Below are 111806 nucleotides of genomic sequence, written 5' to 3'. Positions count from 1 at the left end.
TTCGCCGCCGGAGCCCTCGACGCGCCCGCGATGGTCAGCCACGCGTTCCCGCTCGACGGCTACGGCCTCGCCCTGTTCCGTCGCGGAGCGGGACGCAAGCTGCAGATCCGCCCCGGCTCCGCGACCGCCGTGGAGCTGGGCGGCTCGTGACCGTCGGCGTGACCCGGCGCCGCTCGGGCTCGCGCCACCGGGCCATCGCCCGCTGGCTCGCCGTCGAGGGCCGGTGGGCCTCCTCGTGGTCGCCGCCAGTCCGGAGCCAGCGATACTGCAACCCTTCACCGAGCGCGGCCTGCCGGTCACCGTCACGCCGCCTCGCGACCCCGGAGCACAGGAGATGACGTGACGTACGTAGCCGGTGTGGATTCCTCCACCCAGTCGGTCAAGGTGGTGGTCTGCGACGCCGAGACAGGTGCCGTGGTCCGCTCGGGGCGCGCAGCCCACCCCGACGGCACCGAGGTGACGGCGGCGGCCTGGTGGGACGCCTACCGGAGCGCGACCGCCGACCCCGCCCTCCTGGACGGCGTCGAGGCGCTCGCGGTCGGCGGCCAGCAGCACGGGATGGTGACACTGGACGAGTCGGGCGAGCTGGTCCGCGACGCCCTGCTCTGGAACGACAACCGGTCGGCGCGCGACGCGCGGGACCTGATCGACGAGCTCGGCGGCGCGGCCGCCTGGGCCGACGCCGTGGGCACCGTGCCGGTCGCCTCCATGACGGTGACCAAGCTGCGCTGGCTGGCCCGCGCGGAGCCCGAGCACGCCGCCCGGACGCACGCCGTCGTGCTGCCGCACGACTGGCTCACCTGGCAGCTCGGCGGCCGCAGCTTCGACCCGGTCACCGACCGCGGTGATGCGTCCGGCACCTGCTACTTCGACGCCACCGCCGACCGGTACCGCGACGACCTCGTCCGCCGGGCCATCGGCCACGACCTCGCGCTCCCCCGGGTGGCCCGTCCCGACGAGGTGGTCGGCCACACGCCCGAGGGCATCGCGATCGCCGCGGGGACCGGCGACAACATGGCGGCGGGGTTGGGACTGGGGCTGCGGGAGCAGGAGGCCGTCGTCTCCCTCGGCACCAGCGGTACCGCGTTCACCCGCAGCACCGCGCAGACCCACGAGCCGACGGGCACGGTGGCCGGCTTCGCCGACGCCACCGGCGCGTTCCTGCCGCTGGTCTGCACCCTGAACGGGGCGCGCAACCTGGTGGCGGCCGCCGAGCTGCTCGGCGTGAGCCTGGACGAGCTGAGCCGGCTCGCGCTGTCGGCCGAGCCGGGCAGCGGGGGCCTGACCTTCCTGCCCTACCTGGAGGGCGAGCGCACGCCGCCGCTCCCGGACGCCCGCGGGGAGCTCCTCGGTCTGACGTTGAGGAACATGACGCCGGCGAACGTCGCCCGCGCGACCATCGAAGGTGTCCTGTGGAGCCTCGCCTACGGCGTGCAGGTGCTCCAGGAGCAGACGGGGCCGGTCACCGCCATCACCCTGACGGGCGGCGCGTCCCAGTCCGACGCCGTCCGGCGCATCGCGCCCGCGGTGTTCGGGCTGCCCATCCGGGTCACCGACACCTTCGAGAGCGTGGCCGTCGGAGCCGCGCGCCAGGCCGCCTGGGCGCTCACCGGTGCGCTGCCCGACTGGCCGGTCCCCGTGCTGAGCGAGCACGAGCCGACGACCGCCGACCAGGTGGCCGCGACCGAGCTCAGCGAGCGCTACCGCGCCGTGCTGCTGGAGCGCCACCCGTCGACGGGCGCCGTCGCCCTCTCCACGGAGACCGCCGGCTGAGCCCTGGTCCGCCGAACGCAGCGAGGGGGGCACGCCAGCCGGCGTGCCCCCCCCTCTGCACTGTCCTGACGTGCCCAGACGTGGAAATACTTCAAGCCCGACCCCGAAAGGGTCAGGCTTGAAGTGTGTTGTCCGGCGACGTCCTAGTCTCCCACACGGTCCCCCGTGCAGTACCATCGGCGCTGAAAGGCTTAACTTCCGGGTTCGGAATGGGACCGGGTGTTTCCCTAACGCTGTGATCACCGAAACTCTATGAAGATACCTGCGCAAACCCCCCGCACCCAACCCCCACCAAACCCGAAGAGGGAGATGAGAGTGGTGCTCGGGGGTTCCCGACCGTATCTCGAGAACCTCACAGTGGACGCGTAGCATCTTTGTAGAAAACAAGCCCTCGGCCTATTAGTATCGGTCAGCTCCACACATTACTGTGCTTCCACATCCGACCTATCACCCAGTGATCTGCTGGGGGCCTTACCAGGTTACCCTGTGGGAGCCATCATCTTGGAGCGTGCTTCCCGCTTAGATGCTTTCAGCGGTTATCACTTCCGAACGTAGCCAACCAGCCGTGCCCTTGGCAGGACAACTGGCACACCAGAGGTTCGTCCGTCCCGGTCCTCTCGTACTAAGGACAGCTCTCCTCAAGACTCCTACGCGCGCAGCGGATAGGGACCGAACTGTCTCACGACGTTCTAAACCCAGCTCGCGTGCCGCTTTAATGGGCGAACAGCCCAACCCTTGGGACCGACTCCAGCCCCAGGATGCGACGAGCCGACATCGAGGTGCCAAACCATGCCGTCGCTATGGACGCTCGGGCAAGATCAGCCTGTTATCCCCGGGGTACCTTTTATCCGTTGAGTGACGGCGCTTCCACATGCCACCGTCAGATCACTAGTCCCGACTTTCGTCCCTGCTCGAGGTGTCCCTCTCACAGTCAAGCTCCCTTGTGCACTTACACTCGAAACCTGATTGCCAACCAGGCTGAGGGAACCTTTGGGCGCCTCCGTTACCTTTTAGGAGGCGACCGCCCCAGTCAAACTACCCATCAGGCACTGTTCCTGATCCAGATAATGGACCTAGGTTAGATATCCAGAACAGCCAGAGTGGTATTTCAACGATGACTCCACAACCACTGGCGTGGCCGCTTCACAGTCTCCCACCTATCCTACACAAGCTGTACCGAACACCAATACCAAACTATAGTAAAGGTCCCGGGGTCTTTCCGTCCTGCTGCGCGTAACGAGCATCTTTACTCGTAGTGCAATTTCGCCGAGTCCATGGTCGAGACAGCGCCCAAGTCGTTACGCCATTCGTGCAGGTCGGAACTTACCCGACAAGGAATTTCGCTACCTTAGGATGGTTATAGTTACCACCGCCGTTTACTGGCGCTTAAGTTCAGAGCTTCGCCTTTCAGCTAACCCTTCCCCTTAACGTTCCAGCACCGGGCAGGCGTCAGTCCGTATACATCGTCTTGCGACTTGGCACGGACCTGTGTTTTTAGTAAACAGTCGCTTGGGCCTGGTCTCTGCGGCCTCCCACGCCTTCCGGAGTAAATCCGTCAACATGGTCGGCCCCCCTTATCCCGAAGTTACGGGGGCATTTTGCCGAGTTCCTTAACCATGGTTATCTCGATCACCTTGGTATTCTCTACCTGACCACCTGTGTCGGTTTAGGGTACGGGCGGCTCAACAACTCGCTCACGAAGGTTTTCTAGGCAGCATAGGATCACCCACTCGCCCACCCGTAAGTGGACCAGCCGTCATGTCTCAGGCACAAGAGGTGCGGATTTACCTACACCTCGCCCTACGCACTTAGCCCGGGACTACCATCGCCCGGGATGGGCTACCTTCCTGCGTCACTCCGCAGCTTGCCTACTACAAGATCGGGTCACAGACTCACTGACCATTGACCCGAAGGTCGCCGGCAGCTCGCGTGCTTAGCATCACTCGATTCGGCATGATCGTTGCAGCGCCGGTACGGGAATATCAACCCGTTGTCCATCGACTACGCCTGTCGGCCTCGCCTTAGGTCCCGACTTACCCAGGGCAGATTAGCTTGACCCTGGAACCCTTGGTCTTTCGGTGGAGGAGTTTCTCACTCCTCATTCGCTACTCATGCCTGCATTCTCACTCGTGTGCTCTCCACGGCTGGATCACTCCGCCGCTTCATCGCGCACACGACGCTCCCCTACCCATCCACACACCTGGACCCACAAGGGGCCGAGTTAACATGTGAATGACACAGCTTCGGCGGATTGCTTGAGCCCCGCTAAATTGTCGGCGCAGAACCACTTGACCAGTGAGCTATTACGCACTCTTTCAAGGGTGGCTGCTTCCAAGCCAACCTCCTGGTTGTCTGCGCAGCTCCACATCCTTTTCCACTTAGCAACCGCTTAGGGGCCTTAGCTGGTGTTCTGGGCTGTTTCCCTCTCGACTACGAACCTTATCGCCCGCAGTCTCACTGCCGCGCTCTCACTTACCGGCATTCGGAGTTTGGCTAATTTCGGTAAGCTTGTGGGCCCCCTAGACTATCCAGTGCTCTACCTCCGGCAAGAAACACGCGACGCTGCACCTATATGCATTTCGGGGAGAACCAGCTATCACGGAGTTTGATTGGCCTTTCACCCCTATCCACAGCTCATCCCCCAGGTTTTCAACCCTGGTGGGTTCGGGCCTCCACGACGTCTTACCGTCGCTTCACCCTGGCCATGGATAGATCACTCCGCTTCGGGTCTAGAGCACGCGACTCAATCGCCCTATTCGGACTCGCTTTCGCTACGGCTTCCCCACACGGGTTAACCTCGCCACGTACCACTAACTCGCAGGCTCATTCTTCAAAAGGCACGCCGTCACATCCACGCAAGCGTGTTTGCTCCGACGGATTGTAGGCAATCGGTTTCAGGTACTATTTCACTCCCCTCCCGGGGTACTTTTCACCTTTCCCTCACGGTACTTGTCCGCTATCGGTCACCAAGGAGTATTTAGGCTTAGCAGGTGGTCCTGCCAGATTCACACCGAATTTCAGGGGTTCGGTGCTACTTGGGGTAACGCTCAGCAGTGATCGTCTTACGTCTACAGGGGTGTTACCTTCTATGCCGGACCATCCCAGAGTCCTTCGACTTCAACGATCATTTCTTACTGCTCGGCTGCTTGACAGCACAACCCGAACGGCCCCACAACACCACATGCGCAACGCCTGTCAGCTATCACACGCACCTGGTTTGGCCTCTTCCGCGTTCGCTCGCCACTACTGACGGAATCACTGTTGTTTTCTTTTCCTGTGGGTACTGAGATGTTTCACTTCCCCACGTTCCCTCCTACTGCCCTATATATTCAGGCAGAGGTCGCCGGACATTACTCCGGTTTCTTTCGAGGTTTCCCTATTCGGAGATCCCCGGATCGAAGCTCGTTTACCAGCTCCCCGGGGCTTATCGCAGGTTACAACGTCCTTCATCGGCTCTTGGTGCCTAGGCATCCACCGATTGCCCTTAGTAGCTTGTTAATTACTACAAAGATGCTCGCGTCCACTGTGAAGTTCTCAACACACGGGCGGAAACCAGACCCAACCACCCCCAAAGGACAGCCGGCATCGGTCCGCACTGAAAGCCACCCACCGAAGTGAGCGAACCCTCAGGACCTAACAGCGTGCTCAGGCCCACCCACCCTCACCTCGAGGTTCCACTCCCCACCCCCAGCAAAGCCGGGAACGAAGTTGTACTGACGAAGATCAGATCGATGAGCTTAATAGTCAATGTTCCACATTCCGGCGCCCGACCGGCTACACACGTTCGGTGTAGAACCGGCCGACATGAACACACCTTTTGAGTGTGCCATATGGCTCCTTAGAAAGGAGGTGATCCAGCCGCACCTTCCGGTACGGCTACCTTGTTACGACTTAGTCCTAATCGCCAGTCCCACCTTAGACGGCTCCCTCCCACAAGGGGTTGAGCCACCGGCTTCGGGTGTTACCGACTTTCATGACTTGACGGGCGGTGTGTACAAGGCCCGGGAACGTATTCACCGCAGCGTTGCTGATCTGCGATTACTAGCGACTCCGACTTCATGGGGTCGAGTTGCAGACCCCAATCCGAACTGAGACTGGCTTTTTGGGATTCGCTCCACCTTGCGGTATCGCAGCCCTTTGTACCAGCCATTGTAGCATGCGTGAAGCCCTGGACTTAAGGGGCATGATGACTTGACGTCATCCCCACCTTCCTCCGAGTTGACCCCGGCAGTCTCCTATGAGTCCCCACCATTACGTGCTGGCAACATAGAACGAGGGTTGCGCTCGTTGCGGGACTTAACCCAACATCTCACGACACGAGCTGACGACAGCCATGCACCACCTGTATACCGACCTTGCGGGGGCTACATCTCTGCAGCTTTCCGGCATATGTCAAACCCAGGTAAGGTTCTTCGCGTTGCATCGAATTAATCCGCATGCTCCGCCGCTTGTGCGGGCCCCCGTCAATTCCTTTGAGTTTTAGCCTTGCGGCCGTACTCCCCAGGCGGGGCACTTAATGCGTTAGCTGCGGCACGGAGAACGTGGAATGTCCCCCACACCTAGTGCCCACCGTTTACGGCGTGGACTACCAGGGTATCTAAGCCTGTTTGCTCCCCACGCTTTCGCTTCTCAGCGTCAGGTAATGCCCAGAGAACCGCCTTCGCCACCGGTGTTCCTCCTGATATCTGCGCATTCCACCGCTCCACCAGGAATTCCGTTCTCCCCTGCATCCCTCTAGTCCGCCCGTATCAAAAGCAGGCTCAGGGTTAAGCCCTGAGTTTTCACTTCTGACGCGACGAACCGCCTACAAGCCCTTTACGCCCAATAATTCCGGACAACGCTCGGACCCTACGTATCACCGCGGCTGCTGGCACGTAGTTAGCCGGTCCTTCTTCTGTAGGTACCGTCAGTCACCCTTCGTCCCTACTGAAAGCGGTTTACAACCCGAAGGCCGTCATCCCGCACGCGGCGTTGCTGCATCAGGCTTGCGCCCATTGTGCAATATTCCCCACTGCTGCCTCCCGTAGGAGTCTGGGCCGTATCTCAGTCCCAGTGTGGCCGGTCGCCCTCTCAGGCCGGCTACCCGTCGAAGCCTTGGTGAGCCATTACCTCACCAACAAGCTGATAGGCCGCGAGCCCATCCCTGACCGCCGGAGCTTTCCACCACCCCCCAGGAAGGAGACGATGAATATCTGGTATTAGCAGCTGTTTCCAACTGTTATTCCAGAGTCAAGGGCAGGTTGCTCACGTGTTACTCACCCGTTCGCCACTCGTGTACCCCCGAAGGGGCCTTACCGTTCGACTTGCATGTGTTAAGCACGCCGCCAGCGTTCGTCCTGAGCCAGGATCAAACTCTCCGTTGAAAAATATCGCAAAACCAACCAACCCCGAAAGGCCAGCCAGCAACAGCGTCAAAAACAACGAGTTCAACCACTGACAGAACCCAATAGCTGGGTCAATCAACAATCAATCTCAAAGGAATCCGACCCAACCCAACCCCGACCCACCCCGAAGGACAGACCAGAACCAAGCCAGGCACGGGTTTCAATTAGTGCATATTTGGCATTGACTTTAAGCACGCTGTTAAGTTCTCAAGACTCGCTCACACACCGCACCAGGCTTTTCAATTCCCGGCTTGGGGCGACTCGTAATACTTTAGTCCGGCTCTTTCCCCGAGTCAAATCGAGTTCCGCACCGGACTTTTTCTCCCCACTCTCAGCTGACCACCAGGAGAACTGCTGCCAAATGGGCAGACAGATCCCTCGTCGGATCGTGCTGAAGGTTGGTCCCCCGGGCCGGCCACCAGGTCTTCGACCGGCGTCCCGCACCCTCAGGGCTCGGACTACGTTACGCGGAGGTGACGGATGAGTCAACTCCGAGCCCGCAGCCCAGGTCGTGCACCCCAGGACAACGGTCCGTCCGGGACGAGCGACTCAGCTGAGCGCAACTCGACCCTGACGTGACCTTCCAGGGGTTGCCCTCCCGGTCGGCCACCGACTCTGGTGAACCAGAGCTCGTGGTGTCCTGCATCCCGTTGGGGCTTGGACAACACTACGGTTCGCCGGGCCCCTGCTCAACTCGACGGGCTGTGGCCTCCCTCACAGCCACCGCCCCGCTGGCCCGACCGCTCAGGAGCCGACCCTCACCGTCACCGCTCCCACGGTCCGCTTGCCCCGCCGGGCGATGACGTACCGACCGTGGAGCAGGTCGTCCGGGCTCAGCACGGCGTCGACGTCGGACACCTTGACGTTGTTGATGTAGGCCCCTCCCTCGGCGATGGCCCGCCGCGCCGCCCCCCGCGAGGCGACCACCCCGCTCCGCTCGAGGACCTCGACGACGCTCGGCAGCTGCGCGGGTGCCCCCAGGTCCACGACCCCGAGCTCGGCCACCACCCCCTCGAGCACCGGACCGGTCAGGTCGCGCAGGTCCGACCGGCCGAACAGGGCGGCGGCGGCGGCCACCGCCGCGTCGCGCTCCGCCGGTGAGTGCACCAGGGCCGTGACGTCGTCGGCCAGGGCCTTCTGGGCCAGGCGCAGGTGCGGCTGCTCGCGGGTGGACCGCTCCAGCTCCTCGATCTCCGCCCGCGTGCGGGAGCTGAACACCTTGAGGTACTCGACCACCTTCGCGTCCTCGGCGTTGAGGAAGAACTGGTGGAAGGCGTAGGGCGAGGTCATCGCAGGGTCCAGCCAGACCGTCCCGCCCTCGGTCTTCCCGAACTTGGTGCCGTCCGCCTTGGTCAGCAGCGGGGTCGCCAGCGCGTGCACCCGCGCGCCCTCGGCCCGACGGACCAGCTCGACGCCGGCGGTGATGTTGCCCCACTGGTCGCTGCCCCCGAACTGCAGGGTGCAGCCCTGGCTGCGGAACAGCTCCAGGTAGTCCATCGACTGGAGCAGCACGTAGGAGAACTCGGTGTAGGAGATGCCGTCCTCCAACCGGTTCCGGACGACGTCTCGGGCCAGCATCCGGTTCACCGGGAAGTGCTTGCCGACGTCGCGGAGGAAGTCCAGGACCGACAGGGGTCCGGTCCAGTCGAGGTTGTTCACCACCCGCGCGGCGTTCGGCCCGGAGAAGTCGAGGTACCTCTCCACCTGGCTGCGGATCCGCTCCACCCAGCCGGCGACCGTCTCGGGGGAGTTCAGCGTCCGCTCGCCGGAGTCCTTCGGGTCCCCGATCATCCCCGTCGAGCCGCCGACGAGCAGCAGCGGCCGGTGGCCGGCGGCCTGCAGGTGGCGGGCCACCATCAGCTGCACGAGGTTCCCGAAGTGGATGCTCGGCGCTGTCGGGTCGAAGCCGACGTAGAAGGTTACCGGACCTGCCTCGAGGTGGTCGGCCAGCGCCTCCTCGTCGGTCGAGTTGGCCAGCAGGCCCCGCCACTTCAGCTCGTCCAGCACCGCGCTCGTCACGGTCGACCACCCTACTGACCGGCTGTCGTCCCGGCTCGCCCGCTCCGCCCCCACCGGGAGCGGCGATCGGACCGTCAGCCCCGGCCCGGAGACTCCGCGGCCCAGCGCTGCAGGCGCTCGCGCACCCCGACGAGCTCGGCCAGCTGCTCGCGGACCCGGACCGTCGCCGTCCCCCCGCGGCCGTCCCGGGAGTCGATCGAACCCGCGACGGTGAGCACGTCGAGCACCCCCGGTCCGAGGTCCGGTGAGATCGCGGTCAGCATCGCCGGCGTGAGGTCGGAGAGCTCGAGCCCCTGCTGCTCGCAGTAGCGGACGGTCGCCCCGGCGACGTGGTGCGCCCGGGCGAAGGGGACCCGCTGCCGCACCAGCCAGTCGGCCACGTCGGTGGCCAGCGAGAACCCGCGCGGGGCGAGGTCCGCCAGCCGGTCCGGGTGGAACGTCAACGTCGCGACCATCCCGGCCACGGCCGGCACCAGCACCAGCAGCTGGTCCACGGAGTCGAAGACCGGTTCCTTGTCCTCCTGCAGGTCGCGGTTGTAGGCCAGCGGCAGGCCCTTGAGGGTAGCCAGCAGGCCGGTGAGGTTACCCAGCACCCGACCCGCCTTGCCGCGCGCCAGCTCGGCGACGTCCGGGTTCTTCTTCTGCGGCATGATGCTGGACCCGGTCGACCAGGCGTCGGCGAGCGTGGCGAAGCCGAACTCGTGGGTGCACCAGAGGATGACGTCCTCGCTGAGCCGGGAGAGGTCGACCCCCACCTGGGCCAGCACCCACGCCGCCTCCGCGACGACGTCCCGGGCCGCGGTGCCGTCGATGGAGTTGGGCACGCTGCCCGCGAACCCGAGCTCGGCCGCCACCGCCTCGGGGTCGAGCCCCAGGGAGGTGCCGGCCAGCGCGCCCGAGCCGTAGGGGCTCAGGGCCAGCCGGCGGTCGAGGTCGACGAGCCGGTCGACGTCGCGCAGCAGGGGCCAGGCGTGCGCCAGCAGGTGGTGGGACAGCAGCACCGGCTGGGCGTGCTGCAGGTGGGTGCGTCCGGGCATCGGCACGCCGAGGTGACGCTCGGCCTGCGCCTCCAGGGCCGCGACCACGCCCAGCACCTCGGCCGCCACCCCGCGCAGGGCGTCGCGCAGGTAGAGCCGGATCAGGGTGGCGATCTGGTCGTTGCGGGACCGGCCTGCCCGCAGGCGGCCGCCCAGCTCCGGTCCGACGCGTTCCACCAGCCCGCGCTCGAGCGCCCCGTGCACGTCCTCGTCGGTCGGGGCGGGGCCGAACGCCCCCGACGCCACGTCGGTGGCCAGGGCGTCGAGGCCCGCGAGCATGACCGCCAGCTCGTCGTCACCCAGCAGGTCCGCCGCGTGCAGCGCCCGGGCGTGCGCCCGCGACCCGGCCAGGTCGTAGGGCGCCAGCCGCCAGTCGAAGTGGGTGGACCGGCTGAGCGCGGCCATCGCCTCCGCCGGTCCGCCGGCGAAGCGGCCGCCCCAGAGCCGGCCCTCGTGCTGCTCCGTCACCGGCTCAGCTCCGCGCACCACTGGGCCGGCCGGTCGAGAGCTCGTCCCGGCGGGCGGCCAGCTTGCTCGACATCCCGTAGATCTCGATGAAGCCGCGGGCCTGGGACTGGTCGAAGCTGTCGCCCTCGTCGTAGGTGGCCAGGTTGAAGTCGTACAGGCTGGTGCCGCTGCGCCGACCGGTCACCGTGGCGCGGCCGCCGTGCAGCGTCATCCGGATCTCCCCGGTGACCGCCGACTGCGCCTCGTCGATGAACGTGTCCAGCGCCCGCTTGAGCGGGGAGAACCACTGCCCGTCGTAGACGAGCTCGCCCCAGCGCTGGTCGACGCCGCGCTTGTAGCGGGCCAGCTCGCGCTCGATGGTCACGTTCTCGAGCTCCATGTGCGCGGTGATCAGCGCGATGGCGCCGGGCGCCTCGTACACCTCGCGGCTCTTGATGCCCACCAGCCGGTCCTCGACCATGTCGAGGCGGCCGACGCCCTGGCCGCCCGCACGGGTGTTGAGCTGCTGGATGGCCTCCAGCACGGAGACCCGCGTGCCGTCGATCGCCACCGGGACGCCGGCCTCGAAGCTGATCGTCACCTCGTCGGCCTCGCGCTGCACGGTCGGGTCGGCGGTGTAGTCGTACACGTCCTCGATCGGCCCGTTCCAGATGTCCTCGAGGAACCCGGTCTCCACCGCGCGCCCCCAGACGTTCTGGTCGATGGAGTAGGGCGACTTCTTGCTCTGGTTGATCGGCAGCCCCTTCTCCTCCGCGTACGCGATGGCCTTCTCACGGGTCCAGGCGTAGTCACGGACGGGCGCGATGACCTTGAGGTCGGGAGCGAGGTTGGCGATGCCGACCTCGAAGCGGACCTGGTCGTTGCCCTTGCCGGTGCAGCCGTGGGAGACGACGGTGGCGCCGTGCTCGCGGGCCGCCTCGGCGAGGTGCCGGACGATCAGCGGCCGCGACAGCGCGCTGACCAGGGGGTAGCGGTCCATGTAGAGGGCGTTGGCGCGCAGCGCCGGCAGGCAGAAGTCCTCCGCGAACTCGTCCTTGGCGTCGACGACGACGGACTCGACCGCGCCGCAGTCCAGGGCGCGCTGGCGGATGAGCTCCATGTCCTCTCCGCCCTGGCCGACGTCGACGGCCACGGCCACGACCTCCTGCCCGGTCTCTTCGGTCAGCCAGCCGATGCAGACGCTGGTGTCGAGTCCGCCGGAGTAGGCGAGGACGATCCGATCGCTCACGAGTTGAGTCCTTTGCTGTCGTTCGGGGTGGGGTGCGGGTCAGCGGGGGTGGGGAGGCCGGCGGCGTCCTTGCCGGTGCGCTCGCCGCGGCTCATGGTGAGCAGCCGGTCGGCCAGCGCGGCCCCGCCCTCCGGGCTGCGGGTGATGAGCAGGATGGTGTCGTCCCCGGCGATGGTGCCGAGGATGGTCTCCCAGCCGACGCGGTCGATGGCCGAGGCGAAGTACTGGGCGGCGCCGGGCGGGGTGCGCACGACGACGAGGTTGGCCGATGGCTCGGCCGAGACGAGCACCTCGGCGCACAGCCGGGCCAGCCGCGCCTCGAAGGTCGCGAACTCCCCGACGTGCGGGGTCCGGTCGCCGCCGTCGCCGGGCACGGCGTACACCAGGTGGCCGCCGGCCCCGCGCACCCGGAGGGCGCCGACCTCGACGAGGTCCCGGGACAGGGTGCCCTGGGTGACCTGGGCGCCCTCGGCCGCCAGCAGCTCGGCCAGCTCGGTCTGCGAGCGCACCTGGTGGGTGCCGAGCAGCGCGATGATCCGCGCGTGCCGGGCGGTCTTGGTGAGCGGGGCGGTGGGGGCGGTCATGGTCACCCGTCCTCCCCGGCGGCCCAGCCGGCGAGCAGCACCAGGACGGCCTTCTGCACGTGCCGGCGGTTCTCGGCCTCGTCCCACACGACCGACTGGGGGCCGTCCAGGACCTCGGCGTCGATCTCCTGGCCGCGGTAGGCGGGCAGGCAGTGCAGCACGAGGGCGTCCGGCGCGGCCCGGGCGAGCAGCGCGCTGGTCAGGCTGTAGGGGCTGAACACCGCCACCCGGTCGACGCCGTCACCCTCCTGCCCCATCGAGACCCAGGTGTCGGTGGCCACGACGTCGGCGCCGGCGACCGCGGCGGCCGGGTCGTCGAGGACCGCCACGCTGCCCCCGGTCGTGGCGGCGACAGCGGCGGCCCGCGCGAGGACCTCGGGCGACGGCTGGAAGCCCGCCGGGGCGCCGACCCGCACGTGCAACCCGGCCGTCGCGCCACCCAGCAGGTAGGAGGCCGCCATGTTGTTGGCGCCGTCGCCGAGGTAGGTCAGGGTCAGCCCCTCGAGCCGGCCGCGGTGCTCCCGCACGGTGAGCAGGTCGGCCAGGATCTGGCAGGGGTGGAAGTCGTCGGTGAGGGCGTTGACCACCGGCACCCCGGCGTGGGCGGCCATCGTCTCCAGGTCGGCCTGGGCGAAGGTCCGCCAGACGACCGCCGACGCCTGCCGGCCGAGCACCCGGGCCACGTCGGCGACCGACTCCCGCACGCCGACGCCGGCCAGCCGGGCGTCGACGATCATCGGGTGACCGCCGAGCTCGGCGATCCCGGCGGCGAACGACGCCTGGGTGCGCAGGGTCGGCTTGTCGAACAGCACGGCGACGCTCTGCGGCCCGGCGAGGGGCTTCAGCCGGTACGGCTCGGCCTTGAGGGCGCTCGCCAGGTCGAGGACGGTGGCCTGCTCGGCCGGGCTGAGGTCGTCGTCGGCCAGGAAGTGCCGCAGCGTGCCGGTCACGCCGCGGCCGTCCGGCTGGCGTCGAGCAGGCCGGGGAGGGCCGCGGTGAAGGTGTCGAGCTGGGCCGCAGTGGTGATCAGCGGCGGCGCGAGCCGGAGGACGTCCGGCCGGGGCGCGTTGATGACGAAGCCGGCGTCGAGGGCGGCGTCGCTGACGGCGGCCGCCACCGGCTCGGTCAGCACGATCCCGCGCAGCAGCCCCCGGCCCCGGACGCCAGCGACCAGTGGGTGCCCCAGCCCGGTCACCGTCGCGGCCAGGTGCTCCCCCATCGCCGTGGCGTGCTCGAGCAGGCCGTCGCGCTCGATGACGGCGATGACCGCCAGCCCGGCGATGGCCGCGACGGGGTTGCCGCCGAAGGTGCTGCCGTGGCTGCCGGGCTGCAGCATCGTGGCGGCCCGGCCGCGGGCGACGCAGGCGCCGACCGGGAAGCCGTTGCCCAGACCCTTGGCCAGCGTGACCACGTCGGCGCGGACGCCGTCGGCGACGTGGGCCAGCCAGGCGCCGGTCCGGCCCATCCCCGTCTGCACCTCGTCGATCCACAGCAGGGCACCGGCGGCGTCGCAGAGCGCGCGGGCCCGCGCGAGGTAGCCGGCGGGCGGCTCGACGATGCCGTTCTCGCCCTGCAGCGGCTCGAGGACCACGGCGGCGACGGTGTCGTCCAGCTCGGCGGCGAGCGCGGCGGCGTCGCCGTAGGGGACGAAGACGACGTCGCCGGGCAGCGGCTCGAACGGCGCCCGGTACTTGGGGTTGTGGGTGATCGCCAGCGCCCCGAGGGAACGGCCGTGGAAGGCGCCCTCGGTGGAGATGATCTTGGTCCGGCCGGTCATCCGGGTGAGCTTGAAGGCCGCCTCGTTGGCCTCGGTGCCGGAGTTGGTGAAGAAGACGCGGGCGTCGCCGGGCCCGTCGGGGTCGACCATGGCGGCCAGCCGTTCGGCCAGCGCCACCTGGGCGGGCGTCGCGAAGAAGTTCGACACGTGCCCGAGGGTCGCGATCTGGCCGGTGACGGCCGAGAGCACGGTCGGGTGCGCGTGGCCGAGGGCGTTGACGGCGATCCCGGCCAGCAGGTCGAGGTAGCGGCGACCCTCGGCGTCCCAGACGTAGGCACCCTCGCCGCGGACGAACACGCGCTTCGGCAGGCCGAAGGTGTTCATCACCGCGTGGGCGTAGCGGTCGAGCACCGCGCTGGAGGTGCTGGGCACCCCGGCGAGCTCGACGGGGACGGTCAGGTCGGTCATGCAGGGCCCCCGGAGGAGTGGGTGGTGGCGGGCGGGGTGAGCGCGGCGGCGCCGAAGTCGCCGTTGGTGAGCTCGTGCGGCGGGATCGGCTCGGACGCGGGGAACACCCGGCTGCCCAGGCGGACCAGGCCGTCCTGGGTGACCATCGTGCCGATGCCGGCGTTGGTGAAGATCTCCAGCAGCAACGCGTGCGGCACGCGGCCGTCGGTGACGGTGGCGCGGGTCAGGCCGCCCTCGACCGCGCGCAGGCAGGCCTCCATCTTGGGCACCATGCCGGACGACAAGCTGGGCATCAGCTCCCGGAGCTCGGACGCCGAGAGCTCCTGGATGACGTCGGTGCTGGCCGGCCAGTCGCGGTAGAGGCCCTCGACGTCGGTCAGCACGACGAGCCGGTCGGCCTGCAGGGCGACGGCGAGCGCGGCGGCGGCGGTGTCGGCGTTGACGTTGTGCACGACGCCGTGGACGTCGGGCGCGATCCCGGCGACGACGGGCACGCTGCCGGAGTCGATCAGGCCCTGCACGGCCTCGGTCCGGACGTCGACGACGTCACCGACCAGCCCGAGGTCGACCTCCTCGCCGTCGACGACGGTCCCCCGTCGCTCGGCGGTGAACAGGCCGCCGTCCTCGCCGGACAGCCCGACCGCGACCGTGCTGTGGCTGTTGATCAGCCCGACGAGGTCGCGGCCGACCTGGCCGACCATGACCATCCGGACGATCTCCATCGCCTCGGGGGTGGTGACGCGCAACCCGCCCCGGAACTCCGACGGGATGCCCAGCCGGCCGAGCATGGAGGAGATCTGCGGCCCGCCGCCGTGCACCACGACGGGGTGGATGCCGCAGCGCTTCATGAACACGATGTCCTGGGCGAAGGCGCGCTTGAGCTCCTCGTCCACCATGGCGTTGCCGCCGTACTTGATCACGACGGTCTTGCCGGCGTAGGTCTCCAACCAGGGCAGGGTCTCGGTGAGGATCGAGGCCTTCTCCACCAGCGAGATCGGCAGGTTCGGGGCGTCGGGGCTCATGTGGAGTACTCCGCGTTCTCGCGCACGTAGTCATACGTCAGGTCGTTGGTCCAGACGGTCGCCGAGCGGGGTCCGGCGCGGAGGTCGATCTTCACCTCGACGGAGCGACCGCTGAGGTCGACCCGGTCGCGCGGCTCGCCGATGCTGCCGTCGACGCAGACCTTGACCCCGTTGAAGGAGACGTCGAGCCGGTCCGGCTCGAAGGCGGCGGCGGTGGTGCCGACCGCGGCCAGCACCCGACCCCAGTTGGGGTCCCCGCCGAAGACGGCGCACTTGAACAGGTTGCTGCGGGCGACGGCCCGGGCGACCTCGACGGCGTCGTCCTCGGTGGCCGCGTGCGTGACGGTGATCGCGATCTCGTGGGCGGCGCCCTCGGCGTCGGCCAGCAGCTGCAGGGCGAGGTCGCGGCAGGCCTCGTCGAGGGCCGCCTGGAAGTCGGGGGCGGCCGGCCGGACGCCGGAGGCACCGCTGCTCATCAGGATGACGGTGTCGTTGGTGGACATGCAGCCGTCGCTGTCGACGCGCTCGAAGCTGCGCCGGCAGGCGCTGGCCAGCTGGTCCTGCACCAGGGCCGGGTCGAGCACCGCGTCCGTGGTCAGCACGACGAGCATGGTGGCCAGGCCCGGCGCCAGCATCCCGGCGCCCTTGGCCATCCCGCCGACCGACCAGCCCTCGTCGACGTAGCTGACCTGCTTGGCCCGGGTGTCGGTGGTCATGATCGCCTCGGCCGCCGCCTGCCCGCCGTCCCCGGTGAGCGATCCGGCGAGGGCGTCGACGCCGGCGGTGAGCCGGTCCAGCGGCAGCCGCTCCCCGATCAGGCCGGTCGAGCAGACGGCGACGTCGATCGCGCCCACCGTCGACCCGCCCGGGTCGACCGCGGTCAGCGCGGCGGCGACGTGCTCGGCGGTGCGGTGGGTGTCGGCGAACCCTTCGGGGCCGGTGCAGGCGTTCGCCCCGCCGGAGTTCAGCACGACGGCGCGCAGCCGCCCGTCGGCCAGCACCTGCTGCGACCACAGGACGGGCGCGGCCTTGACGCGGTTGGTGGTGAAGACCGCAGCGGCGACCTGCTCCGGACCGGTGTTGACGACGAGGGCGAGGTCGGGCTTGCCGCTGGGCTTCAGGCCGGCGGTGGTGCCGCCGGCGACGAAGCCGGCGGCGGCGGTGACGCTCATGCGTGCTCCTCGAGGGTGATCGCGTGGCCCGCCTGCTGCCACACGGCGACGGCGTCGTCGGCCCGGGCGCTGGGGACGAGGACCCAGTCGGTGTCGAAGGTCGACTGCGCCAGGATCGAGATCCCGGCGGCGGCGAGCGGCTCCAGCAGGCCCGCGAGGACGCCGACCAGCGAGTGCTCGAGCGGCCCGTCGACGCTGAAGGCCACGAACGGCCCGACGGCGGTGACCGTGCCGGGCAGTGCCTCCCAGGCGCAGAGGACCGAGAGCTCGTCGGCGGTCCGCGTGACGCCCCAGCAGGGTGTCTCGAAGGCGTCGTCGAGGGCCCAGCGCGGAACGGACGCGTGCGCCGCCAGCCGCGCCTGACCCAGCTCCCCGGCGTGCCGGGTGAGTTCCCAGGCGGTCACGGGGCGACCCCCGCCGTGCTGAGCCCGGTGGTCTCGGGCAGCCCGAGGGCCAGGTTCATGCACTGCACGGCGCCGCCGGCGGTGCCCTTGGTCAGGTTGTCGAGGGCGGCGACGGCGACCAGCCGGCCGGCCGCCTCGTCGACGGCGACCTGCAGGTGGACCGCGTTCGCCCCCAGGACGGACTGGGTCTGGGGCCAGTGGCCGGGCGCGAGCAGGTGCACGAAGGGCTCGTCGTCGTAGTCGGCGTGGTAGGCCGCCCGCACCGCGTCGAGGTCGACCCCGCCGTGCAGCGGCGCGGTGCAGGTCGCGAGGATCCCCCGCGACATCGGCACCAGGACCGGGGTGAAGGAGACGGTGGGGTCGTCCGCGCCGCAGACGTCGAAGTTCTGCAGCATCTCAGGCACGTGCCGGTGGGTGCCGCCGACCCCGTAGGCGCTGGCGGATCCCATCAGCTCGGCCCCGAGCAGGTGCGGCTTGAGGGACTTGCCGGCACCCGAGGGCCCGCTGGCCGCGACGACGACGGTGTCGCGGGCGTCCGTGAGCCCGTGGTGGATGGCCGGCAGCAGCGCCAGCGTGGCGCTGGTCGGGTAGCAGCCGGGGACGGCGACCCGGCGCGCTCCCGCGAGGGTCTCCCGCTGACCGGGCAGCTCGGGCAGCCCGTAGGGCCAGCTCCCCGCGTGCGGGGAGCCGTAGAACTTCTCCCAGGCCGCCGGGTCGGTGAGCCGGAAGTCGGCCCCGCAGTCGACGACGAGGGTCTCCGGGTCGAGCGCCTCCGCGACGGCCGCCGAAGCGCCGTGCGGCAGGGCCAGGAAGACGACGTCGTGGTCGGCCAGGTTCTCGGTCGTGGTCTCGAGGACGGTCCGGTCGGCCAGCGGCACCAGGTGGGGTTGGGACTCGGCCAGCGGCCTGCCCGCGCTCGAGCCCGCCGTCAGGGCGCCGATCTCCACCGCCGGGTGGCCGAGCAGCAGCCGGAGCAGCTCGCCCCCGGCGTACCCCGTGGCGCCCGCCACCGCCACCCGAAGAGTCATGTGCATGAGTATGTCAGGTAACGCATGCCTATGTCACATCGGGCTGACCCCTCACTCCGTCCGCTGCACCGCCCCGGTGTCCTGAGCCGCGCGGGCGACGGCCGCATCCCGAGCCGCCGCGGTCTCGGCGTCGGTCAGCGTGCGGTCGGGTGCACGGAAGCGGAGGGCGAAGGCGAGGGACTTGCGGCCCTCGCCGATCTGCGGCCCGGTGTAGATGTCGAACAGCGTCACCGACTCCAGCAGCTCCCCGGCGCCGGCTGCGAGTGCCGCGGCGACGTCGGCCGACGGCACGGAGGCGTCGACGACGAGGGCCACGTCCTCCTTGGCGACGGGGTGGGAGGACAGCGGGCTGATCCGGCCCACCTCGGGCGCCGCAGCGACCAGCACGTCGAGGTCGAGCTCCAGGGCCGCCGTCCGGGGCGGCAGGCCGAAGGCCGCGATGACGCTGGGGTGCAGCTCGCCGGCGTGCCCGATGACGATGCCGGTGCCGGGCAGCACCACCGCTGCGCAGCGGCCGGGGTGCCACGGGGCCGCGTCGGCGGCCCGCCGCTCGAGCTCCAGTCCGACCGCCCGGCCGGCCAGGTCGGCCAGCGCGAAGGCGTGGCTCCAGCCGGCCCGCTCCCCCGGCGTGTCCCAGCCGGGCCGGCGCCAGGCCCCGGTGAGCACCGCGGCGAGGTGGCGCGGCTGGTCACCCAGGGCGTCGTCCATCGCCGCGAGGTCGGCGTCGGACGGCCGCCCGGCCACCGAGGGTCGCGGGGCGGCGACCCGGGTCGCGGGGGCGAAGAAGACCGACCCGGTCTCGAACAGGGCCAGATCGTCGTTGCCCCGGCTGGTGTTGCGGGTGACGGCGGCGAACAGGCCCGGCAGGATCGTCGTCCGCAGGTACGGGCTCGTCTCGGCCAGCGGGTTGAGGATGCGGGTCAGGGCGCGCCGCCGGTCGTCGGCCGGCAGGCCCATCCTGTCCAGGTCCTCGGCGGCGGCGAACGGGAAGCTCAGCACCTCGACGAAACCCGCGCCGGCGGTGGCCGCGGTGACGGCCCGCCGGGCCTGCTGGGCCGGCGTGAGCCCCCGGCCGACCGGCGCGCGCGGCACCACCGGCGGGATGTTGTCGTAGCCGACCAGCCGGCCGACCTCCTCGACGTAGTCGTAGGGGTCGGTCAGGTCGGGCCGCCAGGTCGGGGCGGTGGCCCGCAGCGTCGGGCCGTCCACCTCGAGCTCGGCGCCCACGCTCTGCAGCAGCTCGACGACCCGCTCGGTCGTCAGCTCGACCCCGAGGACGCGCGGCGCCAGGTCGGCGTCGAGGACGGTGGTCGCTCCCGGCGGCACGGCGCCGCTGACGGTCTCGGCCGCGTCGAGGGTGCCGCCGGCCAGCTCGACCAGCAGGGCCGCGGCCCGGTGGGCGGCGGCGTAGGCCGCCCCGGGGTCGACGCCGCGCTCGAAGCGCCGCGAGGCCTCCGACGTCAGCCGGTGCCGGCGCGACGTCCGGGCCAGGGTCAGCGCGTCGAAGTGCGCGGCCTCCAGGACCACCGACGTCGTCGACGCCGACAGCTCGCTCGAGGCGCCCCCCATCACACCGGCCAGGCCGATCGGGCCCGAGTCGTCGGCGATCACGAGGTCGGCCGGGTCGAGGTCGCGGACGACGTCGTCGAGGGTCGTCAGCTGCTCCCCCGCCGCCGCCTGCCGGACGACGACGGTGCCGGCCAGCCGGTCGGCGTCGTAGGCGTGCAGGGGCTGCCCGGTCTCGAGCATCACGTAGTTGGTGATGTCGACGGCCAGCGAGATCGGCCGCATGCCGGCGAGCTGCACGCGGCGGGCCAGCCAGCGCGGGCTCGGCCGGGTGGGGTCGATCCCCGTGACCGTGAGCGCCACGAACAGCGGGCAGGCCGCCGACTCCCGCCGCACGGGGTGGCCGGCCGCGACCTCGGGGGGGACCGGTCGGTCGACCGGGTCGGTGAACGCGACGCCGGTGGCCTGCGCGGCCTCGCGGGCGAGTCCGCGCAGCGACATGCAGTAGCCGCGGTCGGGGGTGACGTCGAGGTCGAGGACGGTCTCGCGCAGGTGCAGCACGGCGGCCGCGTCGGTGCCCGGGACCAGGTCGGGCTCGGTGAGCACGATGATCCCGTCGTGGTCGTCGCCCAGACCCAGCTCCCGGGCGGAGCAGATCATCCCGTCGGAGACGTGGCCGTAGGTCTTGCGGGCGGCGATCCGGAAGTCTCCGGGCAGCACGGCCCCGGGCAGGGCGACGACGACGAGGTCGCCCGCGCCGAAGTTGTGGGCGCCGCAGACGATGCCGCGGGAGGCCGGGGTCTCGCCGTCCGCGGCGTCGTTGTGGTCGCCGACGTCGACGCGGCACCAGTTGATCGTCTTGCCGTTCTTGTGCTGCTCCGGCTCGGCGGACAGCACGCGGCCCACGACGAGCGGGCCCGTGACGTCGGCGCCCGCCTGCTCGACGGCCTCGACCTCGAGGCCGGCGCGCACGAAGGCCTCGGCCAGGGTGCGGCCGTCGAGGTCGGCGGGCAGCGCGGCGTACTCGGCCAGCCAGCTGAGCGGCGCCCTCATGACGCGTTCTCCCGTGTGGTGTCGCGGACGCGGCGGGGGTCCGAGGGGGTCGTCCCCCTGGCAGACGTCATCGCGCAACTCCGACCAGGGAGCGGCTGAAGCGGACGTCGCCCTCGATCATGTCGCGCATGTCGGCGGCGTCGTTCCGGAACATCAGGGTGCGCTCCACGCCCATCCCGAAGGCGAAGCCGGAGTAGACGTCGCTGTCGATGCCGCAGGCCTGCAGCACCCGGGGGTTGACGACCCCGCAGCCGCCCCACTCGATCCAGCCCTCGCTCTTGCAGGTGCGGCAGGGTCGGTCGGGGTTGCCGACGGAGTCGCCGTGGCAGACGAAGCACTGCAGGTCGACCTCGGCCGACGGCTCGGTGAAGGGGAAGTAGTGCGGGCGGATCCGCGTGCGGGTGTCCCCGAACATGGCCCGGGCGAAGTGGTCGAGGGTGCCGCGGAGGTGGCCGAGGGTGATCCCGCGGTCGACCACGAGGCCCTCGAACTGGTGGAAGACGGGGACGTGCGTGGCGTCGTACTCGTCAGCACGGTAGACCTTGCCCGGGCAGATCACGTAGATCGGCGGCTCGCGGTGCAGCATCGTCCGTGCCTGCACCGGCGACGTGTGGGTGCGCAGCACCAGCCCGCCGTCGGCCGGCTCGACGAACAGGGTGTCCTGCAGCGTCCGGGCCGGGTGGTCGGGGACGAAGTTGAGGGCGTCGAAGTTGAGCCACTCGGCCTCCAGCTCGGGGCCCTCGGCGACCTCCCAGCCCATCCCGACGAAGACGTCCTCGACCAGGGCCATCAGCCCGGTGATGGGGTGCACGGCACCGACCGGGTGCGGCTGGAGGGGCAGGGTGACGTCGACCCGCTCCTCGACCAGGGCGCGCTCGAGCTCCGCGGCGGACACCTCGGCCTCGCGCGCCTTGAGCGCGGCGCCGATCTGCCCGCGGGCCTTGCCGATCCGCGCCCCGGCGTCCTTGCGGGCCTGCGGCGGCAGGGCGCCGATCTCCCGGTTGGCCAGGGCGATCGGCGACCGCTCGGCGGCGTGCGCCAGCCGGGCCTCCTTGAGCTCGGCCACCGAGGTCGCAGCGGCAAAGGCCGCCAGAGCCTCGGCCACCATGGCCTCGACCTGCTCGGCGTGCAGCGGTGCGACCTGGACGGGGTCGTAGCTCGTGTTCGGCCCGGACATGGGCTCCCCTCGGGTGTGAGACGGCAACCGGGTCAGTCTAGGAAGCGCACACCCTCCGCGGCGAACCGGTTGTGCGGCGTGGACCCTCCGAGCTGTCACAACTCGCTTGACCCCAGGTCAGCGGACGTCTGACAACTCGGCGTCAGGAAGCGGCGCGCTGGGCGGTGGCGGTGGCGTAGAGGAAGACGGCCGCGGCGGTGGAGAGGTTGAGACTCTCGGCGCGGCCGTACATCGGCAGGGCGACGAGGGCGTCGAGCAGGTCGGCGTGCTCGGCGGGCAGGCCCCAGGCCTCGTTGCCCATCACCCACAGGACGGGCCGGCTCAGGCCACCGCGCAGCGCGAGGTCGTCGACTCTGTCGCTACCCCCGCCGTCGGCCCCGTAGACGGCCATCCCGGCGGCCCGGGCCCGCGTCACGGCGTCGGCGAGGTCCACCTCGACGGCGACGGGCAGGTGGAAGACGCTGCCGGTGCTGGCCCGGACCGTCTTGGGGTTCCAGAGGTCGACGGAGTCCCGGCTGACCAGCACCGCGTCGGCCCCGAAGGCGTCCGCGCAGCGGATGACGGTGCCGAGGTTCCCGGGGTCGCGGACCTGGTCGCACAGCACGACGAGCCGGGGCTGGCCGGCCAGCGCCTCGGCGAGGGGGACGTCGACCGCCCGGCAGACGGCGAGCACGCCCTGCGGGGTGACGGTGTCGGACAGCGTGGCCAGCTGCGGGTCGGTCACCGAGCCGACCGGGACTCCGGCGTCCACTGCGGCGGCCAGCAGGTCCTGGTGCCGGCCGACGGCACCGTGGGAGACGAGCAGGTCCAGCACGACGCCCGGACGGCGCAGCGCCTCGGCCACGGCCTGGCGGCCCTCGGCGAGGAACTCCCCGCTCTGCACGCGCTCCTTGCGCCGGAGCAGACGACGAGCCGACCGCACCAGCCCCTGCGAGGCAGGGGCCGGGGCGATCGGCTCGGCGGGGTCGAGCTCGAGGGGGCTCCGGCGGGCGGAGCCGTCGTGCTCGCTCAGATCGATCCTCAGGCCGCGGTGGAGTCGGCGGCGACGGTGCTGTCAGCAGCGGGGACGTGCTGACGGGCGACCTCGACCAGCGCGCGGAACGCGGTGGGGTCGGTGACGGCCAGGTCGGCGAGGATCTTGCGGTCCACCTCGACGTCGGCAGCCTTGAGGCCGGAGATGAACCGGTTGTAGGTCATGCCCTCCGCCCGGGCCGCAGCGTTGATGCGCTGGATCCAGAGCTTGCGGAAGTCGCCCTTGCGGGCGCGACGGTCACGGTAGGCGTAGACCAGGGAGTGGGTGACCTGCTCCTTGGCCTTGCGGTACAGGCGCGAACGCTGGCCACGGTAGCCCGAGGCCTGCTCGAGGACCTGGCGGCGCTTCTTCTGCGCGTTCACAGAACGCTTGACGCGTGCCATGGGGGTGCTCCTTGCTGAGTGGGAAGACGGTTCGAGAAAAGGGCTGGGTCAGCCGGCGTACTTGCCGAGCATCTTCTTGGCCTTGGCGGCGTCGCCCTTGACCATGACCGCGTCGCCGGTGAGGCGACGGGTGCGCGAGCTCGGCTTGTGCTCGTTGAGGTGCATCTTCCCCGCCTGGCGGTGCATCACCTTGCCCGAACCCGTGATCCGGAACCGCTTCTTCGCACCGGAGTGCGTCTTCATCTTCGGCATCGTGCCGCTCCATTTCCGTGGCCGCACCGCGAGGTGCAGTCCTGCTCCATGTCCCGGACGGCGACATGCTCCGCCCGGGCCTTGCGGGGCCACCCACCGTGGTGGGTGGCCCGTCTTCGGTCCTTACGCCTCGGCGTCGGGATCGAGGTTGTCGGCGGGTCCGCGACGCCGCGGTGCCGACGGTCCGGCGGCCGCGTGCTGCGCACGGATCTCCGCCAGCTGGTTGCGCTCCTCGTCCTGGCCGGCCTGCCGCTCGGCCATCCGCCGGTCACGCTCGACCGACGCCTCGGCGCGCGCCTCGGTCTTCTTCTTGTGCGGTCCGAGCACCATCAGCATGTTCCGGCCGTCCTGCTTCGGCGAGGACTCGACGAAGCCGAACTCGTCGACGTCGGCCGCCAGCTTCTTGAGCAGGTTGTAGCCGAGCTCGGGACGCGACTGCTCGCGTCCGCGGAACATGATGGTGATCTTGACCTTGTCCCCGGCCTTGAGGAACCGCACGACGTGACCCTTCTTGGTCTCGTAGTCGTGGATGTCGATCTTGGGCCGGAGCTTCATCTCCTTGATCACCGTGTTGGTCTGGTTCCGGCGGCTCTCACGGGCCTTCTGGGCGTTCTCGTACTTGAACTTCCCGTAGTCCATGAGCTTGGCCACCGGGGGCCGGGCCATCGGAGCGACCTCGACGAGGTCGAGCTCCGACTCACGCGCCAGGCGCAGCGCGTCGTCGATGCGCACGATCCCCACCTGCTCGCCGGCGGGGCCGACGAGACGGACTTCGGGGACACGGATGCGATCGTTGATCCGCGGTTCGGTGCTGATATGTCCTCCAGTTGGTTGTGGATGGCGATCGACCTCGCAACTCCACCGGACCTGCACACGGGCGGGAGACACCACAAGGGGCCTCCGCGCACGCGAAGACCCCAGCACCACGGGACGGCGCACAGCACCGTTCCGGTGGACCGACCCCACGGCGGTCGCTCCGGCAGGAGCGGGTGCTGTGCGGGTGGGAGATCGGGTCTCCGCTTGCAGATCCGGCGAGGAGCCAGATCGGTCGGCGCCCACGCTACCACTCCTGGGCCTGCTGACCCAGCGGGCGGAGCGCCCGGGCCCGAGGCCCGCTGCCGACACCGGGTCCAACGCCCGCGCCGGCCCCGTTCTTCCGCCGGGTACCCGCCTAGGGCGTCCCGGCGTCCCCGGACGCCACCAGCCAGCCGAACTCCCCCGGCGCCGTCTCGACCAGCCGTCGACCGGCGGCCAGCGAGGCCAGCACCTCACCGTCGACGACCAGGGGGTGCGGACCGGCGAAGTCGACCAGCAGGGTGGTCACGCCCTCGGCCTGCGCGGTCTGCGCGGCCTTGTCCACCGTGACCGCCACCGGTCGGGCGTCGGCCTGCCAGGCGTGCATCGCGTCCAGCCCCGTGAAGCCCAGCAGCGCGCGGCGGCCGTCGGCGGCCTGCAGCATCACCACCGACATCTCCGCCTCCTTGTCGGACGCCAGCCCGCCGACCGTCTGCCCCAGCCGGGTGGCGGTGGCGACCACGGGGACCAGCAGCCGGGCGGTGCACAAGGCGGCGACGGCGCGGAGGTAGCCGGCCGGGTCGGTGGCGCCGAGGGCCGCCGCGAGCGCCCGTCGGGTGGCGGGGTCGGCGAGGCCGCCGTCACCGGGGAACGGGGAGGGGGCGAGCTGGCGTTCGTGGTCCACCGGTCCACCGTACGGGAGGCCGGACCCCGGCCGACGGCGCGCGCGAGCCGGGGTGCGGGGGGTGAAGACCCCCATCGGCAGGACGCCCGCCCTGTGGCAGATTGGCGGGATGCCAGCCGAATCTGCCGTGCTCCTCCCCCTCGCTGCGGGACTGACCCTGCTGGGGCTGCTGATCGCCATCCTCGCCGGACGCCGAGGTCGCAAGGGCCGGATGGTGCAGGGGATCGGCCTGGCGCTGCTCCCCCTGGCCCTCTACCTGAGCGGCCTGCTCGGACTGGTCTGGGACGCCGTGGTCGCCGTCGGCCGCTGGGCCTCCAGCACCGTGCTGTCGCCCACCATCTGGGCCGGTTTCGCCCTGCTCGCCCTGTGCGTCGTGCTCTGGGTGGTCGGTGGGGTGGTCGCCCGCCGGACGCCGAAGCGGACGAGGGCGGACCGCAAGGCCGCGGCCCCGGCCGGTGCGGCGACGCCCAAGGCTGTGAGCGGCCGCGGGCAGGCGCAGCAACGTCAGGCGCCTCCGCAGGACGACGACATGGCCGAGATCGAGGCCCTGCTCAAGTCGCGCGGCATCGAGTAGCAGGACCCGGCCCGGCCCGGTCAGCCGGCCGCGGTCCAGGCCTGAAGCTCGGCGAGCCCCACGTTGCTGGTCGTGCTGCTGACGGCGGTCGCCGTGAACCGCACGCTGGTGGTGGACCGGGCGGTGAAGGCGACGCTCACGGCGGCGCCGGCGTCGTCCAGGGACGGCACGGCCACGGTGGTGCCGTCGGCGAAGGTCAGCCGTCCGGCCGTGACGCGGTCGCTCGTGTTGGGCCGGTCGACCAGGACCACCCGGTCGAGCCGCACCGGCGTCGAGAAGTCGAGCTGGACCCAGCTGCCCGTCCGCCCACCGACCGTCGCCCACTCGCGCGTCGCGTCACCGGGGTAGCCGTCCGCGACCCCGTCCACCGCCTTGACCGCGGTCTGCCCCGTCGCGGTGTTCTGCGACGACGCGGTGACCCTCGCGCCCGGAGCCACGTTGACCGCTCCGGTGGGGGTGGGGGTCGGAGTGGGCGTCGGGGTGGGGGTCAGCGTCGCCGTCGGAGTGGGCGTCGTGGTCGGGGTCGGGGTCGGGGTGACCGTCGGCGTGCCGGCGGCCTCGGCCAGCGCCGCCAGCTCGGCCAGCCCGACGTTGCCGGTGGTCCCGCTCACCGTCGTCGCGGTCATCCGCAGCGTCGTCGTCGACCGGGCCGGGAAGGACACCGTCACGGCGCCACCGGCGTTGTCGAGGGACGGCACCGGCACCGTGGAGCCGTCGGAGAAGGCCAGCAGGCCGCCGGTCACCTGGTCGGCGGTGTTCGGGCGGTCGTGCAGCACGACCGTCGTCAGCCGGACCGGGGAGGCGAAGCGGAGCTCGATCCAGCTGCCCGCGCGGCCGCCGGCCGTCGCCCACTCCCGGGTCGCGTCGCCCGGGTAGCCGTCGACGACCCCGTCGACCGCCTTGACCGCGGTCTGCCCGCTGGACGCGTTCTCCGAGGAGGCGGTCACCGTCGCCGAACGCGTCACGTCCACCGCGGTCGGGCCGGTCGGCGTCGGTGCGGGGGTCGGGCTCGGCGTCGGCGTGGGGGTGGGCGTCAGTGTGGGGGTGGGCGTCGGTGTGGGGGTGGGCGTCGAGGTGGGCGTCGCCGCGACGGTCCAGGGCTGCAGCTCGGCGAGGCCGATGTTGCTGGTCGTGGCGCTCACCGCGGTCACGGTGAACCGGACGCTCGTCGTCGACCGCGCGGGGAACGCCACCGTCACGGCTCCACCCGCGTCGTCCAGGGCCGGCACCGCCACCGTCGTCCCGTCGGAGAAGGTGAGCCGGCCGGCCGTCACCCGGTCCGAGGTGTTCGGACGGTCGTTCAGGACCACGTGGTCCAGCAGCACCGCCGTGGAGAACCCGAGCTGGAGCCAGCTGTCCACCCGGCCGCCCACGGTCGCCCACTCCCGGGTGGCGTCACCGGGGTAGCCGTCGGCCACGCCGTCCACCGCCTTCGCCGCACCCTGGCCGCTCGACAGGTTCTGCGACGACGCCGTCACGGTCGTCGGCCGGACCACCTCGCCCCCGGCGGGCGAGGGGGTGGTGGAGGGGGTCGGCGACGGGCTGGTGGAGGGCGTCGGCGCCGGGCTCGTCGTCGAGCCGGCCACGGTGTACTGGCGGGAGAACCAGCTGCCCTCGGGCTTGCCGGCGCAGGCCGACGCGGTCTGGCAGGTCTCGTCGTCGTGGGCGGCGTAGGTCAGGAAGGTCCGCTGCTTGGCCGCCGTGTCGGCCGCGTTCAGGTTCGACGCGCGCGACCCGATCCCGTAGCCCTGGTAGCCGGCCAGGCCGTGCGGGCGGGTGTACTGCTGCTGGGCCTGCCGCGTGAGGTAGGCGACCGTGTAGTGGTCGCTGTGGTCGCCGTCCCCGTAGGCGCCCGCGAAGTCGAGGGTGTTCACCTGGTCGGGCTGGGCGTCGTCCATCAGCGCGGTCAGCGTGGTGAGGAGCGACGCCTTCGTGTAGGAGGTGGTGCCGTCGACCGTGTGGATGGTGGCGATCCGGCCGTCGTACAGCTTCTGGAGGCTCTCCGAGCCCCGCGTCGTGGTGCCGCTGCCGTCCAGCCAGCCGTCGGGCAGCCGGAGGAACACCTGGGACACCTGGGGTGCCCCGTCGAGGGTGCGGCGGACGACCGGGTGACCCGCCACCTGGACGACCGTCGTGGTCCAGCTGTTCGCCACCCCGGCCAGCGAGGCGTAGGCCGCCTGCACACCGTCCTCGCGGGCCGTCCAGTAGTCCGCCTGGTTGCCGGCGTCGCCGGCGGTGACGTACACGGTGCGGACGCAGCGTCCGGCGGCGATGTTGCGGGCGAGGTCCGGGCTCTGGAAGACGAGGTCGTCGTCCTGGTGGGCGACGACGTCGAGCACGGAGCCGGCGCCGCACGTGGTGGCGCCGACGGCCGCCGCCGGACGGACGACCGCCGCCAGCACCAGCAGCACGAACGCCAGGACCAGCCCGAGCTGGACCGAAGCACGCAGTCTTGCCATCTCTCCCCCGACACACCAGCTCCAGCCGCCCCCGCTGCGGCTGGTCACCTCATCGCCCGGGTCCGCCGGCGTTCGCGCGGGACCAGAGCAGCACCAGTCAACGCGAGTCGCGCGTGCTCCGTGGCGGTTTCAGCCGGAGGAGACCATGATCACAACGGCCGGGTCAGCGGGTGGTGTAGTACCGCTGCCGGCGCCGGAGCTCTTCCACGCCGACCTGGGCGGCGGCCCCGTCGCCGTACTGCAGGGCCATCAGCTGCCGCTTCTCGGCGTCGAGGTCGGCGGCGAACGGGCTGCCGTCGGCCGGGGTCAGCAGCACGAAGGCCCAGGGGTCGCCACGCCGCAGGATCACCTGGTGCACCCGGTCCCAGGGCACGGTGTGGGTCCGCAGCCCGTTGCGGAACCACAGGCCGGTCTCGTCGGCGCGCACGACGCTGAGCGCGAGCGCCACCATGACGCCCACCAGCAGCGCCAGCACGCCCAGCAGAGTCAGCCGCTGCGAGAGGGTGAACAGCACCTGGATGTCGGCCGGCAGGGCGAGCCAGCCCCACAGCGTCGCCATGACCAGCGCGAGGGCGAAGGCAGCGGCCACGACGCGGAGCCGACGGGGCCGGATGACCAGCGTCGACGGGGCGACGGCGTCGGGTGCGGGACGCACTAGATCCGGCACGCGGCGATGTCTGTGACCAGGATCGCGCGGGCGCCGAGCTCCCACAGGTCGTCCATCACCTGCTGGGCGTCGGGCTTGGGGACCATCGCCCGCACGGCGTGCCAGCCCTGCCGGGCCAGCGGGGCCACCGTCGGCGACTCCAGGCCCGGGGTGATGGTGCACGCCGCCTCCACCACCTCGGCGCTGACGTCGTAGTCCATCATCACGTAGTTGCGGGCGACCAGGACGCCGTTGAGGCGGCGGACCAGCTGGGCCAGCCCAGGCGGCTCCGGGGCGTCCGAGCGCCGGATGAGGATGCCCTCCGACTGCAGGATCGGCTCGCCGAACAGCGACAGGCCGGCCTGCCGGAGGGTGGTGCCGGTCTCGACGACGTCGGCGATCACGTCCGCGACGCCCAGCCGGATGGCGGTCTCGACCGCGCCGTCCAGCTTGATCAGCCGGGTGCTGACGCCGCGCTCGGCGAGGTAGGTCTCCACCAGACCGGGGTAGGAGGTGGCCAGCCGCAGGCCCTGCAGCTTCTCGACGCTGAGGTCGGCGTCGACGGGGGCGGCGAACCGGAACCGGCTGCGGCCGAAGCCGAGCGGCATCACCTCGGTGGCCGGGGCGTGGGAGTCGAGCAGCATGTCGCGGCCGGTCAGCCCGACGTCGAGCGTGCCCTCCCCCACGTAGACCGCGATGTCGCGAGGACGCAGGTAGAAGAACTCGACCCCGTTGGCCTCGTCGAAGAGGACGAGCTCCTTGGGGTCGCTGCGCTGGGCGTAGCCCGCCTCGCGGAGCATCGCGGACGCGGACTCCGAGAGGGAGCCCTTGTTCGGGACGGCGATCTTGATGGTCGGGCGGGCGGGGCTCACGGCGTCATCCTAGGTGGCGGCCGGCACCGGGCCGCGGCGGCGGAGGGCGGTGAGACCGGCCTCAGAGGTAGGCGTAGACGTCGTCGAGGTCGAGCTCGAGCGCGATCATCATCGTCTGCAGGTGGTAGAGCAGCTGGCTGATCTCCTCGGCCGCCTCGGCCTTGGACTGGTGCTCGGCGGCCATCCACACCTCGGCCGCCTCCTCGACGACCTTCTTGCCGATGGCGTGCACGCCGGCGTCGACGCGGGCCACCGTGCTGGAGCCCGGCGCCCGCTCGGCCACCTTGGCGCTCAGCTCGGCGAACAGGGACTCGAAGGTCTTGGCGGTCACGGTGGGCAGCCTAGTGCGGCGGCGATCCCGGGTCGTGTGGCGACTTCGGGGTCGAACTCGACCCCGAAGTCGCCACGACGACAGCCGGTGGTCAGCCCACGGTCTCCGCGACGGGGTCGGCGACCCCGCCGGGGACCGCCTCCGCGCCCTCGGTCCGCTGGATGCGGTTCCAGGACACCAGCCCCAGCACGCAGAACGCCCCGTAGACGACGTACATGATCGCCGAGGGGTAGAAGCCCGCGATCAGCAGCAGCGGGACGCCGACCAGGTCGACCAGGATCCAGATGAGCCAGAACTCCACCCACCCCCGCGCCATCCCGTAGGTGGCGAGGATGGACCCGGTGAGGATCCAGGCGTCGGCGAGCGGGCCGTAGGACCCGAGCACCCGCAGCACGAAGAAGAAGACGGTGGTCAGCACCACGGCCGCCACCACCAGCTGCACGCGCTCGCCGTTGGTGGCCCAGCGCGGGCACACCGCCACCCCGCCCCCGCCGTGCTCCTTGCGGTACCGGCTCCACTGGACCCAGCCGTAGACGCTGATGATCAGGAAGAAGACCTGGCGGCCCGCCTGACCCCACACGTCGTGCTGCTGCGGGGTGTCGAGGACGCCCCCCAGCGCGCTGCCCACGAACACCGTGAACAGCAAGATGTTGCCGATGATGCCGATCGGCCAGGCGGCCACCTTCCGGCGCATGCCGAGCAGCGCGCTCGCCAGCCCGAAGACGTTGCCGATGACCTCACGCCAGAGGATGCCGGGGCCGATGTCGATCTTGGCCTCCAGCAACCGCACCAGCAGTTCCGAGAATCCCATGGGATGTCCCTCCACTCGTCCGGTCGCACGGTTGAACCCGGGGTGAAGAGACGTCGACGGCCACCACGGGCAGGTCGCCCCCGGCGTCGTCGCGTGCTCCCGTGTTCCTCCCATCCGGACTCTCACCGTCGGTCGTGGAGTTTCACCACATCAACCGGTCGCTGGCTGCGATCGGGTCGCGGACTTTCACCGCCGGCTCGGACTTCCACCGACCCCGGAACACGTGCGAGTTTGACAACTCGTCGCGCCCATTCTGGCACGGTCCCCGACATCCGGCGGTCCGGCTCTTGCCGGTCAGACACCGACGCTGCCAGGATCGCTGGCGTGATGGACCACGTCGGCATCCAGGTGGACGACCTCGCGGCCGCCCGCCGCTTCTACGACAGCGTGCTGGACACCCTCGGCTACCGGATGCTGATGGACGTGGGCCCGGCCGTCGGCTACGGGACCGACCACCCGGTCTTCTGGATCGGCGCGGCCACCGACCGCATCCCGAACCGGCAGAGCCACCTGGCCTTCGCCGCCCCCAGCCGGGAGGCCGTCATCGCCTTCCACGACGCCGCGCTGGCCTTCGGGACGGCCAGCCTGCACGCCCCCCGGGTGTGGCCCGAGTACCACGCGGGCTACTTCGGCGCCTTCGTCCGCGACCCGGACGGCAACAACGTCGAGGCGGTCCACCACACCTTTGGTTGAACTGAGTTCCCTGAGCCCGTCGAAAGGCCTCGAGTCCGACGCAGTCGCCGGTCCATGGACTCGCGGGGCACACGGATCAGGCGCCGCTGACGACGTCGACAGGGGTTGTAGCCCGATCCGCGTCCGAGCGGAGCGAGGGCAGACGATCAGAGACTGACGCCGAGGAGGGCCTCGACGGCGCGGGCGACGACCTGCGGGGCGTAGGCGTCGTCGCTCTCGACGACGGAGGAGGCCCCGGCCCAGGCGTCGACGGCGGCCAGCGCCGCCGGGGCGTCCAGGTCGTCGGCGAGCGCTGCGCGGATCTTCGCCACCACGGCGTCGCCGTCCACGCCGGCGTCCAGCCGGACGGCCTCGCGCCAGCGGCTCAGCCGCTGCTCGGCGGCGGTGAGCAGGTCGGGCGTCCACTCCCAGTCGTCGCGGTAGTGGTGGTCGAGCAGCGCGAGCCGGACGGCCATCGGGTCGACGCCGTCGGCGCGCAGCCGGGAGACGAACACCAGGTTGCCGCGGGACTTGCTCATCTTCTCCCCGTCCAGCGCGACCATGCCGCTGTGCAGGTAGGCCTTGGCGAACGGCTTCCCGGTCGCCAGCCGGCCGACCGAGGCGCTCATCTCGTGGTGGGGGAAGACGAGGTCGCTGCCGCCGGCCTGGACGTCGAAGTCGGGGCCCAGCAGGTCCAGGGCGATCGCCGCGCACTCGACGTGCCAGCCCGGGCGGCCATCGCCGAACGGCGAGGGCCAGGACGGGTCGCCCGCCCGGTGCCGGAGCCAGACGAGCGAGTCGAGCGCGCCCTTCTTGGCGCTGCGGTCGGGGTCGCCGCCGCGCTCGGCGAAGACGGGCCGGGCCGCCGCCTCGTCGAGGTGGGAGAGCGAGCCGAAGTCCGGGTCCTGCGCCTGGTCGAGGTAGAGGTCGCCGGCGTGCTCGTCCTCGACCGCGTAGACGACGCCGCGGGCCTCCAGGTCGGCGATCAGCTCGAGGATCAGCGGCACCGACTCGACCGCGCCGACGTAGTGGCTGGGCGCCAGCACGTTGAGCGCCTCCATGTCCTCGCGGAAGAGCTGCGTCTGCTGGGCGGCGAGCGCGGCCCAGTCGACGCCGGTGGCGTGGGCGCGCTCGATCAGCGGGTCGTCGACGTCGGTGACGTTCTGCACGTAGCTGACCTCGAGACCGGCGTCGCGCCAGACGCGGTTCAGCAGGTCGAAGGAGACGTAGGTGTTCGCGTGCCCGATGTGGGTGGCGTCGTAGGGCGTGATGCCGCAGACGTACATCCGGGCGGTGCCCTCGGCCGGGCCGACCGTCACCCGCTGCTGGGTGGCGGAGTCGAAGGCCTGCAGCGCGGGCGACCCCTCCGGGCGCTCGAGCTGGGGTACCGGTCCGGAGCGCCACGCCTGCATGCGGCCAACCCTAACGGCGGGACCCGACGGCGCCCGTCCACGCTCTCACCGCCGGACTCGCGCGCGGCCGCGCGGCACGGGTCTGCCCGCTCAGAAGGGCGGCCAGGGGATCGAGGGCCACTGGCCCCGGGGCCGGGGCAGCCGGCGGCGGTTGAGCAGCAGGTCCGCCCGGCGGACGAGGGCGGCGACCTCCAGCTCGTCGAGCAGCGCGGTCAGCTGCTCGGGCGCCTCCTCCCGGGCCTTGGCCACGGCCTCCAGCTCGACGTCGTGCAGCTCGCTGCCGGCCCAGCCCCAGAGCAGGGTCCGCAGCTTGTGGTCGGTGTGGAAGCTGACGCCGTGGTCGACGCCGAACACCTGGCCCTCGCTGGCCAGGATGTGCCCGCCCTTGCGGTCGGCGTTGTTGATGAGGACGTCGAACACCGCCAGCATCCGCAGCCGCGGGTCGTCGGCGTGGATGACGGAGACGGGCCGGTCGTCGGCCCCGATGCCCTCCACGCAGGAGAACCAGCCGGTGCTGGGCACCGCCGTGCTGGGCACGAGGTCGACCAGCTCGGCGACGGCGTCCGGCTCGCTCTCGATCCAGGCCTGCAGGGAACCGGGCCCCATCGGGCCCTCGGCGAAGACCGTGACGGGGACGCAGTCGAAGCCGCCGATCCGCGACACCTCGTAGGCCGCGACCTCGCGCAGGCCGAGGGTGCGGTGCGGGAAGTCCCAGAGCGGCCGCTCACCCTCGGTGGGCTTGTAGACCCAGTTGGTGGTGCTGCCGGAGGCGGTGCGCACCTCCGTCAGGAAGGTGGCGTTGGACGCCTCCATCAGCCGGCCGGTGATCTCCATCTCGGCGCCGACCAGCTCGACCTCGGCGAGGGAGGCGCGGAGCGCCGGGTGGGTCATCAGAACAGCGGGCGGCGGTAGCCGTTGGCCCGGGGGCAGATGTGGCCCTCCGGGTCGAGGGGCTGCAGGCAGAAGGGGCAGGGCGGCCGACCGGCGGAGACGAGGGCGTTGGCCCGGGCCACGAAGTCGCGGGCGTAGGCCGCGGTGATCTTGACGACGAAGACCTCGTCGGCGCTGACCTCCTCCCCCTCCTCGACCGCGGCGGCGTCGTCCGCGTCGTCCTCGTCGGCGTCCACGTTGGAGAACAGCTCGATGACGACGCGGTCGATGCTGGGGTCCCAGGCGATCGTCATGGTGCCGACCCGGAACTCCTCGGTGATGGGGGCGTCCAGCGGGTCGGTGTCGCGGGCCCGGGTGGTCGACGGCGGCACCGCGGAGGCGGAGCTGCGGCGCACCACCTCGTCGAGCACCCGGTCGAGGTGCTCGGCCAGGACGGAGACCTGCTGCTTCTCGCAGGCCACGCTGGTGATGCGGTTGCCGGCGCGGGCCTGGAGGAAGAACGCACGCTCCCCGGGCTGTCCGACGGTGCCGGCGACGAACCGGTCCGGCTCGTCGTAGCGGTGCACGAGAATCGCCATGGTCACCAGCCTAAGCAGGGGCTCAACGGGGCTCCCCGGCGGCAGGGTCGGGTGGGGCCGACGCTCCGAGCCCGCCCCCGACGGCCGCGTCGTCGTCGGTGCCGGCGGGCTTGCCCGGCGGAGGGCTCAGCAGCTTGCCCAGGTCGGCGTTGGTCGAGTTGACCGTGACGACGTAGGGCCGGCTGGCGGTGTAGCGGACGATCGACACCGAGGCCGGGTCGACGAGGATCCGCTGGAAGGCGTCCAGGTGCATGCCCAGCGCGTCGGCGAGGACCGCCTTGATGACGTCCCCGTGGGAGACGGCGGCCCAGACGGCGTCGGCGCCGTGCTCGGCCTCCATCCGGGCGTCCCACGCCCGGATGGTGCCGACGGCCCGCGCGCTCATCTCGGTCATCGACTCCCCGCCCGGGAAGCGGACGGCGGAGGGCTGGGACTGCACCGTCGCCCAGAGCTTCTCCTGGCTGAGCTCCTTGAGCGTCCTCCCCGTCCAGTCGCCGTAGCCGCACTCGATGATGCCCTGGTCGGTGTGCACCGGGCAGGCGTCGTCCCGGGCGCCGACGAGGGCCTGGGTGGTCTGCCGGCAGCGGCGGAGCGGGGAGGTGACGACCCCCCGCAACGGGACGCCGCCCAGCCGGGTCCCGACGTCGGCGACCTGGGTGCGGCCGACGTCGTCCAGCTCCACCCCGGAGGACCGGCCGGCGAGGATCCCCGCGGTGTTGGCCGACGTGCGGCCGTGGCGGATCAGCAGGACGGTGGTCATGGGCGAAGGCTAGCCGGGCCGTCGCCGGGGCCGGCTCCCAGCGCGAGGTAGCGGCCGCGGAAGGAGCAGAGCACGCCCCGCTCGTCGGGCTCGGCCAGCTCGGTGTGCTCCACCCTGCCGCGCACCAGCAGCGACCAGCCGGCCCGGTCGGGGTGGGGCTCGGCGCCGGGCTGGGCGGGGTCGGGCTGACCCGGGGCGACGTCGGCCGCGACCAGGGCGGCGCCCAGCCAGCCGACGGCGTCCTCGAGCACCGGGCCCCACGCGGTCTCCCGCCAGCGGCCGACCGTGAAGACCCCGCCCGGCGCCGGGGCCTGGCCGGCGAAGACGTCGGCGAGGTGCCGGTGGGGTCCGGCCAGCAGGCTGACGGCGAAGCGCCCGCTGAGCGCCAGCTGGTCGGCGAAGTCGGCCTCCTCGTCGACGAGCCCGACCACCTCGGGCGGCCGGCCGTCGGCCAGCAGGAACGACGAGAGGGTCCACCCGGCGCTGCGGCCGCCGGCCGTGCTCGTCCACACGCTCACCGGCGCCGGCATCCGGCCCCGCCAGCGGCGCAGCGGGTCCCGGTCGTCGGCGGCGGGCAGGAAGGGGTGGTCGCCGTGGATCGTCACGCCTCCCTCTCTACACCGGCGCACCAGTCCCGGTCGGCCCCGACCTGGTGTGGTGGGCATCACCGCGCAGCCGGGACCGGGGCGGGAGGCGGGCCGACGCCCGCGGTCTACGGTGGTCGCCGGACCCGGGCGGGTGCGCGGTCCCTCACGGAGCCGGAGGCTGGAGCGAGGAGCGGGCATGGGGTGGTTCGAGGCGCTGGTGCTGGGCATCGTGCAGGGGTTGACGGAGTTCCTCCCCATCTCCTCGAGCGCGCACCAGTCGATCGTCGGCCAGTTCTTCGGGGGCGAGGACGTCGGCGCCGCCTTCACCGCGATCACCCAGCTGGGCACCGAGGCCGCGGTCATCCTCTACTTCCGCCGCGACATCGCCCGGATCATCACCCGCTGGGTCGGCTCGCTGGCCGGCCGGGTGCCGCGCGACGACCCGGACGCCCGGATGGGCTGGCTGGTCATCCTGGGCTCGGTCCCGATCGTCCTGCTGGGCCTGCTGTTCCAGGACGCCATCGACTCCTCGCTGCGCAACCTGTGGGTCACCGTCGCGATGCTGGCGGGGTTCGCCGTGGTCATCGGGATCGCCGACCGGACCGCACGCAACGCCCGGCCGCTGGAGTCCCTCACCTGGGGCCACGGCGTCGTCTTCGGCCTGGCCCAGTCGCTCGCGCTCGTGCCGGGGGTCTCCCGCTCCGGCGCGACGATCAGCGCCGGCCTGGTCCTCGGCTACACGCGCGAGGCCGCCGCCCGCTACTCGTTCCTGCTGGCCATCCCCGCCGTCGTCGGCTCCGGGGTCTTCAAGCTGGCCGACATCGCCGGCGACCCGGTGCCGCCCGCCTGGGGCCCGATCCTGCTGGCCACGGTCGTCTCGTTCGTCGTCGGGTACGCGGTGATCGCCTGGCTGCTGCGCTACATCAGCACCCACGACTTCATGCCGTTCGTGTACTACCGGCTCGGCCTGGCGGCCCTGGTCGTCGTGCTGCTGCTCACCGGGGTGCTGGAGCCCTTGCCGCAGGGCTGAGGCCCGGGCAGGTCAGCCGACGGCCGCCCGGTCGAAGGCGTCGGCCAGCACCGTCAGCGCTGCGAGCTTCTGCTCGACCGTCTCCCCGTAGGGCACGACCGAGCACGTCGTCACCCCCGACGCGGCCAGCACCTGCAGCCGCTCGGTGAGCCGGTCGCGGTCGCCGAGCAACGACGTCGCGTCGATGAACTCGTACGGCACAGCGGCCATGGCGTCGCGCTGCCGGCGGTCGAGGAACAGGTCCTGCACCGCCGCCGCGGCCTCGCCGTAGCCCATCCGGACCGCGAGGGCGTTGTAGAAGTTCTGGGTCCGGCTGCCCATCCCGCCCAGGTAGAGCGCGGCGTAGCCCCGGACGGGGTCGGCGCAGGCCCGCGGGTCGGCCCCGACGACGAGCGGGAAGGTGGGCACGACGTCGAACCCCTCGAGCGTCCGGCCGACCTTCGCGCGGCCGGCGGCGACCGCGGCCAGCTGCTCGTCGGCGAAGTCCGGGGCGTAGAAGACGGCCAGCCAGCCGTCGGTCAGCTCACCGGCCAGCTCGAGGTTCCGGGGGCCGACGGCGGCCAGGTAGGTGGGGATCCGGGTGCTCACCGGCGCGATGGTCAGCTTGAGCGGCTTGCCCGGCCCGTCCGGCAGGGGCAGCGGGTAGTGCGTGCCCTCGTGGACGACGGTCTGCCGGGCCAGGGCCAGCTCGAGGACGGCCAGGTACTCCCGGGTGCGGGCCAGCGGCTTGTCGAAGCGGACGCCGTGCCAGCCCTCCGAGACCTGCGGGCCGGAGACGCCCAGGCCGAGCCGGAACCGGCCGCCGGACAGGACGTCGAGGCTGGCCGCGGTCATCGCCGTCATGGCCGGTGTGCGCGCCGGGATCTGCATGACCGCCGAGCCGACGGCGATCCGGCGGGTCTGCCCGGCCAGCCAGGCCAGCACCGTGGGGCTGTCGGAGCCGTAGGCCTCGGCCGCCCAGACGACCTCGAAGCCGAGCGCCTCCGCGTGGGCGGTGAGCCGCAGCTGACCCTGCGGGTCCTCCGCGCCGACGAGGTAGCCGAGGTTCAGACCGAGACGCATGGGGCCACCGTAGTGGCGTCGGGGGTGGTCAGGCCTGCGTTGGCTAGGGTCGCTGGCATGGAACAGCGGCCGGTCGGGACGAGCGGCCTGCGCGTGTCGCGGCTGGGTCTGGGGACGATGACCTGGGCCCGCGACACGACCGACCAGCAGGCCCGTTCGCTGCTGGAGATGTTTCACGAGGCCGGCGGCACGCTGGTCGACACCGCGGCCGCCTACGGCGCCGGGGACGCCGAGCGGCTGGTCGGCTCCCTGGTGGCGGAGATGGGGATCCGCGACGACGTGGTGCTGGCCACGAAGGCCGGCTTCGTCATCCGCGACGGGGAGCGGATCGTCGACACCTCCCGGCGGGCGCTGCTGCGCGACCTCGAGGGATCGCTGCGCCGGCTCGGCACCGACCACGTCGACCTCTGGCAGGTGCACGCCTGGGGTGACGCACCGCTGGCCGAGACCCTCGACGCCGTCGACCACGCCGTCGCGGCCGGGATGGTGCGCTACGCCGGCATCTCGAACTTCGTCGGCTGGCAGACCGCGCAGGCCGCCACCTGGCAGCAGGCGTTCCCGGGCCGGACCCCGATCACCAGCGCGCAGGTGGAGTACTCGCTGCTGGCCCGCCGCGCCGAGGTCGAGGTGCTGCCCGCCGCCCGGGCGTTCGGGATGGGCTTCTTCCCCTGGTCACCGCTGGGTCGGGGGGTGCTGACCGGCCAGTACCGGGCGGGGACGCCCCGGGGGTCGCGCGCCGCCACCGACCACTTCGCCTGGTTCGTCGAGCCGTACCTGGAGGCCCGCAGCCGTGGCGTCGTCGAGGCCGTCGTCCGGGCGGCGGAGGGGCTGGACCTCTCACCGCTCCAGGTGGCGCTGCTCTGGGTGCGGGACGCACCCGGGGTCACCGCTCCCCTGCTCGGCGCCCGGACGGCGGGCCAGCTCGCGCCCGCCCTCGCCGTCGAGGACCAGGCCCTGCCGTACGAGATCGCCTCGGCACTCGACGACGTCTCCGGCGGGCCCAACGCGGCCCGGCCGGTGCCCGTGGGCGGACGCTCGGCCTGAGGCGTACGCACTCGGCGGTCACCGGGCGCGGGGCGTCGGGGGCCACGGGGGACCTCAGCGCCCAGTCGGCGGCCTGGCCGCGACCGCGGCCAGGCGGGTCACACGGAGGCGGGGACCCGGATGATCTTCCGGCGGATCCAGATGTCCCGGGTGCCGTCCCGGTAGCGGCGGAGCCGCGTCAGCTCCCAGCCGCCGTACTCGGCCTGGTCGGTGAGCAGCTGGCGGACGGCACCTCGGGACAGGTGGCGGCCCAGCCGGACCTTCTCGATCTCGTACTCCACGGCGCGCTTGGTCATCGCTGCCCAGCGTAGTCCTGCTTCACGCCTGGTCCAGGAAGCGGTCGAGAACGCGCGCCCCGAACTCGAGCGACGCCGTCGGGACCCGCTCGTCGACGCCGTGGAACATCCCGACGAAGTCGAGCTCCGGGGGCAGCCGCAACGGCGCGAAGCCGAAGGAGCGGATGCCCAGCCGGTCCCACGCCTTGGCGTCGGTGCCGCCGCTCATCAGGAACGGGACGGCCCGCGCGCCGGGGTCCTCGGCGGCCAGGCAGGCCTGCATCGCCTCGACCAGCGAGCCCGAGAACGCGGTCTCGACGGCGTCCTGGCGGGTGACCACCTCGTAGCGGACGCGGTCCCCGATCAGCTCGGTGATGGTCTCGTAGAACTCCTGCTCACCCCCGGGGACGAAGCGGCCGTCGATCGCCGCCCGCGCCTGGCCGGGGATGACGTTGTGCTTGTAGCCGGCGTCCAGCATCGTCGGGTTCGCCGTGTTCGACATCGTCGCGCCGACCATCCGGGCGATGCTGCCCAGCCGGGCCAGCGTCTCCTCGATCGTGCCGGGGTCCAGCTCCACCTCGAACGCCTCGGCGACCGCGTCGAGGAACGCCTGCTGCGCGGAGGTGATCCGGTGAGGCCAGGCGTGAGCACCGACCCGGGCGACGGCGGCGCTGAGCGCGGTCACCGCGTTGTCGTCGTTGCGGAAGGAGCCGTGGCCCGCCCGGCCGTCCGCGATGAGGTCGAGCCAGGCCATCCCCTTCTCGGCGGTCTGGACGAGGTACAGCCGCAGGTCGTCGCGGACGGTCAGGGAGAAGCCGCCGACCTCGCCGATGGCCAGCTCGCAGTCGGCGACGGTGTCGCGGTGCTCGTCCACCAGCCACTGCGCCCCGAGCCCGCTGCCCGCCTCCTCGTCGGCGGTGAACACCAGCCGGAGCGGACGGCGGGGGGCCGCGCCGGCCCGGGCCCGCGCCCGGACCACGCTCAGCACCATGGCGTCGAAGTCCTTCATGTCGACGGCCCCGCGGCCCCACAGGCAGTCGTCGACCACCTCGCCGGCGAACGGCGGGACCGACCAGTCGTCGGCGTTGGCCGGCACCACGTCGAGGTGGCCGTGCACCAGCAGCGGCGACAGCGAGCGGTCGACGCCCTCCGGCTCCCAGCGCGCGACGACACTGGTCCGCCCGGGCTCCGGCTCGAGCAGCTCGGCCTCGATGCCCACCTCGTCCAGCAGGGTGGCCACGTGCTCGGCGGCCGCCCGCTCCCCCGGTCCCGGCTGGTCGCCGTAGTTGGAGGTGTCGATCCGGATGAGGTCGCGGCACAGCGCCACCACCTCGGCGTCGGCGGCGTAGGCGTGGGTCACACCGTCATCCTGTCCCACCGGTCCGCCGTCGCGCGGCCGCGGGGGGCCGCGGGTCGGCGTGGGCCAGGATGGGGCGTGCCCACCTCCGCCCGCCGCCGCTCCTGGTTCGTCTGGGGTGTGGCGGTGGCGGCCTACGCGGTGGCCATCTTCCAGCGCACCTCCCTCGGCGTCGCCGCCGGTCCGGCGACGGAGCGGTTCGGTGTCGGCGCCTCCGTGCTGTCGACGTTCGTCGTCCTCCAGCTCGTCGTCTACGCCGCCATGCAGATCCCGGTGGGCATCCTCGTCGACCGGTTCGGGTCGCGGCTGCTGCTGGTCGCGGGTGCGCTGCTGATGGCCGTCGGCCAGACGACGATGGCGCTGGCCACCCACCCGGGCACGGCGGTGCTGGCCCGGGTGGTCGTCGGCGCCGGCGACGCCATGACCTTCATCTCGGTGCTGCGGATCATCCCGGCCTGGTTCCCCGCCCGGCGGGTGCCGATGGTCACCCAGCTGACGGGGCAGGTCGGCCAGCTGGGGCAGGTGGCCAGCACCATCCCGCTGGCCGCGGCCCTCGCCGGTCCCGGGTGGACGCCGGCCTACCTCGGGGCGGCCGCCGTCGGGGTGCTGGCCGCCCTCCTGGTGCTGCTGGCGGTCCGCGACCGGCCGGTCGGCAGCCCCGCCGCGGCCCCCGTCGGCTGGGCGGAGGCGATGACCGACCTGCGCAGCTCGTTCGTCCACCCCGGCACGCGGTTGGGGCTGTGGTCGCACTTCAGCACGCAGTTCTCGGGGATGGTCTTCGTCCTGCTCTGGGGCTACCCGTTCATGACGGCCGGCCTCGGCTACAGCCCCGGCCTGGCCGGCGGGCTGCTCACCCTGATGGTGCTGGCGGGGCCCGTGATCGGGCCGGTGCTGGGGCAGCTGACGGCCCAGTACCCGCTGCGCCGGTCGAACCTGATCTTCGGGGTCATGATCACCACGGTCGCCACCTGGACCCTGGTGCTGCTGTGGCCGGGCACCGTGCCCCTGCCGCTGCTGGTCCTGCTGCTGGTGGTGCTGGCCGCCTACGGACCGGCGTCCGCGGTCGGCTTCGACTTCGCCCGCTCGTTCAACCCCTCGACGCGGCTGGGGGCGGCGTCGGGCATCGTCAACATGGGCGGCTTCACCGCGTCGTTGATCACGATCTTCGCGATCGGGGTGATCTTGGACTGGCGGGCGCCGACCGGCGCGTTCGACCTCGCGGACTTCGAGATCGCCTTCTGCTTCCAGTACGTGCTGTGGGCGTTCGGCTTCGTGTCGCTGTGGAGCAGCCGCCGGCTCACCCGGGCCGGCATGCGCGCGGACGGCGGCGCCCCGATCGACCCGCTGGCCCGCGCCATCGCCCGGCGCTGGCGCCACCGGCCCCGACGGTGACCGCGAGCGGCGCCGATTCGTCCTGCGGGACGCCTGTTGTTATAGTTCACTGCTGCTGAACGAGGTCCGGGTGGCGGAATAGGTAGACGCGCTAGCTTGAGGTGCTAGTTCCCTTGACGGGGAATGGGGGTTCAAGTCCCCCCTCGGACACGACGGCCACGAGCCCCTTCCCACTGCGGTGGGCGGGGGCTCGTGCCGTTGTCGGACCGATCAGCCCCGGCGAGCCGGGTGCCGCACCCGCCAGGCGGCGCCCAGGCACCGCAGCGACAGCAGCAGGATGACGGCGACCACCAGGGCGCTCAGCACCTCCACCGGACCCGTCCAGGGCGAGGCCGGCAGCGCGCTGCCGCGGCTGCCCCACGGCTCCACCAGGTAGGAGGCGAGCAGCGTGGCGCCCCCGCAGAGCAGCCCGGCGACGCCGGCCGCCCAGGCGACGGCCCCGCCCGTCCGGCCCGACCGGGCCTGTCGCCGGCAGGCCACGAACACCGCGGCGGCGACCGCGGCGGCCAGCACGCCGAGGACCGCGAAGCTGGACGTGACCCAGCGGTGGTCCCGCGGCTCCGGGTGCCCGGCCGTCCTCCCCAGCAGCGCCCAGGCGGTGAGGACCAGCAGGTACCCCAGGGCCAGCACCCCGCTGGTGCGCCGGGCCTCCAGGCGCAGCACGTCGTCGGCGTACCAGGGCGCCAGCGCCGCGGGCTCGCCGAACTCGCCCGCGGCGCGGTGGGCCGCCTCCCGATGCGTGCAGCCCTGCTGCTCGTAGGCCTCGGCCGCGTCGCGCAGCCCGTCCTCCGCCTCCTGCAGCAGCCCCCGACGTCCACCTCCGGCACCGGCCGGCAGCCGGGCCGCGAGGTCCGCGAGCACCGCGTCGATCGGGTCGACCGGGGGCCGGGACCGGCGGTTCATGCCGACGCGCTCTCGTCGTCGACGGGTACGGGCGCCCGCAGGCCGCCGAGGACGCTGCCGATAGTGCCCGAGAACCGGAGCCACTCCGCGCGCTCGCCCTGCAGCTCGCGTCGGCCGGCCGCGGTCAGGGCGTAGGTCCGCCGCCGTCGACCGCCGACGGTGGACCAGTCCCCCACGGTGAGCCCGGCCTCCTCGAGGCGGCGGAGCGCCGGGTAGACGGTGCCGGTCGGCAGCCGCAGCTCACCGCCGGAGCGGGCCTGCAGCGCCTCGATGACGGCGTAGCCGTGCAGCGGCCCGGACTCCAGCACCGCGAGCAGCAGCCCGTCGAGGTGGCCCTTCAGCCGTTCCTGCCCCATACCTTGGGAGCCTACGCCAGCCGGGCCGTCGGCGGCAGCCCGCGCCGCCCGCCGGATCAGGGTCAGGTCAGGGTCGTCGCCTCTTGTTGCGTAGGAACGCTACTTATAGCGTCGCCGTCATGACCAGCACCCTGCCCGCCCCGGCGGTCGTGACCGAGCACCCACCGCCGGCTCGACGGCCGCTCTTCGTCGCCCTCCTCGTCCTGTTCCGGGTCCTCACCACGGCGCACCTCGGCCTCGCCCTCGTCCAGCCGATCTCCATCGGCCAGTACCTCGACGGGCGGTACGGGCTGCTGCGGTTGCACCAGACCGCCGCCGGCCTGCTGGTCCTGACCGCGCTCGTCCTGGCGCTCGTCGGCGTCGGCTACGTGCTGGCCGGCGGCCGGCTGTGGGCCCTCGGCTGCCCGCTGCTCTTCCTGCTCGCGGGCGTCCAGACCGGTCTGGGCTACAACCGCGCGCTGGGCGTCCACATCCCCCTCGGGGTGGCCCTGGTCGCGCTGGCCGTCGCCGTCGCGGTCCTCAGCTGGGCGCCCGCGGCCGCCCGCCCGCGCGCTCCCCGGCGGACCCACCGGACGGCTGCAGGCGACGGAGCGGTGGCGTGAGGGTGAGCCGCCGGGCCCTGCTGGGGGCAGGGCTGGGGCTCGCGGGAGGGGCCGTGCTCGGGACGGCCGGCTGCGCCGACGACCCCGCCGGCCAGACCGCACGGGTGTTCCGGAGCGACCGGCCGCTGCCCGAGCGCTTCGTCGTCCCCTTGACGACGCCGCCGGTCAAGCGGCCGACCGCCCGCGACGGCACCGCGACGCGGTACACCGTCGTCCAGCGGCCCGCGCAGGTCGAGATCCTGCCGGGCGTCCTCACCGACGTGTGGGGCTACGACGGCCTGTTCCCGGGCCCGACCCTCCGCGCCCGGCGCGGCGAGCGGGTGGTCGTGACCCACCACAACGACCTGCCGGTGCCCACCGTCGTCCACCTGCACGGCGGCCACACCCCGGCGGCCAGCGACGGGTTCCCGACCGACCTCGTGCTGCCCGCGGGACCGGCGGCCACCTCCCGGACCGGCCACGGCGGGATGCCGCACGGGGCTGGCGACGTCCGCCGCGGCACCCGCGAGCACGTCTACCCGGGCGACCAGCCGGCGGCCACGCTCTGGTACCACGACCACCGGATGGACTTCACCGCGCCGCAGGTGTGGCGCGGGCTGGCCGGGTTCCACCTCGTCTCCGACGACGTCGAGGACGCCCTCCCGCTGCCGCACGGGGAGCGGGACGTCCCGCTGATGATCATGGACCGCTCCTTCGGCGCCGACGGTGAGCTCCGCTACCCCTCGCTGGACGCCAGCCTGGCTGGTCCGCCCGGGGTGTCGGCCGACCACACCTCCGGCGTGCTCGGCGACGTGCTCCTGGTGAACGGGCGGCCCTGGCCGGTGCTGGCGGTGGCCGCGGCCCGGTACCGCCTGCGGCTGCTCAACGCGTCCAACGCCCGCCGCTACGACCTGGCGCTGGACCCGGTCCCGCCGCAGGGTCCGGCCTTCGTCCAGGTCGCCTCCGACGGCGGGCTGCTGGCGGCCCCGGTGGCGCACGACCACGTCCCGCTGGCCCCGGCCGAGCGCTACGAGGTGCTCGTCGACTTCGGCGCCTACCCGGTGGGCACCGAGGTCACCCTGACCAACGCGCTGGGCACCGGCCCCACGGACGCCGTGATGCGGTTCCGGGTCGTCAGGCGGGCCCGCGAGGACAGCACCGTGCCGGCCCGGCTCGCCGCCGTCCCGACGCTGCGGCCCCGGAGGGACGCGCCCCGACGCACCTGGCGGTTCGCCCGGGGGCGGACCGGCACGGGGCACTGGCTGATCAACGACGCACTCTTCGACCCGGCGCGGACCGACGCGACGGTGCGGCTCGGTGACATCGAGGTGTGGCGCTTCGCCAGCGACCTGCACCACCCGGTGCACGTCCACCTCGCGCCGTTCCAGGTGCTGAGCCGGGGCGGCCGGGACCCGGGCGCGTTCGACGTCGGCTGGAAGGACACCTTGGACCTGCGGCCGGGCGAGCACGCCGACGTCGCGGTGAGGTTCCCGGCCCACCCCGGCCGCTACCTCGTGCACTGCCACAACCTGGAGCACGAGGACATGGGGATGATGGCGACCTTCGCGACCGTCGCCTGAGGACCGCCGCCGGGAGCACCCCTGGCCCGGGCTGGGTGGCGGCGGGTGCGATCGACTGCGCGGCCGCTGGCAGGATCGGGGCACCGCCGCCCTCGAGAGGACCCGTCATGGACACCGCCCTGCCCACCATCGCCGTCACGGGCGTCACCGGAGCCGTCGGCGGGCTCGTCGCCCGGGGGCTGGTCGAGCGTGGCGTGCCGCTCCGGCTGCTGGCGCGGACGCCGGCGAAGGTGCCGCCGCTGCCCGGCTGCGTCGTGCTGCCGTCCCGCTACGGCGACGGCGACCCCTCCGTCGCGGCCCTCCGCGGGGTGTCGACCCTGCTGATGGTGTCTGCGGCCGAGGACGAGGACCGGCTGGGCCAGCACCGGGCCTTCGTGGCGGCCGCGGCCGAGGCGGGGGTGCAGCACGTCGTCTACACCTCCTTCGCCGCGGCGGCCGAGAACGCGGTGTTCACCCTCGGCCGCGACCACTGGGCGACCGAGCGCGCGATCGTCGACGCCGGGTTGGCGCACACCTTCCTGCGCGACTCCTTCTACCTGGACTTCCTGCCCGAGGTGGTGGGCGAGGACGGCGTCATCCGGGGTCCGGCCGGCGACGGCCGGGTCGCCGCGGTCGCCCGGGCCGACGTCGCCCGGGCGGCCACCGCGGTGCTGCTGGACCCGGAGCCGCACCGGGGGGCCACCTACGAGCTGACCGGACCGGAGGCGCTGTCCTTCGCCGACGTGGCGGAGCAGGTCTCGGCCGCCCGCGGCCGGCCGGTGCGCTACCACGCCGAGACCCTCGAGGAGGCCTACGCCTCCCGCGCGTCCTACGGCGCCCCGCGCTGGCTGGTCGACGCCTGGGTCAGCACCTACACCGCGATCGCGACCGGGGAGCTGGCCCGCGTCAGCGACGACGTGGAGCGGCTGACCGGACGGCGACCGCTCACCCTGCGCCAGCTGCTCGCGGGCGGACGCGGCTGACCCCGCGACGGCGGACGCGGAGCGCTCAGGCCGCGCGGGCCTGGTCGGCGCGTCGCACCAGCGCAGCGATCGCGTCGAGCACCGGCGGCCACAGGGCCTCCGGGAGGTCGTGACCCATGCCCTCCAGCACGAGCAGCTCCGCGCCGGGGACCACCTCCGCCGTGGCCCGGCCGCCGGAGACGTCGATCAGGGCGTCGTCGGCCCCGTGCAGCACCAGGGTCGGCACGTCCAGCCCGGCCAGCCGGGCGGTCCGGTCACCGGAGGCGTAGATGGCGGCCAGCTGACGGCCGACCCCCGCGGGGTCGTGGTCGCGGTCCCAGGCCTCGCCGGCCCGCCGGCGCACGTCCTCGGGGTCGGCCGGGTAGCCGGGCGAGCCCAGCACGCGGGCCGAGGCGACGCTCCGCTCCAGCGCCTCCTCCCGGCTCCGGGCCGGCGGGGCGAGCAGGACGGTCATCGCCGCCTCGGTGGCGGAGCCGACCCCCCGGTCGCCCGTCGTCGACATGATCGAGGTGAGGCTGAGCACCCGCTCGGGGTGGTCGAGGGCGAGCGTCTGGGCGATCATCCCGCCCAGGGAGGCGCCGACGACGTGCGCCGCGTCCAGCCCGAGGTGGTCGAGGAGGGCGACGGCGTCGTCCGCCATGTCGGAGAGGTCGTAGGCCGCCGACGACGCGTCCCCCGCCAGCAGGGCGGGGAAGTCGGGGCGGGACGCGTCGTCGAGGTGGGTGGACAGGCCGATGTCGCGGTTGTCGTAGCGGACGACGAAGTGCCCGCGCTCGACCAGCGCCTCGCAGAAGGCCGCGCGCCAGCCCAGCAGCTGGGTGCCCAGGCCCATCACCAGCAGCACCGGTGGCTCCGCCCGGTCGCCGAACGTCTCGTACACGATCTCGATGCCGCCCGCCGTCTCCGCCGGGACCTCGCCTGCGTCGCCCACGCCGTCACCGTACCGGGACGGGCCGGACCACAATGGCCGGCATGCGCATCACCGCAGCGGTCCTGGAGGAGGTCGGGCGGCCGGCCCCGTTCGCGGCGTCCCGTCCGCTCACGCTGAGCACCGTGGACCTGGACCGGCCGGGACCGGGTGAGCTGCGGGTGCGGGTGGAGGCGGCCGGGCTCTGCCACTCCGATCTGTCCGTCGTCGACGGCGGCCGGCCCCGGCCCACCCCGATGGTGCTGGGCCACGAGGCCGCGGGGCTGATCGAGGAGCTGGGCGAGGGGGTCGTCGACGTCGCCGTCGGCGACCGGGTGGTGATGACGTTCCTGCCCCGCTGCGGCCGCTGCACCTCCTGCGGCACGGACGGCCGGCTCCCCTGCGGTCCGGGCTCGGCCGCCAACACGGCCGGCGACCTGCTCGGCGGCGGCCGCCGGCTGAGCCGGGACGGCGTCCCCCTCGCCCACCACCTCGGGGTGTCGGCCTTCGCCGAGCAGGTGGTCGTCGACCGCCGCTCGGTGGTCCCCGTCCCGCCCGACGTGCCGGCCGAGGTCGCCGCCCTGCTCGGCTGTGCGGTGCTGACCGGCGGCGGCGCCGTCCTGAACGCCGCCCGGCCGCAGCCGGGCAGCCCGGTCATGGTCGTCGGCCTCGGCGGGGTCGGGATGGCGGCCCTGCTGGTGGCGCAGGCGCTCGGGCACCCGGTCGTGGCGGTCGACACGGTCCGCGGCAAGCTCGGCACGGCCGCCGAGCTGGGGGCCGTCCGGACGCTGACGCCGGCGGAGGTGCTGGAGGGCGGGGTGACGGCCCCGACGGTGGTCGAGGCGGCCGGCCACCCCCGAGCGTTCGAGACCGCCGTGGCCGCGACGGCCCCCGGCGGGACCACGGTGACGGTGGGGCTGCCGCACCCGGGGGCGCGCTCCGAGGTCTCGCCGCTGCTGCTCACCGCGGAGGCGCGCACGATTGTCGGCAGCTACCTCGGCTCGTCGGTGCCCGCCCGCGACGTGCCGCGCTACGTGGACCTGTGGCGCCAGGGCCGGCTCCCGGTCGAGCAGCTGGTCTCGCACCGGCTCGAGCTCGGCGGGCTGAACGAGGCCCTGGACGCCCTGGCGCTGGGCGTGGTGCTGCGCCAGGTCGTCACCTGCTGACCCGCGACCGTCAGACGAAGGCCTGGTGACCGGTGATGGCCCGGCCGACGATGAGGGAGTTCATGTCCCGGGTGCCCTCGTAGGAGTAGATCGCCTCGGCGTCGGCGAAGAAGCGGGCGACGCCGTGCTCGAGGACGATGCCGTTGCCGCCGAGGATCTCCCGGGCCCAGGCCACCGTCTCGCGCATCCGGCTGGTCGCGAAGGACTTGGCCAGCGCCGAGTGCTCGTCACGCTGGACGCCCTCGTCCTGCAGCGTGGACGCCTGCAGGCACAGGGCGATGCTGGCGGTGATGTTGCCGACGCAGCGCGACAGCAGGTCCTGGACCAGTTGGTGAGCGGCGATGGGCTTGCCGAACTGCTCCCGCTGCAGGGCGTAGGCCAGCGCGGCCTCGTAGGCTCCCATGGCGATGCCGATGGCCTGCCACGCCACGTCGCAGCGGGTCAGCCGCAGCACCGTCGCCACGTCCCGGAACGAGCGGATGCCCGGCAGCCGCCGGTCCTCGGCCACGACCACGTCGGCCAGCACGAGGTCGGCGTTCTGCACGGAGCGGAGGCTGATCTTGTCCTCGATCTTGCTGGCGGTGAAGCCCGGGCTGTCGGTGGCGACCAGGAAGCCCTTGACCTGGCCGTCGGCGACGTCCTTGGCGAAGACGACGACGACGTCGGCGAAGGTCGCGTTGCCGATCCAGCGCTTCTCCCCGCGCAGCACCCAGTGGTCACCCTCGCGCCGCGCGGTGGTCCGGAGGCCACGAGCGGAGTCCGAGCCCGACAGCGGCTCGGTCAGCCCGAACGCGCCGACCACCTCACCGGACGCCATCCGGGGCAGCCACGCCGCCTGCTGCTCCGGGGACCCGCCCACGTGCACCGCACCCATGGCCAACCCGCTCTGCACGCCGACGAACGTGGCGACGCCGGCGTCGACCCGGGCGAGCTCCAGGGCGATCCAGCCGCGGTAGACGGCGCTGTTCTCGAAGTGCCGGACCTCGGGCACGAAGGCCCCGAGCAGGCCCAGCCGGGCCAGCGAGGGGATCAGGTGCCGCGGGAACTCCGCCCGGGACCAGAACCCGTCCGCGACGGGCCGGACCTCGGCCTCGAGGAACGTGCGGACGCGGAGCGCCGCCTCCTGCTCGGCCGGGCTGAGCCGACCCTGGAAGCCGAAGAAGTCCGCGGCCAACCGGGGCGTCGACCCACCGGTCGCCGCCGGCTCCGCGGTCGGGTGGGTGATCTCGGTCAGCGTCACGGCGTTCCCCTCGCAGGTCCTAAGTTACTCACCAGTAGGTTACTCACCAGTAGTATAGGCCGCGCTCGCGGTGATCGGCAGGCCATCACCCGGCCGACGCCTGATCCGGGCCGACCGCCGCCCGCGGGCGCGGCCCGCACCCGTCCCCCCAGGACCCCACCCCGAGGACCACCGATGCCGGACTACCGCTACCGCCACACCTTCGGCACCCGCTGGAACGACAACGACCAGTACGGCCACGTCAACAACGTCGTCCACTACGAGGCCATGGACACCACCATCAACCGCTGGTTGATCCAGGAGGCCGGGCTCGACCCGCGGGGCGGGACGCACATGGCGGTCTGCGCCGCGTCCTCCTGCCGCTACCTGCGCCCCGTCTCCTACCCCGACACCCTCGAGGTGGGCCTGCGGGCCGGCCGGGTGGGCACCACGAGCATCACCTGGGAGCTCGGCCTGTTCGTCGAGGGCGACCCCGAGCCCGCCGCCACGGGCAGCTTCACCCACGTCTTCGTCGACCCCTCGACGCTGCGGCCGGTACCCGTCCCGGCGGACCTGCGGAGCCGGATCGAGCGAGAGCTCGGCTGAGGCACGTCGACGGGCTCAGGGAGCGGGGCGCCCTTCGACGGGCTCAGGGAGCGTGGGCGGCTCAGGGAGCGGCGAGCAGCTGCTGCTCGAGCTCGGCGGGCAGGCCGTGCACCGGGCGGTCCGGCCGCTGCGCCGTCGGGCCGCGCTCCTGCAGCCAGGCCCAGGTGTCGGCGACGGTGTCCCGCACCGGGCGGCAGACGAGCCCGGCCGCGGCCGCCCGCGCGGTGTCGGACTCCAGGAAGCCGGCGTACTCCCCCGTCTCGGGGACCCAGCACGGCAGCTGCGTCCACGGCTCGACCCCGGCGGCCGCGAGCTGCTCCTCCCCGACCCAGACCAGCTCGGCGTCCGCGCCGGTCACCGCCACGCAGGCCTCCAGGAGGCTGGCCGTGGTGGCGTGCCCGGAGCGGCTGATGGTGTCGAACGGTCCCGCCCGCCCCGACGCGAGCCCGTCGAGCAGCCAGTGCGCCAGGTCGCGGACGTCGACGTGCTGCAGCGGGCGCTCCGGACGCCCCGGCGCGACGACCCGGCCGCCGGCGGCGATCCGGGTCAGCCACCAGGGCAGCCGGCCGATGTCCTCGAAGGGGCCGAGGATGAGGCCCGCCCGGGCCAGCAGGGCGTCGGGGAAGGTGTCCAGGACGCCCAGCTCGGCACCGCGCTTGTCGGCCGCGTAGTCCGTCCCCGCGGAGCTCGGGTCGGCCTCGACGAGGGGGGAGTCCTCGTCCACGTGCTCGCCCCAGACGTAGACGGAGCTGCTGGAGACGTAGCCGAAGCGTTCGGCACGGCCCTGCAGCAGCCGTGCAGCCGTCGTGGCCACGACCGGGGCGCCGGCCCAGGTGTCCACCACGGCGTCGAACCGTCGGTCCCCGAGCGCCGCGGCCAGCGCCGCCTCGTCCGTGCGGTCGGCGTGCAGCGCGCGGACCGCGTCGGGCAGGCCGGGCGTGACGCCCCGGTGGAGCGCGGTGACGGACCAGCCCCGCGCCAGCGCGTCGGCCACCACGGCACGGCCGACGAACCGCGTCCCACCGAGCACCAGCAGCTCCATGGCCAGTCCTGCCCGCCGCCCGCCGGGTCAGCGGGCCGTGGAGCGGGCACCGGCGGTCGTCACCTCCGAGGCCGGCACCGCCTGCGGCTCGGGCTCGGGCTCGTCGCCGTGGTCGTCGGTCATCGTCGTCTCGTCGAAGGGCCGCTGCCCGGCGAGCACCGCGTCGAGCTGCTCCCGGTCCAGGGACCGGGTCCAGGACCCCACCAGGACCGTGGCCACGGCGTTGCCGGCGAAGTTGGTGACGGCGCGGGCCTCGGACATGAACCGGTCGATGCCGACGATCAGGCCGACGCCGTCCACCAGGTCGGGCCGGTGCGAGGCCAGGCCGCCGGCCAGGGTGGCGAGGCCGGCGCCGGTGACGCCCGCCGCCCCCTTCGAGGCGATCATCATGAAGATGAGCAGCGAGATCTGCTCCGGGATGGTCAGCGGGTCGCCCAGCGCGGCCGCGATGAAGAGCGACGACATGGTCAGGTAGATCGCGGTGCCGTCGAGGTTGAACGAGTAGCCCGTGGGCACGACGACCCCGACCGTGGGCTTGGCCACCCCGAGGTGCTCCATCTTGGCGATCAGCCGCGGCAGCGCCGACTCCGAGGAGGAGGTCGAGACGATCAGCAGGAACTCCCGGCCGAGGTAGCGCAGCAGCTTGAAGATGTTGATGCCCGTGAAGGCCTTGAGCAGCAGGCCGAGCACGCCGAACACGAAGATCGCGCAGGTGGTGTAGAAGCCGATCATGATCACCGCCAGCGCCTTCAGCGCGTCCAGACCGGTGGCCCCGACGACGGCGGCCATGGCCCCGAAGGCACCGATCGGCGCGACCCACATGATCATCGACAGGATCCGGAAGACGAGCCGCTGCAGGTGCCCGATGCCCACGAGGATCGGCTTGCCCGCGCGCCCCATCGCCTGGATGGCGAAGCCGACCAGCAGGGCCACCAGCAGCGTCTGCAGCACGGTCTCGGTGGTGAGGGCCGAGAACAGCGTGTCCGGGATGATGTTGAGGATGAACTCGGCGGTCGTCGTGGCCTCCTTGGGCGCCAGTCCCGCGCCCTTGCCGGCCAGCTCGTCGGTGAGCCGCAGGCCCTCGCCGGGGTGGATGATGTTGCCGACGACGAGGCCGATGATCAGCGCCACCGTCGACATCACGAGGAAGTAGGCCAGCGCGAGGCTGCCGACCTTGCCCACCTGGGCGGCGCTCCGCAGCGATCCGATGCCGAGCACGATGGTGCAGAAGATCACCGGGGCGATCATCATCCGGATGAGGGCGACGAACCCGTCGCCGATCGGCTTGAGCTGCACGGCGAAGTCGGGGGCCGCGAAGCCGACGGCGATGCCGAGGACGACCGCGGCGATCACCGCGATGTAGAGGTAGTGGGTGCGGTCCGTGCGCTGGGGCGCGTCGGTGGCGGCACCGACGGGGGGCTCGGTGGCCATGTCGTCTCCTCGTCGAGGGTGGGGGCGGGGTGCTGGTGCGGTCCGAGTGTGTCCCACGTCTCACCCCGATCGTCAAGGGGGCCCACGGGGCACGCCCTCCGGCGGGCTCAGGGCGCGGTGGGTCGACCGGCTCAGCTGCCGTCCACCGGCCACTCGACCAGGTCCACCTCCTGCACGCGCGCGGCCGGGTCCGCCGGGACCCGGAACGTGCGGATCTGGTGCGGGCCGAAGTCCTCCTCCAGCACCCGGTCCAGCAGGCCGAGCAGGATCCGGGCGCGGGCGGGCCGGCCGGTGGTCTCGACCGCGCGGACGACGAGGTCGGCGCCGCCGCCGCGCTCGGCCGGGTCCTCCGAGCCCTTGACCGCGGTGACCAGGACCGCACCTCCGCCGTCGTCGACCCAGGACACGACGGGTGGCAGGGAGCCCGGGTGGGACGACTCGACCATGGCCCGGACACCCGTGGCCAGGACGGCGGCGCGACGGGTCGGGGCGGCGACCCGGTGGTCGCCGGCGTGCGGCACCAGCTCGTAGCGGAACCGCTGCACACCTTGGTCCTGGTAGGCGTGGAAGCCGTCGGGGTCGAGCAGCTGCGGGTCGTGCCAGGCGTAGACCGGGCTGCGGACGGCGGTCACGCCGATGCTCGGCTGCTCCCCCGGCGAGACGTCGTAGCCGTGCTTGTCCGTGGTGACGAGGGTCAGCCCGGCGGGGCGGCCGTCGACCGTCCCCGTCACGTCCACCCAGGCCTGGGCCGGCTCCTCGGCCCCGTCGACCGGGCGCTCCAGGTGGCCGAAGGGGATCTCGAAGGTGGCGCGCGGGTCGCTGAGCACCGTCGGGAACCGCAGCTTCAGCAGGTGCGCGGGCTCCCGCCAGTCCAGCGTCACGTCGACCCGCAGGACCGGGCTGTCGTGGTCCAGGACCAGCTCCTCGACCAGCGTCGAGGCCCCCCAGCCGCGCTCGACCCGGACCCGGGCGCGCAGCGGCCCCGTCTCCCGGACGACGACCCGGCGCAGCTCCATGGTCTCCCCCGGCCAGGCGTAGGAGACGACCCGGTGACCCCAGGTGTCCGTCGGGTCCGCGCAGACCTGGGTGTGGGTGCGGCCGTCGACCCCGGCCAGCACGTCGACGCCGGTGACGCGGTCGCGGTAGGAGCAGAGCCACCCGGTGGCCGGGTCCAGCTCGATCCGGACGTGGTCGTTCTCGAGCACGGCACCGCCGGGCGCCAGGGGGCCGCCGGGACGACCGGCGGCCTCGACCCGCAGCGGCTGCGGCGGCCCGGCGCTCCAGGCCGGCCGGTCCGGCGCGGGGAACCCGGGCAGCAGCCGGTAGAGCCGGTGCCCCAGCGCCGGCACGTCCGCGCGGAAGACGACGGCGCCGCGGGTGAGGTCGGCGGTGACGGAGGTGGACGCGGTCGGCTGGCTCACCACCGCGCGGTCGGCCTCGTCGACCACCCGGACGCCGGACGGCTGGGCCGCGTAGGTCATCACCACGTCGGTGCTGACGGCCCAGGGGTGCGGGTTGAAGACCAGCACGGGCTGGCTGCCGGCCACGAACGGGACGTCCACCTGCCGGGCCAGCACGTTGTGCGCCCGGACGACCAGCCGCTTGGCGATCGCGGTCGCCTCCCCCAGCTGGTCCCGAGCGTCGTCGTAGGCGGTCTCGATGGCCGAGCCGGGCAGGACGTCGTGGAACTGGTTGAACAGCACCTGCTGCCAGGCGCGCTCGAGGTCCGCTCGCGGGTAGGGCAGCCCGTCGCGCACGGCGACCACCGCGGCCCACCGCTCGGCGGCGAGCACGGCGTGCTGGGCGCGGCGCTGCCAGGCCTTGACGCCCGAGTGCGCGGAGTAGCAGCCGGGCGCGTGGTGCTGCAGGTCGTCGCGGCGGACGACGAGCCGGTCCGCGAGCCCGGGGCGGGCCAGGGCCGCGTCGAGGTACTCCCGCGGCGAGGCCATCCGCAGCCGGCCGAAGGAGCCCATCCGGTCGAACCGGTGGACGGAGTCGAGGTTGGCCCGGGTCGGGCCGCCCCCGTGGTTGCCGACGCCGTAGAAGACCATCCCGTCGCCGAGCCCGCGGTCCATCGACGCCAGGGCCTTCTCCAGCTGCCCGTCGACCGGCCCCGGCGGGCTGCCGTACTCGTGGGGGATGCGGTAGGCCAGCACCCGCGAGCCGTCGGGCGACTCCCACCAGAACAGCGTGGGCTCCAGGTCACCCTCGTGCGGGCCCGGTCGCAGGAACAGGTAGGAGTCCAGGCCCTGGCCCCGGAGGATCTGCGGCAGCATCGCGTGGTGCCCGAAGGGGTCGACGTTCATCCCCACCGTGGCGGGCCGGCCGAAGCGCGAGACGAGGTAGCGCTGGCCGAGCAGTCCCTGCCGGACGAAGGACTCCCCCATCCCCAGGTTGCCGTCGGGCTCCACCCACCAGCCGCCCGCGTTGACCCAGCGCCCCTCCGCCGCCCGCGCCTGGATCGCCGCGAACAGCGCCGGGTCGGACTCCTCCACCCAGCTGAGCAGCACCACCTGGTCGCAGGTGAAGACGAAGTCCGGGTACTCCTCCATCCGGGCGATGGCGGAGGCGAAGGTGGCGCGGGCCTCGGCGTAACCCTCCTGCCACGGCCACAGCCAGACCGGGTCGAGGTGGGCGTTGCCGACCAGGTACAGCGTCCGGTCCGGGGTCGCGAGCGGCCGCTCGCCCCGGCCGACGGGCTCGGGCTGCGGGCCGCCCGGCGCGTTCGCCAGGGGGGGCGGGGCTCACGCGGGCACGCGCGCGCCGTGCGCCGCCGCGCCCGCGACCACCTCGGTGCCGGCGGCCCAGCGGTCGACGACCTCGGAGACCGCGTGCAGCAGGAAGGTGTGCATCTCCTGGATGCGGCAGGTGACGGTGCTGGGCACCAGCAGCGGGTGGTCGGCGTGCGCGGCCGCCGGCCCGCCGTCGCCACCCCCGAACAGCACGGTGGCCGCCCCGCGCTCGCGCGCCACCCGGAGCGCGTCGACGACGTCGGGCGACCGGCCGCTGGTGGTGAAGGCGACGACGACGTCGCCGGGCCGGGCCAGGGCGCGCAGCTGGCGGGAGAACACGTCGTCGAAGCGGTAGTCGTTGGCGATGCAGGTCAGCACCGTCGGGTCGGTGCTGAGCGTGACCGCGGGCAGCGGCCGCCGCTCCCGCTTGAACCGGCCCACCATCTCCCCGGTCAGGTGCTGGGCGTCGGCCGCGCTGCCGCCGTTGCCCAGGGTGTAGAGGAAGCCGCCGGCGGCGAACCGGGTGCAGAGCAGCTCGGCGACCGCCCGGACGGCCGGCAGCAGGGCGGCCGTGGCCTCGGCCGTCCGGACGTGCTCGGTCAGGTCGTCGCTCATCGGCTCAGGCATGCGGGCTCCCCGTCGGCTCGAGGTCGGGGCGCCCCACCTCCCCGACGGCCTTACCCCGGCGCGCGGCACTCACCCCACGGGAGAACCCGGTCACGTCGTCCGGGAGCGGCGGACGCGTGGGGCCGCTCCCGTCGCCATCATCGCGCACCTCCTCCAGCGGCGGAGGACCTTGACACCGGCGGAGGACCTTGACACCGGCGGAGGGCGACCCGAAGACTCGATGCGCCATGAGCACCCCCACCACCCCCGCCCCCGCCCTGCAGGTCCTGGTCTGGGGGGAGAACCGCCACGAGCAGGTCGAACCGCACGTCGCCGCCCTCTACCCCGACGGCATGCACGCCACCATCGCCGACGGCATCCGGGAGCACCTCGGGGACGGGGCGCTGGTCCGCACCACCACCCTGGACGCGCCCGAGCACGGGCTGACCGAGGAGGTGCTGGCCACCACCGACGTCCTCGTCTGGTGGGGCCACGCCGCGCACGGGGAGGTGGCCGACGCGGTCGTCGACCGGGTGCACCAGCACGTGCTGGCGGGGATGGGTCTGCTGGTGCTGCACTCCGGCCACTGGTCCAAGATCTTCGGCCGCCTGATGGGGACCAGCTGCACGCTGCGGTGGCGCAGCGAGCAGGACCGCGAGCTGGTCTGGACCGTCGACCCGACGCACCCGATCGCCCAGGGCGTGCCGAACCCGATCGTCATCGACCAGCAGGAGATGTACGGCGAGACCTTCGACATCCCCACCCCGGACGAGCTCGTCTTCATCTCCTCGTTCAGCGGCGGCGAGGTGTTCCGCTCCGGCTGCACCTTCCGGCGCGGGCACGGCCGGATCTTCTTCTTCTCCCCCGGCGACCAGGACTACCCCGTCTACCACCACCACGACGTCCGGCGGGTGATCGCCAACGGCGTCACCTGGGCGCGGACCGTCCGTCCCGAGCGCGCCGTGCCGACGCTGCTGCGCTACGAGACCGGCGACTTCTACCGCGGGCACGGCTACCCGGGCGCGATCGCGGACGCCGATGGCTGAGCCTGCGACGGTGCCCGCGGACGGGCCCCTGCGGCTGCTGCAGGTCGGCGCCGGCGGGATGGGCCGGGCCTGGCTGGCCACCATCGCGGACAACCCGGACGTCGAGCTGGTGGGGCTGGTCGACCTCGACCTCGAGACCGCCCGGGAGGCCGCGGCGGGGGCCGGGGTCCCCGACCTGCCGGTGGGCCGCGCGCTGGCCGAGCTCGCCGGTCCGACGCGGGCGCAGGCCGTCGTGGACGTCACCGTGCCGCGCGCGCACCACGCCGTCAACACCGAGGCGCTGCTGGCCGGCCTGCCCGTGCTGTGCGAGAAGCCGCTCGCGGAGTCCCTCGCCGAGTGCCTGTCGATGGTGGCCGTCTCCGAGCTCACCGGTCAGCTGCTGATGGTGTCGCAGTCCCGGCGCTACTGGCGGCACCTCGACCGGCTGCGCTCCCAGCTCGTCGAGCTCGGACCCGTCGGGCTGGCGACCTGCACGTTCGCGCGCGGGCCGCACTTCGGCGGCTTCCGCGACGCGATGCCCCACCCGCTGCTGGTCGACATGGCCATCCACCAGTTCGACCTCGCCCGCGACCTGGTGGGCAGCGAGCCCGTCGAGGCGTTCTGCGCCTCCTCCAACCCGCCGTGGTCCTGGTACGCCGGCGACGCCGCCGCCACCGCGGTCTTCCGCTTCGCCGACGGCGCCCGCTTCACCTTCGACGGCTCCTGGTGCAGCCCCGGACTGGAGACGTCCTGGAACGGTCACTGGCGGTTGGCCACCGCCGAGGGCTCCGCGGTCTGGGACGGCGACGGCGCACCGCTCGCCGAACGCGCGGACGGCACGCCCGTCCCGGGCACCGCCTCGGACGCCCCGGAGCAGATCGCCGGGTCGCTCGCCGAGTTCGTCCGGGTGCTCCGGCATGGCGGCACGCCGTCGGGGGAGGTGCACCGGAACGTCCTCAGCGTCGCCATGGTCGACGCCGCGACCGCGTCGGCCGAGCAGGGCCGCTGGGTGCGGATCGCCGACCTCCTCGAGCAGGCGCACGGGCAGGCGGTCGCGGACGAGCGGCGTCCCGAGGTCCGCGCCGTGCTCGAGTCCTGGCCCTCCGCCGCCGCCCGGGTCGGCCTGCCCGCTGCCGCGCCCTGAGGGCCCGGAGGTCGACGGCTCGGGCCTCCGCACTCCTGACGGCGACACCTGCGCCGTCCTTGCTTCCCCCTGGGGGACCACCTAGAGTCACCGTCGCGGTGACGATGCCGCCCGTCGCAGAGGTGGAGGCCCGAGGTGTCGAGCGTCAGAGCCGGACGGCGTGAGCAGGGGCCGCGACGCGGCCAGGGTGGGCTCTGATGGCCGTCCTCACCCGCGAGCCGCGCACCGGCGACCGGGGCAAGGGCCGCCCGCCGCGGGACCCGAGCGTCCCGAAGGGCCGCAAGTACAACAAGCGCGAGGCGGTCGCGGGCTACCTGTTCATCGCGCCCTGGATCGTCGGCTTCCTGGTCTTCACCCTCGGCGCGATGGCCTACAGCCTCTACATCTCCTTCAGCTACTACAACCTGGCCAAGAACACGACCCGGCCGGCCGGTCTCGCGAACTACCAGGCGCTGATCGAGGACCCGAAGGTCGCCCTCTCGCTCAAGAACACGCTGTTCTACGCCGTGATGGCGGTGCCGCTGGAGATCTGCTTCGCGCTGCTGCTGGCCGCGCTGCTCAACAAGGTGGGCCGGGGTGCCGGAGTCTTCCGCACCCTGTACTACCTGCCGAAGATGACGCCGTCGGTGGCGACGGCCGCGGTGTTCTTCCTGCTGCTGAACGGCAACACCGGGGCGATCAACCAGGGTCTCGCCGCGCTCGGCATCGAAGGGCCGCAGTGGCTGATCGACCCCGCGTGGGTCAAGCCGTCGATCGTGCTGATGACGCTGTGGGGGGTCAGCGGGACGATGGTGATCTTCCTGGCGGCGCTGAAGAACGTGCCGCGCGAGCTGTACGAGGTGGCCTCGCTCGACGGCGCGGGTCCGGTGCGCACGTTCTTCACCATCACCGTGCCGATGATCTCCAGCGCGATCTTCTTCAACGTCATCGTGCTGACGATCGCCGCCCTGCAGGTGTTCGACCAGGCCTTCCTGCTGTTCTGGCGCGACCAGAGCAACGCCTCACCGGAGTCGTCGCTGTTCTACGGCGTCTACCTCTTCCAGCAGGCGTTCCGCACCTTCGACTTCGGGTTCGCCGCCGCCATGGCGTGGCTGCTCTTCGTGATCATCCTGCTGATCACCCTCGTCCAGGTGCGCTTCGGCAACCGCTTCGTCTACTACGAGGGAGACCGGGACTGATGACGGCCACCCAGCCCACCTCCGGCACCATGCCGGTCGCCGCCCAGGCCGCCGGCCAGGCCCTCGCCGGGGAGTCCGTGGCGGAGCGCCGGCCGCCCAACCGCTGGTACCGCCCGAAGCGGGTCGTCGGGAAGGTCCTGCTCTGGATCGCCCTGACCGCCTTCTCGCTGCTGTTCCTCTACCCCTTCGTGTGGCTGCTCTCGGCGAGCTTCAAGCCGCGCGGCGAGGTGTTCGACAACAAGCTGATCCCCGACACCGTGCTGCCCGGCAACTACGTCGAGGTCTTCGACCAGCTGCCGCTGCTCAGCTGGATGGGCAACAGCGTCCTGATCGCCGTGCTCGCCGCGCTGTTCGTGGCCCTCTCCAGCTCGGCCGTCGCCTTCGGGTTCGCCTACTTCAAGTTCCCGCTGCGGAACTTCCTCTTCGGCCTGGTGCTCGCGACGATGATGCTGCCCGGGGCGGTCACCCTGATCCCGCAGTACCTGATCTGGAAGAACCTCGGGTTCCTGGGCACCAACGTCCCGCTGTGGGGGGCCAACCTGTTCGGCTCGGCCTTCTACATCTTCCTGCAGCGCCAGTTCTTCCTGGGCCTGCCGCGGGAGCTGTTCGAGGCCGCCCGCGTCGACGGTGCCAGCTACTTCGGGCTGTTCCGCCGGATCGCCATGCCGCTGGCCATCCCGTCGTTCATCATCGTCTTCCTGTTCGAGTTCCAGTCCAGCTGGAACAACCTGCAGGCGGCGCTGATCTACCTGAACGCCGGCAGTGTCGAGGGCTTCACCGTCCCGCTGGGCATCGCCTACGCCATGACGAAGTACAGCCCCACCAACGGTGGCCAGGGCGACTACCAGTACGTGATGGTCGCCTCGCTGCTGGTGACCCTGCCGATGCTGGTGCTGTTCGCCTTCGGCCAGCGCTACTTCATCGAGGGTGTCGCCACGACGGGGCGCAAGGGCTGAGCCCGGCGGCGGAGCAGCGCTAGGGGCTCCACCGGCCCGGAGGCACGACGACCGCCCCGCGGTTCCCACGGGGCGGTCGGTCAGCACGAGCGGCAGCGCTCAGAAGCCGCTGCCCGCGTAGTCCTCACCGGCCGGCTCGTCGCGGTGCGCGCCGTCCGGGTCGTTGGTGCGGCCCTCGGCGTACCCGTCCTCGGTGACGGCCTCGTCGCCCAGCGTCGGGTCGGTGGGCGCCGGCGGCAGGTCCACCTCCGCCAGCTCCTCGTCGTCCATCGCGCGCGGGTCGTCCATCTCGGGTTCGGTCACGTGCTGCCTCCTGTCGTGGTGTCGTCCCAGGTCTACCCGATCCGCCCGAGGTCACCCCGGCCGCCTCGAGCCGGTCCGCTGCCCACGGACGTCGAGATGTCCGGTATTCGCGTCAGACCTGCATCACCCCGGGGCCATTCCGGACCTATTCATGACGTCATCCCCTCGCATTGTTGAACGATCCAGCGCGGATTTTCCTGGCGTTTCTCCGCCGCCTCCCACTAGCGTCGACCGAGCGACGCGACGAGGCGTCGCAGGAGCCAAGGGGGGCGACTTGTCCACACGAGTCGGCAGGAAGATGATCTGCGCCGTGACCACGGCCGCACTGGCCGGAGCCGTGCTGCAACTGGGAGGGGCGGGCCCCGCGACGGCCCGCGTCGGTGCGTTCTCGGCGGTCGCGGAGGCCCGGAAGATGGATGCCGTTCCCGCACCAGCGCTGGACTGGTGGTCCTGCTACGGCGGAGCCGACTGCGCGGCCGTGAAGGTCCCGCTCGACTACGACCGGCCCACCGGAGCCAAGGTCGAGCTGAGCCTCGTCCGGGTCAGAGCCCGCGACCCGCAGCGGCGCATCGGGAGCCTGTTCGTCAACCCGGGAGGCCCGGGCGGATCGGCCGCCGGACTGGCGCTCAACGCCCCCTACGTCTACTCCGCGGACATCCTCGACAGGTTCGACATCGTGGGCATGGAGCCGCGCGGTGTCGGGGTCAGCCAGAACGTCGAGTGCTTCGACGGCGCACGGCAGCAGATGCCCGTGCTGGACGCCTACGACGCCTACTTCCCCACCACGCCAGCCGAGGAGGCGGCCTGGACCGCAGCCAACAGGGCCAACGGCAAGGCCTGCACCAACCGCGGGGGGCTGGCCCTGTCCATGTCCACGGCCGAGGTGGCGCGAGACATGGAGCTGATGCGCCGCAGCGTCGGCGACAGCAGGCTCTCCTACTTCGGCTGGTCCTACGGCAGCTATCTCGGGCAGGTCTACGCCAACATGTTCCCCGACCGCTTCCGGGCGCTGGCCGTGGACGGGGTGCTCGACCCGCAACGCTGGGCCGGCACCCGCGCGAACGCCGGTGCGCCGCTGGGCGACCGTCTGCTCGCCGCGGACGGGGCCTGGCAAGCCCTCCGGAAGATCCTGGTCGCGTGCGACCGGGCCGGAGGGGCTCGGTGCAGCTTCGCGTTGGGGGACCCGGTGGCGAACCTCGACGTGATCGCCGAACGGCTCAAGACCGCGCCGTTGACCGAGACCGACCCGTTCACGGGCGAGACGTTCACCTATCGCTACTCCGACCTGGTCGGTGACCTGTTCAGCTATCTCTACGACCAGGCCGGCTACGCCTACATCATCGAGACCCTCGCAGCCCTGCAACTGCTGACCGAGCCGCCGGCCCAGCAGCGCACCGCGGCGGCCCGCAGCACGGCGGTGCAGTCGCTGGTGGAGGTGCGGCGGCAGACCGAGACGCTGCGGGAGCACCCCCGTGCCGGGTTCCCGTACGACAACGACTTCGACGCCTTCGCCGCGGTCAGCTGCACCGACTCGGTCGAGGGCACCCGGGCGGCCGACTACCCCGCCCGCGCGGCGCGGGCGGACGGGCGCGCCCCCTACTTCGGGCGCCTGGTGACCTGGAACTGGTCCTCCTGTGCTGCGGACGCCTTCCGCGGGAACGACGAGGACGCCTACCGCGGCCCCTTCACCACCCGCACCGCGGCGCCCGTCCTCGTCGTCGGCAACTACTGGGACCCCATCACCAACTACCAAGGGGCCGTGACGAGTGCTCGGCTGCTGCCCAACAGCCGCCTGCTCTCCAGCGACTCCTGGGGCCACACCGCCTACGGGAGCTCCGCGTGCGCCACGCAGGCCGTCGACACCTACCTGCTGACCGGCGAGGTGGCGGCCAGCTACCCGGTCTGCCGTGGTGACCTGCAGCCGTTCGAGTCCGATCCGTTCGAGGTGGAGAGCGTCCAGCACCAGCAGGCGCAGCTCCGGCAGAGGCTGGCCCAGCCGCTGGAGGCCAGCAGCGGTCGGTCACCAGCCCTCCGCTGAGCCGGCGCAGCGTCCAGGGGAACCCCGCGCCGGCTGCCCGAGACGCACGCACGGCCCCGGACCGAGGTCCGGGGCCGTCCGCCGTGCTGGTGCCGTGCTGGGAGCCGTACGTCAGCCCGCGACCTGGTTGTAGGCGCGCATGGCCGCCGTCTGGGCGTCCTTGAGCGCCTCCTCGGGGCTCTTGGTGCCCAGCAGCGAGGAGGTGATGGCGTTCTGCAGCTCCGTGCTGATCTGCTGGCCCGCCGGCGAGGCGCCGTTCGACTTCCCGGTGGCCACGACGTCGTAGTAGGTCGAGATCGTCTGGTTGAAGCCCGGGTTGTCGCTGGTCTTGACGTACTTGGTCCGGATGGCCTCGTCGGCGGCCGGCGACCCGGTGAACAGGCCGGTGTTGATGGCCCCCGGCGTCTTGGCGATGGTCTTGGCCCGGGCTGCCCCGGCGGCCATCCACGCGTCCTGGGCCGTCAGGTTGATCGCCCAGGCGCAGGCGGCGTCCGGGTTCTTGGCGGCCTTCGGGATCACGAACGACGAGCCGCCGGCCACGGTGAAGGGCTGGCCGTCGACACCCTTGAACGGCACCGCCGCGATGTCGACGTCCTTGACGTAGGGCGTGAGCACGTTGACGTACCACTGGGCGTTGACCTGCGCGCCGACCTGGTCCTTCACGTACTGGTTCTTCGCGCCGAAGGTGTCGAAGGAGTCGGTGAAGCTCTTCACCTTCGCGTAGCCGCCCTGGGCGTCCAGCAGCTGCTTGAGGAACGCGAGCGCCTTGGTGTTCCCCGGGTTGTCGAGCGTCGGCACGCCCTCGGCGTCGATCAGCTGACCTCCCAGGCCGAGGATCCACAGCGCCGACTGCCCGGTGGCGACCGGGTCGAAGCCCATCGTCGTCGGGTTGTTGCCGTTGGCCTTGTACATCTTCTCCACCGCCGGCAGCAGCACGTCCGGCTTCGAGGTGTCGATGTCGGCCTCGGTCACCCCGGCGGCGTCCATCACCCGCTTGTTCAGGATGATCGCGGGCGGCTGGTAGAACTGCGGCACCGCCCACACGTGGCCGTCGTAGCTGACGTCGTCGACGACGGACGGGTAGTACTGCGACTTCACGTCGACCGTGTGCGCCGAGAAGCAGCTGTCCAGCGGCAGGATCAGGTCCTGGGCGGCGTAGGTGGCGACCAGGCCGCGGTCCATCTGGACCACGTCGGGCACCTCACCGCTGGCGGCGCGGGTGGTGAACTTCTGCGCGTCGAAGGCCGTGGCGTCGATCTTGATCGTGACGCCGGTGAGCTTCTCCTTCGCGTAGTCGAGGCGGGAGGTGCCCACCTCGTCGGCGTTCTCGAAGCCCCAGGCGCTCAGGTTGCCGGTGGCGTTGGTCGTGAAAGCGGGACCCGTGTCCGCCGACTCCTCCGAGCCGGCCTCCCCACCCCCACCGCATGCGCTCATCAGGCCCAGGCTCGTGGCCAGACCGAGAGCGAGCAGGGTCTTGTGGCTGTTCTTCACCGCGGTTCCTCTCCAGTGGACGCGGTCGCTCCGTCGTGACCGCGCGGGACCGCGCCCCCCGGTCGGGGGGCACCGGTCCCAGGGGGAACGTAGTCGAGCTCCCGAGAAGTGACAAGCCGCGCGGGCCCGTGTCGCCGGGTCAGCCTGGGAGGGTGGTCAACCGGGCCCTGACCAGGGCGGGAGAAGTGCTCCACGTGCATCCGAGAACGACTCGGCGCCGAACGTGAGAAGCACCAGTACCCTTCTGCGCCACGTTCAGACCGAGCGGCCGCGGACCCGGGTGAGGGCCTCCTGGGCGACCCAGTGCGGGGCGGCGTCGGGTCCGGTGATCCGGCAGAGGACCGCCCCGTCGAGCACCGCGACCTCGCGCACCACGGACACGTGGGAGGGGCGGAGGCGACGGCCGTCCTCGAGGGCGATCGGGGCGGCGGGCCGCACGACGGTGCCCACCTGCAGCGCCCGCGGCGGGAGGAGCAGCATCAGCAGCAGGGCGACCGGGCCCAGCACGAGGCCCACCACCAGGAACAGCCGGTCGTCGTAGCCCTTGCGCCGCGCCTCCCAGGCCGCGGCGATCCCCGCGGAGACGTACAGGGCGATCAGCAGGACGTCGGTCACGTGTCCCACTCTGCCGCCCGCGGACGGGCGGCGGCCGCGTCGTGGCCGAGGATGGACCGGCGGCCGGCCCCGTCGCCCCGCCGACCGCCGTCGGCCCGACCGCCGAGGAGGGCGTCCACCGGTGAGCTCCGACGACCTGCTGCGCGCCGCCCTGCTGCTGCTGGCCGGCGTCGGCTCGGGGATCGTCGGGTACGCCGCGGGACTGGCCTCCCTGGTCTCGTTCCCCGTGCTGCTGGCCCTGGGGGTGCCGCCGCTGACGGCCAACGTCACCAACTCGGTGGCGCTGACGGGGGTGACCCTGGGCGGGGTCGCCGCCGCCCGCCCGGAGCTGGTGGGCCAGCGCCGGCGCATCCTCACCTTCGGCGGGCTGGCCGTGGTCGGCGGGGCGGCCGGCGCCCTGCTGCTGCTCCGGCTGCCGCCGGGGGTGTTCGAGCGGGTGGTGCCGTGGCTGGTGGCGTTCGGCTCGCTGGTGCTGCTGGCGCGCCCCTTGCTGCGCCGCTGGCACGCCGGCCGGCTGCACGAGCGGCACCCGGTGGTGCTCGTCGTCGTCGGCGCGGTGACCGTCTACTGCGGCTACTTCGGCGCCGCCGCCGGCGTGCTGCTGCTGGCCACCTTCGGGGCGGTGCTGTCGGACCCGCTGGCCCGGCTGGCCGCCCTGCGCAGCGTCGTCGTCGGTGCCGCCAACACCACCGCGGCCGTGATCTTCGCCGTCACCGGCACCGTCGACTGGTGGGCCGTGCCGCCCCTGGTCGTCGGGGCGGTGATCGGGTCCACGCTCGGCCCGCCGCTGGTCCGCCGGCTCCCGGAGACCCCGCTGCGGATCGGGGTCGCGGTGGCCGGGCTGGCGCTGGCCGCCGTCCTCCAGGCCCGGGCAGGCTGACCGGGCCGGCCGGGACCGTCAGCGGAAGTCGCGGGACGGGTGCCGGCTGGGCAGGGTCCCCCGTGCGGCCGGGACGACGGTGCTGAGCGGCTCCAGCTTGTCGGCGACGAGGTTGGTGACGCCCTCGCTGTGCTCCACCCGGCCGCGGATCAGCATGGCGTTCGCGTTCCGACCGACCCGGCGGAACGCCCGCCACATCGGCTCAGCGCAGACGATGTTGAGCATCCCCGTCTCGTCCTCCAGGTTGAGGAAGGTGATGCCCCCGGCGGTGCCCGGCCGCTGCCGGTGGGTGACCAGGCCCGCCACCCGCAGGCGGCGGCCGTCGTCGGCCGGACCCAGGGCGCTGATCGGCACGATCCCCTGCTCGTCCAGCACCGGACGGAGGTGGCCGACCGGGTGGTCGTCGGGGGAGATCTGGGTGGACCACAGGTCGGCCAGGGTCAGCTCCACCGGGCTCATCCCGGGCAGCGTCGGCGGCGCGGCGTCGATGGCCGAGCCCGGCAGGGTGTCCAGGTCGTCGGCGTAGCCGGCGTTCCACAGCGCCTGGCGCCGGGACAGCCCGAACCCGTCGAAGGCCCCGGCGGTGGCCAGCGCCTCGGTCTGGGCCACCGTCAGCCCGGCCCGCCGGACGACGTCGTTCTGGTTGGCGAAGGGAGCGCGCTCGCGTTCGGCGACCAGCCGCTGGGCGACCTCCCGGCCCAGGCCCTGCACCTCGACCAGGCCCAGCCGGACGCTGAAGTGACCGTCCCGGCGGTGCTCCCGGGTGCGGTCGGGGGCGTCCCGGACGAACCGCCCCACCGGGTCCTGGTCGCGGTCGCGGCAGCGCGCCGGACCCGTCGGACCCGAGCGGCCGGGCTCGACCGGCTCCAGGTCGGCGTCCACCCCGGAGCGCAGCACGTCGGGCCGGCGGATCTCCACCCCGTGCCGACGGGCGTCGCCGACCAGGGACTGCGGGGAGTAGAAGCCCATCGGCTGGGCCCGCAGCAGGCCGGCCAGGAAGGCGCCCGGGTAGTGCAGCTTGAGCCAGGCCGAGGCGTAGACCAGCAGGGCGAAGCTGATCGCGTGGCTCTCCGCGAACCCGAAGTTGGCGAAGGCCTGGATCTTGCCGTAGATCTCGTCGGCGACCGCGCCGGTGATGCCGTGGCTGGCCATCCCCGCGTACAGCTTCTCGCGCAGCCGCTCGATCTTCTCGACCCCCCGCTTGGAGCCCATCGCCCGGCGCAGCAGGTCGGCGTCGTCGCCGGTGCAGTTCCCGACCGCCATGGCGATCTGCATCAGCTGCTCCTGGAACAGCGGGATGCCCTTCGTCCGCTCCAGCACCGGCTCCAGCTTGGGGTGCAGGTAGCTCACCTCCTCCTTGCCGGTGGCCCGCCGGATGTAGGGGTGCACGGCCCCGCCCTGGATGGGCCCGGGCCGGATCAGCGCGATCTCGATCACCAGGTCGTAGAACCGCCGCGGCTGCAGCCGCGGCAGCGTGCCGATCTGGGCCCGGCTCTCCACCTGGAAGACGCCGATGGAGTCGGCCCGGCAGAGCATGTCGAAGACGCCGGCCTCCTCCTTGGGCATGGTGTCCAGGGTCCAGCGCTCCCCCACCCGCTCGGCGACGACGTCGAAGCTGTGCTGGATGGCGCTGAGGATGCCCAGGCCCAGGAAGTCGAACTTCACCAGCCCCATCCAGGCGCAGCTGTCCTTGTCCCACTGCAGGACGGTCCGGTCCTCCATCCGCCCCGGCTCGATCGGGCAGACCTCCCCGACGGGCCGGTCGGTGAGCACCATCCCGCCGGAGTGGATGCCGAGGTGCCGGGGCGCCTTGAGCAGCTGGTCGGCCAGGTCGATGACCGGAGCGGGGATGGAGTGGTCCTGGTCCAGCGGCATCGCCCCGAACGCGTCGATCTGCTTGGACCACGCGTCCTGCTGCCCGGTGGAGTAGCCGAGCGCCTTCGCCATGTCGCGGACCGCGGACTTCGGGCGGTAGCTGATGACGTTGGCGACCTGGGCGGCGTTGCGCCGGCCGTAGCGCCGGTAGACCTCCTGGATCACCTCCTCGCGGCGGTCGGAGTCGAAGTCGACGTCGATGTCGGGCTCCTCGTCGCGGGTCAGGGAGAGGAACCGCTCGAACGGCAGCTGGTACTTGATCGGGTCGACGGCGGTGATGCCGAGGACGTAGCAGACGACCGAGTTGGCGGCCGAGCCGCGGCCCTGGCAGAGGATGCCGCGCTCGCGGGCGAAGGCGACGGCGTCGTGCACGATGAGGAAGTAGCCCGGGAAGTCCTTCTCCTCGATCACCGCCAGCTCGCGCTGCAGCCGCTCGTGCGCCACCGCCCGGTTCGCCCCGTAGCGCTCGTCCGCGCCGCGCCGGGACAGCTCGCGCAGCCAGCTGATCGGGGTGTGGCCGGGCGGCACCTGCTGCTTGGGCAGCCGCGGCTTGGCCAGCCGCAGCGCGAAGGCCAGCTCGTCGGCCAGCGCGGTGCTCGCCGCCACCGCCCCCGGGTAGCGGGTGAAGCGCTGCTGCATCTCCTCCCCCGAGCGCAGGTGCGCCCCCGGCGGGGGCAGCCAGCCGTCCATCTCGGTCAGGCTCCGGCGCGCCCGGACGGCCGCCATCGCCGCCCCCAGCCGGTACTCCGCGGGAGTGGCGAAGTGCACGTTGCCGGTGGCCACGGTGCGCAGCCCGTGGTCGGCGGCCAGACCGGCCAGCGCGTCGTTGACGCTCGTGTCGGTCGGCAGCCCGGAGCTGGTCAGCTCCACCACCACCTGGCCGTGACCGAACAGCGCCGTCAGCCGGTCCAGCTCCTGCGCCGCCGCCTCCGTCCCACCCCGGACCAGCGCCGAGCGCACCGCACCCTTGCGGCAGCCGGTGAGCACCACCCACTCCCCGCCCGCCGCGGCGCCGAGCTCGTCGAGGTCGTAGCGCGGCCGGCCCTTCTCCCCGCCCCGCAGCTGCGCCTCGGTGATCGACGCAGCCAGCCGGTGGTAGCCCGAGACGCCGGCGGCGAGCACCAGCAGGTGCCCGCCCTCGGGGTCGGCGACGCCGTTCTGCGGGGCGGTCAGGCCCAGCGACAGCTCGGCCCCGTAGACGGTGCGCAGGTCGTGGGCCGTCGCCGCCTCCGCGAACCGGGCCGCGCCGTAGAGCCCGTCGTGGTCGGTGAGGGCCAGGCAGTCCAGCCCCAGCCGGACCGCCTCCTCGACGAGGGTCTCCGGGTCGGCGGTGCCGTCGAGGAAGCTGAAGTTGCTGTGGCAGTGCAGCTCGGCGTAGGGCACGACCGGCCCGGCCGGGCGCGCCACCACCGGAGCCTGGGTCTCGTACGCCGGCCGCTTGCGCTTGTAGCCGGGCGCGGAGTCGTCGGTGGGGTTGTCCGGGGAGACCGCCCGGGCGAACGGCTGCTCCCCCGGTCCCGTCGGCGGGGTCTTCGTCGGCGGGATCCGGTCGGAGAGCCGGCGCTCCAGCTCGGCCCAGGACAGCGGCGGGTTCTCCCAGTTCACGGCGCCACCTCCCGCTGTCCTGAGCTCGTCGAAGGGGGGTCGGGGAGCGGAGCAGACGGCCTAGTCATAGCGCGCCTCGCACCACCAGCGGCCGTCCTCCACGACCAGCAGCCAGGCGCTGCCGTCCACCCCGACGACCTGGAACCGGGCCACCCGCCGGGCCTGGGCGGGGTCCCACCACAGCTCGTCGATCGGCCAGGGCCCGGCCCAGGCCTGCACCTGGGTGGGCGGGGCCATCCGGTCGACGGTGAACAGCGTCGGCTCCCCGGTGACCAGCCCGCGCTCGGTCACCGCGACCGGCCGGCCGTCGACGCCGGTGACGAGCGCGGACTGCGGCTCGCGGAACACCCGGGCCGGGGCGGGCGGCGGGATGGAGCCCGGCCAGGGCAGCCCCGCCGGCCGGGACGAGACCGCCCGCTCCCCCCACGGCGTCAGCGACTGCCGCTCCCGCGGGCCGCGGCCGCCCTGGACGGCGGGCGCCAGCACCTCCTCGGGGCCGAGCATCCCCTGCAGCCGGGCGACGCCGCGCTCCACCCGCTCGTCCGCCGCGCTGCCCCACAGCCCCTCGCCGTGGTCGGCCATCGACTCGACCGCCTCGGGGACGAACCGCACCTCGCACACCGGGTCGGGCGCCGGGTCGCCCTGCAGCTGCCAGTAGAGCCGGTCGACCAGGTCGGCCGTGCTGAACCAGCGCGCGTGCAGCCAGACCCGGGAGCCGCTCCAGCCACCCTCGGTGGTGACGACGACGCGCACCTCGGTGCAGACCAGGCCGTGCCGGGCCAGCTCGGTCACCGTCCGCTCGGCGGTCCGCCGGCTGGAGAAGACGATCGGCTCGATGGTCTCCAGCGGCGGCTCGAAGGCCACCCGCTGCTCCAGCTCCGGCGGCACCTGCCGGGAGACCGCCGTCCGGTCGTCGACCCCGCGGGCCAGCCGGTGCAGCCAGGCACCGGACGAGCCGAACCGGGTCAGCACGTCCCGCGCGGGCAGGGCGGCGAAGTCCCCGAGCGTCCGCAGCCCCAACCGGCGGAGCAGGCTGACCAGCTCGGCGTCCTCGAGCGCCCCGACCGGCAGCGGGGCGAGGAAGGCCGCCGAGCCGCCCGCCGGCACCACGGTGCAGTCCTGGGTGGCGGCCCGGCGCGCGGCCTGCTCGGCGGCGAAGATGCCGTCGGCGACGCCCGTGCGGCAGTCCCAGACGCCGAGCGCGACGAGGTGCTCGGCCACGGCCGCGGCCGCGGCCGCCTCACCGCCGTAGAAGCGGCTGGGCACCGTCAGCGCGCACAGCCCGGGCTTGACCGGGGCGACGCCGGCGCTGACCTCCTCGACCGCGGCCAGCACGGCGTCGAAGCTGCGGGTCTCCACCTCCGGCACGCGGTCCACCACCACCAGCTCCGGGCAGCGGGCGGAGGCGTCGCGGCGGCGCATCCCGCGCTTGACCCCCTCGGCCCGCGCGGCGGCGGAGCAGGCGAAGACCTCCCCGCGCTCCACGACGGCCAGCGGGGCGTCCAGCGACAGCTCGTGCTGCAGGGCCGCGGCCACCACCGGCCAGTCCGGGCACCAGACGACCATCACCCGGCGACCGCCGGCCTCCGACCGGCCCGCCGGCGTGGGGTCCGCGGGAGCGGCCACCGGGCCCCGCTCGACCAGTGCCGCCACCTCAGCCCGCCCGGACCGCGGTCAGCGGGACCCGCTGGACGGCCGGCCCGGCCGGGCTGACCCGCGCGTCGACGCCGGGCAGCCACAGCGAGGTCCGTCGCTCCGGCGCCCCGCCGCGGCGGACGCCGACCTCCACGGACCGGCCCTGGAGGTGCCCGTGGCCCTGCCCCAGACCGGTCCAGGAGGAGGTGAGCACCGAGACGGAGGCGTCGGAGCGCGGCCAGCGGCCCCAGCAGATCAGCGCGGCGTCCTTCTGGCGGAGCCGGGCGCGCAGCCGCTCGGCCTGGTGCTCGCTGACCGGCGAGGACGGCTTGACCAGCACCACCGAGACGACGTCGGCGAGGCCGGCGGTGACGCTGAGCCAGTGCTCGCCCGGAGCCGGCACCACGATGGTGCGCTCCAGCGCCACGCCGAAGCCGGCGGCGGCCTCCAGCCCCAGCTCGGGCACCCCGACGACGGCGCACCACTCCCCGGCCTGCGACGGCCCGGCCATCAGGGCCATGGCCAGGCTGGGGCTGTCCACCGCGTAGGCGCCGCCGGTCCGCAGCCGCAGCACCTCACCGAGCGCCGGCAGGCTGTCGAGCGTTCGGGTGACGCCGGCTCCCTGCATCCGCTGGACGCGCTGCTGCAGCTCCTGGATGCGGTCGGCGGAGGGGAGGGCGGTCACCTGTCCATAATCGAACACGTGTTCGATTGCGTCAACCGCGGTCTCACCCTGAGGTGGAGGGCGACGCGACCCACCGGGACAGGGTACGGGGAGCCTTGACCGGCCCGCCATAATCCTGGTGACGACATCATCGTCCTCGTGGACCCTGGTCAGGCCGGTCGGACGACCGGCCCAGGCCGCGAGGATCGGAGGAGGTGCGGAGTGTCCGGGGTCATCGTGCTGAACACCGACAACACCGCGCTGCACACCGTCTCGGTCCAGCACGCGATCAAGATGCTGGTCCGCGAGGTGGCCATCGTCGAGGAGGCCCGCGACGGCCACTCGATCGGCCCCTACCCGTGGCCGGTGGTGCTGCGGCTGATCCGCTACGTGCGGACCACGTTCCTCTACGCCCGCAACCCGGCCTGGTCCAAGCGCGGCGTGCTGCGGCGTGACCTGCACCGCTGCGCCTACTGCGGCGGCAGCGCCGACACCGTCGACCACCTGCTCCCCCAGTCCCGCGGCGGGCAGAACACCTGGCTCAACACCGTCGCCGCCTGCACCCGCTGCAACAACGTCAAGGCCGACCGGACGCCCGCCGAGGCCCGCATGCTGCTCTCGTGGCGGCCCACCGTGCCGTCCTGGCGTGAGGCCTACCACCGGCGCAGCTGAGTCACGTCCCGCCCACCCTGGTGCGGGTCGCTACCGTGGGCGCGTGCCCGAGCCCGAGCCCGCCTCGCCGTCCCCGGAGCCCGACGCGGCACCCGACGTCGACGCCGCCACCCCGCGCCCGTCGGACGGGTCGGGCCCGACCGGGCGCGAGCAGGACGATCCCGACGCACCGCGCGAGTGGTGGGACGACCCGCGGATGCCGTGGAAGGGCCGCCCGGGCCGCCAGGACATCGCCTGCTGGGCCGCCTTCTCCCTGACCGGGGTCTACGCGCTCGTGCTGCTGCCCCTGCGCCCGGTGCTGCTGGGCGCCAACCCCTACCTGCTCGCCGCCCTCGGCGGCTCCCGGGTCTCCGCCGTCACCATCGGGGCACTGGCCGCGACCGGGGTCGGCTTCTGGCCGCTCGGCCTGCTGCTGGGCACGTTCGGCGCGGTGAAGTTCGACTGGATCTACTGGTGGGCGGGCCGGCTGTGGGGCCGGGGGATGCTGGAGATGGCCTCCGGCCGCTCCGCCCGCGCCGCCCGCAACGCGGACCGGGCCGAGCGGCTGGCCCAGCGGTTCGGCGTGGCGGCCATCGCCCTCGGCTACGTCATCCCGTTCCTGCCGGGAGCGATCGTCTACGCCACGGTCGCGGCGGCCGGGATGAGCCTGCGGAAGTTCCTGGTCGTGGACGTGCTGAGCGCCGCCGTCACGCGCGGGCTGCTCATCTGGCTGGGCTGGAGCATCGGCGAGCCCGCGGTGCACGTCCTCGAGGTCGTCGCCCAGTACTCCTGGTACCTGTCGATCGCCCTGCTGGTCGGGGTGGTCGTGACCACGGTCCGGCAGTCGCGCCGCCGCGCCGCCCAGGCCTGAGCCGGATCAGGCGGGCGGCGGAGTGCTGGGCAGGACCTCCTCGGACCGGGCCCGGACCGCCGGCCGGACCAGGGTCAGGAAGGCCAGCGTGGCCAGCGAGCTGACCACCACGGCGACGACGCCGAGCGGCACCGCCGTCCCCTCCCCCGCGATCCCCACCAGCGGGGCCACGACCGCCCCGAAGACGAACTGGCCGAGGCCCAGCAGCGAGGACGCCGTCCCGGCCTGCTCCGGGTAGTCCGACATGGCCAGTGCCGTCGCGGTCGGGAACACCAGGCCCAGCGCGCTGACCATGACGAAGAGCGAGGGGACGAGGAAGGTGAGCCCCAGGTCGAGCAGCACGGTGACGGCGAGGGCGGAGGCCCCGAGCAGGTTGAGCGCCAGCCCGAGGGCGAGCACCGCGACGGGCGAGCGCCGCCGGCTGAGCCGGGCGCCCACCTGGCTCATCACCATGATGCCGACGGAGTTCAGCCCGAACACGAGCGAGAAGCCCTGGGCGGACAACCCGTAGATGCGCTGCAGGACGAAGGTCGCGCCGGAGATGTAGGCGAACATGGACGCCCCGGCGAGGCCGGCGGAGAGGGCCGCGCCGACGAAGAACCGGTCGTGCAGCAGCACCCGGAAGCCGCGCAGCGTCGTGGTCAGCCCGCCGGTGCTGCGCCGCTCGGCGGGCAGGGTCTCGCGCTGCAGCAGGCCCGCCACCAGCAGCAGCGCGCCGAAGCCGGCCAGCACGACGAAGATCCCGCGCCAGCTCATCACCCGGCTCAGCTGGCCGCCGAGGACCGGCGCGACGACCGGGGCGAGGCCGGAGATCAGGGTCAGCCGGGAGAAGAACAGCACCAGCCGCCGGCCCTCGTAGAGGTCGCGGGCCACCGCGCGCGCGATCACCAGCCCGGCGGCGCCGGCCAGGCCCTGCACCAGCCGGAGGACGACGAGCACCGCCACCGACGGCGCGAACGCGCAGGCCAGGGAGGTGAGCAGGTAGGCCACGAGGCCGACCAGCAGCGGGCGACGGCGGCCGAACCGGTCCGAGAGCGGGCCGGCCACCAGCTGGCCGAGCGCGAGCCCCACCAGGCACGCCGTGATGGTCAGCTGGGCGGCGGAGGGGGTGCTGGCGAGGTCGTCGGCCAGCTCGGGCAGGGCGGGCAGGTAGAGGTCGAGCGACAGCGGGCCGAAGGTCGACAGCAGCCCCAGCACGACGACGGAGCGCAGGGCCGGGGCGGCGGGGTCGCGGGACACGCCCGCCACTGTGGCAGCCGGTCCCGCCCCGGAGGTCCACGGACCCCCAGGCGAGACGGCCCGGCGGACGGGCCGCTCAGTCGAGCGGCCGGACGACCGCCCCCGACCGCGCCGATCGGCGGGCCTGCACCACGACGTAGGTGTTCTCCAGGGCCTCGACCGCCGAGTCGTAGGAGCGCTGGGCGACGCCGGTGAACAGGCAGTCGACGACGGCGAGCTGGGCGATCCGGCTGGACATGGCGCCGGAGCGGAAGGTGGTCTCGCGGGCCGCCGTGGTGAGCACGAGCGCGGCGTGCTCGGCGATGGCCGAGCCGGCGAAGTTGGTGACGCCGATGGTCGTGGCGCCGCGCTCCCGGGCCACCCGGAGGGCGTCGACCACCTCGGCGGTCGTCCCCGTGTGGGAGATGCCGATCGCCACGTCGCCGGCTCCCAGCAGCGCGGCCGAGGCCAGCGCCTGGTGGTGCTGGGACCAGAGGAAGGACACCAGGCCGATCCGGTGCAGCTTGAGCTGCAGGTCCTGCCCGACCAGGGCGCTCGCCCCGGTCCCGTAGACGTCCACCCGGCGCGCGGCCGCCACGGCGGAGACCGCGGCCTCCAGCACGTCGACGTCGAGCGCCGCGCCCGTGTCCTCGATGGAGCGCGCGTCGGCGTGGGTCACCTTCGCCACCACCTCGGCGAGCGTGTCGGTCTTGGTGATCACCCCGGTGACGGGGCCGCCGGCGGCGTGGTCGGTCTCCTCCCACTGCGCGGCGCGGGCCAGCGCGATCCGCAGCTCGGGGTAGCCGGCCAGGCCGAGGGCGCGGCAGAACCGCAGCACCGTCGTCTCCGAGGTCTGGCACTGCCGGGCGACGGTGGTGATCGAGCTCTCCGACACCTTCGCCGGGTCGGCCAGCACGGCCTCGGCCACCCGGCGCTCGGCCGGGCGCAGGTTCGGGAGCGCACCCCGGACGCGGATCAGGATGGACAGCGTCGGTCGTGGCGCCGTCCCGTTGGCGGACGGAGCCGCCCCGGCCGCGCCCGTGCTCTCCGACGTGCTCATCCGACCTCGTTCCCCCCGCTGCGGATGTGCGCGAGCCTACTGTCCGGGACCGGCCGGCGTGCGGACCGCGGAAGACTCCCCCGCCGCCCGGGGCGGGAGGTGCTCGGCGAGGAAGGCCGCCGTCACCGCCCAGGCCTCGCGCGACGCCTCGGCGTGGTGGAACGCGGGTGCCGGGTTGTCGAACGCGTGCCCGGCACCGGGGTGGCTGACGAACCGGGCGCCGGTGGGGGTGACCGCGCGGCGGATGGCGTCCTGGGTGGACGGCGGCACGTACGCGTCGTCGGTGCCGAAGTGGTGGAGGCTGGGCGTCCTCACCTGCTCGGCCAGCGCCAGCAGGTCCCCGAGGGCCGACCCGTAGTAGCTGACCAGCGCCTCCACCGGCTCGACGGCCGCCACGTTGAACGCGAGCCCGCCGCCGAAGCAGAAGCCGACCAGTCCCACCCGCCCGTCGACGCCGTCGAGGTCCCGGGTGAACCGGACCGCGGTGGCGACGTCCTGCACGGCCGCCGGCCAGTCCAGCTGCTGCACGAGGGCCATCGCCCGCGGCAGCAGGTCGTCCGCCGCCTCCGGCAGGGTGTGGTCCGGCAGCCGCCAGTAGACCTCGGGCACCACGACCAGGTAGCCGAGGGCGGCGAGGTCCGCGGCGCGCTGCCGGATGTAGCCGGTGACGCCGAAGATCTCCTGGACCAGCACCAGCCCGGGACCGCTGCCCGACGGCGGTCGGACGACGAGGGCGGGCATGGGGCCGTCGGCGGTGGGGACCTCGGCGTCCTGCAGCGGTGCGAGGGGTGTGTCGGCCGTCATGGCGCCACGGTAGCCCGCCGGCCCGGCTTCCCCGCGCAGCTGCGCCGTGGTTGTCTTGACGTCAAGAGAGCTGGAGGAACGCGACATGGTGGTCTGGAGCCCGAGCACGTACCTGCAGTTCGCCGACGAACGGGGCCGGCCCTTCGTGGACCTGCTCGCCCGCGTCGGCGCGGAGGACCCCGCCACCGTCGTCGACCTCGGCTGCGGGCCCGGTCAGCTCACGGCGACCCTGGCCCGGCGCTGGCCCTCGGCCTCGGTGCTCGGCGTCGACTCCTCCCCGGAGATGGTCGCGCAGGCCCAGGAGCACGCCGACGGGCGGGTCCGGTTCGTCCTGGGCGACCTGCGCACGTGGACGCCGGCGGCCCCGGTGGACGTGCTGGTGAGCAACGCGACCCTGCAGTGGGTGCCCGGGCACCGGGTGCTGCTGCCCCGGCTGCTGGCCGCGGTCCGACCGGGTGGGTGGCTGGCCTTCCAGGTCCCGGGGAACTTCGCCGAGCCGAGCCACGCCCTCCTGCACGCCCTGGCCGCCGACCCGCGGTACGCCGACGCGACCCGGGGCGTCGCCCGGCCGGCCGCCGCGGACCCGGCCGACTACCTGGACGACCTGACCGCGCTCGGCTGCACCGTCGACGCCTGGGAGACCACCTACCTGCACGTGCTCGCGGGCCCCGACGCGGTGTTCCGCTGGATCTCGGGCACCGGGGCCCGCCCGGTGCTGCAGGCGCTGGACGACGAGCAGCGGCCGGCGTTCGAGGCCGAGTACCGGTCCCGGCTCACGGCGGCGTACCCGGAGCGCGCTGGCGGCACCGTGCTGCCGTTCCGCCGCGTCTTCGTGGTGGCGCAGCGAGTTGTGGCGGGCCGGTGAGCGGGAGCGGGTCGTGGGGCGCGCCGGTCACCCTGCGCGGCGAGCGGCTGGAGCTGACCCCGCTGCGGCTGTCCGACACGGTCGCCTTCCTGGCCGCGCTCGGCACGGCCGAGGAGTCGGCGGAGGTGACGGCGCACCTGTCCTACCGGGTGCCCGACCTCGCCGCCGCCCGGCGGGTCGTCGCCACCCTGCTGACCACGCCCGGTCAGCAGCCCTTCGCGCAGCGGCTGGTCGGCACGGGCGAGCTGGTCGGCACCACCTCCTGCTACGAGGTCGACCCCGTCCGCCGCAGCCTGGCCATCGGGAACACCTGGCTGGCCCGACGGCACTGGCGGACCGGTCTGAACACCGAGTCCAAGCTGCTGCTGCTGGAGCACGCGTTCAGCACCCTCCGCGCGGAGCGGGTGGTGTGGCACACCGACATCCGCAACACCCGGTCGCAGGCGGCGATCGAACGGCTGGGCGCCGAGCGGGAGGGCGTGCTCCGCCACCACCGCACGCGGCCCGACGGCAGCTGGCGCGACACCGTCCAGTTCGCGATGATCGCGGCGGAGTGGCCGGACGCCCGCGCCCGGCTGCGGACCGCCCTCGCCGCCGCCCGCTGAGGACGGCACGGCGGGCCGCCGGGGCCAGCCCGGCTCACCCGGCGGCGGGTGCCGCCCCGGGATCGACGACGGGCGCCGGCCGGGCGGGGGCCGCGACGGGCGCCGCGCCCTCCGCGCGGGCACGCCGGCGCACGGCGAGCCCGGCCAGACCCAGCACCGCGAAGCCGTAACCGGCCATGCCGGCGATGACACCCCAGGCCGCGACGTCGTTCACGCGCCCGGCCCCAGGACCCGGTCGCAGCGCCCGCAGCGGGCGTACCCCGCGGTGTACGGACCGCCGGAGCGGACCGCGGCCACGTGACCGCTGACGTCGCACCACCGTCGCCGGACCCAGGTGGGCCGGCTGCGGGCAGCGCGCAGCGTCGTCTTGAGCAGCATGAGAAGTCCCCCGAAATCTCCGGCCGGCCGGAGCGTTCCCGGCCGCCGATCCCCTGATGGCAGCGCTCCCACGAGACGTCGGCACCGCGGGAACGGTCGTGGGGGAGGTTCGGTGCCGGGGGGCGGACGGATGGGTCGTCGGCTCGCCTGTCGGCGGCCGCCGGCTCCGACGTACGCTGCCCGGGCCGGAGCACGAGGGCGCCCGGCCGGGCAGGAGCGCGATGAGCACGCAGGACCAGGACGGCCGGCCCGCGGTCCGGGTGACCCGGGACGACGACCGGGGACGCTACGAGGGCCGGCTGGACGGCGAGGTGGTCACCGTCATCGACTTCCACCGTCGCGGCGACGTGCTGGCCTTCACCCACACCGGGACCGCGCCCCGGTTCCGGGGCCGGGGACTGGCCGGCGAGACCACCCGGCAGGCGTTCGAGGACGTCCGGGCCGCCGGGCTGGCGGTCCAGCCGGTCTGCTCGTTCACGGTCCGCTACGTCGCCGAGCACCCCGAGGTCGCCGACCTGCTGGCCTGAGCGCTCCGGGCCGGCGGCCAGTGCCGGGACGGGAGCGGGGGGTCAGGCGCTCGCGCGGGCGCCCAGCAGCGTCGTCTCGTCGCTCACCCACAGGCCCACGAGGCCCCGGAAGTGGGCCAGGAAGCGCTCGTGCTCGGCGGGCGGGTAGGTCGCGCGGACCGTCTCCACCAGGACGCGGTCGAAGTCGGCCGAGGAGACCCAGGCCAGCACCCGCTCGTCGAGGTCCGGCAGCGCCTCCGCGCAGAACTCCTCGTACCGGTCGCGCTCGAAGTGGGCGTCGGCCAGGGCCTGGTAGCGACCGAGCTTGGCCTGGTAGTCCAGCCCCGGGTCGTCGGCGACGGCGAACCAGGGGGCCGTGTCGACGTGCAGCCGGGACCGTCGGCTCGTCGCGGCGCAGAAGGCGGTCCAGCGGACGAGCGCCCGCATGGCCCAGGGGAAGTAGTAGTGCAGCGAGGTGACGGCGACGTCGGGGCAGGCGTTGGCGTAGTCGATCGGCAGCACCTGGTCGCCCTGCACCAGCATCTCGCAGGAGTTGAACTCCCAGCGGAAGAAGGCGTTGACGGTCTGGGCGATCGTGATGGCCTCCTGCCCGGTCTCCGGGGTGAGGAAGTCGTGGTCGACGGCGTACCGGTCGTGCATCGGCTGGTCGGGCCGGAAGTGCATCACCATCGACTCGGGACCGATGGTGAGCGCCCGCGCGAAGACGTCGAAGGGCTCGACGGCCTTCTGCAGGTGCATCAGCATCTCCCCGGAGTCGTCGTAGGCCGCGCGGAGCGCTGCCTCGTCCTCGACCCGGGACACCCCGCGCCAGCCGCCGCCGTCGAACGGCTTCATGAACAGCGGGTAGCCCATCTGCTCGGCGACCTGGGCCAGGTCGAAGGGGTCGTTGTAGTTGCGGGAGGTGTAGGCCCAGCGGACGTTGTCGACGGGGTGCTTGTAGGGGACCAGGACGGTGTCCGGCACCTTCATCCCCAGCCGGATCAGTGCGCAGTAGGCGGCGTGCTTCTCCATGGACTGGAACGTGAAGGGCGAGTTGAGCAGGTAGACGTCGTCCATCAGGGCGACCTTCTTCAGCCACTCCCGTGGGTGGTAGTACCAGTAGGCGAGCCGGTCGATGACGATCTCGTGCCGGGCGCGGTCGCGGAGGTTGAACGGGGCGATGTGGACGCGCTCGGTGTCGAGCACGTGCTCGGCGCCGGCGTGGGAGAAGGTCCCGACGGCGCGGGTGATCGCCTCGAAGGCCTGCGGCCAGTCCTCCTCGGCACCCAGCAGCAGACCCACCAGGTGGCGCTGTGCGGTCATCTCGTCCCCCTTCGTCTCTCCGGTCGGATGGCTCCTCGGTCCCGCGCTCAGCAGAACCGTGGCAGGTGGTGGGCGAGCTGGCGCTGCCACCACACCCAGTCGTGGCTGACGTCGTGCCCCCACACGTCGAGCTCGCAGCGGATCCCCCGCTCCTGCAGCAGGTCGGCGGTCCGCAGGGTCGAGGGGAGCGCTCCGGTCGGGTGGGTCTCCCAGGCGCCCTGACCGACGACGAGCAGCACCGACAGCCGGCTGCGCAGCCACGCCAGGTGGTCCCCCTCCAGGTTGGGCACGTAGTCGGCCGGGTTGGCGAAGTAGGTGGCGTCGCCCCGCTCGCCCCAGGCCCGCCAGGTGGTGACGTCGTAGTTGCCGGAGAGCCCGATGGCCAGCGGTGCGAGGTCCGCGCGCTGCAGGGCGAAGTGGACGGCGTGGTAGGCGCCGAGGCTGCAACCCGTGGTGATCAGCTCCGCGCCCGGGGCCGTGTCGTCGTGCACGGCCGGGACGAGGGCGTCGATCAGCCACCGGGTGTAGAGGCTGTGCCGGCGGGCGCGCTCCTCGGTCGGCAGGCTCTGGTCCGACCACGTGTCCGCGTCGATCGAGTCGACGCAGAACAGCTTGACCCGGCCCGCCTGCAGCAGCGGCCCGACCGCGTCCACCATGCCGTTCTGCTCGAAGTCCCAGGCCCGCCCGGCCTCGCTGGGGAAGGCCACGACCGGGCGGCCGTAGTGGCCGTAGCGGATGACGGTCATCCCGCGGTCGACGCCGCTGCCCAGCGGCAGCTCGAACTGGTGCCGGTTCACGGTGCCATCCTGGCGGCCCCCGGCCGCGCCGTCGTGGGGCGGCGGCGGGCGTTCCGCAGACTGGTCATCCGGCCCGCCCGGCCGGGGTCGGGACTCGCAGCTCGGCGGGCAGGTCCAGGCCGCTGCGGTGCAGCTCCACCTCCGCGAGCCGGGTGATGACCGCGCGGTCCCCGGCCCGCCAGGCGGCGACCGGGTCCGGGCTGATGCGGGCGAGCACGTGCACCGGCTGGGCGGCCAGGGCCCGGAGCGCGAACAGGTCGAGGTCGGCGCTGGAGTCGAGGAAGGCCTGCGCGGCCCGGGCCCGGCGGTGGAACCGGATCCGCCGCGGCAGCCAGAGCGCGAGCACGACGGCGACGGGAACCAGGAAGGTCAGCCAGCCGGTGAGCGCCGCGATGCGCTCGACCACGACGACCGTCCGCTCCGCCGAGGCGATCAGGTCACCCAACGAGCCGGAGGCGGAGTCGAAGGGCCGGCGCAGCTGCTCGCCCAGGCCGGGCACCTGCCCGGCCTCGCCGGCGGCGTCGGAGAAGGTGCCGGCGATCCGCTCGGCGGTGCGGGCAGTCTCCCGCGCCGGCCCCGCCAGCAGCGACACCGTGCGGTCCACCACCACGCCGACGACGGCCCACAGGACCACCCACGCCAGCACCAGCCCGTCCCCGAGCAGCTGGCCGGCCCGTCGTCCCGGCCGAGACGCGTAGATGCCCATGACCGGACCCTACAAGTGACGCCCCGACGAGCCCGGGGAGCACCGCCAGCCGCTGCGGCGGTGGCACGATGAGCCGATGCGTCCGCTCCCCGACGTCCCTCCCCCCGTGCCGGCCCGCCCCCGCCCAGCTGCCCGGCGCGCACGTCCGGTCCGTCGTGGTGCGCCGCTGGGGGTGGCCGTGCTGCTGCTGGCCGGCTGCACCGCCGGTCCCGGTCCGGACCCGGACACCGGCAGCGACGGCGCCCAGGCCGCCGCCGACGCCCTCGCCGCCGGGCTGGCGGCCAAGGACGTCACCCCGGTGGCCTTCGCCGGGGGGACCGGCGCCGACGTCGAGGCGCAGCTGGACCCGCTGGTCGCCGGCATGGGTCCGCTGGCCCCGGCCGTGACGGCCGGTCCGGTCAGCACGGACGGGGACACGGCCCGCAGCACGCTCAGCTACCGCTGGACCTTCCCCGGGGTGCCGACCCCGTGGACCTACGAGGCCCCGGCCGAGCTGGTGCGGGAGGCGGGCGCCTGGAAGGCGCGCTGGCAGCCGACCCTCCTCGAACCGTCGCTGGACGCCACCCACCGGCTGTCGCAGCGCCGGCTCTACCCCGAGCGCGGGGAGATCCTCGGCGAGGACGGCGACCCGCTGGTCACCCTGCGGACGGTCGTGCGGATCGGGATCGACAAGACCGCGGTCAGCGGTGCGGCGGCGTCGAGGTCCGCGCGCGAGCTGGCGGACCTGGTGGACGTCGACGCCGACGCCTACGTCGCGAAGGTCGTGAAGGCGGGTCCGGCCGCGTTCGTCGAGGCGATCACGCTGCGGGCGGAGTCAGAGGACCGGCCCGACGACGAGGACGTCCTCGCGATCAAGGGCGCGCTGCCCGTCGAGGACCGCCAGATGCTGGCGCCCAGCCGCACCTTCGCCCGCAGCATCCTCGGGACCGTCGGTGAGGCGACGAAGGAGGACGTCGACGCCGCGGAGGGCGCGGTGGTCGCCGGTGACCAGGTGGGGCGCTCGGGGGTGCAGCGGCGCTACGACCAGCAGCTGCGCGGGGTGCCCGGCGTGCAGGTCGTCCGCGCCGAGCTGACCGCGGCCGGCGCGAGCCCCTCGCCGAGCCCGTCGGCCAGCCCCTCGCCGACGGCGGGCCCGACCCCGGCCGCCAACCTGTTCCGGGCGGCCCCCACCGCCGGGAAGCCGCTGGAGCTGACCCTCAACCAGAGCCTGCAGGACCTCGCCGAGTCGGTGCTGGTGGGGACCGAGCCGGCCAGCGCGCTGGTGGCCGTCCGGCCGTCGACCGGGGCGGTGCTCGCGGCCGCCAACGGCCCCGGGGCCGGGGACCAGGCCGTGGCGACCACCGGCCAGTTCCCGCCCGGCTCGACCTTCAAGGTCGCCTCGGCCCTCGCCCTCCTGCGGGCGGGGCTGACGCCGACCTCGCCGGTGCGCTGCCCGGCGACGCTCGAGGTCGACGGCTTCCGCTTCAAGAACTACGACGACTACCCGAGCAGCAGCCAGGGCCGGATCGACCTGCAGACCGCGCTGGCCCAGTCGTGCAACACCGCGTTCATCGGCGAGCGGGACGAGCTCGGCCCGGGCGACCTGGCCGGAGCCGCCGCGTCGCTCGGGCTGGGCACCGACTACGACGTCGGCTTCCCCGCCTTCTTCGGGGCGGTGCCCGAGGAGAAGACCGAGACCGGTCGCGGTGCCGCGATGATCGGGCAGGCGAAGGACCAGGCCTCGCCGCTGGCGATGGCCGCGGTCGCCGCGTCGGTGCAGGCCGGGGAGACCGTCGTCCCGCACCTGCTCACCGGCACGGTGGCAGAGCCGGAGGGCGCCCCGCTGACCGGGGACGAGGCGGAGCAGCTGAAGGCGATGATGCGTCGCGTCGTCACCCAGGGCAGCGCCGGCGGCGTCCTCGGCGACCTGGGCGGTCCCGCCGTGATCGCCAAGACCGGCACCGCCGAGTACGGCGACGACGAGCCGCGCAGGACCCACGCCTGGATGATCGCGGCCCAGGGCGACCTCGCCGTTGCGGTGTTCGTCGCCGACGGCGCCTCCGGCTCCCGGACCGCCGGACCCCTGCTGGCCGACTTCCTCCGCGAGTCCCGCTGACCGGGTCGTCGTCCGACGACTGCCGCGCCGACGCTGACTAGGCTGGCCTCCCGGCCCGGACGGTCGGGGTGGGCCTGGTCGCGCGGGTCCGTGCGAGCGGGATGAGGTGACGGTGGGCGGCAGCCACGGGCACGGGTCGCAGGGCCACGGGGCGCACGCGCACGGGCCGTCGGGGGCCGGCGACTCCGGGCGGGTGCTCGGCCTGGTCCTCGGGATCACCGCGGCCAACTTCGTCGCCCAGGTGGTCGGGGCGGCACTGTCCGGCAGCCTGGCCCTGCTCGCCGACGCCGGGCACATGCTGACCGACGTGATGGGCCTGACCCTCGCCCTGGTGGCGGCCGGCCTGATGACCCGGGCGGCGTCGACCCGGCGGACCTGGGGCTTCGTCCGTGCCGAGGTGCTCTCGGCGGCGGTCCAGGCCCTGGTGCTGAGCGCGGTGGCGGTCTACGTCCTCGTCGAGGGCGTCCGCCGGCTGCTGGAACCCCCGCCGGTGGCCACCGGTGCGATGCTGGCGTTCGGCGTCGTCGGCCTGGTCGGGAACGCGGTGGCCATCGCGCTGCTGACCCGCAGCCGGACCGCCAACCTCAACCTGCGGGCGGCCTTCCTCGAGGTGGTCAACGACGCCCTGGGCTCGGTGGCCGTCATCGTCGCCGCCGTGGTCATCGCCACCACCGGCTGGCTGCGGGCGGACGCGGTGGTCTCGCTGCTGGTCGGCCTGCTGATCCTGCCCCGGGCCGTGCTGCTGCTGCGCGAGGCGGCGGCCGTGCTGCTGGAGTCCACCCCCCGCGGCCTCGACCTCGACGAGGTCCGCCGGCACCTCCTCGAGACCCCGCACGTGCACGACGTCCACGACCTGCACGCCTCGCAGATCGCCACCGGGCTGCCGGTGCTCAGCGCCCACGTCGTCGTCGACGACTCCTGCTTCAACGACGGGCACCTGCCGTCGATGCTCGACGCCGTCCAGCGGTGCGTCGCCGACCACTTCCCCGTCAGCATCGAGCACTCGACCTTCCAGTTCGAGCCGCTGAGCCACGTCGACCACGAGCACGCCACGCACGCCTGACGCCATCGGTGTGGATCAGCGTCGTCGCGCGGGTCCCCTCCTGCGGCACCTGCGCTCCGAGCGCGCCGAAAGGCGGGCTCCGAGGAGCCCGCCTTCCGGGGTGGTGATGCCTGCGGTCAGCCGTTCGTCAGGGTGAACGGAGCGCTGGCTCCCAGCTCCTTCCCGCTGCCGTCGAACAGCTTGGCGACGATCTGACCGGGGTTCGCGGTCCCGGTCAGGGCGGTGGTGCGGAACCGCCCGTCGAAGGTGGAGCCCGTGGCCGGGGCCACTGCGGCGACCAGCGGGGTCGGACCGGCGTACTGGGTGGTGAAGGTCCCGTCGGCCGACTTGCGGAAGAACCGGACGACGCTCGAGGTCAGGGCCGGCTGGTCGGTCGTGCCCTGGATCCGGGTGTCGGCGTTCTTCCAGCGTCCCGTGGAGATGGTCACCTTCGCGGAGGCCACCGGGGTGGTGGCCGTAGCCGCACCCGACGGCGCGCTCGCCGCGGTGCCGTAGAGCGCCTTCACGGTGAACGAGTACTTCGTGTTCGACGTCAGCCCCGTGACGACCTGGTTGGTGTCGGTGGTGACCGCGGGCTGGGTGGCGAGCGGCGTCGTCGTGCCGTCGGCGGCCACGGTCGAGGCCTCGACCTGGTAGCCGGTGACCGGGGTGCTGCTCCCGGCGGGGGCGACCCACTTCAGCGCGACCTGCCCGATGCCTGGGGTGGCGGCGAGGCTGGTCGGTGCGTTGAGCACCTGGGCGCCGGCCGGCTTGTAGAAGCCGACAGCCTGCTTGGAGATGTTGCCGGCCCGGTCGATGGCCACGGCGTGCACCTCGGTGAGCGCAGTGATGGCGATCGGGGACTTGTAGAGCTGAGCCGTGTCGCCGGGCAGGTCGCCCAGGACGGCCTCGCTGCCGTCCGTGGTGAAGTACACGTCAGCCGCCGACTCGGAGCCGAGGGTGACGCTGGAGGCTTCGACCGCGGTGTCGGCCGTGTTGCCCGACGCTGCCGGGTTGATGGTCAGGTTGGGCGCGGTCTGGTCGGCCGGCAGCTCACCGGTGCCCGTGGGGGGAGCCAGGTCGAAGGGGTCACCCATCTTGACGCCCGCCATGGAGCGGACCTCGACGGTGTAGCTCGTCACCGCCGGGTCGACCGTCAGGGTCGCACCGGTGGCGGAGGCAGCCACCCGGGCGCCGACGAACGTGCCGTCGCCCTTGAAGGCCTCCACGTTGTAGTTCGTGACGGCAGGGGTGCCCGCAGGGGCGTCATCCGGCGTCCACTTGACGGCCAGCTTGGTCTTGTCCGCGGAGCGGGTGGCCGAGTAGCTGCCCTTCGGCGGGGCCACGTCGGCGGGGCCCGCCGGGCAACCACCCATGCCGGGGCCGCCGAACTCGCCGAACTCCGAGATGGTGAGGCCCTGGCGGTTCGCGTCCGCGTCCTCGACCTGCCAGGACATGAAGCGCTCGACCTGGGTCGCGGCGGCGATCTGCGCCGCCTTGAGGGTGTCGAAGTTGAAGGTGGCGGTGAACTTGCCGCCAGCCATCTCCAGGTTCGAGGAGTAGCCGCCCTTGGGCGCGACGGTCAGGCCCCCGGTCACCGCGCGCACGTCGCGGCGACCGACCTCGGCGGTGAGGTCGGGGTTGACGATCCGGACCTCGGCCTGCCCGGCGATGACGTCGGAGCCGTAGGTGCCCTCGACGGTCACGGTGCTGCCGCTGAGGGCCGCGTGGGTGGTGGCGGTGCCGGTGCTGGTGGTGGTGTCACCGCTCGCGCCGTCGGCGAACTTGATCGAGACCTTGTCGCCCTTCTGGATGTCCGGCGTGACGTTGAGGCCGGTGCCGGCGCCCCAGCAGTAGCCGCCGGGGTGGTTGATCTCGAAGGCGACGTCGCCCTCGGCGACCGTGCCCACGGCGGAACCGACGACCTGGCTGCCGCGCGTCACGGTGACGGTGGCCTGCTCCCCGATGTGGTCCTGATAGCCCTCGATGGTGACGAAGTCGCGGTCGGGGAAGACGACCACGTTGTCCGGGAATTCGGGCACGGCCGCGGAGGCCGAGCCCGTGGCGAGAGCGGTGAGGCCGCCGGCGCCCATCAGGGCCGCCACAGCCAGGGCTGCACCGCGCCCCGCTCGGCTGCCTCGCCTCGCCGACGACCTCGTCGTCGGCCTTGCTGCTGTTCCGTTCAAGGTGTCCCCCCTGAGTAGTGGAGGAGTCCGCTGCCAGACCCCCGTGCGGCCTCCGTCGGCCACACACCACTCTGCTGAGAACGCCCCCGCGTGTGAGGCCTCATCGAAGGGGGTGGGAACCACCCATATGAGGGGGGCGGGCCGGTCCCGTCCCTCGGCCACCCGCTGACGGTTCACGCCGGTGCCGGCAGCATCGCCCGGTGCGGGACGGCCCGCCAGCCCTGGTCGCCCGCCTCGACCAGGCCGAGGCCCTCGAGCACGTGCAGCGCGGCGAGGCAGGACGGCACGGGGACGCCCGCGGCCAGCGCGATCTCACCGGACGACACCCGGCGCCGGGCCGGGGTGGCCTCGAAGACCGCCAGCTGATCCTCGGTCAGCGCATCGGTCGCCCGTTGCGGCGTCACCCCGGGCGAGACCGGGTGCTCCCCGAGCCCGGTGACCAGCTCCAGCACCTCCGCGGCGCAGGTGACCAGGGTCGCCTGGCCGTTGCGGATCATCAGGTGCGGTGCCGTCGAGGCCCGGGAGTGGACCGGCCCGGGCACCGCCATCAGCGGACGACCGCACTCCAGCGCCCAGCCGGCCGTGTTCCGGGCCCCAGAGCGCAACGCCGCCTCCACGACGACGGTGCCGCCCGCGAGCGCGGCGATGAGCCGGTTCCGGGCGAGGAAGCGGACCCGGGTCGGGTGGGCACCCGGGGGCAGCTCCGACGCCACGAGGTGCTCCTTCGCGACCGCCTCGAACAGCGCGGTGTTCCCGGGCGGGTAGACGACGTCGACACCGTTGGCGACCACCGCCACCGTCGGGCCGTCCGCCGCCAGGGCCCCGCGGTGGGCGGCGGCGTCGATCCCGAACGCCATCCCCGACACCACCGTCACGCCGTGCTCGGCCAGCTCGGCCGCCAGGTCGGTCGCGATCCCCGAGCCGTAGGCCGTCGCCGCCCGCGAGCCGACCACCGCCACCGAGCGGGCCGCCAGCGCGGGCAGGTGACCCGGCCCGCGGAGCCACAGCCCGAACGGCACCCCGCCCCGTCGCTGGATCGGGTCGACGTGCGCCAGGTCGTCCAGCCCCGGGACCCACTCCTCCTCCCCCGGGACGACGAACCGTGCTCCCACCCGGGCGCCCAGCCGCTCGACCACGTCGACGTCCGTCGCGGCGGCCCGGCGGGCCAGCGGCTCGCCCAGCGCGCCCTCGGCGATCTTCGCCCAGGCGCCCTGGGCCCCGACCCGGGCCAGCAGCCGGGCCGCCTCCGGCTCGCCGCCGTCCACGGCGCACGAGAGCGCCATCCGCGCCCGCTTCTCCGACCACATCAGCCCGCCTCCGTCCGGTCCAGCTGCTCGCCCCGACGCATCGCCAGCGCGACCGCCACCTCGTCGCTCCCCGGCCGGTCGCGGCCGGCCAGGTCGGCCAGCGTCCAGGCCACAGCGTGGGAAACGAACTAGCGTAGGTCTACCGTCCTGCGGCTAGAGACAGAACGGCCTCGGGCGGTGTTGGAGCACCGACCGAGGCCTAGATCCCACCCCTTCCAAAACAAGGAGTCAGACCCATGGACGAGACTATGTTCCGCGCCCTGTTCGAACTCGGCGCCAAGCTGGAAACCCGGTGGATCGACGCCGACGGGGCGGAGAGCATCGCCCGCGGGGCCGGGATCATCCGCGATCCGCACATCGGCTCCCACGTGCGCGACCGCTCCCGGGAGAAGTACCTCACCGGACTCCTCTTCGACGTCGCCTACGCTGTAGCGGCGAAGACCGCCAACCCTGCCGCCTTGGAGCCCGGTGATGGCGAGGCAGACGACAGTCCGATCGAAGAGCCGCTGCGCCGGTGGGCCAGGCGCAGTGCGCGCCAGCTGGAGAAGCTGCTGGACGGCTTTGAGGTGCCCAGCGAGCCCGAGCGGTGAGGCGGTAGCGGTGCCGGCGGAGCAGTGGTTCACAACTGAGGACGTCGCTCAGTCCTGGCAAGTTCCGCCGAGGTTCGTGCGGACGCTCATCAGGCGCGGCGAGCTCAGGGCGGTGAACTTCGGCAGCAGTCGCAAGCCCCGGTACCGCGTCTCGCGACGAGACGTGGAGGAGTTTGAGCAGTCCCGACTCACCTGGTCTGAGCCGGTCGGCACTCCGCTACGGGGTAGTGCAGTGCAACGCCCATCGAAGCGCCTCGTCTCCGAGCCTGGCGCATATCCGGAGATCTCCCACGTGGTCTGGCGCCTGCGCGACGACGGGACCAGAATGCTCGACCAGCCCCCGCTGATTCGTCATGATCTCGACTGCCTGCACTTCAAGCGGTGGGATCGGCAGACGACCCACCAGTTTGAGGCAGCCACGGAGGACCAGCTGCGGATGCTCCCCGCGTGCGGATCGTGCATGCGACAGCGCAGAAAGAGCGCTCCCGGCGCTGGCCGGCCACCACGAAGGGTGACCGGCTAAGCGACCACGACAAGGACCGCGCGGCAACACCGTCCAGGAAGCCGAGTTCCGCCGCATGGCCCTGACCCAGCCGCCCCTCACCCTCCGCCAGCTCCACTGGCTCCTCGCCATCCCGTTCCGCGCCCTTTACAACTGGGGGCCGAGGGCCCGTTCATGCCCGTCCGGCGCAACAGCCCGCGCCGGGAAGCTGTACGAGGTCGACCACGGGAGAAGACCCGCACCGCCTGAGCACCGTCGGTGCCGTCATGTAGGTTCCTCGACCATGGCAACGGAGCCGGCTACCGGCGTTGTAGAGACCCTTACCCTCCGCTTCGAGGGCAAGGAGGAGGACGGCTCCGAGGTGCAGGAGCTCCGAGCCTCTCACGTCGCCGAAGTGCTGCAGGGCCTCGTCGGACTGAACGGCGAGTTCGCGAAGGCCGGCGTCTTCGGAGAAGGGGCGGCCGGCTCGGAGGTCCTGGTCAGGCCAGCGCGCGAAGGCTCCTTCCTGATCGAGGTCCTGAGGATCGTGCAGGAGAACCCCGAAGCAGCGGGCGGAGCCGTCGGCGTGCCCTCGCTGAGCTCCATCATCTGGTGGTCGACGAAGTCAGTCCGGGCCGGTGTCGCCGACTTCGATTACCTCGAGAACGGCAACGTCAAGGTCACCTGGCAGGACAACACGGCCGCGGAGATCCCGCAGGCAGCCTGGGTCGAGCTGCAGAAGCGGGACAAGCCCCGGAAGCGGCACCTTCGGAAGATCCTGGCCCCGTTGAGCGACCCGCGCGTGGCATCAGTGGCGATCGAAAACCCCCCGGCAGACGCAGACGCAGACACCAGCGACCAGCCTGAACCCTTCGAGCTGACGAAGCCCGACTACGACGCCACACGGGCGGACGAAGAGGTCACCGAGCAGCAGAACATCTTCGAGACGGAGGCCCAGATGGCGGCCATCGACTTCGACAACCCCAGGAAGTGGAGAGTCAGAACCAAGGAGGCTAGCCGGGCGGCTATCGTCGAGGACGAGGACTTCCTCGCGCGTGTCGCGAACGGCTTGGCGATCCGCAAGACTGACATCTTCCGACTGCAGGTGCGCGAGGACACGGTCGAGAAGAACGGGCGGACCACACGAACCTGGACGGTCCTCAAGGTCGAGAGCTTCAGGAGGGCTGCACATGACGATGACGCATAGTCAGCGCTCACAGCGCCGCCTGGACGCAGCGGGCCTCGTCCTCCTGCTGATCGGCCTCGCCTCGGGGGTGTTCGCGTACTGGCTGATCGCAGACCGCGGGCTGAACGCCCTGATCCTGGTCCCGTCTGTCATCGCTTCCTACATCGGCGCCACTCACCTCACCAAGCGCGAAGCATTGCGCAGCAGGTAGATTCACTGGTTGACCAGCTGGTGCACCCGCTGGTGCGAGACGCCGAGGATCTCACCGACATCGCGGAGTGGCACGCCGGCGTCGACCAGGCCCACAGCGACATCGCGGGTCTCGGCAGCGAGGCGGACCTCACGCTCGGCGATCTCGGCTCGCTCGCGGTACAGGTCGGCCAAGCGCGATGCCTTCACGAGCCCGAGGTCTGGGAGGCGTAGCTCCACTTGCACGCCGTCGACCGGAGCGTCGGTGGTGACAGCGATCGCCTCGCGGGCCATTTGCTCGACCTCGCCGAGCCGGCGGGCCTGGCTGGTCACGTCGAGGTCAGGGACCTCGAGCATCCACCAGCGCCCGTCGCGGGTGACGTTCACCTGGTACTTCACTTCGCCTCCTCGATCGCCTTCAGGATCTTGCGGTAGACACCCGGCGAGATGGTCCGGTGCCCGTCCGGCACCGGCACCCCGACGTTGCCCTTGGTCCACCACGTGTGGCTGCCCACCGTGCGCTGCGGCTCGAAGCCCTCGCTGCGGAGCAACTTGAGGACCGTCCGGGTGGGCTGCTCACTGACCATGATTTTAGTCTAGTGTGATAGACAGTATCAAGTCAAGTGGGATAGACAGATTGCCCGGAGTGGCCAAACTAGGGTCGGTTGCTGCGTAGCGCTGTCGCTCTTGGCGCGCTTATCGCGTATGCGCATGCCCCCTAGCACGCGCGTCCGTGGTCCCCGGGCTCAGTAGTCGCCTAGCTTCCGACCGTTCGGATCCGCCCGCACTGGCCGCAGACGTTCCGCCGGCACCCACTCGTGTTGCACGAGCGGCCGACCTTCCTCGTCCAGACGCACCGTGGCGACCAGCGCGGACCAGCGGTAGGAGCTGCGGCGCCAGTCGAGGACGAGCCCTTGGAGCGGCGGCACTTGAGGCCCGGATTGAGCCACCCAAACAAACCGGGTCGAGCGAGGCCGCGGCCACTCTCGATCCTTCCGGTTCTGACCCACGGCTCAGATTAGAACAGGTGTTCGATGTCTGGTCAGGGCATGAGCGACTAACACGCTAGGTGCCCTTCTGACGCCTAAGCCGGCTGCGCAGCAGGCGAAGCTCCTCAAGGGCGACGGTCAACCGTTGCTCGGCAGCGGCGGCTTGGTCGGGTCTCAGAAGCTCGACCTGCACCTGGCGGGCGAGCTCGGCCGCCTCCGCTGCAAGAACCACCGTTCCCTCGGTTCGCCCAACGCTCTGATGGCGCTGCTCCTCAAGCGCACCAGGGAACGAGGTCCGGCCGATCGCCGCCAGGCGCAGCGCTTCGTCGTCGACGTGAAGGCCGGGCCGGACGAGGATCAGGTAGTTGGCGACGTGCAGTCCTTCTGATCCCACCTTGCTGTGGGCCACCTCCGCCGCACCCTCCTCCACCAACTGGTAGGCAGCCCGGCGGGCGGCGTTCATCTCGGCACGCGTCGGCGGCCGTCCAAGATGCTGATGGATGGTTGCCCGGACGCCGGCAGCCTCCGCGTGCTCGAGCGACTCCGACAGCAGCACAACCCAACGTCCCCGACGCGCCTGCGCCCAGCATGGCGATTCCGCCCGCCGGCCACAGAGGGATCCGGTAGCCCAAAGCGCCCTCGTGGAGAAAAGTTTCAGAGAGATGAGCGTCACTGGCGGGTGAGCTGCGCGGCGCCTTGGGGGTGGGGCCCCGGGTGACCGAACGGGGTCAGGCACGAGGCGCCATCGAGTGTGCGAGCAGAAACTAGGACGGGTTGGCCGAGGAGGCGTCCGCCGCCAATCACAGGAACCCCCCTACGCCCGTCTGAAAAAAAGGAATCACTGGCGGGTGAGACGCGTGGACCTGAGGGGGTTGGGACCCGGGGGCGCGCTGCGAAGTGAGGCGACGTCCGACGCAGAAGGATCAACGCGAGGATGATGTCTCGACTCGCTCCCCCCTTCGATCCGGTTTCCCGCCCGCTATGGACTCGGGGCCGGTGACGTTAACGCCGGAACGTCGCCTCGGTCTTGGGGTCAGCCCTTGGCCTCGATGCGGGCTGCTCGGTCCTGGTCTCGCTGATCGAGCTCGTCAGCGACGAGGTTGCGTGCGAGCTGGTCGACGGCTTTGGCCAGCACTGTCGCGGCCGCGTTGTTGGCAGGCCGAGAGGGGATGGGCGCGAGGCCGAGGCGTGATGCTGCGCCGCTGGCGTCGGCGGCGGCGTGCGCCTGTCGCAGCTGAGCCGCCTGGTAGGCGACCCAGGCCTGCCCGATGTCACTGCCGGCGACGGCTTGGACCAGCTGTTGTCCGGCCGCGGTGATGGCGCCGGCGTGGTCGGTCTCGGAGTAGGCGTTGACCGTGTCCTGGTCGAGCTGCCTGGCGCGCTCGGTCTGGCGCTGCAGCTCCTCGTCGCGCGCGGCCTGAGCGGCGGCCTGGGCCTTCTCGTGCTGGGCCAGCAGCCGGGCTGCCTTGGCCTCGAGGTCGGTGAGGTCGGTGGTGGTCACGGTGCTCCTCCGGTGATCTGCTCGTAGCTGGTGGGGTCGGTCTGGTGGAGCTGCTGGTGGGTAGCGAGGTCGGCCTCGTACAGGCCAACAGCGATGTGCACGCCGGGTGGCAGGGCAGCAAACTCGGTCGGTCGCTCCTCTCGCATCTGCAGGAGCGCCTCCTTTTCCTCGCTTCGGCGGAAGGGCCCGCCACGGGCGAGGCGCTCCTTCATGGTGCGATTGGTCGGGCTGTCGAAGTTGGGCATGAGGTCCTCTTCTTGGGCTCTTAGGTTGGTGAGTATGTGGGCGTCACTGGCGGGTCCGGCGGGCGACCTCAAGGGGGTCGGGCCCCGGGTCGCGCTGCGTTCTTCGTGAGGTGGTGGTGTGGGGAGCGCGGGTTCATCGCGACCGCCGGAAGTGCGCCGGCGGCGGCAATCGCGAGAGCGTCGCTGAAGTTGGCGCCTTTAAGGCTGGCCGAGACGTCGACGTACTTCACCCCGTAGTGACGGGCCAGGTCTCGCGGGTTCGGGAGTGCGTACTCGGTGGGGCCGGTGATGACCGGGCCGGTGATGGTGAGCGAGCGTGCGCGCCACATGCCGGGCCCCTCCGGAACGCCGTTGAACAGCTCGGCTGGTGCGGTGCCGAGGGCTCGGAAGTGGGCGGTGACTCTCTGTCCGGCTGGCGTGGCGAGGAAGGCTGTGCGGCGGCTGATTCTGTCGTCGCGGATGGCGTCGTGTGCGGTGACTCGGACGAGCGCTGGCACCGGGAGGATGTGGTAGCCGTGCCGCTCGCCGCCAGCCAACAGCGCGTCTCGGCGGTCGTTGAAGTCGTCGACGCTGTCGAAGTTGTCCTGGATGTGGTTGACGATCGGCAGGAAGGCGTGCGGGGAGGTGCGCATGTGTTCGCCTGCAGCTGCGAGCGCCTCGACGTTGTCCGCTCCGCGCCAGCCGCACTGGCAGTTCAGCGCGGGGATGTCGGCGTCTGGGTGCACCGCCAGGGTTCCTCCTCGTCCGGGCATCCGGTCATAGCTGCAGCCGGCCTGCGCGTGCGTTGGGAGGGGCTCGAGGGCTCCGACGAAGGGGGAGGCGAGGCGTCCGCGATGGAGCCAGTAGAGACGCCACAGATCGACCTGCCCGGCGCGCTCAGTCTTGGACTCCCGCAGCGGGGCATCTGCTTGACGCACGGCGAAAGCGAAGTCGAGCAGGTCAGCGTTCGATGGATCGCCGGCGGTGTCTGGCCGCTTGGCTGCCGGCGCCTTCGGCTCGGGGGCACGGTCACCGAGGAGGAGTGCCGCCTTGAAAGCCGGATTGCAAAGGACGTAGGGGCTCCGCTTCTCGCGCAGCAGCTGGAGGGCGGCCGGCGCGGTGTGGCCGAGCTCGACCAGGGCGAGTGCTGCAGTGAGCCCGGACCGGTTGAGACCGGCGTGGCAGTGGACGAGCACCTTCTGGCCTTGGGCGACACGTTGCGCCACGAGGGCGGCGGCGTCTCGGAAGACCTGCGGGTCTTGTGACAGCGAGTCTTCGGCCGGCATCTCGACCAGTTCCGTGCTGGCGCCCAGGACGTACTGCCGCTGCCGGTGGAACGAGATGACGAGGTCGAAGTCCTCGGGCAGCTTGGCTCCGGCGACGAACCCGCCGATCCAGAGGCCGTCGGCCACGTGACTCATCAGAGGGACCGAGAAGCGGCCGGTCGGGGTGTAGCCAGCCGGGAGGTTGCCCTCGATGCGGTAGGCGGTGACATCCGGGGTCACGCTGATGCCTTCCGACTCTCGGGTCGCGGCCGCGGAGTCCGATCGACGCCGGCCCAAACTCCGAAGCGCTCTGAGGTCTCGTCGGCGGCTGCTGAACACAGGTTCAACACGGGGCAGCCCGCACACCAAGCGGCGGCGTGCTTGCGCTCCTGGTTGTTGTCGGAGGTCCAGTAGTCGCGGGTCACCGGGTCCCCGCACCGCGGCCGATCCCCTCTGCTTGCGAGCTGGACAAGAGCGCGGGTCAGCTTTTCGAGGGCGTCCATCAGGCGGCGCCCGAGACCTGGTGCTGAGGCTCAGCGCAACCTGGGCACTCGTCCGGCTTGTAGTGATGGCGGTTGTGCGGGAAGTCGGCGAATAGGCAGCAACCGGGGCGATGGTGGTGCTTGTCCGTCACCGGGGGCGCGGCATCGCCCGGAGCTCCAGCGGAGGACGATGACCGCCCTGCCCCCGACCCCTTCCCCAACCCTTCGGGTTGGGTCGGGTCGGGTCTAGTCGGGTCGGGTCTAGTCGTCCACTTGTCTGCAGTGGAGTCTCCTGCGGAGTCCTCAGTGGACATTGGCGCTACGGGACAGGTTCTCTCAGAGCAGATTGAGTGGTTTCCGTTGCGGTGCAGCCGTTGCCGCCGCTTGTCTTCCGACCACCGCGCGCGAGTCTTGTGCTGCTCGTCCGCAGCGATGCCGTGTGCCGTGAAGGTGTCGCAGTGGTACCCGTCGTCGGTGACTCGCCAGAGGCCAGAGTCGACCAGCTCGGACCACGCCGGGGCGATCTGAGCAGGGTCTACGGGACAGACCAGGCGGCTCGCACGAGCTCGACTGATTGCCCCGTCGGTGGCTTGTTCGTTGCAGTACGACAGTGCCCAGACGTGCACCACGAACGCCGCCGGCGACACGTCAAGCCACCGGTCGTCCTCGAGGTGCCGGGCCTCGAACTTGATGTAGCTCACGCGGCTGACTCAAGGCGTGAGGGGTGATACTGCCCGAAGCGCACCAGGGGAACCGGGGCGGGCCCGACGATCTTGCATCCCCGACCAGGCGTTGCGGAGCAGTACGGGCACGGGACAGCCCGCGGACCGGTCAGAGTCACTTGGACGGCAAGTTCTTCGCAACGCGGTGTGCATTCCTTGCCGTGCCACGCGCTGGCCATCACGACGCCGCCTGGCCTGCGTTCATGCGCCATAAGGGCTTGAGCTCAGCGAGGTAGACGGTGCTGCTCTGACCGGCACAATGCGCTCGATTGACGGCCCGCTCTGCGGCGGCCGCGGTCAGGAAGCAGCGCCGACGGAAGCGGCCGGCAGAGATCTCTACGACGATCACGAAGGTGCCATCGACGTGCTGGGCGACCTCGTCCCGAGGGTCGATGGGCGCAAGGCTCGCTGCTGCGAGCTTGACGGAGGGTGCTACCTGGCTGGGGCGTCCTCTTCGCGTTCTCCGGCTCATGCGGCTGCCCGCCTGTGCTCAGCGTCGCCTGACCGAAGCGCAGCTGCGATCCGGTCGCACTGCTCGTCCGTGAGCAGCGGCGCGGTGCTGAGAACCTTCTCGACGACGAGCGCGATGGCGTCGACTTCTGCTTCACGCCTGGATGGCAGGCGCGTCGCGCGGCCCCTGTTCGGGTTCACGCAGCATTCCCGCCGGTCGGAATCTGCGTGAATAGCGCGTCCACTTGATTCAGGTCAACCCGGATAATGCGTGGCCCGAATCGATAAGCCGCGAGGTCGCCGCTCGCGATGCGGCGGCGAATGGTGATCGGCGAAACCTTCGCCGCCTCTGCGGCGGCCTGGATGGAGTCCAATCTGCGGTCTGACATGCCAGCTTCCTCCCGAGAGGTCCCATGACCTCGACGAAAGAAAGGCTAAGTGCACTTCTGACGGATCTCAGGTGTGCATGTTTAGGCAGTGACGCTCAGCAGGTAGCGTTATGGGGTCTATTGATGCCAAACTGTGCCTTAACTCAGCCCAATCTCGACCGCAGTCTGTAACAAACTTGTTACCTGTCTCTGGATCGGGCGGCCGGCCGGCCTCAGGACGTTCTCCAGTCGATCCGTACATGCTCCGGCCGCAAGACAGTGACACCGCGGCCTGGCGGGTACAGCGTGATCGTCATCAGCTGTTCGATCACCGATCGCCTCCCGGCGACGTCGAGCGAGTCCCACACCTCGCCCACCTCGGTCGCGGTGAGGAGGTTCCGAAGATCGGCGCTCGGGCCGCTCCCAGTCGCCGCGATCCGCTTTTCAACCTCCTCCAGGCGGCCACGAAGACGGTCGGTGCCCTTCCGCAGCTGACTCAAGGTGAGCGCGCCGTCTGCGTAGCCCTCGCTGAGCCCGTCAAGGCGCTGCCGAAGCTCCTCGGCCTCCCGTAGCAGCTCCGCGGCGCCGACGCCCGCCGCACGGGCCGCGAAGATCCTGCCAGCGTCTGGGCGGCCCAAGCGCTCAACCACCACAGCGCTGATCAGCTCGTCGATCGGTGCTCGCCGCCGCACGACGTGCGAGCCCACGCTGCACCGGTACACGCCGCGCCCCGTGGCGCCGCCGCCAGCGTGCACGGTCGCTCCGCAAGTGCCGCACAGGGCAAGTCCACTGAGCATCCGCTGATCACCTCGCGTGGGCGTGCGACTCGGGTTCCGCATCATTGCCTGGGCGGCGTGCCAGGTGTCTGCGTCGACCAGGGCGGGCCACTGAGCCACGCCCAGCACCTCGCCGCGCCGCGATGAGAGCCCGGCGTAGCGCGGCTTCCTGAGGCAGCGCGACACGACCGATCCTGTCCAGCGCGATGTGCTGCCATCGCGGGAGCCCTGCGGCGGCAACATGCCAGCCTCGTTCCACCGGTAAGCGATCTGGCGAAGGCTGATTCCATCGAGGAGGCTTGTGTAGGCGTCTCGGACGCACTTCGCCTCAGCTTCGCGGACGGTCATGCCGTCCGCCTCGTAGCCGAAGGGCCGGCGGCCACCAACCCACCGGCCCTGCTCGGCGGCCTGGAGTGCGGCTCGGGCCTGTCGATCAGACTTCACCTCGATCTCCGAACGGGCCACAGCGGCAAGCAAGTCAGCCGTCAAGCGCCCTGCCGGCGTTGCCATGTCCAGATCCGAACCCCGGACGAGGGCGATCGTCGCTCCGTGGCGCTGACAAGCCTCGATGAGACGCACCGTGTCTCGACGGTTCCTCGTAAGCCGGTCAAGGGCCCAGGCGATCACAACCTGAGCTCTGCCCGACTCGATCGCTTCCAGTACCAACTCGAACCCGGCGCGCGGCCGGCGGCCAGCGGCAGAGGTGTCGTTGTCCACGACAGTGTCCAGCACCTCCCATCCGCGCTGCTGGGCAAGGGCCCGAGCGTCCGCTTCTTGCCGAGCGACCCCAAGACCTTCGCCGTCGCGGTCCTTGCTGATTCGGGCGTAGATGATGCTCTGCACATGTGCTACTTTACAGCCCACGCTACCCGCAGCACCTTGTCCACGCCCCGCGGGCTCAGCCGCCCCCGGCTCACCGCGTTCTCGACCACCTGCAGGCCCTCCGGCAGCGGCAGCTGCCGCCGCAGGAACGGCCCCGACACCTCACCGTTGGTCTGCCAGCCCGTCCCCCGCAGCCGCCGCTCCTGCCGCTCCCGCGCCTGCCGGACCCGCTCGCCGACCACCGCCGAGGACTCGGTCCGCTGCAGTGCTGCCGCCAGGTAGGCCCTGCGGAGGGGCAGGAACAGGCACGAGATGTCGATCCGGTCCTTGATCGGCCCGGAGATCCGCTCGGCGTAGCGCCGCACCGCCTGCGGGGGGCACGAGCAGTGCGCCCCCGGGGTCGCCGCCTGCCCGCACGGGCAGGGGTTCGACGCCATCACCAGCTGGAACCGGGCCGGGTAGCGGGCCTGCACCTCGCTGCGGCCGAGCGTCACCGTCCCCGACTCCAGGGGCGTCCGGAGGGCGTCGATCACCCGCGTCGGGAACTCCGGCGCCTCGTCGAGGAACAAGATGCCGCGGTGGGCGCAGGAGATGGCGCCCGGCTTGGCCATCCGCGTCCCGCCGCCGACGATGCTGGCGACCGACGCGGAGTGGTGCGGGTCGCTGTAGGGCGGCCGGGTGATCAGGCCGTCGGCCAGGTTGAACCCGGCCAGCGAGTGCACGGCGGACACCTCCAGCGCCTCGGGCAGCGTCAGGTCGGGCAGCAGACCCGGGATCCGCTCCGCGACCATCGTCTTGCCCACCCCGGGCGGCCCCGAGAACATCAGGTGGTGGCGCCCGGCGGCCGCCACCTCGACCGCCCACTTCGCCTCGACCTGCCCGACCACGTCGGCGAGGTCCAGCGGCCGCGCCCGCGGGTCGGCCGGTGCCTCGCCCAGCACCTCGACCGGTTCGGCCTCGGGCACGGGCTCGCCGCGCAGCAGCGCGACCAGCTGGGCGAGCGACCCGACGCCCAGCACGTCCACCCCGTCGACCAGCGCCGCCTCCCCGGCCTGCCGCACGGGCACGACCACCCGGGTGAAGCCGGCCTGGGCGGCCGCCAGCACCGCCGGGAGGATCCCCCGCACCGGTCGTACCCGGCCGTCGAGGCCCAGCTCGCCCAGCAGGACCGTGCCCGCGAGCTCGTGCCGCGGGATCACCTCGGCCGCGGCCAGCACCGCCGCGACGATGGCCAGGTCGTAGTGGCTGCCCGTCTTGGGAAGCGTCGCGGGGCTCAGGTTGATGGTCAGCAACGACGCCGGCCAGGTGTGCCCGGTGTTGCCGACCGCCGCCTTGCACCGGTCACGGGCCTCGGACAGGGCGGTGTCGGCCAGACCCACCAGCACCGTCCTCGGCAGCCCGGCGCCGATGTCGGCCTCCACCTCCACGATCCTGCCCTCGAGCCCCACCAGGGCGACGCTCCACGCGCACGCCTGCATCAGCCCGCCGCCCGTCCACCGCACCGCGGGCCCAGGACCCGCCCGTGCGTCCTGCCCTGCCCACCACCGGTCATGACCACCTCCGAGGGGGACCATCAGGACGACGGCGCCCACCCGACGTCCGCCGACCGGGTCTGTGGACGCCGCGGGCGGAGCACCTGTGGACGGCGGCCCTGACCCGGCGGCCGGACCCGCCGTCGTGGCCCCGCAGCCGGCTGGGCGGCCCTACGGTAGATCCGGGCGCCGACCAGAGCCGGACCTCATCGTTTCGAGGGGAACCATGACCGCACAGCAGCACCGGACGGCCGACGAGCGGAGCGGGCGCCGATGAGCGGCGGACCCCGCACCGGGGCCGAGCGTCGGCGCGACACCGAGCACCGGCTGGACCACGACGTCGACCTGTGGGTGGGCAGCGCCTCGGCCGACGGCGCGCCGTACCTGGTGCCGCTGTCCTTCGACTGGGACGGCGAGGCCGTCCTGCTCTCGACCCCGCTCACCAGCCCCACCGGCCGCAACCTGGCGGCCACGGGCGTCGTCCGCCTCGCCCTCGGCCTCACCCGCGACGTGACGCTGGTCGACGGCGCGGTGGAGGTGCTGGCCCTGGACGCGCTCGGGTCCGACCAGGGCGACCGGTTCGCGGCCCGCACCGGCTTCGACCCGCGGACGTCGGGGCCCACCTACCGGTGGTTCCGCGTCCGACCCCGCCGGATCCAGGCCTGGCGGGAGGTCGACGAGTTGGCCGGCCGCGAGCTGATGCGTGACGGCCGGTGGCTGGTCTAGGGCCGGGGCCTGACGGCGGGCCCGAACCCGGCCAGGATGGACCCGCCGGACCGATCTGGCGACGTCGACGAGCGCGGACCCTGCGCGCCCCTCTGGAGGAGACACGATGACCACGACCGCGAGGCCGACGGACGGGCCGCTGGCCGAGCAGCACGTCGCCGACCGCCACGACCTGATCCGCGTGCACGGCGCCCGCGAGAACAACCTCAAGGACATCAGCCTCGAGATCCCGAAGCGGCGGCTGACCGTGTTCACCGGGGTCTCCGGCTCCGGGAAGAGCTCGCTGGTGTTCAGCACGATCGCCGCCGAGTCGCAGCGGATGATCAACGAGACCTACAGCGCCTTCGTGCAGGGCTTCATGCCCTCCATGGCCCGGCCCGACGTCGACCTCCTGGACGGGCTGACCACCGCGATCATCGTCGACCAGGAGCGGATGGGCGCCAACCCCCGCTCGACGGTCGGCACCGCCACCGACGCCAGCGCGCTGCTCCGCATCCTGTACAGCCGGCTGGGTCAGCCGCACATCGGCTCGCCGCAGGCGTTCTCCTTCAACGTCGCCTCGATCAGCGGCGCGGGCGCGGTGACGCTCGAGAAGGGTGGGCAGACGGTCAAGGAACGCCGCGAGTTCAGCATCACCGGTGGCATGTGCCCGCGCTGCGAGGGCATGGGGAAGGTCACCGACTTCGACCTGGCCGAGCTCTACGACGACAGCTTGTCGCTGAACGAGGGCGCACTGACCGTGCCCGGGTACAGCATGGACGGCTGGTTCGGCCGGATCTTCAGCGGTGCGGGCTTCGACATGGACAAGCCCATCCGAGACTTCACGCCGGCCGAGCTGCGCGACCTGCTGCACAAGGAACCGACCAAGATCAAGGTCGAGGGCATCAACCTCACCTTCGAGGGGCTGATCCCCAAGCTGCAGAAGACGGTGCTCGCCAAGGACCGGGAGGCGATGCAGCCCCACATCCGGGCCTTCGTCGACCGCGCCGTCACCTTCACCGCCTGCCCGGAGTGCGGCGGCACCCGGCTCAACGCGGGCGCCCGCTCGTCCAAGATCGCCGGGCTCAGCATCGCCGACGTGTCGGCGATGCAGATCAACGACCTGGCCGGCTGGGTGCGCGGGCTCGACGAGCCGTCGGTGGCCCCGCTGCTCACCTCGCTGAGCGAGATCCTCGACTCCTTCGTCGAGATCGGCCTCGGCTACCTGAGCCTGGACCGGCCGGCGGGGACGCTCTCGGGCGGGGAGTCCCAGCGCACCCGGATGATCCGGCACCTCGGCTCCGCCCTGACCGACGTCACCTACGTCTTCGACGAGCCGACCATCGGCCTCCACCCGCACGACATCCAGCGGATGAACGACCTGCTGCTGCGGCTCCGCGACAAGGGCAACACCGTGCTGGTGGTGGAGCACAAGCCGGAGACGATCGCCATCGCGGACCGGGTCGTCGACCTCGGTCCCGGCGCCGGCACCGCGGGCGGCACCGTCTGCTTCGAGGGCACCGTCGAAGGCCTGCGGAGCAGCGGCACCCTCACCGGCCGTCACCTGGACGACCGGGCCCAGCTCAAGGAGGCGGTGCGGCAGCCCAGCGGCGCCCTGGAGATCCGGGGAGCCCGGCAGAACAACCTGCGCGGGGTGGACGTCGACGTCCCGACCGGCGTGCTCACGGTGGTGACCGGGGTCGCCGGTTCGGGCAAGAGCTCCCTCATCCACGGCAACCTCGCCCGGCGTGAGGGCGTGGTCGTCGTCGACCAGGGCGCCATCAAGGGTTCGCGCCGCTCGAACCCGGCCACCTACACCGGTCTGCTCGAGCCGATCCGCAAGGCGTTCGCCAAGGCCAACGGCGTGAAACCGGCCCTCTTCAGCGCGAACTCCGAGGGCGCCTGCCCCACCTGCAACGGCGCCGGGGTGGTCTACACCGAGCTGGGGGTGATGGAGACGGTCGCCACCACCTGCGAGGAGTGCGAGGGCAAGCGGTACCAGGCGGCGGTGCTGGAGTACAGGTTGGGCGGGAAGGACATCAGCCAGGTCCTCGCGATGCCGGTCAGCGAGGCGGAGCAGTTCTTCGGGTCCGGCGACGCCCGGACCCCGGCGGCGCACGAGATCCTGCGCCGGATGGCTGACGTGGGGCTCGGCTACCTGACCCTCGGCCAGCCGCTGACCACGCTGTCCGGCGGTGAGCGGCAGCGGCTCAAGCTGGCCACCCAGATGGCCGGCAAGGGCAGCACCTACGTCCTGGACGAGCCCACCACCGGCCTCCACCTCGCCGACGTCGAGCAGCTGCTGGGCCTGCTCGACCGGCTGGTCGACGCCGGCCGGTCGGTCGTCGTCATCGAGCACCACCAGGCGGTGATGGCCCACGCCGACTGGATCATCGACCTCGGCCCCGGAGCCGGCCACGACGGCGGCCTCGTCGTCTTCGAGGGCACCCCGGCGGCGCTGGTCGCCGCCCGCTCGACGCTGACCGGTGAGCACCTCGCCGCCTACGTCGGCGGCTGAGGAGCGGCCGGGGGGCGGCGCCGCGGTGACGGCCCTGCGGCCGCTCCCCGCCCTCGTCGCCGTGCTGACCCTGGCCACCCTGGAGCTGGTCCGGTGCAGCGGCCCCCTGCTGGACACGACCTTCGTCCGCGGCGGGGCGCCGGCGGCGGCCCTCGCCGCCGGTCTGACCTACGTCGCGCCGGCGCCCCTGACCGCCCTGCTGCTGGCCGGGACCCGCCGGGTCGCCCGGCCGTGGACGGCGGCGCTGCTCGGCGGCGCCGTGCTGCTGGCCCTGTTCCGGCTGGTCGTCCAGCAACTCGCCGGCGACGCCCGCGTCGTCGTCGGGCTGCTGGCCGTCGCGGTCGCGGTGACCGTGCTGACGCTGGCCGTCGCGGAGCTGTCCGACGGCGACGGCGGCGGCCGGGCGGCGGCCGCGGCCGTCCTGGCCGGTGCGAGCGGCTCGGTGGGTCTCCAGCTCACCCTGGGCACCTGGGACGCTCCCTGGCGGTCGACCCCCGCCGGCTGGGCGGTGGCCGTCGCCGTCGCCCTCGCCGTCGTCCTGCTGGCCGTGCTCGCGCGGCGCGAACCGGTCGCAGCACCTCCGCGGAAGACGCCGGGCCTCTGGGCCCTGGGCCCCGTGCTCAGCCTCGGCGTCCTGGTGCTGGCCAACCCCGCGTCCGCGGCGGCCCAGTCCGGTCTGCCGCTGGCCGTCACCGGACCGCTGCTCGGCGCCGGCCTGCTGCTCGCGGCGGTGCTCGCCGGGCGGCGGCCCCGCCAGCCGGCCGGCCCGCGACGGACCGTCGCCGTCGCGGCGGTGGCCCTGCCGGTGGCCACCGCGGTGGCGCTGCAGGTGTCGGGGGCGACCGCCGCCGGGGTCGCGCTGGTGCTCACCGCCCTGCTGTCGGCCCAGCTGACCGCGGCGCTGCTGCTGGGGCGCGCCTGGTCCTCGCCCGGCACCGACGAACCGGCCTCCTCGCGGCCGGTCCGGACGTCGGCCGCCACCGCAGCAGCCGCCGGTGTCGTCGGGCTGACCACCATCGGCCCGGTGCTGGTCTTCCAGCTCGACTACGACGTCCCGCTCGGGGTCCCGAACGTGCTGGTGCTGGTGCTGACCGCGGCCGCGCTGGCCGTCGCGGGACTGGGCCCGGCGGGCGGCGCGGACCGCCGACCGGGACCCACCGCTCGGCCCCGGCCCGACCGTGCCGTGCTGCTCGGCAGCGCCGTCCTGCTCCTCCTCGGGGCGGTTACCGCCGTCGCGCAGGCGCGGCCCGACGGGCCGGCGGCGGACGGGCGGTACACCGGCCGGGTCCTCACCTGGAACCTCCACTACGGCGTGAGCCCGGAGGGCGCGGTGGACCTCGAGGCCGTCGCCCGCGTGATCGAGGCGGAGGACCCGGACGTCGTGCTGCTGCAGGAGGTGTCCCGCGGGTGGGTCCAGGGCGGGGGCGTCGACATGGCCAGCTGGCTGTCCCAGCGGCTCGACCGGTCCTTCGCCTTCGCCCCCGCGGCCGACGGCCGCTTCGGCAACGTCGTCCTGGCCCGCGGGACGCTCGGCGACGTCCGCGTCCAGCCCCTGCCCTACGGCGCCGGCCCGCAGCGCCGCTCCGCACTCACGGCCGTCACCCGTCTGGGGGCTCGGCCGACCACGGTGACCTCGATCCACCTGCAGCACCGCGCGGGGAACACCCCGACCCGCGTCGCCCAGCTGCAGGCCTTCCTCGCCCCGCCGCGTCCCGGGGCCCAGGTCGTCGGCGGCGACCTCAACGCCACCCCCGGCTCGGCGGAGGTGCGGCTGCTGACGGCCGCCGGCTACGTCAGCGCGGTCGACGCGGTCGGCGACCCGGCCACGCTGACCGACCCCAGCACGGGCCCGACCCGGCGGATCGACTGGGTGCTCGGGCGCGGCGTGGCCTTCGCGGACGCGGAGGTGCTGACCGGCGTCCAGCTGTCCGACCACCTCCCGCTGGTGGTCGCCGTCCGCCCCTGACGCGCTAGGCCAGGCTGCGGACCGCCACGGCGCTGTGCACGGCGAGCAGCCGCTCCTGCTGCCGGTCGGCGCGCTCGACCAGGGCCGGGAGGTCCAGCTCGGCGCCGTCGGCGGCCCGCGTCGCGAGCAGCGCCCGCCACCCGGCCCCCTTGAGCGTCAGCGCGGTCAGCACCCCCTGCACCTCCACCAGGTCGCTGAGGGGCGCCCGGCGCACCAGGTGCCCGTTCGGCTTGAGCCGGCCCGCCCGCTCACCCAGCCGCAGGGCCGTCCCCAGCACGGGGGCCGGGCTGACGTCGAGGTGCCGCATCAGCCGGCGCAGCGAGGTCAGGTCCTCCTCCGCCTCCAGCGCGAGCGAGGCCAGCTCATCACCCCACGGCCGGCGCCGCTGGTTCCGGGCCGCGCGCCGGACCAGGTCGAGCCCGGCCCGGGCTGCGGCCTCGTGGTTGCGCAGGAAGATGCTCAGCTGACTCGACACGTCGGCCAGGTACCCAGCCGGCCGACCCCCTACCCTCCGCGCGCGCCCCTCCTCAGCCGACCGCCCGGACGTGCCGGACCGTCGGCTCGCGGCCCCGGACCAGCAGCACGCCGACCGCGTCCAGCCGGACGGTCGCCGCCGTCACCTCGTGGACCCGCATCCACTCCGCCGCCAACGAGCGCAGCCGGCGCAGCTTGGCCCAGGTGATGGCCTCCAGCGGGTCGCCGAACCCGAGGCCGGACCGGCACTTCACCTCGCAGAACACCACCGTCGTCCGACCGTCCACCGTCTCGGTCGCCACCACGTCGATCTCGCCGTGCCGACAGCGCCAGTTGCGTTCCAGCACCTCCATCCCCTGACGGCGGAGCTCGGCCACCGCCAGCTCCTCACCCCGGGCCCCCAACGCCTGCCGTGCGTTCTGCACCATCGCCCACCTCCCGGGGTGAGCATCAGGACGGCGGACCGGTCCCGCCGCCCACGCCGTCAGGCTGTGGACGGCGGCAGCTGCTGGGCTGTGGACGGGACCGCCCGCCAGGTGCGGGGCGAGAAGTCCCCGGCCATCATCTGCTCCGCCCGCAGCAGCTGCACCCGCCACGGCGTCAACCGCAGCGGGTGGAACAGCGGGTGGGCGATCCGCTCGGGTTCGTAGGCGGCCAGGTCACCCCAACCGAGCGGCGGAGGGGTGTCCCGGAACAGGTCCCAGACGTACTGCTTCGTGTCGTCGTCCTCGACCCAGCGGGCCTCGCAGTCGACGGTCACCGTGTTGTGCGCCGGGCTCCAGTACGAGCAGCAGACGAAGGGGTTGGCGGCCAGGTGCCGCGTCTTGACCGGCGAGCGGTCGGTGACGGCCCACCCGCGAGGCCGTCCGTCGACGACCTCGAAGACCGGGTGCATGATCCGGGACCGGGGCCGGCCGGCCCCGTCCACGGTCGTCACCGTGCAGTAGACGACGTCGGCGGTGATCGCCAGGAAGTCCTCCGCGAGCGCCTCGAACGGATCGGTCACCGGCGCTCCTCGGGGCCGTCAGCCGGCCGTCCACCACCGCCGGTGCTGCCCGCCACGCTAGCGACTCGTCAGCGGCCGAGCAGCCGGTCCGTGGCTTCGTCCGGCTGCCCGCCGAAGTAGCGGTCGAGGACCGCGGCGAACACGGGCTCGTCCGGCGCGGCGCGCAGGAAGAGGGTCGCCGACGAGCGCAGCTTGACCGCGTCGACCGGACCGAGGACGTCGACGGCGCTCCCCCGCTCGAGCCCGGCGACCACGCCGGACACCTCCAGCAGCCGTGGGCCGAGCACGGGGTGCGCGAGGTAGTCCCGGGCCTCGGCCAGCGAGCCGAGCGCGTAGTGCTGGGCGGTGCTGCTGCGCCCGAGACCCGCCAGCTGGGGGAACACGAACCACATCCAGTGGCTGACCTTGCGGCCGCGGCGCAGCTCGGCCAGCGCCCGGGTGTAGGTGCCCCCCGCGTCCTGCGCCTGCACGAAGCGCACCAGCCCTTCCTGTCCCACCGTCCGAGCCTAGGCCCGCGGGGCGGCGGTCGGAGCGGAGGCCCCGTCGACAGGCTCAGGGCGCCGGGCCCGGGAGGGCCGGCCGTTCGACGGGTTCAGGGCACGGGATCGGGAGGGGCCCTTCGACAGGCTCAGGGCGCGAGGACGGGCTCAGGGCGCGAGGACGGGCTCAGGGCGCGAGGACAGGCTCAGGGGACGTTCTTGGGGACCTGCAGGTCGCTGTGCGTGATCTCCTCGATGGAGACGTCGCGGAAGGTCAGGACCTTCGCGCTCTTCACGAAACGGGCGGGGCGGTACATGTCCCAGACCCAGGCGTCGGCCATCGAGACCTCGTAGTAGACGTCGCCACCCTCGGTCCGGACCTTGAGGTCGACGGCGTTGCAGAGGTAGAAGCGCCGCTCGGTCTCCACCGCGTAGGTGAAGATCCCCACCACGTCCTTGTACTCGCGGTAGAGCTGGAGCTCGAGCTCGCTCTCGTACTGCTCGAGGTCCTCAGCGCTCACGAGACGGCCCGTTCGGCGTCGAGGAGGGCGGCGGCGGGGCGGGAGCGGGGCAGGTCGGACATCGTATCGACTCTAGTGGTTCGGGCCACGTTGTCGAAGCGCATCCGGTGCGTGGCCGACGGGCCGTGGAGGTCCAGCCGCTCCTGGTGCAGGGGTGTGCAGTAGCCCTTGTGCACGGCGAACGCGTACTGCGGGTGGACGGCGTCGAGCTCGGTCATGATGCGGTCCCGTGTCACCTTGGCGATGATCGACGCGGCGGCGACGCAGGCCGCGACCCGGTCGCCCTTCCAGACGGCGAGGCCGGGCACCCCGAGCCCGTCGACGGGGAACCCGTCGGTCAGCACGTAGGTGGGGGCGACGTCCAACCGCAGCAGCGCCCGCCGCAGCGCCGTGATGTCGGCGACGTGCATGCCGAGCCGGTCGCACTCCCCCGGCTCCACCGCGACGACCGACCAGGCGAGCGCCTTGGCGGTGATCTCGTCGTACAGCCGCTCCCGCGTCCGGGCGGTCAGCAGCTTGGAGTCGGCCAGGCCCTTGATCTGGCGGTGCCGGGCGTCGGACAGGATGACCGCGCCGGCCACCAGCGGTCCCGCGCACGCGCCGCGCCCCGCCTCGTCCGCCCCGGCGACCGGGCCGAGCCCCACCCGGACCAGGGCGCGCTCGTACCCGTACAGGCCGCTGTCGCGGCGCACCTTGACCGTCGGCACCTCGCCGTGGTCGGGCACCGTCCCGTGCTCCCCCGGACCGGCCATCAGCAGCTGACCCCGGCGGGCTCGATCACCGCGCGGTCGGGCGCCGGCTCGGTCGGCGCCGGCACGTCGGCGAAGGTGGCCGGGGTGCGCAGCCGTTCGGCGCGGTCGAAGGGCGCGGCGATGGCGAACGCCGGCCCGACGACGAGGTCCTCGGGCACGAAGGCGATGCCGCCCCGCGGCAGGTCGGGCCAGACGTCGGAGAGGTGGCAGCGGGAGTCGGCGCTGAGGTCGCGGTGGTCGCCCATCACGAAGATCCGGTCCTTCGGCACGACCACCTCGAACTGGACGTCGGAGGGCGTCACCTGGTCACCGCCCGGGTTGACGTAGAGGTAGCTGGTCTCGTCCAGGGGCTGGCCGTTGACCGACAGCCGACCGTCGTCGTCGCAGCAGACCACGCGGTCGCCGGGCATCCCGATCACGCGCTTGATCAGGTGGCCGGGGGTGCTGGCCGTCGGGACGCCGACGAACTCCAGGACGCGGTCGAACGGGCCGGGCTCGGCGACGGGCTCCTCGTCCAGCCAGCCGCCCGGGTCCTCGAACACCACGACGTCGCCGCGGTGGAAGTCGGTGATCTTCTGCACGACGACCCGGTCGCCGATCAGCAGCGTGCTCTCCATGGACTGCGACGGGATGATGAACATCTGCCCGACGAAGGCGCGGAGCAGGGAGGAGACGATCAGCGCGCCGACGACGACGAAGACCAACTCCTTCACGAAGGATCCGACCTGCTGGCCGGCGCTGCGGCGCGGGCGGGAGTCACCGCCCGCCGCAGTGCTGCTGCGGGCGTTCTGGTCAGTGGTCAACTGCTCGCCTCGGGTCCGGCGTCGATCGCGGCTTGCGCGGGTGCCGCGGTCGCGGCGGGAACAGCGTCCACCGTAGCCCGGATCCCGGGCCGACGCGCGTGACTCACCGGCCGGCAGGACCGACCGCGAGCGGAGACGCGACGACCACGGCGCCCGCGGCGGCACCCCGGACGCGCCAGACCGGGAGAACCGGTCGGACGCCGCCGGGGTGCCCGCCGTGGGAGCACCGTGGTCGAGGCAGGAACCGTGGCCCGGTGGCTCGGGAGCCCACCGGGCGGACGGACGCGGGTCGCTCAGCGAGCCTCGCGCTTCTCCTTGATCTTGGCGGCCTTGCCGCGCAGGTCGCGCAGGTAGTACAGCTTGGCGCGACGGACGTCGCCGCGGCGGTCGACCTCGACGTGGTCGATGATCGGGCTGTGCAGCGGGAAGGTGCGCTCCACGCCGACGCCGAAGCTGACCTTGCGGACGGTGAACGCCTCGCGCACGCCGTCACCGGCGATCGAGATGACCACGCCGGCGAAGACCTGGAGCCGGGAGCGGTTGCCCTCGGTGACCTTCACGTGCACCTTGACGGAGTCGCCGGGGCGGAAGGTGGGGATGTCGGTGCGCAGGGACGCCTGGTCCAGTGCGTCGATCAGCTTGCTCATGGGTGTTTCCTCGCCGGTGCCACAGGTCACCACGTCGGTGGGTTCGATGGTCCCCGGCCGCGGACGATCCCCCTGTGGCAGGAGCCGCGCATCCAGAGGACAACAGCGAGTCAGTCTGCCACAGCGGCGCCCAGCCCGGAAATCGTCGGGGTACCGGGTCGCCCCTCGACCCGCCGACCCCCGACCGCGCGGCGGACGCAACCGGACCGCCCCGGCCCGCGTAGACGGGTCAGGACGACGGCGTCCGACGTTCCCCGGCCGGGAGCGTGCAGACCGAGCAGCGGAGGACGTGATGGAGCCGACGACGGAGGTGGCGGACCACCCCCCGGGGCCGCCAGGATGGGCCGGCCCGGTCGACCACCGGCTCACGACGGGGAGGACCGGGATGGACGAGGAGGCCTTCGACGCCTTCTACGCGGCGTCGTTCGGTCGCCTCGTCGGCCAGATCTACGCGATGTGCGGCAGCGTGACCGAGGCCCAGGACTGCGTGCAGGAGGCGTTCATCCGGGCCTGGGACCGGCGCCGCACGCTCGACGTCGACCAGGCCCCCGAGGCCTGGGTGCGGACCGTCGCCTACCGGCTGGCCGTCAGCCGCTGGCGACGCGCCCGGAAGGCCCTGCTGCCCGCGGACCGGGCGCACGCACCCCGGACCCCCGTGGAGCCCGACGTCACCCGCGTGGCGCTGGCCCGGGCCCTGCAGGCCCTGCCAGCCGACCAGCGGCGGGCGATCGTGCTGCACCACCTGGCCGACCTCCCCGTGGCCGCGGTCGCCGCGGAGGTCGGGGCACCGGTCGGCACGGTGAAGGCCCGGCTGTCCCGAGGGCGCGCCGCCCTGGCCGTCCTGCTGGCCGACGAGACCCTCGAGGAGGGACGGCGATGACCGGACACGACCTGGACCAGCTGCTGCGGGGCCTCAGCGCCGATGCGGAGCACGGAGCCACCCCCCTCGACCCGGTGCGGGTCCGCCGGCTGGGGGCCCGCCGACGCCACCGGCGGCACGCCGCCACGGCTGCTGCGGCCGCCGTGGTCGTGGCGCTGGCGGGCGGAGGCCTGCTCACCCAGCTGCCCGGCCGCGACGACACCGCGCCGCCGCCGGTGGCGTCGGCGGTCCCGTCGCGGCCGGCCGCCTCACCGGCGCCGGACGCGCCGTCCACGGTGCCGCCGACCCCGGCCCGGACGGTCGGCACCGCCACCCTGCTGCGCGCGGCGGACGTCCCCACCCGCGGCGGCCCCGCGCTGGAGATCGCCCCGACCGGCACGGGCCGGGTCCCCGACGAGCTCTCGGCCTGCATCCCCGACGGACTGGCTCCGCTCCGGGCGAGCGGGCAGGCCGCTCGCGACTTCCGCCACCCGGGGCAGGAGCAGCCCGCGGTGCAGACGCTCGCCCTGCAGTTCGCCGACCCCGGGGCGGCCCAGCGGGCCGAGCGGGTCGTCCGAGGGTGGGTCGACGACTGCGCCGCGACTCTGGAGGACCACGGGAACACCCTGCTGGACGCCCCCGGCGACCCCGTCCGGGTCGAGGTGACGACACCGGCGGGGACCTCCGGGGAGTTCGCCGTCGTGCCGGTCTACACCCAGCAGGGCGGGGAGAGCAGTCAGGAGGGCTTCTTCGAGAGCCTCGGCGTGACCCGCGTGGACGACCGGCTGATGCTCACCGTCGAGGTGGTGGTCGGGATGGACGACAACGTCAGCCTCCAGCCGGGCGGCGACCCGGCGGGCGGGCAGCCGGAGCACCCGCAGTTCGGTCTGGTGCGCGCGGCGGCCGAGCGGCTGGCCGGCTGAGCGCGAGGGCGGCCTCCCAAGGACGACGACGGCCACCGACCCGGGAGGGTCGGTGGCCGTCGGTCCTCCGACCGGCTCAGGACGCGGAGCGCGGGCTCGGGTCGTCGAGGTCAGCTGTTCGGGTGGGTGATCGCCCCGTACAGGTCCCGGTTGAGCCGGGAGATCGTCTCGAAGGGGATCTCCTTCGGGCAGACCGCGGTGCACTCACCGATGTTGGTGCAGCCGCCGAAGCCCTCGGCGTCGTGCTGCGCGACCATCCCGAGCACCCGCGAGTGCCGCTCGGGCTGCCCCTGCGGCAGCAGGCCCAGGTGCGTCACCTTCGCCGCGGTGTACAGCATGGCCGAGCCGTTGGGGCACGCCGCCACGCAGGCGCCGCAGCCGATGCAGGCGGCGGCCTCGAAGGCGTGGTCGGAGTTGGCCTTGGGGATGGGCGAGGCGTGGGCGTCCGGCGCGGTCCCGGTCGGCGCGGAGATGTAGCCGCCGGCCTGGATGATCCGGTCGA

The 111806-nt window shown here is 72.7% G+C and carries 109 protein-coding genes, 1 tRNA gene, 3 rRNA genes and 1 riboswitch (2 of these 114 cut by a window edge); of the genes, 35 read left to right on the top strand and 78 right to left on the bottom strand.

Annotation, left to right across the window (positions count from 1 at the left end):
- On the top strand, positions 1-150 hold the final stretch of the coding sequence (locus tag BLT72_RS06945) for a zinc-dependent alcohol dehydrogenase family protein (RefSeq protein ID WP_091411422.1). Its footprint begins 873 nt before the window's first position; 150 of the gene's 1023 nt are visible here — the last part of the coding sequence; its start codon lies off the left edge, out of view; its stop codon occupies positions 148-150.
- Positions 151-339: 189 nt separating this feature from the next.
- A complete protein-coding gene (xylB, locus tag BLT72_RS06940) occupies positions 340-1773 on the top strand; it encodes a xylulokinase (RefSeq protein WP_091411419.1) in 1434 nt (477 codons plus the stop codon).
- 130 nt (positions 1774-1903) lie between these two features.
- Here the strand turns inward: xylB and rrf are convergent.
- From rrf to BLT72_RS06840, 20 genes are all read right to left on the bottom strand, one after another.
- Positions 1904-2020, bottom strand: a 5S ribosomal RNA gene (gene rrf, locus BLT72_RS06935).
- A gap of 132 nt (positions 2021-2152) precedes the next feature.
- Positions 2153-5271, bottom strand: a 23S ribosomal RNA gene (locus BLT72_RS06930).
- A gap of 344 nt (positions 5272-5615) precedes the next feature.
- Positions 5616-7136: ribosomal RNA gene (locus tag BLT72_RS06925) — 16S ribosomal RNA — on the bottom strand.
- The 16S, 23S and 5S rRNA genes sit together here, the layout of an rRNA operon.
- A 765-nt stretch (positions 7137-7901) precedes the next feature.
- Positions 7902-9176: a tyrosine--tRNA ligase gene (tyrS, locus tag BLT72_RS06920; protein WP_091411417.1), complete on the bottom strand. Its 1275-nt coding sequence runs from the start codon at positions 9174-9176 to the stop codon at positions 7902-7904.
- A 74-nt stretch (positions 9177-9250) separates the two neighbouring features.
- Entirely contained in the window at positions 9251-10681 is a 1431-nt protein-coding gene (argH, locus tag BLT72_RS06915) for an argininosuccinate lyase (RefSeq protein ID WP_280949247.1), read from the bottom strand.
- Positions 10682-10685: 4 nt separating this feature from the next.
- A complete protein-coding gene (locus tag BLT72_RS06910; RefSeq protein ID WP_091411414.1) occupies positions 10686-11909 on the bottom strand; it encodes an argininosuccinate synthase in 1224 nt (407 codons plus the stop codon).
- A complete protein-coding gene (locus BLT72_RS06905; protein ID WP_091411412.1) occupies positions 11906-12493 on the bottom strand; it encodes an arginine repressor in 588 nt (195 codons plus the stop codon). Before BLT72_RS06905 ends, BLT72_RS06910 begins: the two co-directional genes overlap by 4 nt.
- A gap of 2 nt (positions 12494-12495) precedes the next feature.
- Positions 12496-13443, bottom strand: a complete 948-nt coding sequence (gene argF, locus BLT72_RS06900; protein WP_091411409.1) for an ornithine carbamoyltransferase — start codon at positions 13441-13443, stop codon at positions 12496-12498.
- Positions 13440-14678, bottom strand: a complete 1239-nt coding sequence (locus BLT72_RS06895; protein ID WP_091411407.1) for an acetylornithine transaminase — start codon at positions 14676-14678, stop codon at positions 13440-13442. Before BLT72_RS06895 ends, argF begins: the two co-directional genes overlap by 4 nt.
- On the bottom strand, positions 14675-15700 hold the full coding sequence (gene argB / locus BLT72_RS06890; protein ID WP_091411405.1) for an acetylglutamate kinase: 1026 nt from the start codon (positions 15698-15700) through the stop codon (positions 14675-14677). The genes BLT72_RS06895 and argB overlap by 4 nt, the downstream gene beginning before the upstream one ends.
- On the bottom strand, positions 15697-16872 hold the full coding sequence (gene argJ / locus BLT72_RS06885; protein ID WP_091411404.1) for a bifunctional glutamate N-acetyltransferase/amino-acid acetyltransferase ArgJ: 1176 nt from the start codon (positions 16870-16872) through the stop codon (positions 15697-15699). Before argJ ends, argB begins: the two co-directional genes overlap by 4 nt.
- A complete protein-coding gene (locus BLT72_RS06880; protein ID WP_157720331.1) occupies positions 16869-17276 on the bottom strand; it encodes an ACT domain-containing protein in 408 nt (135 codons plus the stop codon). The genes argJ and BLT72_RS06880 overlap by 4 nt, the downstream gene beginning before the upstream one ends.
- The gene (argC, locus tag BLT72_RS06875; protein ID WP_091411400.1) at positions 17273-18304 is read right to left on the bottom strand and encodes an N-acetyl-gamma-glutamyl-phosphate reductase; all 1032 of its coding nucleotides are present in this window, start codon (positions 18302-18304) and stop codon (positions 17273-17275) included. The genes BLT72_RS06880 and argC overlap by 4 nt, the downstream gene beginning before the upstream one ends.
- 51 nt (positions 18305-18355) lie before the next feature.
- Positions 18356-20863, bottom strand: coding sequence for a phenylalanine--tRNA ligase subunit beta (gene pheT / locus BLT72_RS06870; protein WP_091411398.1), 2508 nt, complete (start codon positions 20861-20863; stop codon positions 18356-18358).
- Positions 20864-20930: 67 nt separating this feature from the next.
- A complete protein-coding gene (gene pheS, locus BLT72_RS06865) occupies positions 20931-22040 on the bottom strand; it encodes a phenylalanine--tRNA ligase subunit alpha (RefSeq protein ID WP_091411396.1) in 1110 nt (369 codons plus the stop codon).
- A 142-nt stretch (positions 22041-22182) separates the two neighbouring features.
- A complete protein-coding gene (locus BLT72_RS06860; RefSeq protein WP_091411394.1) occupies positions 22183-22992 on the bottom strand; it encodes a TrmH family RNA methyltransferase in 810 nt (269 codons plus the stop codon).
- A gap of 68 nt (positions 22993-23060) precedes the next feature.
- A complete protein-coding gene (gene rplT / locus BLT72_RS06855) occupies positions 23061-23456 on the bottom strand; it encodes a 50S ribosomal protein L20 (RefSeq protein ID WP_091411392.1) in 396 nt (131 codons plus the stop codon).
- Positions 23457-23504: 48 nt separating this feature from the next.
- Positions 23505-23708, bottom strand: a complete 204-nt coding sequence (rpmI, locus tag BLT72_RS06850; protein WP_091411390.1) for a 50S ribosomal protein L35 — start codon at positions 23706-23708, stop codon at positions 23505-23507.
- Between the two features lie 123 nt (positions 23709-23831).
- On the bottom strand, positions 23832-24581 hold the full coding sequence (gene infC / locus BLT72_RS06845) for a translation initiation factor IF-3 (protein WP_091411388.1): 750 nt from the start codon (positions 24579-24581) through the stop codon (positions 23832-23834).
- Positions 24582-24879: 298 nt separating this feature from the next.
- Complete coding sequence (locus tag BLT72_RS06840; RefSeq protein WP_157720330.1) at positions 24880-25407, bottom strand: SseB family protein; 528 nt, start codon at positions 25405-25407, stop codon at positions 24880-24882.
- A gap of 109 nt (positions 25408-25516) precedes the next feature.
- On the opposite strand from BLT72_RS06840, the gene BLT72_RS06835 reads away from it, so the two are divergent.
- Entirely contained in the window at positions 25517-25981 is a 465-nt protein-coding gene (locus BLT72_RS06835; protein WP_157720329.1) for a hypothetical protein, read from the top strand.
- Between the two features lie 20 nt (positions 25982-26001).
- On the opposite strand, the gene BLT72_RS06830 is transcribed toward BLT72_RS06835, so the two are convergent.
- From BLT72_RS06830 to pnuC, 5 genes are all read right to left on the bottom strand, one after another.
- On the bottom strand, positions 26002-28440 hold the full coding sequence (locus tag BLT72_RS06830; protein ID WP_091411384.1) for a DUF7402 domain-containing protein: 2439 nt from the start codon (positions 28438-28440) through the stop codon (positions 26002-26004).
- Between the two features lie 163 nt (positions 28441-28603).
- Positions 28604-29107 (bottom strand): PH domain-containing protein, encoded by a 504-nt coding sequence (locus BLT72_RS06825; RefSeq protein ID WP_157720328.1) that lies wholly within the window; start codon positions 29105-29107, stop codon positions 28604-28606.
- Positions 29095-29958 carry an ATP phosphoribosyltransferase gene (gene hisG, locus BLT72_RS06820; RefSeq protein WP_280949246.1) on the bottom strand — a complete coding sequence of 288 codons (864 nt, stop codon included), beginning with the start codon at positions 29956-29958 and terminating at the stop codon, positions 29095-29097. The genes BLT72_RS06825 and hisG overlap by 13 nt, the downstream gene beginning before the upstream one ends.
- A 61-nt stretch (positions 29959-30019) precedes the next feature.
- Positions 30020-30289: a phosphoribosyl-ATP diphosphatase gene (locus BLT72_RS06815; protein ID WP_091411380.1), complete on the bottom strand. Its 270-nt coding sequence runs from the start codon at positions 30287-30289 to the stop codon at positions 30020-30022.
- A 91-nt stretch (positions 30290-30380) separates the two neighbouring features.
- Positions 30381-31100 (bottom strand): nicotinamide riboside transporter PnuC, encoded by a 720-nt coding sequence (gene pnuC, locus BLT72_RS06810; protein WP_091411379.1) that lies wholly within the window; start codon positions 31098-31100, stop codon positions 30381-30383.
- 98 nt (positions 31101-31198) lie between these two features.
- Positions 31199-31326: riboswitch (FMN riboswitch) on the bottom strand.
- 101 nt (positions 31327-31427) lie between these two features.
- Here pnuC and BLT72_RS06805 point away from each other — a divergent pair.
- Positions 31428-31793 (top strand): VOC family protein, encoded by a 366-nt coding sequence (locus tag BLT72_RS06805; RefSeq protein WP_197677338.1) that lies wholly within the window; start codon positions 31428-31430, stop codon positions 31791-31793.
- A 146-nt stretch (positions 31794-31939) separates the two neighbouring features.
- Here the strand turns inward: BLT72_RS06805 and mshC are convergent, their stop codons facing one another.
- From mshC to BLT72_RS06780, 5 genes are all read right to left on the bottom strand, one after another.
- Entirely contained in the window at positions 31940-33184 is a 1245-nt protein-coding gene (gene mshC, locus BLT72_RS06800) for a cysteine--1-D-myo-inosityl 2-amino-2-deoxy-alpha-D-glucopyranoside ligase (protein WP_091411375.1), read from the bottom strand.
- Positions 33185-33274: 90 nt separating this feature from the next.
- The gene (locus tag BLT72_RS06795; protein ID WP_091411373.1) at positions 33275-34075 is read right to left on the bottom strand and encodes an SCO1664 family protein; all 801 of its coding nucleotides are present in this window, start codon (positions 34073-34075) and stop codon (positions 33275-33277) included.
- Entirely contained in the window at positions 34075-34653 is a 579-nt protein-coding gene (locus tag BLT72_RS06790; RefSeq protein WP_091411371.1) for a DUF3090 domain-containing protein, read from the bottom strand. The genes BLT72_RS06795 and BLT72_RS06790 overlap by 1 nt, the downstream gene beginning before the upstream one ends.
- A 22-nt stretch (positions 34654-34675) precedes the next feature.
- Positions 34676-35413 carry a histidine phosphatase family protein gene (locus BLT72_RS06785; RefSeq protein ID WP_091411370.1) on the bottom strand — a complete coding sequence of 246 codons (738 nt, stop codon included), beginning with the start codon at positions 35411-35413 and terminating at the stop codon, positions 34676-34678.
- The gene (locus BLT72_RS06780; RefSeq protein ID WP_231930393.1) at positions 35410-36018 is read right to left on the bottom strand and encodes a flavin reductase family protein; all 609 of its coding nucleotides are present in this window, start codon (positions 36016-36018) and stop codon (positions 35410-35412) included. Before BLT72_RS06780 ends, BLT72_RS06785 begins: the two co-directional genes overlap by 4 nt.
- A 178-nt stretch (positions 36019-36196) precedes the next feature.
- Between BLT72_RS06780 and BLT72_RS06775 the strand changes: the two genes are divergently transcribed.
- A complete protein-coding gene (locus BLT72_RS06775) occupies positions 36197-37030 on the top strand; it encodes an undecaprenyl-diphosphate phosphatase (protein ID WP_091411366.1) in 834 nt (277 codons plus the stop codon).
- 12 nt (positions 37031-37042) lie between these two features.
- On the opposite strand, the gene BLT72_RS06770 is transcribed toward BLT72_RS06775, so the two are convergent.
- Positions 37043-38092: an LLM class F420-dependent oxidoreductase gene (locus tag BLT72_RS06770; RefSeq protein WP_091411364.1), complete on the bottom strand. Its 1050-nt coding sequence runs from the start codon at positions 38090-38092 to the stop codon at positions 37043-37045.
- Positions 38093-38149: 57 nt separating this feature from the next.
- Between BLT72_RS06770 and BLT72_RS06765 the strand changes: the two genes are divergently transcribed.
- Positions 38150-39136, top strand: a complete 987-nt coding sequence (locus tag BLT72_RS06765; RefSeq protein WP_091411362.1) for an aldo/keto reductase — start codon at positions 38150-38152, stop codon at positions 39134-39136.
- Between the two features lie 98 nt (positions 39137-39234).
- On the opposite strand, the gene BLT72_RS06760 is transcribed toward BLT72_RS06765, so the two are convergent.
- Positions 39235-39432, bottom strand: a complete 198-nt coding sequence (locus BLT72_RS06760) for a DUF5703 family protein (protein ID WP_172826034.1) — start codon at positions 39430-39432, stop codon at positions 39235-39237.
- Positions 39433-39454: 22 nt separating this feature from the next.
- On the bottom strand, positions 39455-40771 hold the full coding sequence (locus tag BLT72_RS06755; protein ID WP_231930392.1) for a M20/M25/M40 family metallo-hydrolase: 1317 nt from the start codon (positions 40769-40771) through the stop codon (positions 39455-39457).
- Between the two features lie 75 nt (positions 40772-40846).
- Between BLT72_RS06755 and BLT72_RS06750 the strand changes: the two genes are divergently transcribed.
- Complete coding sequence (locus BLT72_RS06750; protein ID WP_091411358.1) at positions 40847-42160, top strand: MFS transporter; 1314 nt, start codon at positions 40847-40849, stop codon at positions 42158-42160.
- Positions 42161-42224: 64 nt separating this feature from the next.
- Positions 42225-42310 (top strand) — tRNA-Leu (locus BLT72_RS06745).
- A 60-nt stretch (positions 42311-42370) separates the two neighbouring features.
- On the opposite strand, the gene BLT72_RS06740 is transcribed toward BLT72_RS06745, so the two are convergent.
- Both BLT72_RS06740 and BLT72_RS06735 read right to left on the bottom strand, forming a co-directional pair.
- Entirely contained in the window at positions 42371-43063 is a 693-nt protein-coding gene (locus BLT72_RS06740; RefSeq protein WP_091411356.1) for a hypothetical protein, read from the bottom strand.
- A complete protein-coding gene (locus BLT72_RS06735) occupies positions 43060-43419 on the bottom strand; it encodes a PadR family transcriptional regulator (protein ID WP_091411354.1) in 360 nt (119 codons plus the stop codon). Before BLT72_RS06735 ends, BLT72_RS06740 begins: the two co-directional genes overlap by 4 nt.
- 119 nt (positions 43420-43538) lie before the next feature.
- On the opposite strand from BLT72_RS06735, the gene BLT72_RS06730 reads away from it, so the two are divergent.
- The 3 genes from BLT72_RS06730 to BLT72_RS06720 all read left to right on the top strand — a co-directional run bounded on the left by BLT72_RS06730 (position 43539) and on the right by BLT72_RS06720 (position 46542).
- The gene (locus BLT72_RS06730) at positions 43539-44021 is read left to right on the top strand and encodes a hypothetical protein (RefSeq protein ID WP_091411351.1); all 483 of its coding nucleotides are present in this window, start codon (positions 43539-43541) and stop codon (positions 44019-44021) included.
- Positions 44018-45580 carry a multicopper oxidase family protein gene (locus BLT72_RS06725; protein WP_091411349.1) on the top strand — a complete coding sequence of 521 codons (1563 nt, stop codon included), beginning with the start codon at positions 44018-44020 and terminating at the stop codon, positions 45578-45580. The genes BLT72_RS06730 and BLT72_RS06725 overlap by 4 nt, the downstream gene beginning before the upstream one ends.
- Before the next feature lie 107 nt (positions 45581-45687).
- Positions 45688-46542: an SDR family oxidoreductase gene (locus BLT72_RS06720; protein WP_091411346.1), complete on the top strand. Its 855-nt coding sequence runs from the start codon at positions 45688-45690 to the stop codon at positions 46540-46542.
- A gap of 25 nt (positions 46543-46567) precedes the next feature.
- On the opposite strand, the gene BLT72_RS06715 is transcribed toward BLT72_RS06720, so the two are convergent.
- Positions 46568-47473 carry an alpha/beta fold hydrolase gene (locus BLT72_RS06715; protein WP_231930391.1) on the bottom strand — a complete coding sequence of 302 codons (906 nt, stop codon included), beginning with the start codon at positions 47471-47473 and terminating at the stop codon, positions 46568-46570.
- A gap of 41 nt (positions 47474-47514) precedes the next feature.
- Here BLT72_RS06715 and BLT72_RS06710 point away from each other — a divergent pair, with 41 nt between their 5' ends.
- Entirely contained in the window at positions 47515-48615 is a 1101-nt protein-coding gene (locus BLT72_RS06710; protein WP_091411343.1) for an alcohol dehydrogenase catalytic domain-containing protein, read from the top strand.
- A gap of 10 nt (positions 48616-48625) precedes the next feature.
- Here BLT72_RS06710 and BLT72_RS06705 read toward each other — a convergent pair whose 3' ends face one another.
- A complete protein-coding gene (locus tag BLT72_RS06705; protein WP_197677216.1) occupies positions 48626-49855 on the bottom strand; it encodes an acyl-CoA dehydrogenase family protein in 1230 nt (409 codons plus the stop codon).
- 174 nt (positions 49856-50029) lie between these two features.
- On the opposite strand from BLT72_RS06705, the gene BLT72_RS06700 reads away from it, so the two are divergent.
- A complete protein-coding gene (locus tag BLT72_RS06700; RefSeq protein WP_091411341.1) occupies positions 50030-50440 on the top strand; it encodes an acyl-CoA thioesterase in 411 nt (136 codons plus the stop codon).
- A 61-nt stretch (positions 50441-50501) separates the two neighbouring features.
- Here the strand turns inward: BLT72_RS06700 and BLT72_RS06695 are convergent, their stop codons facing one another.
- From BLT72_RS06695 to BLT72_RS06680, 4 genes are all read right to left on the bottom strand, one after another.
- On the bottom strand, positions 50502-51482 hold the full coding sequence (locus BLT72_RS06695; protein ID WP_091411339.1) for an NAD-dependent epimerase/dehydratase family protein: 981 nt from the start codon (positions 51480-51482) through the stop codon (positions 50502-50504).
- Positions 51483-51509: 27 nt separating this feature from the next.
- Positions 51510-52913, bottom strand: a complete 1404-nt coding sequence (locus BLT72_RS06690) for a cation:dicarboxylate symporter family transporter (protein WP_091411337.1) — start codon at positions 52911-52913, stop codon at positions 51510-51512.
- 131 nt (positions 52914-53044) lie between these two features.
- Positions 53045-55561 (bottom strand): alpha-mannosidase, encoded by a 2517-nt coding sequence (locus BLT72_RS06685; protein WP_280949253.1) that lies wholly within the window; start codon positions 55559-55561, stop codon positions 53045-53047.
- Between the two features lie 96 nt (positions 55562-55657).
- Positions 55658-56272, bottom strand: a complete 615-nt coding sequence (locus tag BLT72_RS06680; protein WP_091411333.1) for a D-sedoheptulose-7-phosphate isomerase — start codon at positions 56270-56272, stop codon at positions 55658-55660.
- Between the two features lie 227 nt (positions 56273-56499).
- Here BLT72_RS06680 and BLT72_RS06675 point away from each other — a divergent pair, with 227 nt between their 5' ends.
- From BLT72_RS06675 to BLT72_RS06660, 4 genes are all read left to right on the top strand, one after another.
- Complete coding sequence (locus BLT72_RS06675) at positions 56500-57297, top strand: ThuA domain-containing protein (RefSeq protein WP_091411331.1); 798 nt, start codon at positions 56500-56502, stop codon at positions 57295-57297.
- Positions 57290-58420, top strand: a complete 1131-nt coding sequence (locus BLT72_RS06670) for a Gfo/Idh/MocA family protein (protein WP_091411329.1) — start codon at positions 57290-57292, stop codon at positions 58418-58420. Before BLT72_RS06675 ends, BLT72_RS06670 begins: the two co-directional genes overlap by 8 nt.
- 197 nt (positions 58421-58617) lie before the next feature.
- Positions 58618-59598, top strand: coding sequence for a carbohydrate ABC transporter permease (locus tag BLT72_RS06665; protein ID WP_091411326.1), 981 nt, complete (start codon positions 58618-58620; stop codon positions 59596-59598).
- Positions 59598-60554 carry a carbohydrate ABC transporter permease gene (locus BLT72_RS06660; RefSeq protein ID WP_172826033.1) on the top strand — a complete coding sequence of 319 codons (957 nt, stop codon included), beginning with the start codon at positions 59598-59600 and terminating at the stop codon, positions 60552-60554. The genes BLT72_RS06665 and BLT72_RS06660 overlap by 1 nt, the downstream gene beginning before the upstream one ends.
- Positions 60555-60653: 99 nt before the next feature.
- On the opposite strand, the gene BLT72_RS06655 is transcribed toward BLT72_RS06660, so the two are convergent.
- On the bottom strand, positions 60654-60857 hold the full coding sequence (locus BLT72_RS06655) for a hypothetical protein (protein ID WP_091411324.1): 204 nt from the start codon (positions 60855-60857) through the stop codon (positions 60654-60656).
- 310 nt (positions 60858-61167) lie between these two features.
- Here BLT72_RS06655 and BLT72_RS06650 point away from each other — a divergent pair, with 310 nt between their 5' ends.
- A complete protein-coding gene (locus tag BLT72_RS06650; protein ID WP_197677214.1) occupies positions 61168-62895 on the top strand; it encodes an alpha/beta hydrolase in 1728 nt (575 codons plus the stop codon).
- A gap of 111 nt (positions 62896-63006) precedes the next feature.
- On the opposite strand, the gene BLT72_RS06645 is transcribed toward BLT72_RS06650, so the two are convergent.
- Together BLT72_RS06645 and BLT72_RS06640 are read right to left on the bottom strand one after the other, a co-directional pair.
- Positions 63007-64386 (bottom strand): ABC transporter substrate-binding protein, encoded by a 1380-nt coding sequence (locus BLT72_RS06645; protein WP_197677213.1) that lies wholly within the window; start codon positions 64384-64386, stop codon positions 63007-63009.
- A gap of 255 nt (positions 64387-64641) precedes the next feature.
- A complete protein-coding gene (locus BLT72_RS06640) occupies positions 64642-65001 on the bottom strand; it encodes a hypothetical protein (protein WP_091411320.1) in 360 nt (119 codons plus the stop codon).
- Positions 65002-65122: 121 nt separating this feature from the next.
- On the opposite strand from BLT72_RS06640, the gene BLT72_RS06635 reads away from it, so the two are divergent.
- Entirely contained in the window at positions 65123-65881 is a 759-nt protein-coding gene (locus BLT72_RS06635) for a sulfite exporter TauE/SafE family protein (protein WP_231930390.1), read from the top strand.
- An 18-nt stretch (positions 65882-65899) separates the two neighbouring features.
- Here BLT72_RS06635 and BLT72_RS06630 read toward each other — a convergent pair whose 3' ends face one another.
- From BLT72_RS06630 to BLT72_RS06620, 3 genes are read right to left on the bottom strand one after another with little or no spacing between them, the layout of a single operon-like run.
- Entirely contained in the window at positions 65900-69361 is a 3462-nt protein-coding gene (locus BLT72_RS06630; protein WP_091411317.1) for an error-prone DNA polymerase, read from the bottom strand.
- Between the two features lie 60 nt (positions 69362-69421).
- Positions 69422-70987 carry a DNA polymerase Y family protein gene (locus BLT72_RS06625; protein ID WP_342587391.1) on the bottom strand — a complete coding sequence of 522 codons (1566 nt, stop codon included), beginning with the start codon at positions 70985-70987 and terminating at the stop codon, positions 69422-69424.
- Between the two features lie 28 nt (positions 70988-71015).
- Positions 71016-71681 (bottom strand): hypothetical protein, encoded by a 666-nt coding sequence (locus BLT72_RS06620; RefSeq protein ID WP_091411314.1) that lies wholly within the window; start codon positions 71679-71681, stop codon positions 71016-71018.
- 201 nt (positions 71682-71882) lie between these two features.
- Between BLT72_RS06620 and BLT72_RS06615 the strand changes: the two genes are divergently transcribed.
- Together BLT72_RS06615 and BLT72_RS06610 are read left to right on the top strand one after the other, a co-directional pair.
- Positions 71883-72332 (top strand): HNH endonuclease, encoded by a 450-nt coding sequence (locus tag BLT72_RS06615; RefSeq protein ID WP_091411312.1) that lies wholly within the window; start codon positions 71883-71885, stop codon positions 72330-72332.
- 43 nt (positions 72333-72375) lie between these two features.
- Positions 72376-73182, top strand: a complete 807-nt coding sequence (locus BLT72_RS06610) for a DedA family protein (RefSeq protein ID WP_091411310.1) — start codon at positions 72376-72378, stop codon at positions 73180-73182.
- A 6-nt stretch (positions 73183-73188) separates the two neighbouring features.
- On the opposite strand, the gene BLT72_RS06605 is transcribed toward BLT72_RS06610, so the two are convergent.
- The 3 genes from BLT72_RS06605 to BLT72_RS06595 all read right to left on the bottom strand — a co-directional run bounded on the left by BLT72_RS06605 (position 73189) and on the right by BLT72_RS06595 (position 76264).
- The gene (locus BLT72_RS06605) at positions 73189-74421 is read right to left on the bottom strand and encodes a multidrug effflux MFS transporter (protein WP_091411307.1); all 1233 of its coding nucleotides are present in this window, start codon (positions 74419-74421) and stop codon (positions 73189-73191) included.
- A gap of 76 nt (positions 74422-74497) precedes the next feature.
- On the bottom strand, positions 74498-75460 hold the full coding sequence (locus BLT72_RS06600) for a MurR/RpiR family transcriptional regulator (RefSeq protein WP_091411305.1): 963 nt from the start codon (positions 75458-75460) through the stop codon (positions 74498-74500).
- 36 nt (positions 75461-75496) lie between these two features.
- Entirely contained in the window at positions 75497-76264 is a 768-nt protein-coding gene (locus BLT72_RS06595; RefSeq protein ID WP_091411302.1) for a dienelactone hydrolase family protein, read from the bottom strand.
- Positions 76265-76349: 85 nt separating this feature from the next.
- Between BLT72_RS06595 and BLT72_RS06590 the strand changes: the two genes are divergently transcribed.
- Both BLT72_RS06590 and BLT72_RS06585 read left to right on the top strand, forming a co-directional pair.
- Positions 76350-77129, top strand: coding sequence for a trans-aconitate 2-methyltransferase (locus tag BLT72_RS06590; protein ID WP_091411299.1), 780 nt, complete (start codon positions 76350-76352; stop codon positions 77127-77129).
- A complete protein-coding gene (locus BLT72_RS06585) occupies positions 77126-77734 on the top strand; it encodes a GNAT family N-acetyltransferase (RefSeq protein ID WP_091411297.1) in 609 nt (202 codons plus the stop codon). The genes BLT72_RS06590 and BLT72_RS06585 overlap by 4 nt, the downstream gene beginning before the upstream one ends.
- 34 nt (positions 77735-77768) lie before the next feature.
- Here BLT72_RS06585 and BLT72_RS06580 read toward each other — a convergent pair whose 3' ends face one another.
- Positions 77769-77948: a hypothetical protein gene (locus BLT72_RS06580; protein WP_091411294.1), complete on the bottom strand. Its 180-nt coding sequence runs from the start codon at positions 77946-77948 to the stop codon at positions 77769-77771.
- The gene (locus BLT72_RS22105; RefSeq protein WP_157720327.1) at positions 77945-78112 is read right to left on the bottom strand and encodes a hypothetical protein; all 168 of its coding nucleotides are present in this window, start codon (positions 78110-78112) and stop codon (positions 77945-77947) included. The genes BLT72_RS06580 and BLT72_RS22105 overlap by 4 nt, the downstream gene beginning before the upstream one ends.
- 221 nt (positions 78113-78333) lie before the next feature.
- Here BLT72_RS22105 and BLT72_RS22100 point away from each other — a divergent pair, with 221 nt between their 5' ends.
- A complete protein-coding gene (locus BLT72_RS22100) occupies positions 78334-78639 on the top strand; it encodes a GNAT family N-acetyltransferase (RefSeq protein ID WP_157720326.1) in 306 nt (101 codons plus the stop codon).
- A 42-nt stretch (positions 78640-78681) separates the two neighbouring features.
- Here the strand turns inward: BLT72_RS22100 and BLT72_RS06570 are convergent, their stop codons facing one another.
- The 3 genes from BLT72_RS06570 to BLT72_RS06560 all read right to left on the bottom strand — a co-directional run bounded on the left by BLT72_RS06570 (position 78682) and on the right by BLT72_RS06560 (position 81444).
- A complete protein-coding gene (locus BLT72_RS06570) occupies positions 78682-79941 on the bottom strand; it encodes an ATP-grasp domain-containing protein (protein WP_091411289.1) in 1260 nt (419 codons plus the stop codon).
- A gap of 47 nt (positions 79942-79988) precedes the next feature.
- Positions 79989-80738, bottom strand: coding sequence for an esterase family protein (locus BLT72_RS06565; RefSeq protein WP_231930389.1), 750 nt, complete (start codon positions 80736-80738; stop codon positions 79989-79991).
- A 64-nt stretch (positions 80739-80802) separates the two neighbouring features.
- Entirely contained in the window at positions 80803-81444 is a 642-nt protein-coding gene (locus tag BLT72_RS06560) for a hypothetical protein (protein WP_091411287.1), read from the bottom strand.
- A gap of 76 nt (positions 81445-81520) precedes the next feature.
- Here BLT72_RS06560 and BLT72_RS06555 point away from each other — a divergent pair, with 76 nt between their 5' ends.
- Entirely contained in the window at positions 81521-83539 is a 2019-nt protein-coding gene (locus tag BLT72_RS06555) for a penicillin-binding transpeptidase domain-containing protein (protein ID WP_157720325.1), read from the top strand.
- 112 nt (positions 83540-83651) lie between these two features.
- Positions 83652-84602: a cation diffusion facilitator family transporter gene (locus BLT72_RS06550; protein ID WP_091411282.1), complete on the top strand. Its 951-nt coding sequence runs from the start codon at positions 83652-83654 to the stop codon at positions 84600-84602.
- 116 nt (positions 84603-84718) lie between these two features.
- Here BLT72_RS06550 and BLT72_RS06545 read toward each other — a convergent pair whose 3' ends face one another.
- The 3 genes from BLT72_RS06545 to BLT72_RS23420 all read right to left on the bottom strand — a co-directional run bounded on the left by BLT72_RS06545 (position 84719) and on the right by BLT72_RS23420 (position 88187).
- Positions 84719-86686, bottom strand: a complete 1968-nt coding sequence (locus BLT72_RS06545; RefSeq protein ID WP_091411280.1) for a fibronectin type III domain-containing protein — start codon at positions 86684-86686, stop codon at positions 84719-84721.
- Between the two features lie 254 nt (positions 86687-86940).
- Positions 86941-88074, bottom strand: coding sequence for a DNA-processing protein DprA (dprA, locus tag BLT72_RS06540; protein ID WP_172826032.1), 1134 nt, complete (start codon positions 88072-88074; stop codon positions 86941-86943).
- Complete coding sequence (locus tag BLT72_RS23420) at positions 88074-88187, bottom strand: hypothetical protein (RefSeq protein WP_157720324.1); 114 nt, start codon at positions 88185-88187, stop codon at positions 88074-88076. Before BLT72_RS23420 ends, dprA begins: the two co-directional genes overlap by 1 nt.
- Before the next feature lie 123 nt (positions 88188-88310).
- Here BLT72_RS23420 and BLT72_RS22090 point away from each other — a divergent pair, with 123 nt between their 5' ends.
- The 4 genes from BLT72_RS22090 (at position 88311) to BLT72_RS06525 (ending at position 90542) form a co-directional block, all read left to right on the top strand.
- Entirely contained in the window at positions 88311-88664 is a 354-nt protein-coding gene (locus BLT72_RS22090; protein ID WP_157720323.1) for a hypothetical protein, read from the top strand.
- A complete protein-coding gene (locus tag BLT72_RS23490) occupies positions 88546-89187 on the top strand; it encodes a helix-turn-helix domain-containing protein (RefSeq protein WP_091411277.1) in 642 nt (213 codons plus the stop codon). Before BLT72_RS22090 ends, BLT72_RS23490 begins: the two co-directional genes overlap by 119 nt.
- Before the next feature lie 262 nt (positions 89188-89449).
- The gene (locus BLT72_RS06530; RefSeq protein WP_091411275.1) at positions 89450-90352 is read left to right on the top strand and encodes an LAPAL motif-containing putative phage structural protein; all 903 of its coding nucleotides are present in this window, start codon (positions 89450-89452) and stop codon (positions 90350-90352) included.
- Positions 90336-90542 (top strand): hypothetical protein, encoded by a 207-nt coding sequence (locus tag BLT72_RS06525; RefSeq protein WP_197677212.1) that lies wholly within the window; start codon positions 90336-90338, stop codon positions 90540-90542. Before BLT72_RS06530 ends, BLT72_RS06525 begins: the two co-directional genes overlap by 17 nt.
- 2 nt (positions 90543-90544) lie before the next feature.
- Here the strand turns inward: BLT72_RS06525 and BLT72_RS06520 are convergent, their stop codons facing one another.
- The 11 genes from BLT72_RS06520 to BLT72_RS06475 form a co-directional block, all read right to left on the bottom strand.
- On the bottom strand, positions 90545-90919 hold the full coding sequence (locus tag BLT72_RS06520) for a hypothetical protein (protein ID WP_091411273.1): 375 nt from the start codon (positions 90917-90919) through the stop codon (positions 90545-90547).
- Positions 90916-91107 (bottom strand): type II toxin-antitoxin system HicA family toxin, encoded by a 192-nt coding sequence (locus tag BLT72_RS06515; protein ID WP_091411271.1) that lies wholly within the window; start codon positions 91105-91107, stop codon positions 90916-90918. The genes BLT72_RS06520 and BLT72_RS06515 overlap by 4 nt, the downstream gene beginning before the upstream one ends.
- A 478-nt stretch (positions 91108-91585) precedes the next feature.
- The gene (locus tag BLT72_RS06510) at positions 91586-92065 is read right to left on the bottom strand and encodes a hypothetical protein (RefSeq protein WP_091411269.1); all 480 of its coding nucleotides are present in this window, start codon (positions 92063-92065) and stop codon (positions 91586-91588) included.
- Positions 92066-92542: 477 nt separating this feature from the next.
- A complete protein-coding gene (locus BLT72_RS06505; protein ID WP_091411267.1) occupies positions 92543-93010 on the bottom strand; it encodes a hypothetical protein in 468 nt (155 codons plus the stop codon).
- Positions 93007-93255, bottom strand: a complete 249-nt coding sequence (locus tag BLT72_RS06500; protein ID WP_091411265.1) for a hypothetical protein — start codon at positions 93253-93255, stop codon at positions 93007-93009. Before BLT72_RS06500 ends, BLT72_RS06505 begins: the two co-directional genes overlap by 4 nt.
- A gap of 68 nt (positions 93256-93323) precedes the next feature.
- The gene (locus BLT72_RS06495) at positions 93324-94739 is read right to left on the bottom strand and encodes a protein-tyrosine phosphatase family protein (protein WP_091411263.1); all 1416 of its coding nucleotides are present in this window, start codon (positions 94737-94739) and stop codon (positions 93324-93326) included.
- A complete protein-coding gene (locus BLT72_RS23485; RefSeq protein ID WP_091411261.1) occupies positions 94736-95002 on the bottom strand; it encodes a WhiB family transcriptional regulator in 267 nt (88 codons plus the stop codon). Before BLT72_RS23485 ends, BLT72_RS06495 begins: the two co-directional genes overlap by 4 nt.
- A gap of 676 nt (positions 95003-95678) precedes the next feature.
- Positions 95679-95882, bottom strand: coding sequence for a zinc finger domain-containing protein (locus BLT72_RS23480; RefSeq protein WP_425349237.1), 204 nt, complete (start codon positions 95880-95882; stop codon positions 95679-95681).
- Positions 95883-96350: 468 nt separating this feature from the next.
- Entirely contained in the window at positions 96351-96542 is a 192-nt protein-coding gene (locus tag BLT72_RS06485) for a MerR family transcriptional regulator (protein WP_091411259.1), read from the bottom strand.
- A 212-nt stretch (positions 96543-96754) separates the two neighbouring features.
- Positions 96755-98140, bottom strand: coding sequence for a recombinase family protein (locus BLT72_RS06480; RefSeq protein WP_172826031.1), 1386 nt, complete (start codon positions 98138-98140; stop codon positions 96755-96757).
- 5 nt (positions 98141-98145) lie between these two features.
- Positions 98146-99597, bottom strand: coding sequence for a YifB family Mg chelatase-like AAA ATPase (locus BLT72_RS06475; protein WP_091416879.1), 1452 nt, complete (start codon positions 99595-99597; stop codon positions 98146-98148).
- A gap of 327 nt (positions 99598-99924) precedes the next feature.
- Between BLT72_RS06475 and BLT72_RS06470 the strand changes: the two genes are divergently transcribed.
- The 3 genes from BLT72_RS06470 (at position 99925) to BLT72_RS06460 (ending at position 104840) form a co-directional block, all read left to right on the top strand.
- On the top strand, positions 99925-100377 hold the full coding sequence (locus BLT72_RS06470; RefSeq protein WP_091411256.1) for a pyridoxamine 5'-phosphate oxidase family protein: 453 nt from the start codon (positions 99925-99927) through the stop codon (positions 100375-100377).
- A 106-nt stretch (positions 100378-100483) separates the two neighbouring features.
- On the top strand, positions 100484-102874 hold the full coding sequence (locus BLT72_RS06465) for an ATP-binding cassette domain-containing protein (RefSeq protein ID WP_091411254.1): 2391 nt from the start codon (positions 100484-100486) through the stop codon (positions 102872-102874).
- Complete coding sequence (locus tag BLT72_RS06460; protein WP_157720320.1) at positions 102843-104840, top strand: endonuclease/exonuclease/phosphatase family protein; 1998 nt, start codon at positions 102843-102845, stop codon at positions 104838-104840. Before BLT72_RS06465 ends, BLT72_RS06460 begins: the two co-directional genes overlap by 32 nt.
- A 4-nt stretch (positions 104841-104844) precedes the next feature.
- Here BLT72_RS06460 and BLT72_RS06455 read toward each other — a convergent pair whose 3' ends face one another.
- The 8 genes from BLT72_RS06455 to rplS form a co-directional block, all read right to left on the bottom strand.
- Entirely contained in the window at positions 104845-105315 is a 471-nt protein-coding gene (locus BLT72_RS06455; protein WP_091411250.1) for a hypothetical protein, read from the bottom strand.
- 52 nt (positions 105316-105367) lie between these two features.
- The gene (locus tag BLT72_RS06450; RefSeq protein ID WP_091411248.1) at positions 105368-105742 is read right to left on the bottom strand and encodes a YraN family protein; all 375 of its coding nucleotides are present in this window, start codon (positions 105740-105742) and stop codon (positions 105368-105370) included.
- Between the two features lie 56 nt (positions 105743-105798).
- Positions 105799-106320: a pyridoxamine 5'-phosphate oxidase family protein gene (locus tag BLT72_RS06445; RefSeq protein WP_091411246.1), complete on the bottom strand. Its 522-nt coding sequence runs from the start codon at positions 106318-106320 to the stop codon at positions 105799-105801.
- 68 nt (positions 106321-106388) lie between these two features.
- Positions 106389-106817: a DUF1810 domain-containing protein gene (locus tag BLT72_RS06440; protein WP_091411244.1), complete on the bottom strand. Its 429-nt coding sequence runs from the start codon at positions 106815-106817 to the stop codon at positions 106389-106391.
- A gap of 188 nt (positions 106818-107005) precedes the next feature.
- A complete protein-coding gene (locus tag BLT72_RS06435) occupies positions 107006-107320 on the bottom strand; it encodes a DUF2469 domain-containing protein (RefSeq protein ID WP_091411242.1) in 315 nt (104 codons plus the stop codon).
- Positions 107317-108045 carry a ribonuclease HII gene (locus BLT72_RS06430; protein ID WP_231930383.1) on the bottom strand — a complete coding sequence of 243 codons (729 nt, stop codon included), beginning with the start codon at positions 108043-108045 and terminating at the stop codon, positions 107317-107319. The genes BLT72_RS06435 and BLT72_RS06430 overlap by 4 nt, the downstream gene beginning before the upstream one ends.
- Positions 108046-108071: 26 nt before the next feature.
- Positions 108072-108875 (bottom strand): signal peptidase I, encoded by an 804-nt coding sequence (gene lepB / locus BLT72_RS06425; protein WP_231930382.1) that lies wholly within the window; start codon positions 108873-108875, stop codon positions 108072-108074.
- A gap of 293 nt (positions 108876-109168) precedes the next feature.
- Positions 109169-109522, bottom strand: a complete 354-nt coding sequence (gene rplS / locus BLT72_RS06420; protein WP_091411238.1) for a 50S ribosomal protein L19 — start codon at positions 109520-109522, stop codon at positions 109169-109171.
- A gap of 292 nt (positions 109523-109814) precedes the next feature.
- Between rplS and BLT72_RS06415 the strand changes: the two genes are divergently transcribed.
- Positions 109815-110402 carry a SigE family RNA polymerase sigma factor gene (locus BLT72_RS06415; RefSeq protein ID WP_231930381.1) on the top strand — a complete coding sequence of 196 codons (588 nt, stop codon included), beginning with the start codon at positions 109815-109817 and terminating at the stop codon, positions 110400-110402.
- Entirely contained in the window at positions 110399-111304 is a 906-nt protein-coding gene (locus BLT72_RS06410) for a hypothetical protein (RefSeq protein ID WP_091411233.1), read from the top strand. The genes BLT72_RS06415 and BLT72_RS06410 overlap by 4 nt, the downstream gene beginning before the upstream one ends.
- A 110-nt stretch (positions 111305-111414) precedes the next feature.
- Here BLT72_RS06410 and BLT72_RS06405 read toward each other — a convergent pair whose 3' ends face one another.
- Positions 111415-111806 carry the 3' portion of a succinate dehydrogenase/fumarate reductase iron-sulfur subunit gene (locus BLT72_RS06405; protein WP_091416876.1) on the bottom strand. 355 nt of this gene lie beyond the right edge of the window, so the window shows 392 of its 747 coding nt (coding positions 356-747); its start codon lies beyond the right edge, outside the window; it ends in the stop codon at positions 111415-111417.

Origin of the sequence: Friedmanniella luteola, assembly GCF_900105065.1 — a bacterium.
Classification (GTDB): Bacteria; Actinomycetota; Actinomycetes; order Propionibacteriales; family Propionibacteriaceae; genus Microlunatus; species Microlunatus luteolus.
This window is presented reverse-complemented; position numbering and strand designations above follow the sequence as displayed.

Excerpts from the sequence above, each read along its gene's own strand:
- mshC (WP_091411375.1), bottom strand. The coding sequence starts at position 33,184 with ATGCAGGCGTGGCGCTCCGGACCGGTACCCCAGCTCGAGCGCCCGGAG.
- dprA (WP_172826032.1), bottom strand. The coding sequence starts at position 88,074 with ATGTGGTCGGAGAAGCGGGCGCGGATGGCGCTCTCGTGCGCCGTGGAC.
- BLT72_RS06475 (WP_091416879.1), bottom strand. The coding sequence starts at position 99,597 with ATGCAGGCGTGCGCGTGGAGCGTCGCCCTGGTGGGGCTCGAGGGCAGG.
- BLT72_RS06905 (WP_091411412.1), bottom strand. The coding sequence starts at position 12,493 with ATGACCGCCCCCACCGCCCCGCTCACCAAGACCGCCCGGCACGCGCGG.
- BLT72_RS06795 (WP_091411373.1), bottom strand. The coding sequence starts at position 34,075 with ATGACCCACCCGGCGCTCCGCGCCTCCCTCGCCGAGGTCGAGCTGGTC.
- BLT72_RS06770 (WP_091411364.1), bottom strand. The coding sequence starts at position 38,092 with ATGCGTCTCGGTCTGAACCTCGGCTACCTCGTCGGCGCGGAGGACCCG.
- BLT72_RS23485 (WP_091411261.1), bottom strand. The coding sequence starts at position 95,002 with ATGGACGCCCTCGAAAAGCTGACCCGCGCTCTTGTCCAGCTCGCAAGC.
- BLT72_RS06775 (WP_091411366.1), top strand. The coding sequence starts at position 36,197 with ATGGGGTGGTTCGAGGCGCTGGTGCTGGGCATCGTGCAGGGGTTGACG.
- BLT72_RS06675 (WP_091411331.1), top strand. The coding sequence starts at position 56,500 with ATGAGCACCCCCACCACCCCCGCCCCCGCCCTGCAGGTCCTGGTCTGG.
- BLT72_RS06760 (WP_172826034.1), bottom strand. The coding sequence starts at position 39,432 with ATGACCAAGCGCGCCGTGGAGTACGAGATCGAGAAGGTCCGGCTGGGC.
- BLT72_RS06740 (WP_091411356.1), bottom strand. The coding sequence starts at position 43,063 with ATGAACCGCCGGTCCCGGCCCCCGGTCGACCCGATCGACGCGGTGCTC.
- BLT72_RS06500 (WP_091411265.1), bottom strand. The coding sequence starts at position 93,255 with ATGCCCAACTTCGACAGCCCGACCAATCGCACCATGAAGGAGCGCCTC.
- BLT72_RS06485 (WP_091411259.1), bottom strand. The coding sequence starts at position 96,542 with ATGTCAGACCGCAGATTGGACTCCATCCAGGCCGCCGCAGAGGCGGCG.
- BLT72_RS06560 (WP_091411287.1), bottom strand. The coding sequence starts at position 81,444 with ATGGGCATCTACGCGTCTCGGCCGGGACGACGGGCCGGCCAGCTGCTC.
- argB (WP_091411405.1), bottom strand. The coding sequence starts at position 15,700 with ATGAGCCCCGACGCCCCGAACCTGCCGATCTCGCTGGTGGAGAAGGCC.
- BLT72_RS06710 (WP_091411343.1), top strand. The coding sequence starts at position 47,515 with ATGCGCATCACCGCAGCGGTCCTGGAGGAGGTCGGGCGGCCGGCCCCG.
- BLT72_RS06665 (WP_091411326.1), top strand. The coding sequence starts at position 58,618 with ATGGCCGTCCTCACCCGCGAGCCGCGCACCGGCGACCGGGGCAAGGGC.
- BLT72_RS06680 (WP_091411333.1), bottom strand. The coding sequence starts at position 56,272 with ATGCCTGAGCCGATGAGCGACGACCTGACCGAGCACGTCCGGACGGCC.
- BLT72_RS06670 (WP_091411329.1), top strand. The coding sequence starts at position 57,290 with ATGGCTGAGCCTGCGACGGTGCCCGCGGACGGGCCCCTGCGGCTGCTG.
- BLT72_RS06690 (WP_091411337.1), bottom strand. The coding sequence starts at position 52,913 with ATGGCCACCGAGCCCCCCGTCGGTGCCGCCACCGACGCGCCCCAGCGC.
- BLT72_RS06530 (WP_091411275.1), top strand. The coding sequence starts at position 89,450 with ATGGCAACGGAGCCGGCTACCGGCGTTGTAGAGACCCTTACCCTCCGC.
- BLT72_RS06450 (WP_091411248.1), bottom strand. The coding sequence starts at position 105,742 with ATGGTGCAGAACGCACGGCAGGCGTTGGGGGCCCGGGGTGAGGAGCTG.
- BLT72_RS06555 (WP_157720325.1), top strand. The coding sequence starts at position 81,521 with ATGCGTCCGCTCCCCGACGTCCCTCCCCCCGTGCCGGCCCGCCCCCGC.
- pheT (WP_091411398.1), bottom strand. The coding sequence starts at position 20,863 with ATGAGGGCGCCGCTCAGCTGGCTGGCCGAGTACGCCGCGCTGCCCGCC.
- BLT72_RS22105 (WP_157720327.1), bottom strand. The coding sequence starts at position 78,112 with ATGCTGCTCAAGACGACGCTGCGCGCTGCCCGCAGCCGGCCCACCTGG.
- BLT72_RS22090 (WP_157720323.1), top strand. The coding sequence starts at position 88,311 with ATGGACGAGACTATGTTCCGCGCCCTGTTCGAACTCGGCGCCAAGCTG.
- BLT72_RS06765 (WP_091411362.1), top strand. The coding sequence starts at position 38,150 with ATGGAACAGCGGCCGGTCGGGACGAGCGGCCTGCGCGTGTCGCGGCTG.
- rplS (WP_091411238.1), bottom strand. The coding sequence starts at position 109,522 with ATGAGCAAGCTGATCGACGCACTGGACCAGGCGTCCCTGCGCACCGAC.
- BLT72_RS06600 (WP_091411305.1), bottom strand. The coding sequence starts at position 75,460 with ATGAGCACGTCGGAGAGCACGGGCGCGGCCGGGGCGGCTCCGTCCGCC.
- BLT72_RS06835 (WP_157720329.1), top strand. The coding sequence starts at position 25,517 with ATGCCAGCCGAATCTGCCGTGCTCCTCCCCCTCGCTGCGGGACTGACC.
- BLT72_RS06590 (WP_091411299.1), top strand. The coding sequence starts at position 76,350 with ATGGTGGTCTGGAGCCCGAGCACGTACCTGCAGTTCGCCGACGAACGG.
- BLT72_RS06805 (WP_197677338.1), top strand. The coding sequence starts at position 31,428 with ATGGACCACGTCGGCATCCAGGTGGACGACCTCGCGGCCGCCCGCCGC.
- BLT72_RS23480 (WP_425349237.1), bottom strand. The coding sequence starts at position 95,882 with ATGGCCAGCGCGTGGCACGGCAAGGAATGCACACCGCGTTGCGAAGAA.
- argJ (WP_091411404.1), bottom strand. The coding sequence starts at position 16,872 with ATGAGCGTCACCGCCGCCGCCGGCTTCGTCGCCGGCGGCACCACCGCC.
- BLT72_RS06470 (WP_091411256.1), top strand. The coding sequence starts at position 99,925 with ATGAGCGGCGGACCCCGCACCGGGGCCGAGCGTCGGCGCGACACCGAG.
- BLT72_RS06790 (WP_091411371.1), bottom strand. The coding sequence starts at position 34,653 with ATGGCGATTCTCGTGCACCGCTACGACGAGCCGGACCGGTTCGTCGCC.
- BLT72_RS06525 (WP_197677212.1), top strand. The coding sequence starts at position 90,336 with ATGACGATGACGCATAGTCAGCGCTCACAGCGCCGCCTGGACGCAGCG.
- BLT72_RS06465 (WP_091411254.1), top strand. The coding sequence starts at position 100,484 with ATGACCACGACCGCGAGGCCGACGGACGGGCCGCTGGCCGAGCAGCAC.
- BLT72_RS06720 (WP_091411346.1), top strand. The coding sequence starts at position 45,688 with ATGGACACCGCCCTGCCCACCATCGCCGTCACGGGCGTCACCGGAGCC.
- BLT72_RS23490 (WP_091411277.1), top strand. The coding sequence starts at position 88,546 with ATGGCGAGGCAGACGACAGTCCGATCGAAGAGCCGCTGCGCCGGTGGG.
- rplT (WP_091411392.1), bottom strand. The coding sequence starts at position 23,456 with ATGGCACGCGTCAAGCGTTCTGTGAACGCGCAGAAGAAGCGCCGCCAG.
- BLT72_RS06700 (WP_091411341.1), top strand. The coding sequence starts at position 50,030 with ATGCCGGACTACCGCTACCGCCACACCTTCGGCACCCGCTGGAACGAC.
- BLT72_RS06515 (WP_091411271.1), bottom strand. The coding sequence starts at position 91,107 with ATGGTCAGTGAGCAGCCCACCCGGACGGTCCTCAAGTTGCTCCGCAGC.
- BLT72_RS22100 (WP_157720326.1), top strand. The coding sequence starts at position 78,334 with ATGAGCACGCAGGACCAGGACGGCCGGCCCGCGGTCCGGGTGACCCGG.
- BLT72_RS06660 (WP_172826033.1), top strand. The coding sequence starts at position 59,598 with ATGACGGCCACCCAGCCCACCTCCGGCACCATGCCGGTCGCCGCCCAG.
- rpmI (WP_091411390.1), bottom strand. The coding sequence starts at position 23,708 with ATGCCGAAGATGAAGACGCACTCCGGTGCGAAGAAGCGGTTCCGGATC.
- BLT72_RS06415 (WP_231930381.1), top strand. The coding sequence starts at position 109,815 with ATGGAGCCGACGACGGAGGTGGCGGACCACCCCCCGGGGCCGCCAGGA.
- BLT72_RS06730 (WP_091411351.1), top strand. The coding sequence starts at position 43,539 with ATGACCAGCACCCTGCCCGCCCCGGCGGTCGTGACCGAGCACCCACCG.
- pnuC (WP_091411379.1), bottom strand. The coding sequence starts at position 31,100 with ATGGGATTCTCGGAACTGCTGGTGCGGTTGCTGGAGGCCAAGATCGAC.
- argC (WP_091411400.1), bottom strand. The coding sequence starts at position 18,304 with ATGACTCTTCGGGTGGCGGTGGCGGGCGCCACGGGGTACGCCGGGGGC.
- BLT72_RS06895 (WP_091411407.1), bottom strand. The coding sequence starts at position 14,678 with ATGACCGACCTGACCGTCCCCGTCGAGCTCGCCGGGGTGCCCAGCACC.
- BLT72_RS06695 (WP_091411339.1), bottom strand. The coding sequence starts at position 51,482 with ATGGAGCTGCTGGTGCTCGGTGGGACGCGGTTCGTCGGCCGTGCCGTG.
- BLT72_RS06785 (WP_091411370.1), bottom strand. The coding sequence starts at position 35,413 with ATGACCACCGTCCTGCTGATCCGCCACGGCCGCACGTCGGCCAACACC.
- BLT72_RS06595 (WP_091411302.1), bottom strand. The coding sequence starts at position 76,264 with ATGACGGCCGACACACCCCTCGCACCGCTGCAGGACGCCGAGGTCCCC.
- BLT72_RS06570 (WP_091411289.1), bottom strand. The coding sequence starts at position 79,941 with ATGACCGCACAGCGCCACCTGGTGGGTCTGCTGCTGGGTGCCGAGGAG.
- BLT72_RS06410 (WP_091411233.1), top strand. The coding sequence starts at position 110,399 with ATGACCGGACACGACCTGGACCAGCTGCTGCGGGGCCTCAGCGCCGAT.
- BLT72_RS06735 (WP_091411354.1), bottom strand. The coding sequence starts at position 43,419 with ATGGGGCAGGAACGGCTGAAGGGCCACCTCGACGGGCTGCTGCTCGCG.
- pheS (WP_091411396.1), bottom strand. The coding sequence starts at position 22,040 with ATGTCCGGGCCGAACACGAGCTACGACCCCGTCCAGGTCGCACCGCTG.
- BLT72_RS06830 (WP_091411384.1), bottom strand. The coding sequence starts at position 28,440 with ATGGCAAGACTGCGTGCTTCGGTCCAGCTCGGGCTGGTCCTGGCGTTC.